Origin of the sequence: Rhodovulum sp. BSW8 (genome assembly GCF_003314725.1) — a bacterium.
GTDB lineage: Bacteria > Pseudomonadota > Alphaproteobacteria > Rhodobacterales > Rhodobacteraceae > Rhodovulum > Rhodovulum visakhapatnamense.
The window spans coordinates 57,672-167,755 of record NZ_QNVX01000004.1 but is presented as its reverse complement, the minus strand read 5'-3'; the positions used below and the strand labels follow the sequence as shown (position 1 = coordinate 167,755).

Sequence of the window (110,084 nt, the reverse complement as noted above, 5' to 3'; positions counted from 1 at the left end):
CGGTCTTGCCCTGCTTGCGCAGATGCTCGGTCAGCACGGAAACCGAGTTCTGCGCCTGCGCGACCGCCATGCCGTAGCCCGGCACGATGATGATGCTGTCGGCATCTTCCAGCGCCGCGGCCACGCCATCTGCGTCGATCGCGACCATCTCGCCCTCGACCTCGGCCGCGGGACCGCCGGTGCCGCCGAAGCCGCCCAGGATCACGCTGACGAAATGCCGGTTCATCGCGCGGCACATGATGTAGCTGAGGATCGCCCCCGACGAGCCCACGAGCGCGCCGGTCACGATCAGCAGGTCATTGCCCAGCGTGAAGCCGATGGCGGCCGCGGCCCAGCCCGAATAGCTGTTCAGCATCGAGACCACGACCGGCATGTCGGCGCCGCCGATGCCCATGATCAGGTGCCAGCCGATGAAGCCCGCGAGAAGCGCCATCAGGACCATGGTCCAGATGCCCGCGCCGGTGAAGTAGAGATAGCCCAGCGCGATGGCCGCGATCACCGCGACCAGGTTCAGGATGTGGCCGCCCGGCAGCTTGTGCGGCTTGCCGTCGATCTTGCCCGCAAGCTTGCCGAAGGCCACGACCGACCCGGTGAAGGTGACGGCCCCGATGAAGATGCCGAGGAACACCTCGACCTTCAGGATCGAGATCTCGACCGGCGTCTTGTGCGCCAGAACCGCGGCGAAGCCCTTCAGCGCCTCGACCGCCGCGCCGTCATCGGCCGCCTTCAGCGCCATGACGTGGTTGAGTTCAAGCTGGGCGTTGAGCCCGATGAAGACCGCGGCGAGGCCGACGAAGCTGTGCAGCGCCGCCACCAGCTGCGGCATCTCGGTCATCTCGACCCGGCGTGCGACCTCGTAGCCCGCATAGCCGCCGATCAGGACGGCCGGGATCAGCAGCCAGTAATGGCCGATGCCGGGGCCGAAGACGGTGCCGAGCACAGCCAGCCCCATGCCGACGATGCCGTACCAGACGGCGCGCTTGGCCTTTTCCTGGTTCGACAGCCCGCCGAGCGCGAGGATGAAGAGAACGGCGGCGGCGATGTAGGCCGCGGAAACGATACCGATGGACATATCCCCTGCCCCCTCAAGATTTCTGGAACATGGCCAGCATCCGGCGTGTCACCAGGAAGCCACCCACGATGTTGATCGTCGCGATCAGGACCGAGACGGTGGCGAGGATCACCACCAGCCAGTTGCCAGACCCGATCTGCAACAGCGCGCCGAGGATGATGATCCCCGAGATCGCGTTGGTCACCGCCATCAGCGGCGTGTGCAGCGAGTGGCTGACATTCCAGATCACCTGGAAGCCGACGAAGCAGCTCAGCGCGAAGACGATGAAATGGCTCATGAAGCTTGCCGGCGCGAAGGCGCCGACCAGCAACATCAGGGCCGCGCCGACAGCCAGCATCGCGACCTGGGTGATCGTCTGCTTTCGGAAGGCGGCGGCCTCCTGGGCCTTCTTCTCTTCGGGGGTCAGCTCCTTGGGCTTTTCCTTCCTGGGGGCTGCCGCGATCGCCTTCACCTTGGGCGGCGGCGGCGGGAAGGTGATCTCGCCCTCATGGGTGACGGTCGCGCCCCGGATCACGTCGTCTTCCATGTTATGCACGACCTGACCGTCCTTGGCCGGTGTCAGATCGGTCATCATGTGACGGATGTTGGTGGCGTAAAGCGTCGAGGATTGCGTCGCCATGCGGCTGGCGAAATCGGTATAGCCGACGACGGTCACGCCGTTGTCGCTGACGATCTTCTCGCCGGGCCGGGTCAGGTCGCAGTTGCCGCCCTTCTCGGCGGCCAGGTCGACGATGACCGAGCCGGGCTTCATCGCCGCCACCATGTCCTCGAGCCAGAGCTTGGGCGCGGGGCGGCCGGGGATCAGCGCGGTGGTGATGACGATATCCATCTCGGGCGCCAGCTCGCGGAATTTCTCAAGCTGCTTTTCCCGGAACTCGGGCGAGGAGGGCTTGGCATAGCCGCCCGATTCAGACCCGTCGGCGGTGGCCTCCTCGAAGTCGAGGAACACGAATTCGGCGCCCATCGACTCGATCTGCTCGGCCACTTCGGGACGCACGTCGAAGGCGAAGACCATGGCGCCCAGCGAGGTCGCGGTGCCGATCGCGGCCAGACCCGCGACGCCCGCGCCGACCACCAGCACCTTGGCCGGGGGCACCTTGCCCGCCGCCGTCACCTGGCCGGTGAAGAAGCGGCCGAAATTCGACCCCGCCTCGATCACCGCGCGGTAGCCCGCGATATTGGCCATCGACGACAGCGCATCCATCTTCTGCGCCCGGCTGATCCGCGGCACCATGTCCATCGCGATCACGGTGGCGCCCCTGGCCTTGCACTGCTCGAGCAGCGCCTCGTTCTGCGCGGGCCAGAAGAAGCTGATCAGCGTCTGCCCCTTGCGCAGCCGCGCCACCTCCTCGGCGACAGGCTCGCGCACCTTGACGACGATGTCGGCGCCCTGCCAGAGCGCCGCGGCGGATTGCACCACCTTGACGCCGGCCTTTTCATAAGCCGCATCGGCGAAGCCGGCGGCCTCGCCCGCGCCGGCCTCGATCAGACAGTCATAGCCCAGCTTCCGAAGCTGGACCGCAGAGTCGGGGGTCATGGCCACGCGGGCCTCACCCTCCAGGATCTCTTTCGGTGCCCCGATTTTCACGTTCTAGTCCCCTCTTTCAGGCGTTGGGCCGCTGCAGGCCGCTGTCTCATAGCATTGCGCAACAATGTTTCACAAGTTGCAGGGTTGGCTATTCCCTTGTTTCAGGTTTTTCCGTCAGATCAGATCCAGCGCCGCACCCGGGCGCAATAGGCGTCATACTCCGATCCGAAGGCGTCGCGGATCAGCGCTTCTTCCCGAAGGATGAAGCGCCATTCGATCAGTTTCAGGAAAACCGGCACGAGGATCAGGCTCGGCATCGCGTCCCAGATCAGGATCAGCCCAAGCAGGATCGCCGCGTCGGCAAGATAGATCGGATTGCGCGACAGGCGATAGGGTCCCTCGACCACCAGGCGATCGGGCCGCTCGCGCGGGATCAGCGAGGTCCCGGCCAGAACGACCCGCAGCGCGGCCCAGCCGGACAGCGCCAGCCCGAAGACCAGCGCCAGCCCGCCCGCGACATCCCCCGCCCGGCCCAGAAAGGCCAGCGGAAACACTGACGCTTGCAACCAGGCCAGCCCCGCGAACAGGGCCAGCCAGACCGGCGGTAGTTCCAGGTAGTGCAGCAGCCGGGCCATCGGATCTCCGTCACGCATGTCGCCCTCCTTTAGAGAGTCCCTGCCGCCACGATCAAGGGGCTGAATCGTCATCCCCCTTGAACCCGGCGCCGTCTCGCGCCTAGTCTGAAGGCAAGGAGACCTCGATATGACCGATTTTGCGGCCACGCGAGCCCAGTTCCATATTCCCGAGGATGTGATCTATCTCGACGGAAACTCGCTCGGGCCATTGCCGCGAACGGCAGAGGCGCGGGTGGCCGCGGCGGTCCGCGAGGAATGGGGCGAAATGCTGATCGGCGGCTGGAACCGGGCCGGCTGGACCGAGATGCCCCGCGTCCTCGGCGACCGGATCGGCAAGCTGATCGGCGCCGAGCCGGGCTCGGTCGTCCTTGGCGACACGCTGTCGATCAAGATCTACCAGGCGCTCGCGGCGGCGCTGGAGATGCGGCCCGACCGCCGTGTCGTGCTGAGCGATCGCGGCAATTTCCCGACCGATCTTTACATGGCGCAGGGGCTGATCGCGAGCCTCGGCCGGGGTCACACCTTGCGCATGGTCGCGCCCGAGGAGGTCGAGGCGGCCATCGACGACGACGTCGCGGTCGTGCTGCTGACCGAGGTCGACTACCGCACCGGGCGGCTGCACGACATGGCCCGGCTGACCGCGCGGGCGCAGGCGGCGGGCGCCCTGACGATCTGGGATCTCGCGCATTCGGCGGGCGCGCTGCCCGTCGATCTGGCGGGCGCCGGCGCCGATTTCGCGGCCGGCTGCACCTACAAGTACCTCAATGCCGGCCCCGGCGCCCCGGCCTATATCTATGTGGCGCCGCGCCATTCCGACATGGCGCTGCCCGCGCTGTCAGGCTGGTTCGGCCATGCCGCCCCCTTCGCCTTCGAGCCCGGCTACCGGCCCGGCGCGGGCATCGCCCGGATGCGGATCGGCACGCCGCCGGTGTTGCAGATGGCGGTCGTCGAGGCCGCGCTGGGGGTCTGGGAGGGCGTCTCGCTCGACGACGTGCGGCGGCGGTCGATCGCGCTGTCCGACCTGTTCATCGCCGAGGTCGAGAGCCGCTGCCCGGAGCTGACCCTGCTGACCCCGCGCGATCCGCGGCAGCGCGGCAGCCAGGTGTCGTTCGGCTTTGCCGAAGGCTATGCCGCGATCCAGGCGCTGGTCGCGCGCGGCGTCGTCGGCGATTTCCGCGCCCCCGACATCATGCGGTTCGGCATTACCCCGCTTTACGTCGGCGAGGACGAGCTGCTGCGGGCTGCGACGATCCTTCAGGACGTGATGGAGAACCGGCTATGGGACGATCAGGCCTATCGTTTCCGCGCCGCCGTCACCTGAGCGCGCGCCCCCGCCTCCGGCTTCGCCGGGCCCGCCCCGGCGACGGAGCACCGACGCGCGCGGTGTTTCACGATGCGGTGCATCGCGGCGCCTCGCTCAGCTATTCGCCCGAAGAGCGCGACGCCTGGTCGCCCTCGCCCGAGGCGCCGGCCGATTGGGAACAGAAACTCCTGAGCCGCCACACCGTCATCGCCGAGATTCGCGGCGCGCCGGTGGGCTTCATGACGCTGGGCGAGGACGGTTATCTGGACTTCGCCTATGTCGCCCCCGACTGGACCGGACGCGGCATCGGCCGGGCGCTGTTGCAGGCGATCCTGCGCGAGGCGCGCCGCGCCGGGCTGGGCCGTCTTTCGACCGAGGCCAGCCTTGTGGCCCGGCCCTTCTTCGCCCGCCACGGCTGGCGCGAAACGGCCCGGCAAAGCGTCATCCGCCATGGCGTTGCTCTGACGAATTTCCGCATGGAAATAGATATTTAGGGGTCACTTCTCGCGCGTTGCACGAGATTCGGCACGGGCTCAGGCGGTCTTCAGCACCGCCGGGCGCGTCCCCTCGGCCCAGGCGGCCACGGCCTTGCCGAACGCCTCGAACAGCGGCCGCGACACCGGATCGCGGGCGGCGCGGTATTCGGGATGCCACTGCACCGCCAGCGCAAAGCCCGGCGCATCGGCCACATGGATCGCCTCGGGCGTGCCGTCAGGCGCCACCCCCTCGATGACGATCCGCGGCCCGGGCCGCTTGATCCCCTGCCCGTGCAGCGTGTTGGTCATCACCTCGGTCGCGCCCAGGATGCGGTGGAAAATGCCGCCCTCGGTCAGACAGACCTTGTGGCGCAGGGCAAATTTCTCTTCCAGCGACCCGTCGGGCGGCATCCGGTGGTTCATGCGCCCGGGCAGATCGCGGATCTCGGGATGCAGCGTGCCGCCCATCGCGACATTGACCTCCTGAAAACCGCGGCAGATGGCGAAGAAGGGCTGCCCGCGCTCGACCAGCGCGCGGATCAGCGGCAGGGCGATGGCATCGCGCGCCCGGTCGAAGGCGCCATGGGCCTCGGTCTCGGCCTCGCCATATTCCTCGGGATGGACGTTGGGCCGCCCGCCGGTGAACAGGAAGCCGTCGAAACAGTCGAGCAGCTCGGGGACGGAGACGAAGCGCGGATCGGCCGGGATCAGCAGCGGGATCGCGCCCACGACCTCGGCCACTGCCTCGGAGTTCATCGTGCCACCGGCATGGGCGGGGTATTGGTCGTTCAAAAGATAGCTGTTGCCGATGATACCGACCCTGGGGCGTGCCATGGGAGCCTCGCGTTCGCGTTTCGTGTAAGGATATAGGGCATTTCCACTAGGGTGAAGAGCCGGGGCCGGGTCGCGGCGATGCTGCGGCATGACGCCCTCCGGACGCACATTTTCACGCGATTCCGCTTATTTCCCGGGCCTGTCCGGTTCGGCGCGGCCGGATCTGCACAGGCGCTGTGCATCTCGGCCCCCGGCGCGGGCCTAGAGATCGAATGCCAGTTGCCGCCGGTCGGCCGGGCGTCGCCGCGCCCGTGCGGGCGCGGGACGAACGGGCCGCGCGGGGTCGGTCGCGATGTCGATCACCGGCGCCGGATAGCGCCGCCCGGGCCGCGGCAACGGTCCTCTCCAGGTCCAGGGCGCATGGCGCGCGGGCACGGGCAGATCGGCCAGTTCGGGCAGCCAGGCGCCCAGCATCGCGCCCTCGGGATCGAGATCGCGCGCCTGCCGCAGCGGATCGCAGGGCCGGGCCGCCGCCGCCCGCATCCGCGCCCGATGGAGCACGGGGTGGTAATCGAGGCAAAGCCGCGCCAGCACCCGCCCGCAATCCTCCGGATCGAGGCCCAGGAGCCCGATCCCGGCCGAGGCCAGCAGGCCCAGCCAGGACGGATCGAGCAGGCCGGAATGGCAAAGAGCCCGCATCGGCGCATCGACCGCGGGCAGCCCGGTCTCGCCCTTCTCCCAGGCGGCGAGGCGGGCGGCAGGGTCCGGCGGCCGGGGCGTGTCGGCGCGTCCGCTCGAGGCGCGCATCAGACGTGCCCGCCGGGCAAGCCCGGCCGTCAGCGGCCCCGCGCCGGCGACCCGTGCCGCGCGCGACACCTCGGCCGCCGAAAGCGTGCCCCAGGCCAGATGGGCCGACAGCGCGCCCTCCGAGGCCGGATCGGCCAAGGCCGCCTCCAGAACCCGCTCGGCCTCGGCCCGGCCGCCGCGCGGCCGTCCTGGACAGGGATCAAAACCAAGCCCCAGATCGCGCGCCTCGGGGATCGCGGCGGGGACCAGCCCGTCGAGCCCGCGAAGCGCCCCGGGCGGCGGCGACGCGGCCCCGCGCGACGCACGGACGTCCTCGAAGGCGATGCCGGTCCCCCGCGCCCAAGGCGCGGCGTCACGGCCCGTGCCGTCATCCAGCGTCAGCACACGCGTCACCGGCCAGCGCGCCGCGCAGCGCGCCAGCACCCGGGCGGGCGGCCCGGCCTCGATTTGCAGGGCGGCGCCCCGGGCGGCCAGTGCGTCGGACAGCGCGGCAAGCCCCTCGGCCACGAAACGCCAGTGCCGGGCCGAGGCCTCGGGCGCGGCCCAGACCGCCGGATCGACGATGTAAAGCGGCAGCACGGCGCCCTCGCCCGCCGCGGCCCGCGCCAGCGCCGGCTGATCCTCGAGGCGCAGATCGCGCCGAAGCCAGAGAATCGTCACCTCCATGACCGGAACATAAATCGAACATCCGGCCCCCTGCCACGGGCATCTTGCGCTTGGCCCTCAGGGGTATAGGTCTGGGAGGTCCGAATTGGAGAGACAGATGACAGACGCCGCGCCGCAGCCCGTGTTCCTGAAGGACTACACCCCTTTCGGTTTTCTGGTGGACCAGGTCGAGTTGAACGTCCACCTGCATCCGACCGCGACGCGGGTCCGCGCGAAGATCGCCTTCCGCCCCAACCCGGCGGCCCGCGACCGGCGCTTTTTCCTGCATGGCGAGGATCTGACGCTGATCTCGGCCGCGATCGACGGCACCCCCGTCACCCCCGAGATCACGCCCGAGGGGCTGAGCTGTCCGGTGCCCGAGGCGCCCTTCACCTGGGAGGCCGAGGTCGAGATCGCACCGGCGGAAAATACAGCCCTTGAAGGGCTTTACATGTCGAACGGCATGTATTGCACGCAGTGCGAGGCCGAAGGGTTCCGCAAGATCACCTTCTATCCCGACCGCCCCGACGTGATGGCGCCGTTCCGGGTACGGATCGACGGCGATCTGCCGGTCCTGCTGTCGAACGGCAATCCGGTGGCCCAGGGCGCGGGCTGGGCCGAATGGAACGACCCCTGGCCCAAGCCCAGCTATCTGTTCGCGCTGGTCGCGGGCGAGCTGGTGGCGACCTCGGACCGCTTCACCACCTCGGAAGGGCGCGAGGTCGCGCTGAATGTCTGGGTGCGCCCCGCCGATCAGGGCAAGGCCGATTATGCGCTCGACAGCCTGATCCGGTCGATGAAATGGGACGAAGAGGTCTATGGCCGGGCCTATGATCTGGACGTCTTCAACATCGTCGCGGTCGACGATTTCAACATGGGCGCGATGGAGAACAAGGGGCTGAACGTCTTCAACTCGCGCTATGTGCTGGCCAGCCCCGAGACCGCGACCGACCGCGATTACGAGAATATCGAGCGGATCATCGCGCATGAGTATTTCCACAACTGGACCGGCGACCGCATCACCTGCCGCGACTGGTTCCAGCTGTCGCTGAAAGAGGGGCTGACGGTCTTCCGCGACTCGCAGTTCTCGGCCGACATGCGGTCGGCCGCGGTCAAGCGGATCGAGGATGTGATGACGCTGCGCGCGCGCCAGTTCCGCGAGGATAACGGCCCGCTGGCACACCCGGTGCGGCCCGAAAGCTATGCCGAGATCAATAACTTCTACACCGCAACCGTCTATGAGAAGGGCGCCGAGGTGATCGGCATGCTGCGCCGTCTGGTGGGGCCCGAGGGCTATGCCAGGGCGCTCGATCTCTACTTTGCGCGCCATGACGGGCAGGCCTGCACCATCGAGGACTGGCTGCAGGTCTTCGAGGAGGCGACGGGCCGCGACCTGACCCGGTTCAAGCGCTGGTATTCGCAGGCGGGCACGCCCCGCGTGAAGGTCACGGAAGACTTCAAGGACGGCACGTATACTCTTCATCTGGAACAGAAAACGCCACCCACGCCGGGACAGGATGAAAAGTTGCCGCAAGTCATTCCGCTGGCTCTGGGGCTGCTGTCGCCCAATGGCGACGAGGTATTGCCGACGACCGTGATCGAACTGACCGAGGCGCGGCAGGAGGCCGTCTTCGAGGGGCTTGCGGCGAAACCCGTGCCCTCGCTCTTGCGCGGCTTCTCGGCGCCGGTGATCCTTGAACGCGACAGCACGCCCGAGGAACGTGCCTTCCTGCTGGCGCATGACACCGACCCGTTCAACAAATGGGAGGCCGGGCGGTCGCTTGCGCGCGAGGTGCTGATCGCGATGGTGACCGAGGACGCGGCGCCTGCGCCGGCCTGGCTTGATGCGCTGGCCGCCGTCGTGCGCGACGAGGCGCTCGACCCGGCCTTCCGGGCGCTGGCGCTGAGGCTGCCGGGCGAGGACGAACTGGCCGAGGCGCTGGCCGACCGCGGTGCCGTGCCCGACCCGCTGGCGATCCATGCCGCGCGCGAACGCGTCAAGACCGCGGTTGCCCGCCATCTGGACCCGCTCTGGGCCGGGCTTTACGCGCAGATGGCCTGCCCCGGCCCCTACAGCCCCGGGGCGGCCGATGCCGGGCGGCGCGCGCTGAGGCTCGCGGCACTCGGCTACATGGCGCGGCTTGACGGCGGCGCCCGGGCGCAGGCGCATTTCTCGGCCGCCGACAACATGACCGACGAGATCGGCGCGCTGAGCGTGCTTCTGGAAACCGGCGGCGCGGACGAGGCGCTTGATCGCTTCGCCCGGCGCTGGGGCCATGACCGGCTGGTGATGGACAAATGGTTCGGGCTGCAGGCGACGCTGGCGGCGCCCGAGCGCGCGGTGGCGGTGACCCGCGCTCTGACCGAGCACGCCGATTTCACCTGGAAGAACCCCAACCGGTTCCGCGCGGTGATCGGCGGCTTTTCGGCCAATGCCGCGGGCTTTCACGACGCCTCGGGCGCGGGCTACGACCTGGTCGCGGACTGGCTGATCCGGCTCGATGCGGTCAACCCGCAGACGGCGGCCCGGATGTCGACCGCCTTCGAGACCTGGGCGCGCTATGACGAGGGCCGCCGCGAAAAAGCGCAGGCCGCGCTGGAACGGATCGCCGCCCGCGAGGGTTTGAGCCGGGACATGGGCGAGATGGTGGGCCGGCTGCTGGCCGCCGGGCGGATCGCCGCCTGAGGCCCGCGCGAGGCCGGGGAATTGCTTTGACCGGAGCCGCCGGAATCGGCTCTGGTGTCACGGAAGCGTCATTCGGGTGTGGTGACAAGGCGCATGCAAGAAAGAATAGATCCGCTTATCGAGGAACGGGCCCCCTGGCTATTCGCCGACCATCCTTGGAGCGCGCCGTCCCGGCGGCTGCTGAACGGGGTGCTGGGCTATGACCGGACCGTCGCCCTGGGCGAGGTCCTGCAGGACCATCCCTCGCATGTGATCATGGACGAAATGGCCCGGCTGCTGGCGCGCGACCTGCGCGGCACCGGGATCGAGAACATCCCGGCCACGGGCCCGGCGATGATCGTGGCGAACCACCCGACCGGCATCGCCGACGGGGTGATGCTGTGGAGCCTTCTGCGCCAGCGCCGCCCCGATCTCTTTTTCTACGCCAACCGCGACATCCTGCGGGTGCTGCCGCAGATGGAAGAGATCATCGCGCCGGTCGAGTGGCGCGAGGAAAAGCGCAGCCATGCCAAGACCCGCGAGACCATGGCCTATACCCGCAAGGCCATCGAGAAGGGGCGACTGGCGGTGATCTTTCCGTCGGGACGGCTGGCCAAGCGGCGCGGGCTGTCGCTGCACGAACGGCCCTGGATGCCCTCGGCGGCGATGATCGCGCGCAAGTTCGACCTGCCGGTGATCCCGATCAATATCCGCGCCCGGAACTCGGTGCTGTTCTATCTGTTCGATCTGATCCACCCGACGCTGAGGGATATCACGCTCTTTCACGAGACCCTCAACAAGGAGCGTCAGCCTTACCGGATGACGGTGGGCGAGCCGATCGCGCCGGGCGCACTGCCGGTTCGGTCGGAAGACGGGATCGAGATGCTGCGCGCGGCGACGCTTGCGCTCGGCGGGCGCTATGCGCCGCGGGTGAGCCTGGTGCAGAATTCGCGTCGGCCGAGCTGGGTGAAATCGACCGCGCTGGGCTAGAGCACGGAATTGGTGGCGCCGCCGTCAAGCAGGATATTCTGGCCGACGATGAACCCCGCCTGGGTCGAGCACAGGAACGCACAGGCGGCACCGAATTCGGCGGGCGTGCCGTAGCGACGCGCCGGAATCGTCGCCGCGCGCCGGGCCCGCGCCTCTTCGAGGCTGATGCCGTCGGCCTCGGCCACGCCGCGGTCGAGCGCATCAGCCCGGTCGGTGGCATGGATCCCCGGAAGCAGGTTGTTGATCGTCACCCCAAAGGGCGCCACCTGCCGTGCAGTGCCCGCAACATAGCCGGTCAGCCCGGCCCGGGCCGAATTCGACAGTCCCAGCACCGGGATCGGCGCCTTGACCGACTGGCTGGTGATGTTGACGACCCTGCCCCAGCCCCGGTCGATCATCCCGGGCAGCAGCGCCTTCATCAGCGCGATGGGCGTCAGCATGTTGGCATCGAGCGCCGCGATGAAATCGGCGCGCTCCCAGTCCGACCAGAGCCCGGGCGGCGGGCCGCCGGCATTGGTCACAAGGATGTCGACCGGACCGGCTGCCTCCAGCACCGTGGCGCGCCCGTCTTCCGAAACGATATCGGCCGCGACCGGGGTGACCGACACGCCGTACCGCTGCCGGATGTCTTCGGCGGCAGCCAGAAGCGCCTCGGCGCCCCGGGCATTGATCACAAGGTCGGCCCCTGCGGCCGCCAGCGCCTCGGCGCAGCCCCGACCAAGCCCTTTCGACGCGGCGCAGACCAGCGCCCGTTTGCCTTTCAGTCCCAGATCCATTGCGGTGCTCCCTGTCGCCCGTCGCCCCGGATTAGCAGCCGATGGCGCTATGGAAAAGCCCGGAGCGGGGGCCAAAAAGCGTTGCACCCTGGCGCGGAACGCACAGGTCAGCGCCCGAAAATTCGCGAATTTTCGTTTCGGGGCCTTCCGATACGCAATTCTTCTGCGAAGAATTGGGGGATGACCGGAGGGTGAGTGCCGCCCCCGATCACGCCGTCAGGGCCGCCAGCAGCGGGGTCCATTGCGCGCGGAGTGCCGCGTAGGCGCGCTGCGGCTTGTCGAAGACCGTCAAGCCCTGCTCGGCCAGATCGCCATAGGCCACCCGGTCCGAGATTTCGGCCACCGGCGCCTGCCCGACCTGATCGGCCAACGCCCGGATCCGGTCCCCGTCGCGGCCGCGCGGGCGGACCCGGTTCGCGACCAGTTCGACGCCCACCTTGCCCTTCCGGATCCGTTTCAGCTCGGCGATCTCCTTCAGAAAGCGACGGGTCGAATCCTCGTCGAAGAAGGACGGCATCACCGGCACCACCACAGCGCGCGCCTCGGCCACCAGACCGGCCGCGGCCTCGTCATAGATCGCCCCGGGCGCATCGACGATCACCCAGTCGGTGCCCTTGCCGCCCTTGCCCGCGCCGATTTCGGCCGACCAGTCCAGCGAACGGATCTCGGGCACGCCCGAGGGGCGGCGCTTGAGCCAGCGCAGGGCAGATTTCTGCGGATCTGCATCGGCCAGGGCCACTTTCCAGCCGCCATCGGCCAGTGCCGCGGCCAGCGTCACCGCGATCGTCGTCTTGCCGCAGCCGCCCTTGCGATTGGCAATCAGCACCGTCTTCATCCCCACCCCTTTCGTCTTCAACCGCCCTACCATACCCGTTCGCCCCTGCTAGGCAATGTATATACGTAACCGCCACCATGTCGCCCTTGAAAGCCGTGCCTGCCGCCCCGACCTGACCGGGACACACCTAAGGGAGGACAAGATGACCGCCACGATCCTGGTTGCCACCGATCTCAGCCCGCGCGCCGACCGCGCCGTGAACCGCGCCTTCCGGCTGGCCCGCGCGATAGGCGCCGACGTCCTGTTGGCGACGGTCATCGACAGCGAGCTGCCCGAGGACGTGGCCCGCCCGATGGCCGAGGCCGCCGCCACCCGGCTGACCCGCTTTGCCGCCGCGATCCCGCAGGCGGCCGAGGTCCGGCACGCCACCCGCATCGTGACCGGCGATCCCAGCAGCGCGATCCCCCAACTGGCCGAAGAGGCCGACGCCGCGCTGGTGGTGCTGGGCCTGCATCGCGACCGGCCCTTCCTCGACCTGCTGCGCGAAACCACGATGGAGCGGATCGTCCGCCACATCTCGCGCCCGGTTCTGCTGGTGCGGGACCCGGTCGATCACGACTATGCCACGCTGATGGCCGCGCTCGACTTTGCCCCGGCCTCGACCGCCGCACTGCAGATCGCCGCGCGGCTGGCGCCCGGGGCCGCGATCCACGGCGTGCACGCGCTGCACATCCCCTATCGCGGCTTCATCGCGCCCCATGGCAGTTCCATCGCCATCGCCCCCTTCCGCCGCAGCGCCGAGATGCGCCTGGCCGAGTGGCGCGCGCAGAACGACCTGCCCGCCCGGCTGGCCGATGTCGCCCTCGTCGAGGGCGCCGCCCATCTGGTGCTGAACGCCGAGATCGAGGCCCGTCGCCCCGACCTTCTGGTCCTTGGCGCCCATGGCCGCGCGGGCGCCGCGCCCTCGATCCTGGGCTCGCTGGCCAATGACCTGATGCGCGCCCCGCCCTGCGACCTGCTGGTCGCGCGCTAGCGCCCGCTTTACGCCTGGGCGGGGCCGATCTAGGCTTCGCCCGGGCGGAGGAGACGGGCGATGGGCAATCCCGAGCATCTGAAATGGCTGCTGGAAGGCGTCGAGGCGTGGAACGCGCGGCGGCAGCGGGACGATTTCATGCCGGATCTGTCCGGGATGGATATCCGGGGGGGCGTTCGAGAAGGCCGGGAAGCTTGAGGAAGGCCGCGTTGCGCTTTTGATGGCGGACCTCCGGGAGGCGGATCTCACGGGGGCAGACCTCACGGGGGCGCACCTTCGGGAGGCTAAACTCGTGGAAGCGGACCTTCGGAAAGCGTCTCTCAGACACGCGGACCTTAAAGAAGCTGTACTCTGCGGAGCAGTCATTGAGGGTACTGATTTCGGGGATGCGAGCTTAAATGAGACCATAGTTCGAACCGACTACGGCGCCTTCCCTCCTCCTTTGATTACTGACCTATCGCGCGCGCAGAACTTGACCCAAATCCAAGTCGACACCATGCGCGGCGACACCGGTACGATCCTGCCTGAGGGCCTGCATCATCCGGCGCATTGGCCTGATCCGAAACCGCCGGGTTCACCGGGTCGTGAAAGTGAACCGGACGCGACTTCTACCGCCCCACGCGGTTCTTCCTCGATCCGGGCCAAGGTTCAGGAGCGGCCAGTTGCCGAACTCAGACATGCGCTAAAGGCCAGCTACCCAGAGACAGCAGTCCTCGCCGAATATATCGTCGGACAGATTCAGAACGAGATCGCAGCACACCGCGTGACCGCCATCCCCAATGACGCCGCGGCCCTGTCAAACTACAATGCCAAGCTCAACTTCCTGAACGAAACGCTGATTGCGGTTCAAAGGCTGCACGAGGCCATTCCAGTCGCAGAGCACGACCAGAAAGTCACGCCCGAAGAGACCAGACGGATCAAGGAAATCCTGATCGACATCGCCGGGAAGATCGACCTCGCGGTCCGGTATCTCGACAACGACACGGGTACCTACGGCAACCTCTGGAAGATCGGGCTGATCGGCGCCTGTTCCAGTCTGCTGGGCTGCTTCGGCATCCCGGTCACTCTGGGCGCCCCTATTGCGGCAGGCGTGGTCAGCGCCTCGACCTTCCGCTTCATCGTTGAACGGCGGCGCGGCCCCCGACCGCCGCACCGATGACGATTGCGCGGGCCCCGCGCCTCGCCTATATCCGCGCGCATGCTGGATGCCCCCTCGAACCGCCCGAACCTGCCGCCGGAAATCGCCCGGAGGCGCACCTTTGCCATCATCTCGCACCCCGATGCGGGCAAGACCACGCTGACCGAGAAGTTCCTGCTGTATGGCGGCGCGATCCAAATGGCGGGACAGGTGCGCGCCAAGGGCGAGGCGCGGCGGACACGGTCGGACTTCATGAAGATGGAGCAGGACCGGGGCATTTCCGTCTCGGCCTCGGCGATGTCCTTCGACTATCGCGAGTTCCGCTTCAATCTGGTCGACACGCCCGGCCACAGCGACTTTTCCGAGGACACCTACCGCACCCTGACCGCGGTCGATGCCGCGGTGATGGTGATCGACGGCGCCAAGGGGGTGGAAAGCCAGACCCGGAAGCTGTTCGAGGTCTGCCGGCTGCGCGATCTGCCGATCCTGACCTTCTGTAACAAGATGGACCGCGAAAGCCGCGACACCTTCGAGATCATCGACGAGATCCAGGAGATGCTGGCGATCCATGTCACGCCCGCCTCCTGGCCGATCGGGGTCGGGCGCGATTTCCTCGGCTGCTACGACATGCTGCGGAACCGGCTGGAACTGATGGACCGGGCCGACCGCAACAAGGTGGCCGAGTCGATCAGGATCGAGGGGCTCGACGATCCGAAGCTGGCCGAGCATGTGCCCCAGGATCTGCGCGAGAAGCTGATCGAGGAAGTCGAGATGGCGAAGGAGCTTTTGCCCGCGCTCGATCCGCAGGCGGTGCTGGAAGGGCATATGACGCCGATCTGGTTCGGCTCGGCGATCAACTCGTTCGGGGTGAAGGAGCTGATGGACGGCATCGCCACCTATGGCCCCGAGCCGCAGATGCAGGCGGCCGAACCGCGCCAGATCTCGCCCGAGGAACCGGTCGTGTCGGGCTTCGTCTTCAAGGTGCAAGCCAACATGGACCCCAAGCACCGCGACCGGGTGGCCTTCGTGCGGCTTGCCTCGGGGCATTTCCAGCGCGGCATGAAGCTGACCCATGTGCGGTCCAAGAAACCGATCACGGTGTCGAGCCCGGTGCTGTTCCTGGCCGCAGACCGCGAGCTGGCCGAAGAGGCCTGGGCGGGCGACATCATCGGCATCCCGAACCACGGGCAACTGCGCATCGGCGACACGCTGACCGAGGGCGAGGCGCTGAAGGTCACGGGCATTCCGTCCTTCGCGCCGGAGCTGCTGAAGAACTGCCGCGCGGGCGACCCGATGAAGGCCAAGCATCTGGACAAGGCCCTGATGCAGTTTGCCGAAGAGGGCGCGGCCAAGGTCTTCAAGCCGATGGTGGGCTCGGGCTTCATCGTGGGTGTCGTCGGCGCGCTGCAATTCGAGGTTCTGGCCAGCCGGATCGAGCTGGAATACGGCCTGCCGGTGCGCTTCGAGCCCTCGCAATTCACCTCGGCCCGCTGGGTCCATGGCGAGAAGCTCGCGGTCGAGAGCTTCGTGCAGAAGAACAAGCAGCACATGGCGACCGACAACGATGGCGACGTGGTCTACATGACGCGGCTGCAATGGGACATCGACCGCGTGGTGCGCGATCACCCCGAGCTGACGCTGTCGGCGACCAAGGAAATGCAGGTTTGAACGACGTGTCGCCGCAGGTGTCAAGCACGGTCACCGGCGCGCGACGCGCTCCTCAAACCAAACGACGAGGACGTCAAAATCGATCTCGCCGGACGCCACCCCAACGATGAGATCGTCGAACCGGTCTTGTCCGGAAAGGACGAGGTAGTAGCCGCTACGCTCGATCAGCGTCTCTACCAGCAGCAGGGCAGTTCGCTTGTTGCCGTCGACAAAGCCATGATTTCCGACCATGCTTTGCGTCAGTGCCGCTGCCTTTCGCCATATGCTGCGATGATACCCTGAATATGGCCGAGATATAGCGGACTCGATCATATCAAGACTGACAATGCCATCGCACCCGCCATACCGCAGAGCTTCGTCATGCGCGGTCAGTGCATCGCCAAGACTCAGTCGATAGTGTCGCTTACCGATCAGCCAACCTCTTCAGCGCATCGTTTCGCCGCGCGGAAGCATCGCGAATTACGGCCTCGGTAGCGGGCCTGACCTTCGAGCTGCCTTTGGACGTTTCGACAGACAGAAAACGCCCCGTCCTTGCCTCTCGGACAACGCAACCGCCCTTTACGGGCTTCTTGTCCACATAACGCTCAAAGGACTTTGCCATCCACACCTATCCCGACGGCCCCGGAAGAACCGCCCCAATTCGCGCCCTTAGTATGCGCCTGGGTAGAATATGCGCCCGGGGTGGGCCGCTGACAAGAGGACAGCCCCGGGCGCAACACAGTGGCCGAGATTTTTCGACCGCCCGTCCCGTTGCACTTGTCTCAGACGGCCTTGTCGGGGCCGGTTCCGGCATCGCGCATCGCGGACTGGATGAAGGCGATGCTTTCGGCAAGCTTTGCCGTCTCCCAGGCATTCAGGCTGACCGGAAGCTGTTTCACGATCCCCTCGCGCCCCAGAACGCAGGGCATGCTCAGCGCCACGTCGCCGTCATGGCCGTACTGGCCGCGCAGGGTGGTGCAGGCGGGAAAGACGCTGCGTTCGTCCAGCAGCACGGCGCGGGCCATGGTCACCGCCGACTGGGCGACGCCCGCATTGGTCCAGCCCTTGCCGTTAAAGACGTCATAGGCCGCGCTGATCACCCGGGCCTTGACCGTCTCGGGGTCGTGGATGTCGCCCAGGGCCTCGAAATGGCGGCCGAGATCCGCGAAGGTGATGCCCGCGACATTGACATGGCTCAGGACCGGGAAGGCGGTGCTGCCATGTTCGCCCATCATGAAGCCGGTGACCGACTTCGGGTCGATCCCGCAGGCGTCGGCCACGACCTTCCGAAGCCGCGCTGAATCAAGCATCGTCCCCGTCCCGAAGACCCGCCCGCGCGGATAGCCGAATTCGTTCTCGGCGATGTAGACCATGGTATCGAGCGGGTTGGTGATCAGGATGACGATGGCCTCGGTCGTGTGCCCGACGATCCCCGCCATCACCTCGCGGATCACCTGGCAGTTGGTGGTGGTCAAGAGGGTGCGGTCGGGCTCGGCCTTGGGATCGTCGGGGTCGGGAATGACGCTTGGCCCCGCGGCCACGACGATCACGTCGGCATCGACGCATTGCTCGTAGCCGCCCGAGGTGACCTTGATATTGCTCATATAGGGCAAGGCCGTCGCCTGCGCCTGGTCGAGCGCCTCGCCGAAGGCCACGTTTTCGAGAATGTCGATGACGCCGATCTCGGCGAAGAGGCCGATCTTCATGGCATCGGCCAGGACATAGGACCCGACATGCCCTGCCCCGATGACAACGAGCTTGTTGGTATGCATTTTCGTCTCCTTGCAACGTCCAGACGGCCGCCGGGCGGATCGGGCACGCGCCGTGGCGGGCCAGTCCGTCCGGGGGCCGCTTTCGCACCGGGCGGCCGCTGCACCGGCATCGCTTGGGTCGCAGGCCGCCATCGGCTTCGGCGCCGGGCGCCGGAGTCCCGCGCGAAAGCTGAGCCGAGCTAGATCACCTTTCGGCGGCAGCCGAAATGGCAAATGGCGCAAAAGCGCACAGAGTTGCCAACGGTCGTGACTGACAAGATGCCGACCAAAGCCCGGTCACCGCCGGTGCGCCTGTTGGCGCGGCCCCGCAAGTCTTTGAAATGCCTAGTTCTCTGCCTGACTGACGACGACGGCGGGTTCGGCCGGCATGCTGTCGATCTTCCTCAGACCCCAGTTCTGCATGGAGCTGGCCTTTGCAGTCCGCGTCATTTCGAATCCCCCGGGCGTTTCCACGACCCTGCTGCAGCGTGGGCCGTAGGGGGTAATCTCCGTGACCAGAATTTGCCCGGACTCTCGACCTGTCTTCAGCAGATTGTTTACGCCCTGCCAACACAACACATCGCCGTCCAGCCACCACCGCCCCTTGGCAGCCCAGTGGTGCCCCTTCGTGCCAACGGAATACTCGACACCATCCGACCGGAAGACCCAGACAGAGGGGACATTGGTGCTGAGCGGCTGATCGATGACCTTCGTCAGGATCTCGTCACCGGACAGAAATTTCGCGTCGCCTCGCGCCGCCCCCGATGACGTGTGATCGACGCAACCGGCGAGCACAAAAAGGATCATGACAGGGGGGAACGGAAATCGCATCGCAGTCTTCTCCGGCAAACACAGGACATGACGATCCTACCGCCGGACTCTGGTCGCACAATTGCCGTTCCGCAACGTCCTGGCTGAGCCTGGCCTCGAATGCGAGGGGCGCGAGCTTGCCGCGCCCCTCAGGTTTTTCGCCGCTCACTTCGCCGACAGCAGCTCCGGCACGCTCAGCAGCATCACCTCGTTATCGGCGGCGGCGTCGAGCTTGCGGCCCGACGAGAACGGCAGGTTGTTGTCGTTGGCGACCAGGATATGGGTGTCGTCGACCCGCATCACGTCCTCGATGGTGAAGAACGGGAAGGTGAACTTGCCCGTCAGATCGCGCGCCGCATCGGTGTCAAGCCGGGCCACCCCGTCGGGATCGGCGATGTCCATCAGGTCGATATGGCCGATCCGGCGGACAAACCCGTCGGCATCCACATCCGACGTGTCGATCAGCACGATCCACTTGTGCAGCGCGGGTTCCGGGAAGCAGTCGGCGGCGGGCGCGCCGTCGCATTTCAGGCTGGGATCGCCCTCGCCATTGTCGCGCTCGATCACCAGGGCGTGGGTGTCGTCGATGAAGTTGAAATCGCCGATCGCGGTCGCGCCATCCGCGAGGGCGAACTTGAACATCTCGCCGGTCCAGTCCTTCGACGCCGTATCGAAGGCCATCACCCGCAGAAAATCGCCCTCGGGCGTGCCATCCTCGCCGAGAATCGGCTTTTCCAGCATCGCCCAGAGCTTGGACGTGCCGGGCTGCAGCGCCATGCCCTCGTAGCCGCCCGAGCGCTGCGATTTCCAGTCCGTGCCGGGCACCGAGGTGGCGGACACGGCGGGGTTGTCGGCGCCTTTCAGTTCCTTGCCATCGGCCATGGTCGGGTAGACGCCCAGCACCACGCCGTCGAGCGAGACGTTCAGCAGGTAGGGGCCGAACTCCTCGCCGATCCAGAGCGAGCCGTCGACAAGCTGAAGGCTTTCAAGGTCGAAATCGGCGCCGGTCAGATAGCGGCCCTCGGTGCCTTCATAGGCGATACGGAAGGGCACCTTGAAATCGGGGTCGCGCAGGAAGACGGTTTCCTTCACGTCCACCTTGCCGGTCGCGAAATCGGGCGCGATGCGGTGGAAGAACAGCATCGCGTCGGGGCTGTTGGCCTTGGACCCGAAGCCGTTATCGGTCAGCGCATAGACCGACCCGTCCTCGGCGCGGTCCATCGCGAAGCCCGAAAAGCCCTGCAGCGGCTGGCCGATGAAAGGCAGCGCGATGCCGGTCGCGCGGTTGCCATGGAGCTTGCCGGTGTCGCCCATCGCGCTCATCGGCACCATGTTCCGCGCGGTCCCGGTGAACTTGCCCGAGATCCAGGCGTCGCGCGGCGCATCGGCGGGCGGCGCGACCATGGTCATCGCGGGAAGCACCGCATGGCCGGAAAGAACCGCAGGGAAGGTCTCTTCGGCCAGCGCCGGACCGGCCAGGGCGACGACCGCGGCCGAAAGCAGGAACAGACTGTTTTTCATCGTTGATTCCCTATCTCGATGAGAGTGTGCCCGTTGCCCTACAAAGCCCCTGCAACAGCCGCGACTCCGCCCCGTGTCAATTCCATGACAAGTTCCCCGCCGCAGTCCCGGCCCCTTGAATTCGCGCCCGCCCGCCGCGACATGACATCGAGACCCGTTCTCGTCCGCGCCGCCCGCCGGCCGTCCCCCCTTCACCCGACCGACCGCCGATGAGTGCCCCAGACGACTGGATCATCTCGAGCCTTCTCGAAGACCTTGCGGCGCTGGCGCTGGCGAGCGACCGCGTCAGCCTGGCCGATCTGATCGAGACGCTGGGCGCGCGCGGCTTCGGGCCGCTTCTGGTGATGCTCTCGGCCTTCCTGATCCTGCCGGTGGGGATGTTGCCCGGCCTGCCCGGGGTGGTCGCGGTCTTCATGATCCTGATCGGCGGGCGGATGATGACCGGCCAGACCACGCTCTGGCTGCCCGGGCGGCTGCGCCGGGTGCATCTCTCGGGCCATGTGCTGGCGGTCTCGGTCGCGCGGGCGCAACCGGCCGCGCTGTGGCTGCGCCCGCTGCTGGCGCCGCGGCTTGTGGCATTTGTGGAAAGCGGTCCGGCGACGCGCCTGATCGCGCTGATCCTGATGGCGACGGGGGGGCTGATCTTCCTTCTGGGCTTCATCCCCGGCCTGCCCTTCGTTCTGTCGCTGCATGTGCTGATGCTGGGACTGGCGATGTCGACCCGCGACGGGCTGGTCGCGTTCCTGGCCTATTGCATGCTCTTGCCGGAAATCGTCTTCATCTGGCGGGTCTTCACCTGACCCGTGAAACCCCAGGCGGGCGTACAGGGGCGTTCAACTTGACGAAAGCGCGAGTTTCCTCTATCGAGCCGCGAATGAGGATCAGACTGGCAATACGGCCGGTCTAGGCCGCGTGCGACAGGTGCGGCCATGATGCTGCAACTGAGCCAAGGACTTACATGACGACTTTTGCTGAACTGGGGCTCGACCCCAAGGTTCTTTCCGCCGTTTCCGACGCGGGCTACACCGCGCCGACCCCGATCCAGGCCGGGGCCATCCCGCCTGCGCTTGAAGGTCGCGACGTTCTGGGCATCGCCCAGACCGGCACCGGCAAGACGGCCAGCTTCGTGCTGCCGATGATCACCCTTCTCGGCCGCGGCCGGGCCCGGGCCCGGATGCCGCGCAGCCTCGTGCTGGCGCCGACCCGCGAACTGGCGGCCCAGGTCGCCGAAAACTTCGACACCTATGCCAAGAAGACCAAGCTGTCGAAGGCGCTTCTGATCGGCGGTGTCAGCTTCAAGGAACAGGACGCGCTGATCGACAAGGGCGTCGACGTGCTGATCGCCACCCCCGGCCGCCTGCTGGACCATTTCGAACGCGGCAAGCTGCTGCTGACCGGCGTCCAGATCATGGTGGTGGACGAGGCGGACCGGATGCTCGACATGGGCTTCATCCCCGATATCGAGCGGATTTTCCAGCTGACCCCCTTCACCCGGCAAACGCTGTTCTTCTCGGCCACGATGGCGCCCGAGATCGAGCGCGTGACCAACACCTTCCTGTCGGCCCCGGCCAAGATCGAGGTCGCCCGCCGGGCCAGCGCCGCCGAAAGCATCGAACAGGCCGTGATCTGCTACACCGCCTCGCGCAAGGACCGGCAAGCCAAAGAGAAACGCGAGCTGCTGCGCGCGCTGATCGACCGCGAGGGCGAGGGCTGCAAGAACGCCATCATCTTCTGCAACCGCAAGACCGAGGTCGACATCGTCGCCAAGTCGCTCAAGACCCATGGCTATGACGCGGCCCCGATCCATGGCGATCTCGACCAGTCGCAGCGGACCCGGACGCTGGAATCCTTCCGCGAAGGGAAACTGCGGTTCCTGATCGCCTCGGACGTGGCCGCGCGCGGTCTGGACGTGCCCGCGGTCAGCCATGTGTTCAACTACGACGTGCCTTCCCATGCCGAGGATTACGTGCACCGGATCGGCCGCACCGGCCGGGCGGGCCGCGAAGGCAAGGCGCTGACCATCTGCGTGCCCCATGACGAGAAATGGCTGATCGCCATCGAGGAGCTGGTCGAAAAGCAGATCCCGCGCGTCGAGAGCCCGCTGAAAGGCGGCAGCGACGATCGCGGCAAGCGCGGTCGGCACACCGACGAGGCCGGCGCCTCGGACCCGGAGCGGACCGAAGAGCGCAGCAGCGCCCGGCCCCAGCGCGGCGACCGCCGGGAGCGGAACAGCGACAGGGGGGCCGAGCGACAGTCCGACAGGACCGGCGACCGGCATGGCGAAGACCGCAACGCTCATACCCACGAGCGGCCGGACAGCCCCGACCGCAACAGGCAGGGCCGGAGCGGCACCAACAACCGGCGCGGCGGGCGTGACCGCGGCTATCGGGACGAGCCCGTGGTGGGGATGGGCGATCACATGCCAGCCTTCCTGCTGCGGTCCTTCAAGCCGAAAAGCGAACCCGAACCGGTGACCGAGGATCAGGTGGAAGAGAGCGCCGAATAAGCGCCCCTCCCCCGGCGACACGACAAAAAAGGCGCCCCGATGGGCGCCTTTTCCTTTCCGGCCTTGTGACGTGAGGCTCAGGCGCTGAGGCGGCTGATGACCACCACGACTTCGGGCTTCTTGCCGATCTCGGTCTGCGCCGACTGACGCACGATCCGGCGCATCGCCTCCTCGATCTTGTCGTCATCGGCCAGCGTCCTGTCGTCGGCCCGGCGCAGGAACTGATCCAGATCCTCTTCCAGCACCTCGGACAGCGCCGCGCGGGACCGCCCGGTCTCGGGCAGGCCGTTCAGATCGACCCAGGGCTCGCCCAGCGGTTCGTCCTCCTCGTCGAGGATCACGGTCACGACCACCAGCCCGTTCAGCGCCATCCGGATCCGGTCGCGGACGATCCCGTCCATCGCGCCGATCTGCACCGCCCCGTCGAGATAGGTCCGCCCGGTCTCGATGAATTCGACCGGCTGCGGCCGGTCGCCGCCCAGATCGAGCATCGTGCCGTTGACCGCCACCACCGCCGGCAGCCCGTTCTCGGCGGCCAGTTTCACATGCTCGCGCAGGTGGCGGTGTTCGCCATGCATCGGCACGACCATTTCGGGTTTCATCAGCGTATGGATGCGCGACAGGTCCGGCCGGTTGGCATGGCCCGAGACGTGATAAAGATCGGCATCGTCCGACACCACATCGACGCCCATCTCGGACAGCGCGTTGATGATGCGGATCACCTCGCGCTCGTTGCCCGGAATGGTCTTGGACGAAAAGAGGAAGAGATCGCCCGCGGCAAGGCTCAGCCCCATATACTTGCCGCGCGACAGCTGGGCCGAGGCGGCGCGCCTCTCGCCCTGGCTGCCGGTCACGATCAGCATCACCTTGTCGCGGGGCAGATCGGCGGCCTCTTCGGGGCTGACGACCTTGGGAAAATCGGTCAGCACCCCGCTTTCGACGCCCGCCTCGATCATCCGGCGCATGGCCCGGCCCAGCATGCAGATCGAGCGCCCCGCATCGCGCCCGGCCTCGGCCAGGGTCTTGAGCCGCGCGATGTTCGAGGCGAAGGTCGTGGCAACCACCATGCCCTCGGCGCGTTCGACGAGCTGGCGGATCGCCGGGCCCACCGTGGTTTCGGACCGGCCCGGATTGGGCGAGAAGACATTGGTCGAATCGCAGGTCAGCACCTTGACGCCCTCGGCCGCGACCTCGGCCCAGAGATCGGGGTCGAAGGGGTCGCCGACGATGGGCGTGCGGTCGAGCTTGAAATCGCCGGTATGGACGACCCGGCCGACCGGCGTGTCGATCACCAACCCCGAGCTTTCGGGGATCGAATGCGACACCGGCAGATAGGACACCTGGAACGGTCCCGCCGCGATCCGGTTCGGCCAGGGCTCGACGAAGCGCACGGTTTCGGGGTCCTGACCCTGATCCTCCATCTTCAGCCGGGCGATGGTGCCGGTGAAGGGGCGGGCGTAGACCGGGGCCTTGAGCCGCGGCCAGAGATGCCCCAGCGCGCCCACATGGTCCTCGTGGGCATGGGTGATGAAGATCGCCTCGAGCCGGTCGCGACGTTCCTCGAGCCAGGTGATGTCGGCGAAGATCAGGTCGACGCCGGGGCTTGTGTCCATGTTGGGAAAGGTCACGCCCAGGTCCACGAGGATCAGACGCTCCTTCCCGGGGGCGCCGTAGCCGTAGACATAGGCGTTCATGCCGATTTCCCCGGCGCCGCCGAGGGGAAGGTAGATCAGTCTGTTCTTGCTCATGTCGCCCCGTTTTCCTTGTTATAGGCGTGGATCACGGTCAGCCCGTGCATGGTGAGATCGTCCTCGATCTGGTCGAACAGGACATCGCCCTGCGCGAACAGAGGCGCAAGCCCCCCGGTGCCGATGACGCGCATCGGCCGGTCATATTCCGTGCGGATCCTGTCGCAGATCTCGCGCACCAGCCCCACATAGCCCCAGAACACACCTGACTGCATGCAGGCAACCGTATTCGTGCCGATCACCCGGTCGGGCTTTGTCACATCCACATGCGGCAGCGCCGCCGCCGCCATGTGCAGCGCCTCGAGGCTGAGATTCACCCCCGGCGCGATCACGCCGCCCAGATAGGCCCCGTCCCGCCCGACCACGTCGAAGGTGGTGGCGGTGCCGAAATCGACCACGATCAGATCGCCCCCGTGCCGGTCGAAGGCCCCCGCCGTGTTGACCAGCCGGTCGGGCCCGACATTGGTCCCCTGATCGACCCGGGGCATATGCGGCAGCAGGCATTCGGGCTTGCCCACGACCCAGGGACGGATGTTGAAGAACCGGTCGGTGAAGACCCGCAGGTTGAACACCACACGCGGCACCGTCGACGAGATGATCGCGTCGGTGATCTCGGGCTCGATCCCGTAGCGCGCCAGCAAGGTCGAGAACCAGACATAGTACTGATCGGCCGTGCGGGTATGCTCGGTCGCCGTCCTGAGCGTGCAGAGGAACCTTTCACCGTCCCAGAGCGAGAAAACCGTGTTGGTGTTGCCGCAGTCGATGCAGAGAAGCATGGGGCCCCCCCCCCGTCAGAAGAACACGTCCGCAGCAGCGATAGACCGCCGCCCGCCGGGCGTCTCTAGGACAAGCTGCCCGTCCTCGTCCACGGTCAGGAACCGCCCCGACACCTCTTCGGCGCCCATCCGCGCGGTGATCGTGTCGCCCAGCCGCGCGGCGCGTTCCAGCCAGGCCGACCGCAGCGGCCCGAAGCCCTCCTCGCGGAAGAACCGGTCCTGATGGGCGAAATGCTCGGCAAAGAAGGCCAGGAATTCCAGCGGGTCGACGGCATCGCCGATCTCTTCGGCCAGCGTCACCGGCATCAAGGCCCGGGGCGCGATCGCCGCGGCGTCGGGCAAGGCGTTGAGATTGACCCCCAGCCCGATCGACAGCCGCCCGACCTCGGTCATCGTCCCTTCGGATTCAAGCAGGATGCCCGCCAGCTTGCCGCCGTTCAGCAGCACGTCATTGGGCCATTTCAGCGTGATCGCCTCGCGGTCCTCGACATAGGCCAGACAGGTCGCATAGAGCGAAAACGAGGTCACGAACGAATAAAGCGCGGCCGTCGCGGGCGGGCAGCCCGGCGCCAGCACCAGGGTCGCGGCAAGGTTTCCTTCGGGCGCGCCCCAGGCCCGGCCCCGGCGGCCGACGCCCGCCGTCTGGCGGCGGGCGACGATCCATGTCGGGCGCGTCAGGTCGCGGCGGCGACGGGCCTCGGCCATGGTGCTGTCGACCTCGTCGAGCAGGATCAGGTCATGCCCGGCCGGCCAGTGCCAGCCCTGCCCCTCAGTTGACAAGGGTCTGAGCCGCGGCCAGCGCCAGCCCCTCGACACCGAAGAGGTTGATGACCCCCACGATCATCGCGAAGGACGCGACCATCATGATGCCCCACATCACCGGCGGCATGGTTCCGTCGAGGCGGCGGTCGCCCTCCTCGCCGAAATACATGTAGAAAACGATGCGCAGGTAGTAGAAGGCCGAGATCACCGAGGCGATCACGCCCGCCACCGCCAGCCACACATAGCCGCCGTCGACCGCCGCCTTGATGACGTAGAACTTCCCGAAGAAACCCACGAAGGGCGGCACGCCCGCGAGGCTGAACAGCAGCATCATCAGCGCCAGCGCCTTCAGCGGCTCGACCGAAGCATACATGTTCAGGCTGCGGATATCGACGACCGGCTGGCCGTCCTTCTGCATGCCCATGATGAAGGCGAAGGTGCCGATGCTCATGGTGACATAGATCGCCATGTAGACCAGCATCGCCTGCACCCCCAGCGCGGTGCCCGCAACCAGCCCCATCAGCGCAAACCCCATATGCGCGATCGAGGAATAGGCCATCAGGCGCTTGAAGTTGCGCTGGCCGATCCCGGCGAAGGCCCCAAGGAACATCGACAGCAGCGACAGCACCGCGATCACCTGCCCCCAGTCGCCCGGCACCGACCCGAAGGCGTCGAACAGCACCCGGGCGAACAGCGCCATCGCGGCCATCTTGGGCGCGGTCGCGAAGAAGGCGGTGACCGGCGTCGGCGCACCCTCGTAGACGTCGGGCGTCCACATGTGGAAGGGCACGGCCGAGACCTTGAAGGCCAGCCCGGTGATCATGAAGACCAGCCCGAAGAGCAGCCCCACACCGATCGGACCGTCACCGATCGAGGCGAGGATGCCCGCGAACAGCGTGGTGCCGGAATAGCCGTAGGTCAGCGAGGCGCCATACAGCAGAAGCCCCGAAGACAGCGCGCCCAGCACGAAGTACTTCAGCCCGGCCTCGGTCGATTTCAGGTTGTCGCGCCGGATCGCGGCGACGACGTAAAGCGCCAGCGATTGCAGTTCCAGCCCCATGTAAAGCGTCATCAGATCGCCTGCCGAGACCATCAGCATCATGCCGACGACAGCCAGCGTGATCAGCACCGGGAATTCAAACAGCAACGTCTTCTGGCGGCGCATGTAGTCCTGGCTCATCAGCATGACAAGCGCGGCCGAGGCCAGCACCACCACCTTGGCGAAGCGGGCGAAGCCATCATCGATCAGCGCGCCGCCGAAGGCGGTTTCGGTGGGCCCCGCGGTCAGCCCGATCCAGACGGCCAGCGCCAGCATCAGCGCCGAGGTGGTCCAGACCAGCGCCGGCGCCGCCCTGTCCTTGCCGGTATAGACGGCCCCGACCAGCGCCAGCATCGCGTAGACCGAAAGGATGATTTCCGGCAGGACGACGGAAAGATCGTCAGAGATCATCTCGTTCCCCTCAGTTTCCGGCCAGCTGGGTCGAGACGGGCGTCTCGGCCAGTGCCATCTGGTAGTTCGAAAGAAGCGCCTCGACCGAGGGCCCGATGATGTCCGTCACCAGCGACGGGTAGACGCCCAGCAGAAGCGTCATCGCCACCAGCGGCGCGAAGATCGCGCGTTCGCGCAGGTTCATGTCGGTTATGGACCGGAGCGATTCCTTGATCAGGTCGCCGAACACCACCCGACGGTAAAGCCAGAGCGCATAGGCCGCCGACAGGATCACCCCGGTCGCGGCGACCGCCGCCACCCAGGTATTGACCTGGAAGATGCCCGCCAGCGTCAGGAACTCGCCGATGAAGCCCGAGGTGCCCGGCAGCCCCACATTGGCCATGGTGAACAGCATGAAGACCAGCGCATAGGCGGGCATGCGGTTCACGAGCCCGCCATAGGCGTCGATCTCTCGGGTGTGCATGCGGTCGTAGATCACGCCCACGCAAAGGAACAGCGCGCCCGAGACGAAGCCGTGGCTCAGCATCTGGAAGATCGCGCCGTCGACGCCCTGCTGGTTTGCGGCAAAGATGCCCATGGTCACATAGCCCATATGGGCGACCGACGAATAGGCGATCAGCTTCTTCATGTCCTGCTGCGCCAGCGCCACCAGCGAGGTGTAGACGATGGCGATGGCCGACATCCAGAAGATCAGCGGCGCCCAGATATCCGAGGCCACCGGGAACATCGGCAGGCTGAAGCGCAGGAAGCCGTAGCCGCCCATCTTCAGCATGATCGCCGCCAGCACCACGGACCCCGCCGTCGGCGCCTGCACGTGGGCGTCGGGCAGCCAGGTATGGACCGGCCACATCGGCATCTTGACCGCGAAGGAGGCGAGGAAAGCGAACCACAGGAAGGTCTGCATGCCGCCGACAATCGTCTTGCCGCCGATGACGATATCGCCCGCGCTGAACTGATGCGCCAGCAGGGTCGGAATGTCGGTGGTGCCCGCATCCATGTACATGGCCACCATCGCCACCAGCATCAGGACGGACCCGAGGAAGGTGTAGAGGAAGAACTTGAAGGTGGCGTAGATCCGGTCCTTGCCGCCCCAGATGCCGATGATCAGGAACATCGGGATCAGGCCGCCCTCGAAGAACAGGTAGAACAGCACCAGATCGAGCGCGCAGAAGACGCCCAGCATCAGCGTTTCCAGCACCAGGAAGGCGATCATGTATTCCTTGACCCGGTGCGTCACCGTCCAGCAGGCGCCGATGGTGATCGGCATCAGGAAGGTGGTCAGCATCACGAAGAGGATCGAGATGCCGTCGACGCCCATCTTGTAGCGCAGCCCCAGCAGCCAGGACCGGTCCTCGACGAACTGGAAGCCGACATCCGAGGGATCGAACTCGAACAGCACGAAGAGCGAGATCAGGAAGGTCGCCGTCGTCGCGATCAGCGCCACCCATTTCGCATTGGCCTGATCCGAGGGGCTGTCGCCCTTGAGGAAGACACCCAGGATCAGCGCCGCGATCAGGGGCGTGAAGGTGATGATGGAAAGCAGGTTGTCCATTACTCGGCCCCTCCGGTCAGAGCCATCCAGGTGACGAGTACGGCGATGCCGATGACCATGGCGAAGGCGTAGTGGAACAGATAGCCCGACTGCAGCCGCCCGGCGACGCGGGTGAAGAAGGGCACGATGCCCATCGCCACGCCGTTGATGCCGCCATCGATGATGCCGCCATCGCCTCCCTTCCAGAGCGCGCGCCCGATATTGCGGGCGGGCTGGACGATGATCGCGTCATAAAGCTCGTCGAAATACCACTTGTTCAGCAGGAACAGGTACAGCGGACGGGCCGCGCGCGCGGTCTGGCCCGGAAGCTCGGGCTTGTTGATGTAGAAGAGCCACGCCACGGCGAAGCCCGCAAGCATCGCCAGGAAGGGCGAGGCCTTGACCCATTGGGGCGCGTGATGGGCGTTTTCCATCGCGTGGTTGTCGGGCGCGGTATAGATCGCGCCCTGCCCCGGCAGCGCGGCCGCGGCTTCGCCCTCGGCGGCGGTCTCGCCATGCCCCGCGACGGCGGCCACCTCATGCGAGGGCACCCCGTAGAAGCGGTTCACGCTGTCATGGTCGCCGAAGAAGTTGCCGTACCACAGCATGCCCGCAAGCACCGCGCCGACGCTCAGTACGCCCAGAGGAACCAGCATGGTCACCGGGCTTTCATGGGCATGGTCATGAGCCCGCCGGTCGCCCCGCGCCTCGCCGAAGAAGGTCATGAAGATCAGCCGCCAGGAATAGAAGCTGGTGAAGGCCGCGGCGATCACGAGCATCCAGAAGGCGAAATAGGCATGCCCGCCCCAGGCGCTTTCGATGATGGCGTCCTTCGACAGGAACCCCGCGAAACCGATATGGGTCAGCGGAATGCCGACACCGGTGATGGCCAGCGTGCCGATCACCATCGTCCAGAAGGTGAAGGGGATCTTCTTCCTCAGCCCGCCATAGTTCCGCATGTCCTGTTCGTGATGCATGGCATGGATGACCGAGCCCGCGCAGAGGAACAGAAGCGCCTTGAAGAAGGCATGCGTCAGCAGGTGGAACATCGCCGCCGAATAGACGCCGACGCCCGCCGCCACGAACATGTAGCCCAGCTGCGAACAGGTCGAATAGGCGATCACCCGCTTGATGTCGTTCTGCACCAGACCCACGGTCGCCGCGAAGAAGGCGGTCACCGCGCCGATGAAGACGATCATGTTCTTGGCGTCGGGGGCGAATTCCAGCACCGGCGACATCCGGCAGACCAGGAATACCCCGGCCGTGACCATGGTCGCGGCGTGGATCAGCGCGGAAACGGGCGTCGGACCCTCCATCGCGTCGGGCAGCCAGGTATGCAGGAACAGCTGGGCCGATTTCCCCATCGCCCCGATGAAGAGCAGCACGCCCACCACATTGGCCGCGCTCCAGGTCCCGTTCAGGAAGCTCAGCTGCATCGTCGCCAGCTCGGGCGCCTTGTCGAAGATGTCGTCGAAGCGGACGCTGTCGAGCAGGAAGAACAGCGCGAACATCGCCAGCAGGAAGCCGAAATCGCCGACCCGGTTGACCACGAAGGCCTTGATCGCCGCGGCATTGGCCGAGGGCTTGCGGTAATAGAACCCGATCAGCAGATACGAGGCGACGCCCACGCCCTCCCAGCCGAAGAACAGCTGGACAAGGTTGTCGGCCGTCACCAGCGCCAGCATGGTGAAGGTGAAGAAGGACAGATAGGCGAAGAAGCGCGGCTTGTAGCTTTCGCCCTCGCGCCATTCCGGGTCATGCGCCATGTAGCCGAAGCTGTAGAGATGGACGAAGGCCGAGACAGTCGTCACCACGATCAGCATGATCGCGGTCAGCCGGTCGACCCGGATCGCCCAGTCGGCCACGAAGCTGCCGCTGTCGATCCAGCGGAAGATCTCGACCTGGCGCATCTCGCCGTCGAAGCCCATGAACACGACCCAGGAGAACAGCATCGACAGGAACACCATCGCGGTGGTGATCCACATCGCGGCCTTCTCGCCGAACATCCGGTAGCCGAAGCCGCAGAGAAGCGCGCCGATCAGCGGGGCGAAGAGGATGATCTTTTCCATGGGCCCCTAGCCTTTCATCACGTTGACATCGTCGACCGCGATCGACCCGCGGTTGCGGTAGAAGCAGACCAGGATGGCAAGCCCGATGGCGGCTTCGGCCGCGGCGACGGTCAGCACGAACATGGTGAAGATCTGGCCGACCAGGTCGCCCAGATAGGCCGAGAAGGCGACCAGGTTGATGTTGACCGACAAGAGCATCAGCTCGATCGACATCAGGATGACGATCACGTTCTTGCGGTTCACGAAGATCCCGAAGATGGCGATGACGAACAACGCCGCGGCCACCGTCAGGTAATGTTCCAGTCCGATCATTCCGTCCCTCCGGGCCGTCCGCCCGCTAGTCCCTTCCGAACCGGGGTCGCGGTGCCGCTCACAGCCCCTGCCCCGGTTTCACGTCTTTCAGTTCCATCGCCTTCGCCGGATCGCGATACATCTGCGCCAGCACGTTCTGGCGCTTGACGTTCGGCCGGTGGCGAAGCGTCAGCACGATGGCGCCGATCATCGCGACCAGCAGCACCAGCCCCGCGGCCTGGAAGAGATGGATGTAGTCGTCATAGATGAGCTGACCGATCGCCAGCGTGTTGTGGATCTCGGCAGGATCGGGCGTCGGCGCGCCCCGCAGAGCCGCGGCGCCGTCCGAGCTTTTCCAGACGCCGTAGACCAGCACCAGCTGCGCCAGGAAGACCGCGCCGATCAGTCCCGCGATGGGGAAATACGAGGCCATCTTCGCCTTGAGCTCGGTGAAATCCACATCGAGCATCATCACCACGAAGAGGAACAGCACGGCGACGGCGCCGACATAGACGATGACCATCAGCATCGCCACGAATTCCGCGCCCAGCAGCACGAAAAGCCCGGCCGAGCTGAGAAAGGCCAGGATCAGCCACAGGACCGAATGCACGGGGTTGCGCGCCAGGACCACGAACAGGCCCGAGACCACGGTCACCACAGAAAACGCATAGAACGCGAATTCACCCAGGGTCATTTGCCCGTCTCCTCGTCCTTTTCGTCGAATACCGTCTGCGCCAGTTCCAGCGCCCGGCTCATGGCGGGTATGCCGCCCAGCATCGCCATCTGGTAGATCACCTCGGCGATCTCGCGTTCCGTCGCCCCCGCCTCGAGCGCGTGGCGGACGGTGATCTTGAACTGGGCGTCGGCCTGCGCGCCCAGCACCGTGAGCCCCGCGATCACCGCCAGCAGCCGGGTCTTGCTGTCCAGCCCCTCGGGGTTGAACGTGTTGCCCCACATCATGTCCATGAAGTCCTTGGGCATGGTCGGGATCAGCTTGTCGAACCCGTGCACCTGGAAGCTTTCCAGCGCCGGGTTGAAGGCGCGGGCCATCTTGTGGCTCTGCTCCAGCATCTGTTCGAAGAGTTTCGCGTATCCGCTCATCTGTAGGGCGCGTCCAGTTCGAGGTTGCGGGCGATCTCGGCCTCCCAGCGGTCGCCGTTCTCCAGCAGCTTGGCCTTGTCGTAGAACAGCTCTTCGCGGGTCTCGGTCGCGAATTCGAAATTCGGCCCCTCGACGATGGCATCGACCGGACAGGCTTCCTGGCAGAAGCCGCAATAGATGCACTTGGTCATGTCGATGTCGTAGCGCGTGGTCCGGCGCGAGCCGTCCTCGCGGGGTTCGGCATCGATGGTGATGGCCTGGGCCGGGCAGATCGCCTCGCAAAGCTTGCAGGCAATGCAGCGTTCCTCGCCCGAGGGATAGCGGCGCAGCGCATGCTCGCCCCGGAACCGCGGGCTGAGCGGCCCTTTTTCATGCGGATAGTTCAGCGTGGCCTTGGGGGCGAAGAAATACTTCATCCCGAGCTTGAAGCCTTCGAAGAAGTCCAGAAGCAGGAAGTACTTGCCCGCCCGTTGCCAGTCGATTGCAGCCATGTCAGCCTCCCACCGCCCAGCGGGCATAGGCGCCGCCGAACAGTTCGAATTGTGCGAAGAAGGCCACCGCGACGACCCAGATCAGCGACATCGGCAGGAACACCTTCCAGCCCAGCCGCATCAGCTGGTCGTAGCGGTAGCGCGGGACGATGGCCTTGACCATCGAGAAGAGGAAGAAGAACACCGCCATCTTGGCCACCATCCAGATCGCGCCGTCGGGCAGACCCGGGATGGGCGACAGCCAGCCGCCGAAGAACAGAAGGCTGATCAGCGCGCACATCAGGAAGATCGCGATGTATTCGCAGGCCATGAACAGCAGGAAGGGCGTCGAGCCGTATTCCACCTGATAGCCCGCGACCAGTTCCGACTCGGCCTCGGGAAGGTCGAAGGGCGGACGGTTGGTTTCGGCCAGCGCCGAGATGAAGAACAGGAACACCATCGGGAAATGCGGCAGCCAGTACCAGGACAGGAAGCCGAAGCGGCCGTCCTGGGCGGCGACGATGTCGCCGAAGTTCAGCGAGCCCGTCGACAGGATCACCCCGATGATGATCAGCCCGATCGACACCTCGTAGGAGATCATCTGCGCCGCAGACCGCAGCGAGCCGAGGAACGCGTATTTCGAGTTCGACGCCCAGCCGCCCATGATGACGCCATAGACCTCGAGCGACGAGATCGCGAGGATGTAGAGAACGGCCACGTTGATATCGGCCATCACCAGCCGGTCCGAGAACGGGATCACCGCCCAGCACAAGAGCGGCATCACGAAGGCGATGAGCGGCGCGATGAAGAAGACCGGGCGGTCGACCCCCGCGGGGATCACCACCTCCTTGACCACGTATTTCAGCGCGTCGGCCACGGTCTGCAGGATCCCGAAGACCCCCACCACGTTGGGCCCGCGCCGCATCTGCACCGCCGCCCAGATCTTGCGGTCGCCATAGACCAGGAACAGCAGCGACACCATCACGAAGGCGATGACCAGCAGGCCATGTCCCATGATCGTCAGCGCCAGCCCAATGCCGGTATCCATGAAGTCAGCCATCTCGCCTCGTCATTCCTCAGACCGTCGGTACGCCCCGCGCGGCGCAGTCTTTTACTTCCTGCCGGGCCTCGACCCGGCTGACGCCCCGCGGAAACGTCCTTGTCATCATGTAGACCGCGTCTGCCGTCCAGACGCCGCCCTGCTCGCGGCCGATCCGCGTGCGCAGATGGCGCGCGAAGCCGAACCCGGTGTCGAGCGCATGCCGCGCGACCGCGCAGCGCCCGTACTCGTCCAGCGCCGCGACCCCGCCGGGATCGCGCATCGTCAGCGCCACCTCGACCAGCCCGTCCTTCAGCGCCGTGGTCTCGGCACCCAGATAGGCGGGCGCAGAGCCCTCGGGAGCGGGACCCGGCAGCGGGGAACAGCCCGCCGCGGTTCCGGTCGCCACCGCGACGGCCAGCCCGGCCATATGTCGGGGCGCCAGACCCACCCTATTCCGCCGCCATCGGCGCGGCGCGCCGGGCCTTGGCATTGGCCGACAGCTCGGCCATCAGCGCCGAGGCACGGGCAATCGGGTTGGTCAGGTAGAAATCCTTGACCGCATAGCGGAACTCGGCCCGGGCGGGCTCGGTCACCGGCAGCGGCTGCCAGTGGTTCACGATCACCTCGTCGACCAGCGCCAGATCCGGCGCCGCCGCGACCAGCTTGCGGCGCAGCTGCACCAGATCGTCGAAGGGCAGCGTCGCGCCAAGCTCGGCCGACAGCGCCCGCAGGATCGCCCAGTTCTCCTTGGCCTCGCCCGGCGGGAAGCCCGCGCGCAGCGCCATCTGCGGCCGCCCCTCGGTATTGACGAACAGCCCCGCCTCTTCGGTATAGGCCGCGCCGGGCAGGATGATGTCGGCACGATGCGCGCCGCGGTCGCCATGGCTGCCCTGATAGATGACGAAGGGACCCTCGCCGATCTCGACCTCGTCGGCGCCCAGATTGTAGATGACCTCGGCGCCTTTCGTCGCGGCCTCGATCCCGCCCTCGGTGACGGCGCCCAGATCCAGCGCGCCGACCCGCGAAGCGGCGGTGTGCAGCACCAGAAGCCCCGCGCCCAGCCCGCCCGCCAGCGCCATCGCCTGGCTGAGGACGGCCGCGCCATCGGCCTCGATCAGCGCGCCCTGCCCGACGATGACCAGCGCGCCTTCTGCCGGTTTCGCGGCTTTCGCCAGCTTCACCAGCGCCGCGCGGTCGGTGCCTTCCTCGATCACGTCATAGGTCAGATCGGCCGCCGGGCCGACCCGGTGCACGGCCGCGCCCTGCATCCATGCCTTGCGGATGCGGGCGTTCAGCACCGGCGCCTCGGCGCGCGGATTGCTGCCGATCAGATAGATCTGCCGGGCATGGTCGATATCCTCGATGGCCGCGGTGCCGACATAGGCCGACCGGTTGCCCGCAGGCAGCTTGGCCCCGTCGGTCCGGCATTCGACGGTGCCGCCCAGCCCCTCGACCAGCGATTTCAGCGCGAAGATCGCCTCGGCCGGGGCCAGATCGCCGATCAGCCCGGAGACCTTGCGGCCAGTCATGGCGGCTGCGGCCGCACGCAGCGCCTCGGGCCAGCTCGCGGGACGCAGCTTGCCGTTCTCGCGGAGATAGGGCCGGTCGAGCCGCTGGCGCTTCAGACCGTCCCAGACAAAGCGGGTCTTGTCCGAGATCCATTCCTCGTTCACGCCGTCATGGTTGCGCGGCAGGATCCGCATCACTTCGCGGCCCTTTGTGTCGACCCGGATATTCGACCCCAGCGCATCCATCACGTCGATGGTTTCGGTCTTGGTCAGTTCCCAGGGACGGGCGGTGAAGGCATAGGGCTTCGAGGTCAGCGCGCCGACCGGGCACAGGTCGATGATGTTGCCCTGCAGCTCGCTGTCCAGCGTCTGGCCCAGATAGGAGGTGATCTCGGCATCCTCGCCGCGGCCGGTCTGGCCCATCTGGGTGATGCCCGCGACCTCGGTCGTGAAGCGCACGCAGCGGGTGCAGGAGATGCAGCGGGTCATGCAGGTGCCGACCAGCGGGCCCAGATCGGGGTCAATCGAGGCGCGCTTGGGCTCGCGATAGCGGCTGAAATCGACGCCATAGGCCATCGCCTGATCCTGCAGGTCGCATTCGCCGCCCTGATCGCAGATCGGACAGTCGAGCGGGTGGTTGATCAGCAGGAACTCCATCACCCCCTCGCGGGCCTTCTTGACCATGGGCGAGTTGGTCTTGACGACCGGCGGCGCGCCGTCGGGGCCGGGGCGCAGGTCCTTGACCTGCATCGCGCAGGAGGCGGCGGGCTTGGGCGGGCCGCCGACGATCTCGACCAGACACATCCGGCAGTTCCCGGCGATGGACAGGCGTTCATGGTAGCAGAAGCGCGGGATCTCGATCCCGGCGACCTCGCAGGCCTGAAGCACCGTCATGGCCGGGTCGACCTCGATCTCTGTGCCGTCGATGATGATCTTGCGTAGCTGTGCCATGCTCTTGCCTTGTCGCTTGCTGCGTCCCGCCCCCGGTCCGGCGGGCTGCGTCCTAGATCCCGGGGCGGGCGCGCCCGGCGCCCGTGCCCGCCGCAAAGGCCGCCCGTCCGGCGCCCCTCCGGCCTGTTCCTGCCGCCATCGGCCCTGCCCGCACCGCCATGCCTAGCGCGCCCTCAGCAGCCGGCCGATTTCGGTCCGGGCCCGGATTTCGGCCAGACCGACCGGGCAGTAGCTCTCAGGCCGGTCCCGCCGGACGCCCCGTGCCGCCAGCCAGTCGCGCGCGGCGCCCTCGACCCGCGCCTTTTCGGCCTTGTCCTCGACGAAGGCCCGGATCTCGGCATCGGAATAGCCAAGCCGCGAGGCCCGCGACTTCAGCCCGCGCATATAGCCATAGGCGGTCAGCATCCGCGCCTCGATCCGCGGGCATTGCTTGCGGATCATGTTCGCGGTCGCGATCACCTGCAGCCCCTCGACGATCTCGGTCTGCTCGCCAAGTGCCGGACGCGCCTCTGCCCCCTCGGCCGTGGCCGCAGCGGCAAGGGCCAGCGTCGCGGCAAGCGCCGCGGCCCGTCCTCCGGGCGATATGACCGCCCCCGCGATCACGCCGCCGCCACCGCGCTGGCGCGTCCGATGGTCCGCGCCTCGATCCGGGGCTCGATCTCGGGGCTGTCGGTGACGATCTTCCTGATCTCGCTCATCCGCCTGCTCCGCCGCCGTCATTTCCATTTCAGCACGTCGGCCACGACGGTCTTGCGCAGTCCGCCGTCATCCCAAAGCACATGCGCGTGGTCGTCCTGGTTGATCTGGACCGCCACCATGCTGGGGTTGCCCGGCGGCAGGAGCCGACCGGTCTGAACCTCGAAGGACCGGCCATCCGGCTGCTTGCAGCGGAACGAGACATGCCCCGTATCGCCCTTGATCTTGAAGCGGATCTCGCGGCCCTCTTTCATCGTGACCTTGCCACCGGTGCCGTAGGGCTGGCAGGTCGTGCCCTTGGGAAAGAAGCCGAAATCCACCTTCAGCAAAGCGGGCTCCGCCAGAGCCGGTCCCGCAAGCAGGACCGCCAAGACCGCAACCTGAAAACCGACAAGCCGCATGAAAATCACTCCGCTGCCAGGACGCCCGTGCGCCCGGCCTTTTGCGCCCTGATCCGGTCCTCGATCTCGTCGCGGAAATGCCGGATCAGCCCCTGGATCGGCCAGGCCGCCGCGTCGCCGAGCGCGCAGATCGTGTGGCCCTCGACCTGCCTGGTGACGTCGAACAGCATGTCGATCTCTTCGATCTCGGCCTCGCCCTTCACCAGACGGTCCATCACCCGCATCATCCAGCCGGTGCCCTCGCGGCAGGGCGTGCACTGGCCGCAGCTTTCATGTTTGTAGAAAGAGGCCAGCCGCCAGATCGCCTTGATGACATCGGTCGACTGGTCCATCACGATCACGGCCGCGGTGCCAAGACCCGAACGCTGTTCGCGCAGCCAGTCGAAATCCATGATCGCATCCTCGCAGATGCTGGCGGGCAGAAGCGGCACAGAAGAGCCGCCCGGGATCACCGCCTTGAGATTGTCCCATCCGCCGCGAACGCCGCCGCAATGGCGGTCCAGCAACTCGCGCAGCCCGATCGACATGCTTTCCTCGACCACGCAGGGCCGGTTCACATGGCCCGAGACCGCGAAAAGCTTGGTGCCGGCATTGTTCGGCCGCCCGAAGGAGGCGAACCAGTCCCCGCCGCGACGCAGGATGGTCGGCACCACGGCGATGGATTCGACGTTGTTGACCGTGGTCGGACAGCCGTAAAGCCCCGAGCCCGCCGGGAAGGGCGGCTTCATCCGCGGCATGCCCTTCTTGCCCTCGAGGCTTTCCAGCAGGGCGGTTTCCTCGCCGCAGATATAGGCGCCCGCGCCGTGATGCAGGTACAGGTCGAAATCCCAGCCCGACTTGGCGGCATTGGCGCCCAGAAGGCCCGCATCATAGGCCTCGTCGATGGCCGCCTGCAGCGCCTCGCGCTCGCGGATATATTCGCCCCGGATGTAGATATAGGCGGCATGCGCGCCCATCGCGAAAGAGGCGATCAGCGCGCCCTCGATCAGCGTATGGGGGTCGTGCCGCATGATTTCGCGGTCCTTGCAGGTGCCCGGCTCGGACTCGTCGGCGTTGATTACAAGGTAGTGCGGCCTTCCGTCGCTTTCCTTCGGCATGAAGGACCATTTAAGCCCGGTAGGGAAACCAGCCCCGCCTCGGCCGCGCAATCCGGATTTCTTCATCTCGTCGATGATCCAGTCCCGGCCCTTGGCGATGACCTGAGCCGTGCCGTCCCAATGTCCCCGGGCGCGCGCGCCAGAGAGGCTGCGGTCGAACATCCCGTAGAGATTGGTAAAGATCCGGTCCTGATCGGTCAGCATGGTTCGTCCCCGCTGTGGTGTCCTGACGCGGCCTCGCGGCCTGCTGGGTCTTGGCGCGTCCGGCGGGCTGGCATGGCCACCCGCCGGGCGCTTTCATGATCTCGCAGGGGCACCTGCCGCGGCCGTTCGCAAACGGCCCGCCTGCCCTGCCGCGCTCAGGCCTCGCCGGCCAGAGCCTTGGCCTGTGCCACCCAGTCATCCCGACTGACACGGCCTTTGAAGCCTTCCAGGTTCTCGTCCATCCAGGCCACGTCTTTGGCCGTCCAGGACGCGATCTGGTCGTAGTGATAGATCCCCAGATCGTTCACCTGCTTTTCCAGTTTCGGACCGACGCCCTTGATCTTCTTGAGGTCGTCAGCACCGCCGGCCCGAGGAGCCGACAGCGCGGCGGGACGGCTCCCCACCATTTTTTCAGCGGCTGTGGGCGCCGCCTCAGGCTTTGGGGACGAGGTCTCCATCACCGGAGCCTTGGGCGCCGCCTTGGGGGCAGGCGCGGCCTTCGGCGCCGATTTCGGCACGGTCGGGGCCACTTTCGGACCGCCGGGCTTCGGACGGTTCGGGATCACGATTGCGGCATTGGCATCGCGATAGGGCTTCATCGCGGCCATCGCCTCGCGCTTCTTGGCGACCATGGCCGAGAACTCGGCATCGGTGTGGCAGAAACCCCAGGTGAGGATCAGCCCGGCCACCACGAAGGTGCCGACGCCGCCGATGAAGGCGCCGAGGGCCCAGAGGCCGACGGCATAGCCGATGGTGGCCACGGTCAGACCGCAAAGCGCGGCGACCAGCCACCAGAAGATGGCAAACTTGAGTCTTGCTTCTGTGCGAGAAATGTTCATGCGTTCTCTCCGCTACGACGGTTTTTCTTCCGAAGCCATTTGTAACGCCTTAGCTTCCGCCTGTCTTGACGTCTTCCGCCGCAGCCCCCGCCCGACGCCAGGAGGTCAGAACCGGCACTTCGGTTCCATCGATCCGTTTGACCGTATCGCCGATATCGAGCGCCCGCGCCGCGGACGCATTGTGCGCGTTGACCTTCTCGCCGCCGGTCAGGCTGGACAGCGCCCCCTTGGGTTCCGAGGCGAACCGGCCGTTCTGCGGCCCCGGCACCGGGACGTCGCCCTTCGCCAGCGCATCCAGGATCTCGGCCAGCCGCTCGGCGGTGAGGTCTTCGTAATAGTCCTTGCCGACCTGCATCATCGGCGCGTTCGAGCAGGCGCCGAGGCATTCGACCTCTTCCCAGCTGAACTTGCCATCCGCAGAAAGCGTGTGCGGGGTCGGCGCGATCTTGTCCTTGCAGACCGCAATCAGGTCCTCGGCGCCGCAGATCAGGCAAGACGTGGTGCCGCAGATCTGGACATGGGCGACCGAGCCGGTCGGCACCAGCTGGAACATGAAGTAGAAGGTCGCGACCTCCAGCGCCCGGATATAGGGCATGCCCAGCATGTCGGCCACGTATTCGATGGCCGGACGGGTCAGCCAGCCTTCCTGCTCCTGCGCGCGCCACAGCAGCGGAATGATCGCCGAGGCCTGGCGGCCCTCGGGATATTTCGTCAGCTGCGCCTCGGCCCATTTGCGATTCTCGGGCGTGAAGGCGAAGCTGTCGGGCTGGTGAGGGTGAAGGCGTCTCAGCATCGGTCGGAAAACTCTTGGTATTCGGGGAATTGCTCGGCAAGGTTCATCTGTCGACCTCGCCGAAGACGATGTCGAGCGTGCCGATGATCGCCGCCACGTCGGCCAGCATGTGGCCTCTTGAGATATGGTCCATCGCCTGCATGTGCAGGAAGCCCGGCGCGCGCAGCTTGGCGCGATAGGGCTTGTTGGTGCCGTCGGCAACGAGGTAGACGCCGAATTCGCCCTTGGGCGCCTCGACCGCGGCATAAACCTCGCCCGCGGGCACGTGGAAGCCTTCGGTGTAAAGCTTGAAGTGATGGATCAGCGCTTCCATCGAGGTCTTCATGTCGGACCGTTTCGGCGGCGTGATCTTGCCGCGCGCCAGCACCTCGCCGGGTTCCTTGCGCAGCTTGGCACAGGCCTGGCGGATGATGTGAGTCGACTGGCGCATCTCTTCCATGCGGACCAGATAGCGGTCGTAACAGTCGCCGTTCTTGCCGACGGGGATCTCGAAGTCGAATTCGCTGTAGCATTCGTAGGGCTGCGAGCGGCGCAAATCCCACGCCAGGCCCGAGCCGCGCACCATCACGCCCGAGAACCCCCAGTCGAGGATCTCCTGTTCGCTGACGACGCCGATATCGACGTTGCGCTGCTTGAAGATCCGGTTCTCGGTCAGAAGCCCGTTCAGATCGTCGAGCACCCGCGGGAAGTCCACGGCCCAGGCGTCGATATCCTCGATCAGCTGGGGCGGCAGGTCCTGATGCACGCCGCCGGGGCGGAAATAGGCGGCATGAAGCCGGGCTCCGCAGGCGCGCTCGTAGAAGATCATCAGCTTCTCGCGCTCTTCGAAGCCCCAGAGCGGCGGCGTCAGCGCGCCCACGTCCATCGCCTGGGTCGTGACGTTCAGCAGGTGGTTCAACACCCGCCCGATCTCGCAGAACAGCACCCGGATCAGCTGGGCGCGGCGCGGCACCTCGATCCCGGTCAGCTTCTCGATGGCCAGACACCAGGCATGTTCCTGGTTCATCGGGGCCACATAGTCGAGCCGGTCGAGATAGGGCAGGTTCTGCAGATAGGTGCGGCTTTCCATCAGCTTCTCGGTGCCGCGATGCAGCAGCCCGATATGCGGGTCGGCCCGCTCGACGATTTCGCCGTCAAGCTCCAGCACCAGCCTTAGAACCCCGTGCGCCGCAGGGTGTTGCGGGCCGAAGTTGATGTTGAAGTTGCGGATCTTCTGTTCGTCGGTCCGCACGTCCTGGAAGGCGTTGTCCTTCATCTCAGACCTCCATCCGGGCGGCGGCGCCGAGCCCGAAGCCCTGTTTCCGCGTCGACCGGACAGCGGCCGCGCGACAGTCGTAGCCAGCCCCATTGGCGATGACGGGGATGCAGCAGAGCCGTTCCATCACGCCTTCGCCTTCTCGTCGCCGGGCAGGATATAGTCGGCACCCTCCCAGGGCGACATGAAGTCGAACTGGCGGAATTCCTGCACCAGCTTGACGGGTTCGTAGACGACGCGTTTCTGCGCCTCGTCATAGCGGACCTCGGTATAGCCCGTGGTCGGGAAGTCCTTGCGCAGCGGATGGCCGCGGAAGCCGTAATCGGTCAGCAGGCGCCTGAGGTCGGGATGGCCCGAGAAGACGATGCCGAACATGTCGAACACCTCGCGCTCGAACCAGTTGGCCGAGGGGTGGACCGACACGATCGACGGGATCATTTCGTCCTCGCGCACCGCACAGCGAATGCGGATCCGCTGGTTCTGGTACATCGACAGGAAGTGATAGACCACGACGAAGCGGGCGTCCCGTTCGGGGCGGTCGACGGCGGTGATGTCGACCAGCGACGAGAACCGGCAGCCCGCATCCGAGCGCAGGAATTCGGTGAAGGCGACGATCGCGGCCGGGGCGGCGTCGATGTTCAGCTCGCCATGCGCGACCTCCCAGCCGATCACGCAATCGGGGCGCTTGGCCGCGATCAGGGCACCGAGTTCTTTCAGCGTCTCGTCCATGGCTTACCTCACGATGGTCCCGGTGCGGCGGATCTTGCGCTGCAACTGCAGGATGCCGTACAGCAGCGCCTCTGCCGTGGGCGGACAGCCCGGCACATAGATATCGACCGGCACCACGCGGTCGCAGCCGCGCACCACCGAATAGGAATAGTGGTAATAGCCGCCGCCATTGGCGCAGGACCCCATCGAGATCACATAGCGCGGCTCGGGCATCTGGTCGTAGACCTTGCGCAGCGCGGGCGCCATCTTGTTGGTCAGCGTGCCCGCGACGATCATCAGGTCCGACTGGCGCGGACTGGCGCGCGGCGCGGTGCCGAAGCGTTCCAGATCATAACGCGGCATCGAGACCTGCATCATCTCGACCGCGCAGCAGGCCAGCCCGAAGGTCATCCAGTGCAGGCTGCCGGTCCGCGCCCAGTTGATGATGTCGGCCGTCGAGGTCACCAGGAAGCCCCGGTCCTGAAGCTCGGCATTCAGCGCCTGGGTCGCCGTTTCGGGATCGCCCCCGGCGGTGTTGGGGCCAGTCATCACGCCCATTCGAGCGCCCCCTTCTTCCATTCATAGGCAAAGCCGATCGTCAGAACGGCCAGGAAAACCATCATCGACCAGAACCCGACAAGCCCGATGGTGCCGAAAGCGACGGCCCAGGGAAAGAGAAATGCAATCTCGAGGTCGAAGATGATGAACAGGATCGCCACCAGATAGAACCGCACGTCGAAGGTCATGCGCGCATCGTCGAAGGCGTTGAACCCGCATTCATAGGCCGACAGCTTCTCGGGGTCCGGGTGGCGGACCGCAACGATCACAGCCGACAGCATCAGGATCAAACCCAGGCCGATGGCCATGCCGAAGAATATCGCGATGGGAAGGTAGTTGCTCAGGAGCTGGTCCACCTCGGTCTCCCTGTCTTGCGTGCCGCGCGCGGGCCGGTGCCGTGCGCACTGGTTTTCCGACCATGACGTTAGTCGGCGCCGCGGCAGAGGGTCAACCGCCCCGCCCCGCGATCCGCGCCCTTCTGTTACAGTGCCGCAGCAGAAATGTATACAGTCGTGCGCATTGAAAATGCGACGATCCGGCTTTTGCCCTCAAAGCCATGTTAAAAGGTGTTTTCCGCCATGGTTTCGGCCGGTTTACGTTCCGAAACGCAAGTGGGTCACCGGTCGGACGGCAGCGCCCAGCCGGGTTTGCGGCGGTCGAAGAAGGCCGCGATTCCCTCAGCCGCTTCGGGGGTTTCCCAGGCCGCGACCAGCCGGGCGATGCTGGCCTCGATGACCGCGTCGTCGATCCGCGGCCCGAGGCTCAGCACCTGCGCCTTGGCCCGCGCGACCGCCTCCGGCGCGCAGGCCAGATAGGGCGCGATCTCGGCCTCGACCGCGTCGTCCAGACCGGCGGCGGGCACCGCGCGGGCCAGCAGGCCAAGCGCCACCGCCTCGGCCGCGTCGAAGCGCCGCCCCGACATGAACACCCGCCGCGCATGCGCCTCGCCCAGCCGCGCCACGACATAGGGGCCGATGGTGGCCGGAATCAGCCCAAGCCGGGTCTCGGTCAGCGCGAACCGGGCGGTCTCGACGCCCACGGCCACGTCGCAGACCGAAATCAGTCCGATGCCGCCGCCGAAGGCCTGCCCCTGCACCCGGCCGATCAGCGGCTTCGGCATCTCGTTCAGCGCGCGCAGCATCCCGGCCAGCTTGCGCGCCTCGGCGGCGCGGGTGGCGGCATCGGCCTGCATCTGCGCCGCCATCCAGCCCAGATCGCCGCCCGCGCAAAAGCTCTCGCCCGCCCCGGTCAGCACCACCGCGCGGACCGCCGGATCGGCGCCCAGAGCCTCGGCGGCGCCAGTCAGCGCCGCGATCAGGTCCGAGGACAGAGCATTATGCTTGTCCTCGCGCCGCAGCGTGACCCGCGCGACGCCGCGTCCGTCGATCCCGATCTCAAGCCCGTCCTGCATCCTGCCCCTCCCGTTGGCGGTTTCGGGCCAAAGCCTAGCCGCGACCCCGGCCCGGGGACAAGCCGGCCCGCCGAAGCGGCCTTGCAACGCCGCGCGGCCTCGGGCAGCTAGAGGCATGGCCAAACCCAGCACCGTCTTCACCTGCACCGCCTGCGGCGCGACCCAGACCAAATGGTCGGGGCGCTGCGAGGCCTGTGGCGCCTGGAACACCATCGTCGAGGACGTGCCGCTGAGCGCGGGCCCGGCGAAGAAGTCGTTGGGCCCCGCGCGCGGGCGGCGACTGGCGCTCAGCGATCTGGCGACGTCGGAACCCGAGCCGCCCCGCGCGGCCTCGGGCCTGGGCGAATTCGACCGGGTGCTGGGCGGCGGGCTGGTCCCGGCCTCGGCGATTCTGGTCGGCGGCGATCCGGGCATCGGCAAGTCGACACTGTTGCTGCAGGCCGCCGCCGCCTTCGCCAATCAGGGGCTCAAATGCCTTTACATCTCGGGCGAGGAGGCCAGCGCGCAGGTACGGATGCGGGCGCGGCGGCTGGGGCTGGCCGAGGCGCCGGTGAAGCTGGCCACCGAAACCGACCTGCGCGCGATCCTGACCACGCTCGAGGCCGAAAAGCCCGACCTGGCGATCATCGACTCGATCCAGACGCTCTGGGCCGACATGGTCGACAGCGCGCCGGGCTCGGTCGCGCAGGTGCGCGCCTCGGCGCATGAGCTGACCGTCTTCGCCAAGCGCCACGGCACCGCGGTGATGCTGGTCGGCCATGTCACCAAGGAAGGTCAGATCGCGGGCCCCCGTGTCGTCGAGCACATGGTCGACACGGTGCTTTATTTCGAGGGCGAGCGCGGGCATCAGTTCCGCATCCTGCGCAGCGTCAAGAACCGCTTCGGCCCGGCCGACGAGATCGGGGTGTTCGAGATGACCGGCGGCGGGCTTGCCGAGGTCGCGAACCCCTCGGCGCTGTTCCTGTCCGAACGCGGCACTCCTGCCCCGGGCGCCGCCGTCTTCGCGGGCATCGAGGGCACCCGGCCGGTGCTGACCGAGATCCAGGCGCTGGTCGCGCCCTCGCCGCTGGGCACGCCACGGCGAAGTGCTGTCGGGCTCGATGCCGGGCGGCTCTCGACGACGCTGGCGGTGCTTGAGGCGCGCTGCGGCATCCCCTTTGCGGGCTTCGATGTCTATCTGAACGTGGCGGGCGGGCTGAAGGTGACCGAGCCCGCCGCCGATCTGGCCGTCGCAGCCGCCTTGCTGTCGGCGCGCGAAGATGTCGCCCTGCCCCCCGACTGTGTCCTTTTCGGCGAAATTTCCCTCTCCGGGGCGCTGCGGCCCGTCGCCCAGACCGAAAACCGGTTGAAAGAGGCGCTGAAACTTGGTTTTTCCAGCGCGATCGCGCCCGAACGCAGCAAGCTCGGCGCACCCGGCGGCATGAAGGTCCGGCAAATGCCCGACCTGACCGCCTTTGTCGGGGAAATATTCGGCGCCGGCTAGCCCGAGGAGGGACCTGATCCATGGAGTCATTCACCGTCGTTGACGGCATCGTTGCCGCCGTGATCCTGGTCTCGGCCGTGCTTGCCTATTCGCGCGGAATGGTGCGCGAGGTCATGGCCATCGCCGGCTGGATCATCGCGGCAATCGTCGCCTTCACCTTCGCGCCGCAGGCCGAGCCGCTGGTGCGCGAGATCCCGTACCTGGGCGATTTCATCGGCAGCTCCTGCGAAATCGCGATCCTGGCCTCCTTCGCGGCGGTCTTCGCGGCGGCGCTGGTCGTGGTGTCGCTGTTCACGCCGCTTCTGTCCTCGATGATCCAGGGCTCGGTGCTGGGCGGCGTCGACCAGAGCCTCGGGTTTCTCTTCGGCGCGGTGCGCGGCGCGCTTCTGGTGGCGGTCGCCTTCTTCGTCTACGGCATGGTCATCACCGATCACAGCTTCCCGGCGGTTGAAAATTCGCGCTCGTCCGCAGTCTTCGCCTCGCTGACCGCCAAGATCGCCGAAACCAATCCCGATCAGGCGCTGGGCTGGCTGACGGTCCAGTACGAACAGCTGGTGGGCACCTGCGGCACAGCGCAATAACCCCACACCAACCGCCCCTTCGCTGCCCCGCGCACAGCCGAGTCGCGCGGGCGTGAACCTTTCTTAATGATCCTTTCGTGACACCGGACGCCGGAGGGACTAGAGAAGGGCCAACTTCCTTCAGACGGATTCGGAGCCCCGCTGCCCATGCGCCAGCCATCCTTCCGCACCATGCCCCCCGCGCATCCCTTCGACGACGACAAGCTCAAGGAGGAATGCGGGGTCTTCGGCGTGATCGGCCTGGCGGATGCCGCCAATTTCGTGGCCCTCGGCCTGCACGCCCTTCAGCATCGCGGCCAGGAGGCGGGCGGGATCGTCTCTTACGACCCGGTGACCGGGTTCCAGTCGGCGCGCCGCTTCGGCTATGTCCGCGACAACTTCACCAAGGCCAGCCTGATGGAGACCCTGCCCGGGTCGCTGGCCATCGGCCATGTCCGCTACTCGACCGCCGGATCGAAGGGCCAGACCGCGATCCGCGACGTCCAGCCCTTCTTCGGCGAGTTCGCCATGGGGGGCGCCGCCATTGCCCATAACGGCAACATCACCAATGCCGAGGCGCTGCGCCGCGAACTGATCCAGCACGGCTCGATCTTCCAGAGCTCGTCCGACAGCGAATGCATCATCCACCTGATGGCGCGCTCGTTCCAGAAGACCATCCCCGAACGCATGAAGGACGCGCTGCGCCGGGTCGAGGGTGCCTTCTCGGTCGTGGCGATGACCCGGACCAAGCTGATCGGCGTGCGCGACCCGCTGGGGGTGCGGCCGCTGGTGCTGGGCCGGATCGGCGATGGCTGGGTGCTGAGCTCGGAGACCTGCGCGCTCGACATCATCGGCGCCGAATTCGTGCGCGAGATCGAGCCGGGCGAAATGGTGCTGATCTCGCCCGAAAAGGGGGTCGAGAGCTTTCATCCGTTCGAACACCGCTCCTCGCGCTTCTGCATCTTCGAGCATGTCTATTTCTCGCGCCCCGACTCGATCCTCGGCGGCCGCTCGGTCTACGAGACCCGGCGCCAGATCGGGATCGAACTGGCCCGCGAGGCGCCGGTCGAGGCCGATCTCGTGTGCCCGGTGCCCGACAGCGGCACCCCCGCCGCCATCGGCTTCAGCCATGAAAGCGGCATCCCCTACGGGATGGGGATCATCCGCAACCAGTACATGGGCCGGACCTTCATCGAACCGACAGAACAGATCCGCAACATGGGCGTGCGGCTGAAACTGAACGTCAACCGCGCCCTGATCGCGGGCAAGCGGATCATTCTGGTCGATGACAGCGTCGTGCGCGGCACCACCAGCCGCAAGATCCGCGAGATGATCCTCGATGCGGGCGCGGCCGAGGTCCATTTCCGGATCGCGAGCCCGCCGACCGCCTGGCCCTGCTTCTACGGCGTCGACACGCCCCAGCGCGACAAGCTGCTGGCCAGCCACATGTCCGAGGACGAGATGCGCGACTATCTGGGCGTCGACAGCCTCAAGTTCATCTCGCTCGACGGGCTTTACCGCGCCGTGGGCGAGGTCGAAGGCCGCAACGACCGCTGCCCGCAATATTGCGACGCCTGCTTCTCGGGCGAATACCCGGTGGCGCCCAGCGACATGATCCAGAAGGGCTTCCAGACCAAGGCGGCCCAATAGGCCGACTGCGCCGGATTGTCGCCCGGCCGGTCCCGCCCGGGACCGAGATCTTGACGCCATCGCTCAGGTATTCCAAGGACCGTCCATGACAGACCAGAAACTCGCCCTTGTGACTGGCGCCTCGCGCGGATTCGGCGCGGCGGTTGCCGAAGAGCTGGCTCGCGCCGGCTATCATGTCGTCGCGGTCGGCCGCACTACCGGCGCGCTCGAGGAACTCGACGACCGGATCAAGGCTTTGGGCGGCAGCGCGACGCTGGCGCCCATGGACATTACCGAAACCGATGCCATGCGGACGCTGTGCCGGGGCATCTTCGACCGCTGGGGCCATGTCGACCTGTGGGTCCATGCCGCGATCCAGTCGCCGCCCTTCAGCCCGGCCGAACAGATCGACCTGCCGTTCTGGGCCAAGGCCGTCAAGGCCGATGTCGAGGCGCTGGGCGTGCTGGTGTCCTTCGTCGCGCCCCTGCTTCGGGTCGCGCCGGGCGGCGGCAGCGCCGTCCTGATCGACGATCTGGCCGAAGGCCCCTTCCTGGGCGCCTATGCCGCCTGCAAGGCCGCACAGCGCGCGCTGTTCGCGGCCTGGGAAACCGAGCAGGCGCGACTTCAGGACGTGCATGTCCGCCGCTTCGTGCCCGCGCCGATGGCCACCAATCACCGCAACCGGCTGTATCCCGGCGAAAACACCGAGACGCTGGCGCGCCCGGCCGACGAGGCGCGCCGTCTGGCCGCCGATCTCGGCCTGGCCTGAGGCCCGCCCGCCTGCGGGATCGGCCCCCGGGGCACGCGCGCGTTCTCCGGGGGTGACGGTCGCCGCCCCTCCCGCAAGGTTTCCGGTCCCGGGCCCCGGCATCGCCTTTACGCCTCGGGCCCGCTCCACTATGGAAGGGCCATAAGGCAAGGTTGAGCAGATGCGCATTCTCATTACGAATGACGACGGGATCAACGCCCCCGGGCTGGCGGTGCTCGAGGCCATCGCGGCCGAGGTCGCGGGCCCGACCGGCGAGGTCTGGGTGGTCGCGCCCGCCTTCGAGCAGTCGGGCGTCGGCCACATGATTTCCTATACCCGTCCGATGATGATCGCCGAGCTGGGGCCGCGCCGCTTCGCGGCCGAAGGCTCGCCCGCCGATTGCGTGCTGGCGGGGCTTTACGACGTGATGACAGAGGCCCGGCCCGATCTGGTGCTGTCGGGCGTCAATCGCGGCAACAACGCCGCCGAGAACGTGCTTTATTCGGGCACCATCGGCGGGGCGATGGAGGCCGCGCTTCAGGGCCTGCCCGCGATCGCGCTGTCACAATATCTGGGGCCGCTGAATTACGACGAGGATCTGCAATTCGCGGCTGCCGCCGCCCATGGTGCGGCAACGGTCAATGCGCTGCTGGACCGGGGGTCCTGGGACGGCGCCGATTACCGGCTGTTCTACAACGTGAATTTCCCGCCCGTCCCGGCCGATCAGGTCAAGGGGCTGAGGGTCGGGCCGCAGGGCTACCGCCGCGATGCCTCTTTCGGGGTCGAGCCGCATCTGTCGCCCTCGGGGCGCAGGTTCCTCTGGATCCGGGGCGGGGCGCAGAACCTGCCGACCGCGCCCGGGTCGGACGCGGCGCTGAACCTCGACGGCTATATCGCGGTGACGCCGTTGCGCGCCGATCTGACCGCCCATGACTGCATCGCCGACGTGAAGGCCCGACTGGAATGACCGGAGACGACGCGACGGCCGAACGCAAGATGCAGTTCCTGTTCGCGATCCGCTCCAGGGGCGTGACCGACAGGCGCGTACTGACCGCGATGGAAGAGATCGACCGGGGCCAGTTCGTCACCGGCCATTTCGCACGCCATGCCTATGACGACACGCCGCTGCCCATCGCCTGCGGCCAGACCATCAGCCAGCCCTCGGTGGTGGCGATCATGACCCAGGCGCTGAACCTGCAGCCACGCAACAAGGTGCTCGAGATCGGCACCGGCTCGGGCTATCAGGCCGCGGTGCTGTCTCGACTGTCGCGCCGGGTCTACACGCTGGAACGCCACCGCAGGCTTGCGGCCGAGGCGCAGAAGCGGTTCGAGGCGCTGGGGCTGACCAATGTCACGGCGATGGCGGCCGACGGATCGCGCGGTCTGCCCGATCAGGCGCCCTTCGACCGCATTCTTGTGACCGCCGCCGCCGAAGACCCGCCCGGCCCCCTATTGGCCCAGTTGCGGGTTGGCGGTATCATGATCGTGCCGGTCGGACAGTCGGACACGGTGCAGCGGCTGATCAAGGTCACCCGCGGCGAGACCGGGTTCGACTATGAAGAGCTTCGGCAGGTCCGGTTCGTGCCGCTTCTCGAGGGGCTCGGTCAGGACTGAGACGGAAGACGACTGCGGCCTGAGACGCCTGAGGCACGTGTTGGCGACTCCAGGAGCCGACGGACGCAAGACGAGAGACCCGAGGGTCCGGCAGAACGGGCCCCGTACGCAGTGAGGATCGAGCGATGGCCCACACCTCCCCCGACCGCCGGTTTCCGGCCCGGCTTCTGGCCCTTGGCCTCGGGATGACCCTGGTCGCCGGCTGCGAGAGCGGCTGGGACTACGATTTCCGCAATCTCGGCAACAACCCCGAGCCCCCGAGGGTCGAGGCCGCGCCCCGGCCCGAGCCGGATCAGCGCGGCGTGATTTCCTACCCGACCTATCAGGTCGCGGTGGCGCGGCGCGGCGATCGCCTTTCGGATGTGGCCGCGCGGGTCGGCCTGCCCGCCGCGGAACTCGCCTCCTATAACGGCATCTCCGCCGATGCGACGCTGAACAATGGCGAGGTGATCGCCCTGCCCCGCCGGGTCGCGGATGCGGGGGGTGTCGTCGCCGCGCCGCTGGGCAACGGCACGATCACGCCCGCGGGCGCGGCCCCGGGCCAGGTCGATATCGCGACGCTGGCCGGCAATGCGCTCGACCGCGCGGGCGGCACCGCCCCGGCCGCAGGTCGGCCCGCCGGGCAGGAGCCGATCCGGCACAAGGTGGTGCGCGGCGAGACCGCCTATTCCATCGCCCGGCTCTATAACGTGACACCCCGGTCGCTGGCGGACTGGAACGGGCTGGGCCCCGATCTGACGGTGCGCGAAGGGCAGTATCTGCTGATCCCGGTCGCAGCGCAGCAGGCCCGGCCCTCGGGTGCGGCGGCCGCAGGCACGGCTGTCGCTGCGGTGCCGATCACCACAGAACGTCCGGGCCAGGGCTCGGCGCTGGCGACACCGCCCTCGGCGGCAACCCCGCTGCCCAAGCCCGAACCCGCAGCCAAGCCCGCGGTTCCGGCCTCGCCCGAGATGGCCAAGGACCAGAGCACCGCTTCGGCCCGCTTCGCGATGCCGGTCTCGGGCAGCATCATCCGCGGCTATCAGAAGGGCAAGAACGACGGGATCGACATCTCGGCCAAGGCGGGAACGGCGGTCAAGGCAGTAGCCGACGGCACGGTCGCCGCGATCACCCGGGATACCGACCAGGTGCCGATCCTCGTCGTGCGCCATTCCGACAACATGCTGTCGGTCTATGCCAATATCGACGGGATCGCGGTTCAGAAGGGCGCAAAGGTCACGCGCGGCCAGACCGTGGCGCAGGTCCGTTCGGGCAACCCGGCCTTCCTTCATTTCGAACTGCGCAAGGGCTTCGAGAGCGTCGACCCGATGCCCTATCTGACGCCGTAAGAGCCCGCGAGGCGTCCCCGCAGGGGGCGCCCTCCGGGCAAAAAAATCTTCGCAGAAGATTTTTGGCCCGGCGCCTCCGGCGCCGGTGTCGGGTCTTCGACCCCAAAAAGAAAGCGGAAAGGCGCGGTCAGATCCGGATGCCGCGCCGCGCCGCAAGGTCGGTGAAATATTGCCAGGCAACCCGGCCCGACCGCGCGCCGCGCGTCGCCTGCCATTCGATCGCCTCCGCGCGCAGCGTTTCGGGCTCGATCTCGATGCCATGGGCCGCGCAATAGGCCCGGATCATCCCCAGATACTCGTCCTGGCTGCAGGGGTGGAACCCGAGCCAGAGCCCGAACCGGTCCGAAAGCGACACCTTCTCTTCCGTCGCCTCCGACGGGCTGATCGCGGTCGAACGTTCGTTCTCGATCATGTCCCGTGGCATCAGATGACGCCGGTTCGACGTGGCGTAGAACACCACATTGGCCGGGCGCCCCTCGATCCCGCCGTCGAGCACCGCCTTCAGCGACTTGTAATGCTGGTCGTCATGGCTGAAGGACAGGTCGTCGCAGAACAGCACGAAACGTTCGGACGCCCCGCGCAACAGCGTCAGAAGCCGCCCCACCGAGGGCAGGTCCTCGCGCTGGACCTCGACCAGCTTCAGCGGATGCCCCTCGGCCGCGACCGCGGCATGGACCGCCTTGACGAGGCTCGACTTCCCCATCCCCCGCGCGCCCCAGAGAAGCGCATTGTTGGCGGGCAGGCCGCGGGCGAAATGCCGGGTATTCTCAAGCAACGTGTCGCGCGACCGGTCGATCCCCTGCAAGAGCGTCAGATCCACCCGGTTGACCTCTGGTACCGGCATCAGCCGGTCGGGCGAGACCTGCCACAGAAACGCCTCGGCGGCCGCGAAATCGGGCACCGCAGCCGGGGCGGGATAGCGCCGCTCCAGCGCCTCGGCGATCCGCTGCAGGCTCCGCGCGGCATCGGCCCCGAGCGCGCCGGTCACGCCCGGCCCTCGCTGTCCTGTCCCACAGCTCCGTCCTCTTCCTCGTCATCGTCGAACCAGAGGCCCTGGGCCCGCAGCTCCTTTTCGCGGACCTTCTCGCCGCGTCGCACCAAGAGGATCGAGATCTCGTAAAGCCCGTAGACCACCGTGAAGAGGATCACCTGGGTGATCACGTCGGGCGGCGTCACGATGGCGGCCAGCACCAGAATGCCCACCACCGCGTATTTGCGCACCGACGAAAGCCCCGCAGCCGAGACCAGTTCGGCCTTGCCCATCAGGGTCAGCAGCACCGGCAGCTGGAAACAAAGCCCGAAGGCCAGGATGAACTTGATCGTCAGCGAGAGATACTCCTGCACCGATCCGTGGAAGGTGATGCCCGCGGTTTCCGACGCGCCCCCGCCCTCGGCCCCGAGCGTGCCGACCTGCTGGAAGCCCAGGAAGAAATCGAAGGCCAGCGGCGTGATGATGAAATAGGCAAAGGCCCCGCCCAAGATGAACATGAAGGGCGAGGCCAGCAGGAAGGGCAGGAAAGCCCGTTTCTCGGACCGGTAAAGCCCCGGCGCGACAAACCGCCAAAGCTGGAAGGCAATGAACGGAAAGGCCAGCGCGAAGCCGCCCACCAGCGAGATCTGGATCGCGACGAAGAAGCCTTCCTGCAGCTTGATCAGATACAGCCCGCATTCCTGCCCGCGCTCGGCCAGTGCCGAACAGATCGGGTGGGTCAGGACGTTGAAGATCGGGTTCCAGACCGTGAAGCAGGCCACCATCGCCGCGACGAAGGCCGCCAGCGCATAGATCAGCCGGGTGCGAAGCTCGGCCAGATGCTCGATCAGCGGCGCCGAGGTGTCGTCGATGTCATCGCTGCTCATGCGTCGCTCGTCTTGTCGGGGGTCGGCGAGGGCGTGCCGTCAGACGCCGGGGCGTCGGCGGCGCGGTTGGCCGCGCCCTTCTCGGCCATCGCCTTGCGGATCTTCTCGGCCTGGGCGGCGCGCTCTTCGGTCATCTGCGCGGTCGCCTCACCGGCCTTGGTCTCACCGGCCTTGGTCTCACCGGCCTTGGGCAGCTTCGGGTCCCATTTCTCGAACCGGTCGGCCGCCTCGTTCAGGCGGTCGAGCCCCAGCTTGCGCGGATTGGTGATGTCCTTGAGATCGTTGACCGTATCCTTGACGCCCGCCTGATCGGCCGCGTCATCCATCGCGCGCTGAAATTCGCGCGCCATGTTGCGGGCCTTGGCGGTAAACCGGCCCAGCGTGCGGAACATCGCGGGCAGGTCCTTCGGCCCCACGACGATCAGGGCCACGATGCCGATCAGCAGCAGTTCGGTCCAGCCGATATCGAACATGGGGTCAGGCTCGCGACAGGCGGATTACGCCTTGTCCCTTTCGGTCTCGGGGGTAACGTCACGGGCGGAATCGAGGCTTTTCTGGGCCTCTTCGGTCTCTTCCTTGACGCCCTTCTTGAAGGCGGTGATGCCCTTGCCGACCTCGCCCATCAGCGACGAGATCTTGCCGCGCCCGAACAGCACCAGCACGACGACAGCGATCAGCAGCAGGCCGGGAAGGCCGATATTATTCAGCATGGTCTTCTCCCTCGGGGCGCACCGCCCCTCCAGCGACACAGGTGTCACACATCTATTGAGTCTTGCCGCCGGTTCAAAGACCCATTCGCCCGGCTGAGCGCGATTATTTGCCCCCGCCGTCTCAGATGCCAGAGGGGCCTGCGCGCGTCGGCCCCCCTTGCGGGCGAGTGGGGAATCCTTCCACTCTCGCGGGCGTGGCAGAGGGGTCCACGGCAAGCGGATGGAGACGACCGGATGCACAGCGAAGACGTGAACGGCAAGGTGCTGGAACACTGGAACAGCGACGACCTGCAGGCGGCAATGGCCGCGGGCGAGGTCGTGACGATCGATGTGAGAACGCCGCAGGAATACATGTTCGAACATATCAAGGGCGCCCTGCTTTTGCCGCTGTCGGGCTTCGATCCGGCCTTCCTGCCCGAGGGCGGCGACAAGCGGCTGGTGTTCCATTGCGGCTCGGGCGTGCGCTCGCGCAAGGTGGCCGAGGCCTGGCTGGCCGCAGGGCATGACCGGGTCGCGCATCTGGAAGGCGGATTCGCCGCCTGGAAGGCCGCGCTCAAACCCTATGTCGGCACCGACATGGCCACGGGTGCGCCGGTACCGGTGAATGTGAAGGCCGGCTGAGCCGGGCCGCGGAACCCGACACCCGAGGACCGGGGCCGGCCGGCATCAGGCGGCCCGGCCCCCGCCCTCTCGGGGAAAGACGAAACAGCGGTCGCGGCGGATCGTCAGCCACATCGGTGTGCCGGGCTGCGGCAAAAAGACGGCCGGGACCGTGGCGCGCAGCGCCGAGCCGTCATGGTCCATGCGGAACTCGACCAGGCTTTCCGAGCCCATGAAACGGGCGCGTTCGACGCAGGCGCGCGCCGCGACGCCCTCTTCGGCGGTGGGATTCGGCCCGCGCCCGTTGCGGTCGAAGTCGATCCGCAGATGCTGCGGCCGGATGATGATGTCGACCTCGGCGCCATCGGCCATGCCCGGCGTCAGGAACTTGCCGAAGGGCGTTTCGGTCAGAAGGTTGTGCACACGCCCCCGGATCACGTTGATGTCGCTGAAGAAGGCGGCCGCCGCCCGGTCGACGGGCGCGTTATAGATATTGTAGGGCGCGCCCTGCTGGACGATCCGCCCGCCGCGCATCAGCGCGATTTCATCAGCCATCCGCATCGCCTCGTCGGGCTCGTGGGTGACCAGCAACACTGCCGCGCCCTCGTCCTTCAGCACCTGCAGGGTCTGGTCGCGAATCTCGTCGCGCAGCCGGTTGTCGAGCCCCGAAAAGGGTTCGTCCATCAGCATGATCTTGGGCCGGGGTGCCAGCGCGCGGGCCAGCGCCACGCGCTGCTGTTCGCCGCCCGACAATTCGTGCGGATAGGCGTCGATGAACCGGCCAAGCGCGACCCGGTCCAGCAGATCCTCGACCCGCGCCCGCCGCGCGGCCTTGGGTCCGGTCAGCCCGAAGGCCACGTTCTCGGCCACGCTGAGATGCGGAAAGAGGGCGAAGTCCTGAAACATCAGCCCGACCGAGCGGCGCTCGGGCGGCAGGCGAAAGACGGTGTCGCAGACCAGTTGCCCGTCGATCCGGATCTCGCCCGCGTCCTGCCGGTCGACGCCCGCGATGATCCGAAGCGTCGTCGACTTGCCGCAGCCCGACGGCCCGAGCAGGCAGGTCACCTGCCCCGGCAGCACGGTCAGACTGACATCGTCGACGACCTTGCGGCCGCCGAAGACGCGATGGATGCGGCGGATATCGAGCCTCGGGATAATATCTGTCGGGTCCGGGTCCGGGGTCGGACGGGCGGTCTGCAGCGTCACAGGGGCCTCGCGCTATTTCCGATGGAAACTATCGGATTTGCCCCTGCGCTGGCAATGCCCGGATTGATCACAGGGGCGCGCGCAGGCCGGATCGCTGTCGGCGAAGGTGTCGGAGGACCGAATTGCGCCGCGCGCTCAGCCGCGGCAGTAGGGTTGCGACCGGGTCCAGGCGGCGATTTCCTCGCGCTTGGACGAAACCGTCATCGGCCCCCAATCGGCGGCGACGCCCCGGCCGGAGGCCGCGACCACGCCATCGCGGGCGACCGCGCTGGCCGCGATCCGCACGGCACAGCGCAGATTGGCCTCGCCATCGGTCAGGGCGGATCCGCTGGTCGCGGCGCAGCCATGATAGCGCGCGGTCGCGGGCGAGATCTGCAAGAGGCCGAACCAGCGTCCGCCGCCGCCCACCGCCGCCTCGTTCCAGGTGCTTTCATGCTTGGCCAGCGCCGAGAAGAGCCCCGCCCAGAAGGCGCGGCGCTGCGCCGGACGCGCCTTTTCATAGGCCGGGCACCAGGCGTCGATATCGGCAGGAACGGTTTCGGTGAGCCCGCTGCCATAAAGCGTCAGCGCGTCGAGGCTTGCCCGTGTCCAGTCCGTCGCTTCCGGCATGTGGTCCCACCGCATCGAGGGGAGACTACGCCCCCGGTCCGCGATATCGGACTGGTCACAGGCGGCGGTCAGCGCGAAAAGGCACACAAGCAGGAACAGACGCATCGGAACTCCGGAGGATACGCCGGTCCTTCAGTCCGGCGTATCCTTATCCTCGGGATCGCCCTGCGGGGCAACGAAGGGAGCAAAATCTGCGCGGATGCCCGCCGAAACAGTGGCGAGATCCCGCCGCCGGAGCCATTTGCCCCGGCTCTCCAGCTCTCGTGCGATCTCGTCGATGAAGCCCTCAAGATCCTGCAGGGACCGCGCGGTGATGATCCCGCCACTACGCATGACCGGGCGTCCGGTCCATCTGGCACCGGCATTTTCAAGATCGGTCCGGATCGCGGGATGCGAGGTCACCGCGACGCCCGAAATGGCCCCCACCTCGACCAGCAGCCAGGGCGCATGGCAGATCGCGGCGACCATCCGGCCACCGGACAGGAACTGGCTCACCAGCCGCACCGCCGCGAAAGTCGTCCGCAGCGCCCCGGAATTGAGCTGACCGCCGGGCAGGACGAGGCCGTCATACTCGTCGGCGTCGACATGGGTCAGCGGCATCGTTGCCTCGATTTCGGCAAACCAGTTGCCGTCTCTCCAGCTGGTGATGCTGGCCCCTCCGGGGGTCGCAATATCGACCCGCGCGCCCATGTCGCGCAAGCCGGTCACCGCCGCTTCCAGTTCCTCGTGCTCGACCCCGTCGGTGGCGAGGACGAGCACTCCGGCCGATTTCATTGTATCCTCCTGTCGGTTAAAGAGGTCCGGTCGGCGGCAAGCGCGACACCCGGTGGCCAAAACGACCAATGCGCAAGTCTAGCACGTAGGTTAACGTAGCGTAACCCGCATTACGGACCAGAGCCTATCACTTAAAATCGTCCGCCTGCCGCGGCCGGGCGGCCGGATCATCCCCTTGCCCGCGCCCGCCCCCTGCCCTAAACATGCGCCCTGCCGCAGATGAGGATGCCGCCATGCTTGACCTGACCTTCGAGCCCCCCAAACCCAAGGTGATTTCCGGCGCCAAGGCCGAATGGGAACTGGTGATCGGCCTTGAGGTCCATGCTCAGGTGGCCTCGAACTCCAAGCTCTTTTCGGGCGCCTCGACCGGCTTCGGTGCCGAGCCCAATTCGCATGTCGCCTTCGTCGACGCGGCGATGCCGGGCATGCTGCCCGTGATCAACGAATTCTGCGTGGCGCAGGCGGTGCGCACGGGGCTTGGCCTGAAGGCCGAGATCAACCTGATGTCCGCCTTCGACCGCAAGAACTACTTCTATCCCGACCTGCCGCAGGGCTATCAGATCAGCCAGCTTTACCACCCCATCGTGGGCGAGGGCGAGGTGATCGTCGACATGGGCCCCGGCGTCGCCCGCCGGGTCCGGATCGAGCGCATCCACCTCGAACAGGACGCGGGCAAGTCGATCCATGACATGGACCCGAACATGTCCTTCGTCGACCTGAACCGCACCGGCGTGGCGCTGATGGAAATCGTCTCGCGCCCCGACCTGCGCGGCCCCGAGGAGGCGGCGGCCTATGTCGGCAAGCTGCGCCAGATCCTGCGCTATCTGGGCACCTGCGACGGCAACATGCAGAACGGCAACCTGCGGGCCGATGTGAACGTGTCGATCTGCCGGCCCGGCGCCTACGAGACATTCCGCGAGACCGGCGATCATTCGGTTCTGGGCACGCGCTGCGAGATCAAGAACATGAACTCGATGCGCTTCATCCAGGCCGCGATCGAGTACGAGGCCCGGCGCCAGATCGCCATCGTCGAGGATGGCGGCACCGTCGATCAGGAAACCCGGCTTTACGATCCCGACAAGGGCGAGACGCGGTCGATGCGCTCGAAGGAAGAGGCGCATGACTACCGCTACTTCCCCTGCCCCGACCTGCTGCCGCTGGAAATCGAGCAGGCCTGGGTCGACGAGATCGCGGCCTCGCTGCCCGAGCTGCCCGACGAGAAGAAGGCGCGTTTCGTCACCGAATTCGGGCTGACCGAATACGATGCCAGCGTGCTGACCGCCGAGGTCGAATCCGCCGCCTATTTCGAGGCGGTGGCGCAGGGCCGCGACGGCAAGGCCGCCGCGAACTGGGTCATCAACGAGCTGTTCGGCCGCCTGAAGAAGGACGACCGCGACATCACCGACAGCCCGGTCAGCCCGGCCCAGCTGGGCGGCATCCTCGATCTGATCGCCGCGGGCGACATCTCGGGCAAGATCGCCAAGGACCTGTTCGAGATCGTCTATACCGAGGGCGGCGACCCGGCCGAGATCGTGGCCGCGCGCGGCATGAAGCAGGTCACCGATCTGGGCGCCATCGAGAAGGCCGTGGACGAGATCATTGCCGCGAACCCGGCCCAGGTCGAGAAGGCCAAGGCCAACCCGAAGCTTGCCGGCTGGTTCGTCGGTCAGGTGCTGAAGGCCACCGGGGGCAAGGCCAACCCGCAGGCCGTGAACGAGATCGTGGCCCGGAAACTGGGGTGATCCATGCCCGTCCTTTATGAGTACCGGGTCCTTCCGGCCCCCGAACGCGGCCGCCGCGTGCGGGGCGCCAAGGGCCCGGCCGAACGCTTTGCCCATGCCCTGGAACAGGCCATGAACGAGATGGCAGCCGAGGGCTGGGAATATGTCCGCGCCGAAAGCCTGCCCTCGGAGGAACGCCAGGGGCTTTTCAGCGGCAGCAGCCGGACGGTGCGCAACGTGCTGGTCTTCCGCCGCCCGCGCGACACGGGCGCGGGACAGGACGCAGAGGACGCAGCCTTCCGCCATGGCAGCCCCGAAGAGATCGCGACAGCCGCCGCCTCTATCCATGCCCTGCCCGACCGCACCTATCCGCCGCTCGGCGCCCCTTCGCGCGCGCCGGTGCCCCGGCCCGACCGGCCGCTTGGCGGCGCCCGGCCCTGGAACGACGAGGACTGAGCCCCTTGTGTCGGGAAAGACCGGGACGCCGCGTCTAGACGGCGATTTCCAGCGCCAGCGCGTGGATCTGCCCCATCAGATCGGGCCCGAGCGCCTTGTGGACCGCGCGTTCGCGGGCCACGCGCGACATCGGCGCGAAGGCGGGCGCCGCGATCTTCACGCGGAAATGGCTTTCGCCGCCCTCCTGATACCCGGCGTGATGGCGGTGGCGTTCGCTTTCGTCCAGAACTTCAAGCTGCGTCGGCTGGAACGCGCGTTCCAGGCTGTCACGGATTTGATCGGCTCGGCCCATTTTTCTCCATCGCCCCCTTCATTCTCATCTTCAAGTGACTAAACTCTCGGGTCCGAGTCGAAAAGGTGCTGCCATGACCAAGACCGATCCCTTCGGGTTCGACATTTCCGTATCGGCCGACAAGAAGCGGCGCACCCGGGGCCGCCGGGGCATGTCGGGCGCCTTCGAGACCTCGCGGCGCAAGTGCGAACATCCCGGCTGCGAGCTGGACGGCCAGTACCGCGCGCCGAAATCGCCCGACCAGCTCGACGAGTATTTCTGGTTCTGCAAGGACCATGTGCGCGAGTACAACCTCAAGTGGAACTTCTTCAACGGCGCCACCGAAGAGGAATACGAGGCCCAGATCGACAAGGACCGGGTGTGGGAGCGCGAGACCCAGCCCTTCGGCAATCGCGACGAACAGCGCGCCTGGGCGCGGCTCGGGGTCGACGACCCGCATCAGGTGCTGGGCGAGAACGCGACCCGCAACCCGGGCAAGACCGGCACCACGACCCGGCGGCTGCCGCCGACCGAACGCAAGGCGCTGGAAATCCTCGAGGCGCAGGACAGCTGGACCAAGGCCGAGATCCGCAAGCAGTACAAGTCGCTGGTCAAGGATCTGCACCCCGACATGAACGGCGGCAACCGCGCCGACGAGGAACGCCTGCAAGAGGTCGTCTGGGCCTGGGACCAGATCAAGGACAGCCGCAGCTTCCGCTAGGCCGGCGCGAAGGTCAGGCTGACGCCGTTGATGCAGTGCCGCTTGCCGGTGGGCGGCGGCCCGTCATCGAAGACATGCCCCAGATGGCTGCCGCAGCGGCGGCAATGGACCTCGGTCCGGACCATGAAGAAGCTGCGGTCCGGCCGGGTTCGGACCGCGTCGGGCAAGGCCCGGGTGAAGCTCGGCCAGCCCGTGCCGCTGTCGAACTTGTCCTTCGACGCATAAAGCGGCAGATCGCAGCCCTTGCAGCGGAAGACCCCGTCGCGATGTTCGTCGTTCAGCGGGCTGGTGAAGGCGCGCTCGGTGCCCTCCTCGCGCATCACCCTGTATTCCAGCGGGCCGAGCCGCGCCCGCCACTCGGCCTCGCTGCGCATCACCTCGAAGTGGTCTTCCTCGGCGGCAGCGGCCGGGCGAACCAGGGCCGCCCCGGCGACGCCCATCAGAACCCGGCCCAGAAATCGGCGGCGAAACATCCTTCCCTCCCCTTGGTGTTCGTCCAACGTCCCCTGGCATAGCTGGCGCGGCCGCCGCGCCGGGCAAGCTCACGTCCGGTCACGATCGGCGGCCCGGCCCTGCCCCGATCCGACCTGCGGTCCGGGCGGCCATGGGGTCCTGCCCCTTGCACCCCCCCGAGATATGTTCCAAGACGGCGGGAGACGACGCCAATCCGACGGGGCCAGGATGACCAGTGCAGAGAAACCCACCGAAGAGATCTCGGTCCGCGAGGTCTTCGGCATCGACACCGACATGATCGTGAAGGGGTTCGAGACGCCGACCGACCGGGTGCCCGATCTCGACCCGACCTACAAGTTCGATCCCGATACCACGCTGGCGATCCTTGCGGGCTTTACCCATAACCGCCGGGTGATGATCCAGGGTTATCACGGCACCGGCAAGTCGACCCATATCGAGCAGGTCGCAGCCCGGCTGAACTGGCCCTGCGTACGGGTCAACCTCGACAGCCATATCAGCCGGATCGACCTGATCGGCAAGGATGCGATCAAGCTCAAGGACGGGGTCCAGGTCACCGAGTTCCAGGAGGGCATCCTGCCCTGGGCGCTGCGCAACCCCTGCGCCATCGTCTTCGACGAATACGATGCGGGCCGGGCCGATGTGATGTTCGTGATCCAGCGGGTGCTGGAGGTCGACGGCAAGCTGACGCTTCTGGACCAGAACCAGGTGATCACCCCCCACCCCTATTTCCGGCTGTTCGCGACGGCGAACACGGTCGGTCTGGGCGACACGACCGGGCTTTATCACGGCACCCAGCAGATCAACCAGGGCCAGATGGACCGCTGGTCGCTGGTCGCGACGCTGAACTACCTCAGCCACGACGCGGAAACCGCGATCGTCCTGGCCAAATGCCCGCACTACAACACCGACAAGGGCCGCAAGCAGATCAACCATATGGTGACCGTGGCCGAACTGACCCGGACCGCCTTCATGAATGGCGATCTCTCGACGGTGATGAGCCCGCGGACGGTGATCGCCTGGGCGCAGAACGCCGAGATCTTCCGCAGCGTGGGCTTTGCCTTCCGGGTGACCTTCCTGAACAAATGCGACGAGCTCGAACGCCAGACCGTGGCCGAGTTCTATCAACGCCTCTTCGACGAGGAACTGCCCGAAAGTGCTGCGAGCATGAGCCTGGGGTGAGGCCGACAGGCTGGACGACGGCGGACTATGCGCTGATTGCCAGTCTCCTGTCCCTCGCAGTTGCGATTGTGTCTTTGCTCTGGAATATCAGGGCGAAATTCCTGCACCCAACACCCAAGCTCTCGGTGCGACTGATCGTGAATTCCGGCCTCTGGCGCGAGATGGGTATAGACCACATCGCCGAGATGGCGGTGGTAAATCTCGGTCCAACGGATTGTGGGGTTCACTCTGTGGTCTTCACAGCATCGAGAAAGAGCGTCTTCAGTTCGAAGATGAGCTGATGGGACCACCGGTCCAAGAAGCTCCGACCCGTCGGGGGAAATCCACGATCCATCGACAAGGACCGGCCACGGCTCCTTAAGGCGGAGGAACTCTGCCTGGTCAAGATCCCCTGCCGGTGCGGGTTTCCCGAAGACCGAGACGTGAACGGTCTGGGCATGTATGATGCGTTCGACCGCAGGCACCTTGCGTCCCGCAGAGACTTCAAGCGGTTTCAAAGCGCGCGGGAAACCGATCATAAGCGGAGGACATCCCAAGTCGTTGCCTCAGCTTCATGAGATCAAATGGGATCGGCCCTTGACCCCACGATGCCACCAACCCGCGAACCTTGGGCGGCAGCAATCCGCACCGATCTCGACCTCGCCCTCGACGGCAGCGATCCGGGCTATCCGGTGGGCGGTACGCTGGAGGTGCATGTGGCGCAGCTTGCGGCGGCTGCTGTCGCGCTGTCCGATGTGGCGGCCTGAAGCGCGACCGTTTCGCATCGCTGCGGCGCTGGCCGCCTGTCTTGCCCTCGTTGGCCCTGCCCCGGCCCGGACAACCGACCCGGCCTTTCCCGCCCTCGACTGCGCCGCGCTCTGGGACGCCACCGCCGACTTCCGCGCCCTCTACGCGCTGGCCGAAGGGCCGCCCGACGAGGCCCGCGCCATGGCCCGCGCCTTCCGCGATGCCGCCGTCGCGCTGTCGGACGACCCGGAGGCCGAGGTCGATGCCCGTATCGCCAAGCTGCGCCCGATCTACCTTCTGCTGCTGAAACGATACATCCTTGGCGGGAATCGCCGCGCCCGCGACCAGTATGTCCGCCTGTCGGGGCTGTGCGACGATTTCGGCCGCGACGCCGCCTTGCCCGGCCATCAGGGTCCGGGCCGATAGCCACCTTACGCCTTTTAAAAATGGGGGTTCGGCCAGAAATATGACAGCGCATTTACATCACTCGTATATACATCTTGACGTAGCGTCCATCCGTCATACCATTGTCACATGGAACAGGGAGCCACACGCATAGCGGTAGCCGCGCTTTGTCTGGCGCTCGCCGCCAGCGCGGCGGCCGCGCGTCCGGCGACGCCCGGCACGCCCTGGAAACGGGCCGAACTTTTCGCCACCTGCTCGGGCCGCCTTTCGGCCATTACGGCGCGCCAGCAGGCGGTCGACGATCCGGCCTGGCCCCGCACCATGGACCAGCGCGACATGTTCAACCTCATGCTCGAGGCGACCCTGCCCGAGGCGATCCGCTTCGGCGTGCCCAAGGACGAGCCCGTGTTGTGGCGCTCGGCCGGCTGGACCGAGATGGCGGGCCTTCTGGCCGATATCGCCTACAGCTTCGACAGCGGCCGCGCCGACCGGGCGCGCGCGGCGCTGGCCGACCGGATGTCGGATTGCACCGGGTTGCTTCTGGGCGGCTGAGCCCGGACGACCGTCTTTCCCCGCGCGGCCACTGGCCAATTCCGGTCAACCTTTCTAGATTGACCTCCGCAAGCCACGCGGACCCTGCCCCATGACCAAACCCACCGACAATCCCGCCGATCCGTTCAAGAAGGCGCTGGCCGAGGCCACCAAGGTCATGGCCGACGACCCCGATCTTGGCATCAGCTATTCGGTGGACCCGCCCGGTCTGACCGATGACGCGGTGCGGCTGCCGCAGGTCTCGCGCCGGATGACCCGCGACGAGGTGCTGCTGGCGCGCGGCACGGCCGACGCCTTCGCGCTGCGCCACAAGTATCACGACAGTGCCACCCATTCGCGCTATCGCCCGTCGGGGCAGATGGCGCGCGATCTTTACGAGGCGATGGAGATGGCCCGCTGCGAGGCGGTGGGCGCGCGCGTCATGCCCGGCACCGCCAGCAATATCGACGCGATGATCGGCGCCGAGGCCGCGAAGAAGGGCTATGCCCAGGCCCGCGAGGCGAGCGAAGTGCCGCTGCCGGTCGCGGCGGCCTATATGGTGCGCCATCTGGCGACCGGGCGCCCGCTGCCCAAGGGCGCCGATCAGGCCATGGAGCTGTGGCGCGGGTTCATCGAGGAGCAGGCGGGCGCGGCGCTTGACGGGCTCGACCATGCGCTGGCCGATCAGGCGGCCTTTGCGCGGCTGGCCCGCAAGGTGATCGCCGATCTGGGCTATGCCGATCAGCTGGGCGACGACCCCGACGCCGATCAGAACGACGACGAGGACAGCTCGGCCGAGACCGAGGAGGACGCGCCCGAGGAATATGGCGAGGAGGAGAGCCAAGACAGCGACGAGGCCGATGCCAGCCCCGAACAGTCCCAGGACGACCTGCAGGACGCGGCCCAGGCCCATGTCAATCCCGACGACATCAGCGACATGGAGATGGGCGAGGAAACCGAGCTGCCCGAGGGCGAGGCGCCGCTGGAACCTCCGCCGCCCGCGCCCCATTCCGAGGCCGATCCCGAATACAAGGTCTTCACCGCCACCTTCGACGAAGAGATCGGCGCCCAGGATCTGGCCGAACCGGCCGAACTGGAACGGCTGCGCGCCTATCTGGATCAGCAGCTCGACCCGCTGAAGGGCGCGGTCGGACGGCTGGCCAACAAGCTGCAGCGGCGGCTGCAGGCCCAGCAGAACCGCAGCTGGGAATTCGACCGCGAGGAAGGCATTCTCGATGCCGGACGGCTGGCCCGCGTCGTGGCCAATCCGACGACGCCGCTCAGCTTCAAGGTCGAGAAGGATACCGAGTTCCGCGATACGGTGGTGACGCTGCTGCTGGACAATTCCGGTTCGATGCGCGGGCGGCCGATCTCGATTGCCGCGATCTGCGCCGATGTGCTGGCGCGCACGCTGGAACGCTGTCAGGTCAAGGTCGAGATCCTGGGCTTTACCACCCGCGCCTGGAAGGGCGGGCAATCGCGCGAGCAATGGCTGGCCGAGGGCCGCCCGCAATCTCCCGGGCGGCTGAACGATCTGCGCCACATCATCTACAAGAATGCCGACGCGCCCTGGCGGCGGGCGCGCGAGAATCTGGGCCTGATGATGAAAGAGGGCCTGCTGAAGGAAAATATCGACGGCGAGGCGCTGGAATGGGCGCACAGGCGGATGCTGGGGCGGCCCGAGGCGCGCAAGATCCTGATGGTGATCTCGGACGGGGCGCCGGTCGACGATTCGACCCTGTCGGTCAATGCCGCCAACTATCTGGAAAAGCACCTGCGCGACGTGATCGCCATGGTCGAGCGCCGCAAGGCCGTCGAGCTGATCGCCATTGGCATCGGCCATGACGTGACGCGCTATTATCAGCGTGCCGTGACCATCACCGATGTCGAACAGCTGGCAGGCGCGATGACCGAACAGCTGGCCGCGCTGTTCGACAAGGACCCCCGCGCCCGCGCGCGCATGTTCGGGATCAGGAAGGCAAGCTAGATGTTCCAGAGCTTCGACAGCACCACCCGTCCCGAGGACGGCCCGGTCCGGCTGGCCCGCCTGCGCGAGGAAATGGCCCGCGAGGGGCTGGCAGGCTTTCTGGTGCCCCGCGCCGATGCCCATCAGGGCGAATATGTGGCGCCCCATGACGACCGGCTGGCCTGGCTGACGGGCTTCACCGGCTCGGCCGGGATCGCCTGCATCCTGATGGACCGCGCGGGCGTCTTCATCGACGGGCGCTACCGGGTGCAGGTCAAGGCGCAGGTCGATCTGGCGCATTTCACCCCCGTGCCCTGGCCCGAGACGAAACCCGGCGACTGGCTGAAAGCGGCGCTGCCGCAGGGCGGCGCGGTCGGGATCGATCCCTGGCTGCATACGCCCAAGGATCTGGACGCGCTGACCGAGGCGCTGGAAGGCACCCAGGTCGCAATCCGGGAAACGCCCAATCTGGTCGACCGGATCTGGGCCGACCAGCCCGCCCCGCCGCAAGGCCCGATCACGCCCTACCCGGAAGAGCTGGCGGGCGAGAGCCATGCCGACAAGCGCGCCCGGATCGGGCGGCTGCTGGCCGAGGCCGGCCAAAGTGCGGCCGTGCTGACCCTGCCCGATTCCATCGCCTGGCTGCTGAATGTCCGGGGCGCGGACATTCCCCGCAACCCGGTGCCCCATGCCTTCGCGATCCTGCATGATGACGGCCGGGTGACGCTTTATGCAGATCCCTCCAAGGTGACCGACGCGCTGAAGGCCCATCTGGGCCCCGAGATCACGTTGCGCCCCGCAGCCGCCTTTGGGCCGGGTCTGCGCAGCCTTCCGGGCAAGGTCCGGGTCGATCCGGCCTCGGCGCCCCTGTGGGTGCTGCGCCAGCTCGAGGATGCGGGCAGTGAGGTCGCGCTGGCCGACGATCCCTGCATCCTGCCCAAGGCGCGCAAGACCGCAGCCGAGCTGGCAGGCGCGCGCGCGGCTCATGCCCGCGACGCCGTCGCGATGATCGAGTTTCTGGCGTGGATCGACGCCGAAGCGCCCGGGGGCGGGCTGACCGAGATCGATGTGGTGCGCGGGCTGGAAGAGTTCCGCGCCGCGACCGGCAAGCTTCGCGACATCAGCTTCGAGACCATCGCGGGCGCCGGGCCGAACGGCGCCATCGTGCATTACCGGGTGACCGAGACCACCAACCGCCGCGTTGCGCCGGGCGATCTGCTGCTGGTCGATTCGGGCGCGCAATATCTCGACGGGACCACCGACATCACCCGTACCCTGGCCATCGGCCCGGTGCCCGAAGACGCGAAGGCGCCCTTTACCCGGGTGCTGAAGGGCATGATCGCAATCTCGCGGGCGCGGTTCCCCAGGGGGCTCGCGGGCCGCGATCTCGATGCGCTGGCGCGCAATGCGCTGTGGCAGGCCGGGCAGGATTACGACCATGGCACCGGCCATGGCGTCGGCGCCTATCTGTGTGTGCATGAGGGGCCGCAGCGCATCGCCCGGATCTCGACCGTGCCGCTGGAGCCCGGGATGATCCTGTCGAACGAGCCCGGCTATTACCGCGAAGGCGCCTTCGGCATCCGGATCGAGAACCTGATCGCGGTCGAGGAGGCCCCGGCGCTGACGGGCGGCGACGACCGGCGCATGCTGTCCTTCGAGACGCTGACCTGGGTGCCCATCGACCGCCGCCTGATCGCGCCCGAGATGCTGGATGCGGGCGAGCGCGCCTGGCTCAACGCCTATCACGCCGAGGTCGCGCACCGGGCCGGGCCGGATCTCTCGGACCGGGCGCGGGCCTGGCTGGTCGGGGCGACGCTGCCGATCTGACCGGCGGCCCGACCGGCCCCGTCCGACCGGGCAAAGAGACCGCGCGCCCGGCCGGAACTGGACAAGACAAAGCCAAGCATGACAGAACGGCGGCGCGAAACCTGCCGCCGCAAGGCATCCGACAGGAACGAGGGAGAACACGCATGTCCGACCATATCACGATCCACAAGGCCGAGGGGGCCTGGGTGGTCCGGGCCGGAGGCGCGGTGATCGCCGAAAGCCGGAACGCACTGGAACTGTCCGAGGGCAGCCTGAAGCCCGTGATCTACTTCCCGCGCGAGGATGTGGCGATGGCCTTCCTCGACCGCTCGGACAGCCGCACGACCTGCCCGCACAAGGGCGTGGCGAGCTACTTCACCCTGCGGGCAAAAAGCTACGACATCGAGGACGCGGCCTGGTCCTACGAGGACCCGAAACCCGGCCTCGAACGCATCGCGGGGCATCTGGCCTTTTATGCCGACAAGGTGACGGTCGAACAGCTTTAGGCCCGTCAGCCGCTCAGGAATGCTCCTCGGCGGCGGTCATCGCCAGCGCCCGCGAATAGGCGCGCAGCGCATCGACATGGAAAAGCGCGCCCATGAGCGCGGGCGCGCCCCCGTCGGCGGGGCGGGCCACTACCGGCACGAAGCTGTGGCCCCATTTCTCGAAATGCGGCAGCGCCTCGACCAGGGTCGCGTCCGCCTCGAACATCACCCCCTGCCCGATCAGGTCCGCGCAGGCCGCCTCTGACGGCGCTCCGGCGCTGTCCTTCGGGCGCATCAGCACGCCTGCGGTGAAGGCCGCCAGCAGATAGGATTGCGGCCCCGCCGCCAGCCGCTTGCCGCGCCGTTCCAGCTGGGTCAGGAAGAAGGACCGGTCGACGAGGCGGCTGGCCAAAGCGGTCGACAGCGACACCGCCACCATCACGGCAAGCCCGGTCTGCCAGTCGCCGGTCATCTCGAAGACGATCATCGTGGTCGAGATCGGCGCGCCCAGCACCGCCGCCGCGACCGCCCCCATCCCGGCCAGCGCATACAGCGTCTCGGCCCCCGAGACATTGGGAAAGGCCGCGGTCGCGACATAACCGAAGGCGAGCCCGGTCAAAGCCCCCACCATCAGCGAGGGCGAGAAGACGCCGCCCCCCATCCGCCCCGCCATGGTCAGCGACACGGCCACGCATTTCAGCAGGCAGAACACCACCGCCTCGTGAAAGACCAGCGTCCCCGTCAGTGCGGCCGAGGTGGTTTCATAGCCGACGCCGATGATATGCGGAAACCAGATCGCCATCGCCCCGAGGCCCAGCCCCGAGACCGCGGGCCGCAGCCAGCGCGGCATCCGGGTCTTGCGCTGGACCGCGTCGCCGATCCCCTCGGCCCAGAAGATCGACCGCATCAGGATCACCGCGACCAGACCGCAGACCAGCCCCAGCAGCAGAAAGGCGGGCAGTTCGCCATAGAAGGCCAGCCGGTCGTCCTGCGGCAGGGTGAATTCCGGCACCCCGCCGAATTCAAGCCGGTTGATGACCGTGCCCGCCACCGCCGCCACGGTGATCGGCGCGAAGGCATGGACCGCGAAATGCCGCAAGACGACCTCGAGCGCGAAGAGCGTGCCCGCGATCGGCGCGTTGAACGAGGCCGAGACGGCGGCCGCGACGGCGCAGCCCAGAAGGTCGCGCCCGGTGATGCCGTCGGCATGGATCCGGTTCGACACCCAGGTCGCGACCACGCCCGCCATATGCACCACCGGCCCCTCGCGCCCGGTCGAGCCGCCAGAGGACAGCGTGATCAGCGAGGCCAGCGCCGAGGCGATCCCCGCCTTGACCTCGACCCGGCCCTCGTTCAGCGCCGCGCCCTCGATGACATCGGCAACCGAGCGCACCCGCGCATCGGGGGTAAAGCGGTGCAGCACAAGCCCCACCACCAGCCCGCCGCAGGCCGGGATCAGCAGGATCCAGGCCCAATGCACGGTCTCGGCAAGGCTGTGCAGCCGGTGCGGGTCCTCGACGCCGTAAAGCGCGCTTTGCAGGGCGTCGATCGCCAGACGGAACCCCAGCGCCGCGAATCCCGCCGCCACGCCGATGGCCGCGGCAATGAACCAGAATTGGACCTGGGTCGGCCCATGGACGCGCAGCACACGCATTGCGTCATTCAACAGGCGGAAAAAGCCACCGAGAGTTGTCGATTTCCGCCTTTTCACCCCGTCCCGCCCGGCATTTCGCCTCTTTTGGCCGCGTAGATTTGCCGAGGCTTTTCCCGGCCGCCGCTCTCGCCTAGGGTGCCCGCCGCTGGAACCGTATGGAGTACCCCGATGTCGAAACCGGACGCCCTCACCGCTCTCGGGGAAATGCTAGGCGATCGCTTCAGCCGCTCCAAGTCCGATCTGGATCTTCACGGACGGAACGAGACCTATTTCCCGCTTCTGCCGCCCGACGCCGTCGTCTATCCCGAGACGACCGAAGAGGTCGCAAAGATCGTGCGGATCTGCGCCGCGCACGGGGTGCCGCTGACCGGCTGGGGCCGGGGCACGTCGCTGGAAGGGCACGCGCTGGCGCTGAAGGGCGGGATCTCGGTCGATTTCAGTCGGATGAACCGGGTGCTGAAGGTGCATCCCGAGGACATGGATGTCGTGGTTCAGCCCGGGCTGACCCGCGAGGAACTGAACCGCGAGCTGCGCGCGACCGGGCTGTTCTTCCCGGTCGATCCCGGCGCCAATGCCTCGCTGGGCGGTATGGCCTCGACCCGGGCCTCGGGCACCACGGCGGTGCGCTACGGCACCATGCGCGAGAACGTCCTGGGGCTTGAGGTCGTGCTGGCGGACGGGCGGGTGATCCGCACCGGGACGCGGGCGCGCAAATCGGCGGCGGGTTACGACCTGACCGGGCTGTTCGTGGGCGCGGAAGGCACGCTGGGGCTCATCACCGAACTGACGCTGAAACTGCATGGCCAGCCCGAGGCGATTTCGGCCGCGGTCTGCGCCTTCGACGAAATCGGCCCGGCCGTCGATACCGTGATCCAGACCATACAGCTGGGTATTCCGATGGCCCGGATCGAATTCGTCGATGCCGCGACCGCCGCCGCCTTCAACTCCTATGCGGGCGCCGAGATGCCCGAGAAACCGCATCTGATGATCGAGTTCCACGGGTCGGCCTCGGCAGTGGCGGAACAGGCCGAGAGCTTCGGTCAGATCGTCGCCGACAATGGCGGGGACGGGTTCAGCTGGTCGTCGCGTCCCGAGGACCGCACCGCCCTCTGGACCATGCGGCACAACGCCTATTACGCCTGTCTGGGGCTGCGCCCCGGCGCCACCGCGCTGGTCACCGACATGTGCGTGCCGATCTCGCGCCTGGCCGAGGCGGTGGAAGAGACCCGCGCCGACATCGCCCGATCCTCGATCCCCGGGCCGATCCTCGGCCATGTGGGCGACGGCAACTTCCACGCGATCCTGCTGGTCGAGCCCGGCAACGAGGCCGAACTGGCCGAGGCCAAGGCGCTGTCCCACCGCATGGTCGAGCGGGCGCTGCGCCTGGGGGGCACGGTCACCGGCGAACATGGCATCGGCATGGGCAAGCTCGGCTACATGGAAGAAGAACACGGCCAGGCCTGGGGCGTGATGGGCGAGATCAAGCGCGCCCTCGACCCCTCGGCGCTGATGAACCCCGGCAAGATGGTGCCCGGGAACTGACCAACCGCCCCTCGGGCAACGGGGTCCGGCCCCCGCCGCCCACAGGCGCGGGGCCGCCCCTTGCGCGGCCCCCGGCGCAACGGACAGACAGGCCCCGATGGCAGGCGGTGCCCCGCCCGGACGGCCTTGCGAAACGCAGCGATCCGCCTTTCCGCACTGGTGCCGATGAGGTTTTGCCGCTACACTGCCCATCAGACCCGGAAAACGGGCATTGACAGAGGCTGATCGAGGCAGTGGCCCATGACGGAGATGGTCTATGGCACCGCGCCCATTCGGGCGGGTGAACCCGTCCTGCCGCGCTGGTGGCGGACGGTAGACAAGTGGGCGATGTCCTGCGTGCTGCTGCTGTTCGGCGTGGGCATGCTGCTGGGCCTTGCGGCCTCGCCGCCGCTGGCCGAGAAAAACGGCTTTCCGCCCTTCTATTACGTGGAACGGCAGGCGGTCTATGGCGGGCTCGCGCTGTGCACGATGCTGATCGTCTCGATGTTCTCGCCGACACAGGTGCGGCGGCTCGGGGTCATCGGCTGCGGTGTGGCTCTGCTGGCGCTGGTCTTCCTGCCGGTCTTCGGCACCGATTTCGGCAAGGGCGCGGTGCGCTGGTATTCGCTGGGGTTCGGCTCGGTCCAGCCGTCGGAATTTCTCAAGCCCGGCTTCATCATCCTCACCGCCTGGCTGATGGCCGCGGCCCAGGAGGTCGAGGGCCCGCCCGGCAAGACCATGTCGCTGGCGCTGGCCGTGGTCGTCGTGAGCTTCCTGGCGCTGCAGCCCGATTTCGGGCAGGCGGCGCTGATCCTCTTCGCCTGGGGGGTGATGTATTTCGTGGCAGGCGCCCCCTTCATGATCCTGGTGGCGGTAGCCGGGGCCGTCGTCTTCGCGGGCACCGTCGCCTATGAGAATTCGGACCACTTCGCGCGCCGGATCGACGGCTTCCTGAACCCCGAGATCGACCCGCGCACCCAGCTGGGCTATGCCACCAACGCGATCCGCGAGGGCGGCTTCTTCGGCGTCGGCGTGGGCGAGGGCCAGGTCAAGTGGTCGCTGCCCGACGCGCATACCGACTTCATCATCGCGGTCGCGGCCGAGGAATACGGCCTGGTGCTGGTCGCGGTCATCATCGCGCTTTACTGCGCCATCGTGATCCGGTCGCTCTTCCGGCTGCTGAAAGAGCGCGATCCCTTCATCCGCATCGCGGGCACAGGGCTCGCCTGCACTTTCGGGGTGCAGGCGCTGATCAACATGGGCGTCGCGGTCAAGTTGTTGCCCGCCAAGGGCATGACCCTGCCCTTCGTCAGCTATGGGGGCTCGTCGCTGATCGCGGGGGGCATCATGGTCGGCATGCTGCTGGCGCTGACCCGCAACCGGCCCCAGGGCGAAATCACCGACCTTCTGCGCCGGAGGACCCGCGAATGAGCGCCCCGCTTCTGGTCATCGCTGCCGGGGGCACCGGCGGGCACATGTTCCCGGCCCAGGCCCTGGCCGAGACGATGCTGGCGCGCGGCTGGCGCGTGAAGCTGTCGACCGATGCGCGCGGCGCGCGCTATGCGGGCGGCTTTCCGGGCGCGGTCGAGATCGAGACCATCGCCGCCGACAGCCCCGACCGGGGCGGTCTTGTGGCACGCGCGGCCTCGCCCCTCCGGCTGGGCGCGGGCGTCGCGGCGATGCTGTGGCGGATGCTGCGCGACAAGCCCGCCGTCGTCGCGGGCTTTGGCGGCTATCCGTCCTTCCCGGCCCTGACGGCGGCGACGCTGCTGAAACGCCCGCGGATGATCCACGAACAGAACGGCGTGCTGGGCAAGGTCAACCGGCTGTTCGCGCCCAAGGTCCATGCGGTCGCCTGCGGGGTCTGGCCGACCGATCTGCCCGAGGGCGTCGAGGCCTTCCATACCGGCAACCCGATCCGGGCCGCCGTGCGCGAACGCGCGGGCGCCCCCTATATCCCGCCCGGCGACTATCCGATGAGCCTTGTGGCCATCGGCGGCAGCCAGGGCGCACGGGCGCTGTCGGACAGCGTGCCCGCGGCCATCGCCGCCCTGCCCGCCGAGATGCGCGGCTATCTGAGGGTGTCGCATCAGGCCCGCGAGGAGGATGTGGACCGCGTGGTGGCGGCCTATGACGCCGCGGGCGTCACGGCCGAGGTCCGGCCCTTTTTCGACGACATTCCCGCCCGGCTGGCCGAGGCGCAGCTGGTGATCAGCCGCTCGGGCGCCTCGTCGGTGGCCGATATCTCGGCCATCGGGCGGCCCGCGATCCTGATCCCCTACCCGCATGCCGCGGGCGATCACCAGACCGCCAATGCGCGGGGCCTGGTCGCGGCGGGGGCCGCGATCCTGATCCCGGAATCCGCGCTTGACCCGGTCGCGCTTTCAGACCAGATCGCCACGGTTCTGGGCCAGCCCAAGGGAGCGATGCAGATGGCCGTGGCGGCGATGCGCTGCGGCAAACCCGATGCCGTCGACGGGCTGGCCGAGATCGTCGAGGCGCTGGGCGGAGAAGGAAAATGATGAACGCGGCGACAAAGCTGCCGACCGATGTGGGGCCGATCCATTTCGTCGGAATCGGAGGCATCGGCATGTCGGGCATTGCCGAGGTGCTGTTGAACCTCGGCTACCGGGTGCAGGGCTCGGACCTGAAATCGAGCAAGATCACCGACCGGCTGGCGGGCTTGGGCGCGACCGTCTTCGAGGGCCAGCGCGAGGAGAACCTGGAAAACGCCGAGGTCGTGGTCATTTCCTCGGCCATCAAGCCCGGCAACCCCGAGCTTGACGCGGCGCGGCGGCGCGGCCTGCCCATCGTGCGCCGGGCCGAGATGCTGGCCGAGCTGATGCGGCTGAAATCGAACGTCGCGATCGCGGGCACCCATGGCAAGACCACCACGACGACGATGGTGGCGACGCTTCTCGATGCGGGCGGGCTCGATCCGACCGTCATCAATGGCGGCATCATCCATGCCTATGGCTCGAACGCCCGGATGGGCGCGGGCGAATGGATGGTGGTCGAGGCCGACGAATCCGACGGCACCTTCAACCGCCTGCCCGCGACCATCGCGGTGGTGACCAATATCGACCCCGAACACATGGAGCACTGGGGCAGCTTCGAGGCGCTGCGGCAGGGCTTTTACGACTTCGTGTCGAACATCCCGTTCTACGGGCTGGCGGTCTGCTGCACCGATCATCCCGAGGTTCAGGCGCTGGTCGGCCGGGTGACCGACCGCAAGGTGGTGACCTTCGGCTTCAACGCCCAGGCCGATGTGCGCGCGGTGAACCTGCGCTATCGCGCGGGCCAGGCCGAATTCGACATCGCGCTGCAGACCGAGGACATGCTGATCGAGGGCTGCACGCTGCCGATGCCCGGCGATCACAACGTGTCGAACGCGCTGGGCGCGGTGGCGGTCGCCCGCCATCTGGGGCTGAAGGCCGACGAGATCCGCAGTGCGTTGGCGGCCTTCGGCGGCGTCAACCGGCGCTTTACCAAGGTGGGCGAGGCCAACGGGATCGCCGTCATCGACGATTACGGCCACCACCCGGTGGAAATCGCCGCCGTGCTGAAAGCCGCGCGGCAAGCGACGGAAGGGCGCGTCATCGCCGTACATCAACCGCACCGCTACACGCGGCTGCATTCGCTGTTCGACGATTTCTGCACCTGTTTCAACGAGGCCGATGTGGTGGGCATTGCCGAAGTCTATGGCGCGGGCGAGGACCCGATTGCGGGCGCGACCCGCGACGATCTGGTCGCCGGGCTGATCCGGCACGGCCATCGCCATGCCCGGGCCATCCTTTGCGAAGACGATCTTGAACGGCTGGTGCGCGAGCAGGCCGGGCCGGGCGACATGGTGGTCTGCCTCGGCGCCGGCACGATCAGCGCCTGGGCCAACAACCTGCCCGCGCGGCTGAAAGGATAAGGGAGCGGACGGAGCGGCATGATTCCCTATCTGGTCATAGCAATCTGCGGCGCGGCGCTGGTGGCGGGCGTGCTGGGCCTGCGGGCGCTGAGGCGCACCTCGCCCTCGATCACCGCGGCGGTGCTGCTGACGGCGGCGGCGGTCGCGGTCTCGCTGGTTCCGACCGGCGATCTCTTCGGGCCCGAGGCCGCCTTGGCCGGACCGTTCCGCGAATCCGCCACGTTGCTGGTCGACCTGCCCGCGGGCATCGGCGGCGCGCTCGGGGCACTCTCGGGCGACAACCGGTCCGAAGGCGGCGCAGAATGATCGCGCGCAGGGTCAGGGGCCGCACCGTCCCGGCCCGTCCGTCCGGCCCGCCTCCCGCCGCGCGCGCGACCGGCGGCACGCCATCCGCCAGTCGCCCCGCCAGACCTTGCCACCGGGCCCGGCCCGACGGTCCCGCCACCCCGGTCCGAAAGGCCCTGACATGACCCTCTCGCTGGTTCTGGCCTGTCTCTGGGTGCTGGTCGCGACCGTGGTCGGCCTTTTGCCCGAAAAGTTCCACTGGCCCGGCGCCTATGCCCTGATCGCCACCGGCATCCCGCTGGTGGGCTTCGTGACCTACCAGAGCGGCCCGGTCTGGGGGCTCATCGCCCTGGCGGCGGGGGTGTCGATCCTGCGCTGGCCGCTGATCTATCTGGGCCGCAGCCTGACCAAGCGCAGGCGCAGCCATTCGGGCGAATGACCGGGCCGACGCTCCTGCTAGCCTATGCCAGTTGGGCCGTCGGTCCCGTCGTCGCCTATGCAGCACTCGGCCACGGGCTGAAGCGCAGCGCCATCGGGTTCACCGTTCTGTTCGGCCTTTACACCACCGCCGTCTGGCTGATCTGGGGCGGCCTGCTGCTTCAGAAGGCCAGCGGCGGCGGCGGTCTCGCCCCGATCGCGGTGCTGGCGCCCTGGGGGGGCGTTGCGGTGCTGTCGGCGCTGTTATATGCGCTCGGCGCATGGATCGGAGACAGCGAATGACCCCAATGCCCGCGACCCGCGGCACGCTGACCCCCGGCCGGAGCCTGGCCGAGCTGACCTGGCTGCGCGTCGGCGGCCCGGCCGACTGGCTGTTCCAGCCCGCCGATATCGAGGATCTGGCCGCCTTCCTTGCCGCCCTGCCACCCGAGATGCCGGTCTTTCCGATGGGCGTGGGCTCGAACCTGATCGTGCGCGACGGCGGGCTCCGGGGGGTGGTGATCCGGCTCGGCCGCGGCTTCAACGCGATCTCGGTCGCGGACGGACAGGTGACGGCCGGGGCCGCGGCGCTCGATTCCTTCGTGGCGCGTCAGGCGGCGGCAGCGGGGGTCGACCTGAGCTTCCTGCGCACGATTCCGGGCGCCATCGGCGGCGCCGTTCGGATGAATGCGGGCTGTTATGGGCGCTATCTCGCCGATGTCTTCGTCTCGGCCCGCGCGGTCACGCGCCAGGGCGAGATCGTGACGCTGACGGCCGAAGACCTGAACTTCCGCTACCGCCAGACCGACCTGCCCGAGGGCTGGGTCATCGCCGAAGCCGTGCTGGCCGGGCCCCCGGGCGATCCCGAGGCGCTGGCGGCGCGAATGGCCGACCAGCTTGCGCGCCGCGACGCCTCGCAGCCGACCAAAGAGCGGACCGCCGGATCGACCTTCCGCAACCCCGCGGGCTTCAGTTCGACCGGTGCGGCAGATGACACCCACGAGCTGAAAGCCTGGAGCCTGATCGATGCTGCGGGCTTAAGGGGACTTCGCAAGGGCGGCGCGCAAATATCTGAAAAGCATTCGAATTTCCTGATCAACACCGGCGGCGCAACGGCCGCGGATCTGGAAGGGCTTGGCGAGGACGTCCGAAAAAGGGTTTTTCAATCCTCGGGAATACAGCTAGAATGGGAGGTACTGAGGGTCGGCGAACCGGCCCCGGTCAAACCATAAGCGCGCGGAGCGAAAAGGCCCGCGCAACACGAGGCAGCACCAGTGGCGGGCGAGTCGAGCAGGACAGCCCCCCGTGTGGCGGTATTGATGGGTGGCCCCTCGTCGGAACGCGAGGTGTCGCTGTCGTCCGGGCGCGAATGCGCCATCGCCCTGCGAGGGGAAGGCTTCGACGTGATCGAGGTGGATGCCGGGCAGGACCTGCCCGAGCAGCTTCGTGCGTCTGCGCCCGACGTCGTCTTCAATGCATTGCATGGCCGCTGGGGCGAAGATGGCTGCGTCCAGGGCCTGCTGGAATGGCTGCGCCTTCCCTATACCCATTCGGGCGTGCTGGCCTCGGCTCTGGCGATGGACAAGCAGCGCTCGAAAGAGGCCTATCGCGCCGCCGGGCTGCCGGTGGTCGAAAGCCGCCTGGCCAGCAAGGCCGAAGTTTCCGCGCGCCATGTCATCGCGCCTCCCTATGTGGTCAAGCCCAACAACGAGGGCTCGTCGGTCGGTATCCATATCGTCCATGAGGCCGCCAACGCGCCGCCCCAGCTTGGCGCCGAGATGCCCGAGGTCGTCATGGTCGAAAGCTATGCGCCGGGCCGCGAACTGACGACCACGGTGATGGGCGACCGGGCGCTGACCGTGACCGACATCCTGACCGACGGCTGGTACGACTATCACGCCAAATACGCGCAGGGCGGATCGCGCCATGTGGTGCCCGCCGATCTGCCGGCCGAGGTCTTCGAGGCCTGTCTCGACTTCGCGCTGCGCGCCCATGCCGCGCTGGGCTGCCGGGGCGTCAGCCGCACCGATTTCCGCTGGGACGACAGCCGCGGGCTCGACGGGCTGATCCTGCTGGAAACCAATACCCAACCCGGGATGACCCCCACCTCGCTGGCGCCCGAACAGGCCGCGCAATGCGGGATTTCCTTCGGTCAGCTGTGCCGCTGGCTGGTGGAGGACGCCTCATGCGACCGCTGAGCCCGCCCGCGTTCCGCGATCCCGCACCGTCGCGCTGGGCCTATCGCGCCCAGCGGCTGTGGCTGACGCCCTTCGTCCGCAAGGCGGTGCTGAAGGGGCTGCCGCTGGTGGTGCTGGCCGCGATCCCCACGATCTGGCTGGCCGATGCCGACCGCCGCGCCGCCATCGGCGACGGCCTCGCCGAGATCCGCCGGGACATCGAGACCCGGCCCGAATTCATGGTCAAGCTGCTGGTGATCGAGGGCGCCTCGGCGCCGATCGACCGCGAGATCCGCGCCACCGTGCCGCTGAACCTGCCCGCTTCGTCCTTCGATCTGGACCTCGAGGCGATGCGGCAGGCGGTCACCGCGCTCGATGCCGTGAAATCGGCCGAGCTGCGGATCCGGTCCGGCGGCGTGCTGGAAATGAAGATCCAGCAGCGCGAGGCGGCGCTTGTCTGGCGCAGCCGCGACGGGCTGAGCCTGCTCGATGCCGGCGGCCGCCGCGTTGCCGCGCTCGACAGCCGCGAATCCCGCGCCGACCTGCCCCTGATCGCGGGCGATGGCGCCGAGACCGCGGCGCCCGAGGCGGTGGCGCTGTTCGCCGCCGCCGCGCCGATTTCCGAACGGGTGCGCGGGCTGGTGCGCATGGGCGAGCGCCGCTGGGACGTGGTTCTGGACCGCGACCAGCGCATCCTTCTGCCCGAAACCGGCGCGGTCGCGGCGCTGGAACGGGTGATCGCGCTTGAGGACGTGTCGGGCATGCTGGCGCGCGACATCGTCGCGGTCGACCTGCGCAACCCGTCGCGGCCGACGCTGAGGCTGGCGCCGGCCGCCATCGAAGACTTCCGGAAAATCCAGACAACACAGGCAGGAGCGGTGAATTGATGACGGACCTCTATCACTCGCAGCGGGCGATGCGGCGGATGCGCAAGCTGGCGATGGACCGGGGCGTGATCGCCATCCTCGACGTGGGCAGTTCGAAGGTCGCCTGTCTGGTGCTGCGCTTCGACGGCATTGCGCCGCGCGGCGGGGTCGAACAGATGGGCGCGCTGGCCGGGCAGTCGCGGTTCCGGGTGATCGGCGCCGCCACCACCCGCTCGCGCGGGATCCGCTTTGGCGAGATCCACGGCATGAACGAGGCCGAACGCGCGATCCGCACGGCGCTGCAGGCCGCCCAGAAGATGGCGCAGGTGCGCGTCGATCAGGTGATCGCCTGCTTCTCGGGCGGCGAGCCGCGGTCCTACGGGCTCGACGGTCAGGTCACCGTGCTGGACGATGCGGTCGCCGAACAGGACGTCGCCCGGGTGCTGGCCGCCTGCGACATGCCCGAGATTGGCGCGAACCGCGAGGTGCTGCATGCCCAGCCGGTGAATTTCGCGCTGGACCACCGCTCGGGCCTTGTCGATCCGCGCGGCCAGGTCGGCCACCGGCTGGCCTGCGACATGCATATGCTGACAGTCGATGGCGGCGCGGTGCAGAACCTCGTCCATTGCATCAAGCGCTGCGATCTGGAACCCGCCGGGCTGGCCTCGTCGGCCTATGCCGCGGGCATCTCGGCGCTGGTCGAGGATGAACAGGAACTTGGCGCGGCCTGCATCGATCTGGGCGGCGGCGCGACCGGCATCTCGGTCTTCATCAAGAAGCACATGATCTATGCCGACAGCGTGCGCATGGGCGGCGAGCACGTGACCTCGGACATCTCGAAGGGGCTGCATGTGCCGCTGTCGACGGCCGAGCGGATCAAGACGCTTTACGGCGGCGTGGTCGCGACCGGCATGGACGACCGCGAGATGATCGATCTGGGCGGCGACAGCGGCGATTACGAGACCGACACCCGCTCGGTCAGCCGGGCCGAGCTGATCGGGATCATGCGTCCCAGGGTCGAGGAGATCCTCGAAGAGGTGCGCGCGCGGCTCGACGCCGCGGGCTTCGAGCATCTGCCGAGCCAGCGGATCGTCTTGACCGGGGGCGGCAGCCAGATCCCCGGGCTCGACGGGCTGGCCGCGCGAATCCTCGGCAACCAGGTCCGGCTCGGCCGGCCGCTTCGCGTGCACGGGCTGCCGCAATCGGCGACCGGCCCAGGATTCGCGGCGCTGGTGGGACTGTGCCTTTTCGCCGCGCAGCCGCAGGACGAATGGTGGGATTTCGAGATGCCGATGGATCGGTATCCGGCCCGGTCGCTGAAAAGGGCCGTCAGATGGTTCAAGGAAAACTGGTGACCGCAAGATATCGCGCCATCGGCAAAATCTCGCGGACAGATGTCAAGCCGCATATGGATTTTGTGGTATTAAAGCGTTTTTTCCGTGACGATCACGCACTAGTTGCGTAGGATAAGACTAGATTTTGCGTAGAACGGCCCCCGGGCCACAAAGAAAACAGCAGGCGGACCAAAACCTATGGCACTAAACCTCACCATGCCTGAGCAGGAAGAGCTCAAGCCGCGGATCACGGTGTTCGGCGTCGGTGGCGCCGGGGGCAACGCCGTCAACAACATGATCGAGAAGCGTCTGGAAGGCGTCGAGTTCGTGGTGGCGAACACCGATGCCCAGGCGCTTCAGCAATCGAATGCGCAGGCCCGGATCCAGATGGGCGTGAAGGTGACCGAGGGTCTCGGCGCCGGGGCCCGTCCGACGGTGGGCGCGGCCGCGGCCGAGGAATCGATCGAGCAGATCGTCGATCATCTGGCGGGCGCGCATATGTGCTTCATCACCGCCGGGATGGGCGGCGGCACCGGCACCGGCGCCGCCCCGATCATCGCCCAGGCCGCGCGCGAGCTGGGGGTTCTGACCGTCGGCGTGGTGACCAAGCCCTTCCAGTTCGAGGGCTCCAAGCGGATGCGTCAGGCCGAGGACGGCGTCGAGAACCTGCAGAAGGTCGTCGACACGCTGATCATCATCCCCAACCAGAACCTGTTCCGGCTGGCCAACGAAAAGACCACCTTCACCGAGGCCTTCTCTTTGGCCGATGACGTGCTCTATCAGGGTGTGAAGGGCGTGACCGACCTGATGGTCCGTCCGGGCCTGATCAACCTCGACTTCGCCGACGTGCGCGCGGTGATGGACGAGATGGGCAAGGCGATGATGGGCACCGGCGAGGCCGATGGCGAGGATCGCGCGATCCAGGCCGCCGAAGCCGCGATCGCCAACCCGCTGCTGGACGAAATCAGCCTGAACGGCGCCAAGGGTGTGCTGATCAACATCACCGGCGGCTACGACCTGACGCTGTTCGAACTGGACGAGGCGGCGAACCGCATCCGCGACGTGGTCGATCCCGATGCCAACATCATCGTCGGCTCGACCCTCGATCCGGACATGGACGGGCGGATGCGCGTCTCGGTCGTGGCGACCGGCATCGACGCCGCCGCGCGGACCGAGGATATCCCGCTGCCGCGGCGCCCGATGCGCGAGCCGCTGCGCCGCGCCGAGGTGCAGGACGCCCCGGCGGCCGCCCAGCCCGCTCATGTGCAGGCGCCCGCCCCGGCCCAGCGTCCGGCCGCCGCGGCCGTCGCCCGCGAGCCTTTGGTGCAGGAGCCGGTCGAAGAGCCCTCGCTTTTCTCGGGCTTCGATCCGGCCAATGCCGGGTCGAGCGTCGAGGATCTGGTCGAAACCGCCCGCGGCGGTGCCGATCTGCCTCCGCCCGCCTACCAGCCGGCCGAGGAGCCCGAAGCGGAGAGCTTCGTCGCGCCGCGTCCGCGGTCTCCGGGCGAGCCGACCCCCGAGACGCTGGCCCGTCTGCGCGCAGCCGTCGCCAAGACCCCGGCCCGCCAGCCGGTTCAGGCCACGATGACCGCGGCTCAGCAGGACGATCCGCGCGGCGACAAGGGCCGGTTCGGCATCGGGTCGCTCATCAACCGGATGTCGGGCCATGCGCCGGAGCAACCCGAGCGGAGCCCCCACACCTACCGCCAGCAGCCTCCGCTTTATAGCCGCGGGCCTGCGGCCTATCAGGAAGAAGAGGATCTGGACCCCGATCAGGAACGGATCGAGATCCCGGCCTTCCTGCGGCGTCAGGCGAACTGACCGCCGCCCTCCCGGGGGGCGCCAGGGGCGCAGCTCCGCAGATCGCGGGACAGGGGCCGGTTCGCCGGCCCCGTTTTCGTTTCGCCCGCTCGCGTGTTCGTGCGGACGTGACGCAACGTCGGATTTAGGCCCGCCATCGGAGGTGCAGAATTTTCCATTTCATTTCAAGTCCCTGCAAGGCAGGCGAGTTCCCGCCGACCGGGCCGGGCCGTTGTTTCAGACCGTTGCAATGTTTGAATTGAGCAGACCGGGGCGGGCCTCTACATCCAAGATGCCGGGACGTGCGAAGCCCGGATCAACCGAGAGCAGGTCCGAAATGCAGACGACGCTGAAATCCCCGATCACCTTCACGGGCACCGGCCTTCACACCGGGCGTCCGGTGCGCCTGACGATCCATCCTGCCTCTGCCGAATACGGGTTGTGGTTCCGCCGCACCGATATCGACGGGCCCGATGCGCTGATCCCGGCGCGCTGGGATGCGGTCGAGCCGTCGCGGCTCTGCACCAAGCTGGCCAATGGCCGGGCCTCGGTGATGACGGTCGAACACCTGATGGCGGCGCTTGCCGGTTGCGGCGTGCACAACGCCCTGATCGAGATCGACGGCCCCGAAGTGCCGGTGATGGACGGATCCTCCGCGCCCTTCGTGCAGGGCATCCTGTCGCGCGGCCTGCGTCGTCTGGCCGCGCCAGTCCGGGTGCTGCGCGTCCTCGAACATGTCGAGGTGTCCGAAGGCGAGGCCCGGGCCAGCCTCGGCCCAGCCGAGACGCTGGAAATCGACTTCGAGATCACCTTCGCCGATACCGCCATCGGCCATCAGGCCCGGCGGCTGAACATGGCCAATGGCGCTTTCGTGCGCGAGCTGTGCGACAGCCGCACCTTCTGCCGCAACGCCGATGTCGAGGCGATGCGCGCGGCCGGTCTGGCGCTCGGCGGCACCTTCGACAACGCGGTCGTGTTCGATGGCGACAAGGTCCTGAGCCCCGGCGGGCTGCGCCATCGCGACGAGCCCGTGCGCCACAAGATGCTGGATGCACTGGGCGATCTCGCGCTTGCGGGCGCCCCGATCCTTGGACGTTATCGCGGCGAACGCGCCGGGCACGCGCTGACCAACCGGCTTTTGCGCACGCTCTTTTCGCAGCCGGGGGCGTTCCGGCTGGAAACCTGTTCGCCCGACCAGGGCGCGGTCCTGCCCGGCTTCGGCGTCAATTCCGCCGATCTGAAGGCCGTTGCCTGAGCGCTGCAGTTTCCGCGCCAAAGGCGTTTTGCACCGGATTTTTCTGTGCTAGGACAGCCCCAAGGCCCGGAAGGAGTGCGCATCAAGCACCGGTCGCGGGCAGCGTTTGAGGACGGGGTAACGGGCAGATGGCGACAGGTAGCAGGCGCATCGGAGCGGTAGCGGCAATCTTGGTGCTTTCGCTTACGGCGGCCTGCGATCCGATCGGATCGCGCAAGCCGCCGCCGCTCGAATCCTATGACGCGCCCACCATCTTCCAGATGGCCGAGACCAAGCTCGAGAAGGACCGCGACCTTGAAGAGGCCGCGCGTCTTTACGGCGAGGTCGAGCGGCTGTTCCCCTATTCCGAATGGGCCAAGCGCGCGCTCATCATGCAGGCCTATACCTATCATCAGGCCAAGGATTACGAGAACGCCCGCGCCTCGTCGCAGCGCTATATCGACTTTTATCCGGCCGACGAGGATGCGGCCTATGCCCAGTATCTGCTGGCGCTGAGCTATTACGACCAGATCGACCTCGTGGGCCGCGACCAGGGGCTGACCTTCCAGGCGCTGCAGGCGCTTCGGACCGTGATCGAGCGCTATCCCGACAGCGAATATGCCCAGTCCGCGATCCTCAAATTCGACCTCGCCTTCAACCATCTGGCGGCGAAAGAGATGGAAGTCGGCCGTTTCTATCTGAAAAGAAAGAATTATTCGGCGGCCGTGAATCGGTTCCGCGTGGTGGTCGAGGACTTCCAGACCACCACCCATACCGCCGAGGCGCTCTACCGGCTGATCGAAGCCTATCTGGCGCTCGGGCTCGACAGCGAGGCGCAGACGGCCGGTGCGATCCTCGGTCACAACTTCCAGAGCACTGACTGGTACGCGGACGGCTACAAGCTGCTGCAGGCCAAGGGGCTGGAACCCGAGGCCAAGGGCGACGGCTGGCTCAGCACGATCTACCGGCAGATGATCAAGGGCGAGTGGCTCTGATCCGAGCGCGGGACCTGGGGTGATGCTGCGCAGTCTCGACATCCGGGACATGCTGATCATCGACCGGCTGGAGCTAGCGTTCCGGCCGGGGCTGAACGTGCTGACCGGCGAGACCGGCGCCGGCAAGTCGATCCTGCTCGATTCCCTGGGCTTCGTTCTGGGCTGGCGCGGCCGCGCCGATCTGGTGCGCACCGGCGCCGCCCAGGGCGAGGTGGTGGCGGTGTTCGAGTTGCCCGCCGGACACCCGGCGCGCGAGGTTCTGGCCGAGGCCGGGCTCGAGGCCGGGGACGAGCTGATCCTGCGCCGGGTCAACAGCGCCGAGGGCCGCAAGACCGCCTGGGTCAACGACCGCCGGGTCTCGGGCGAGGTGCTGCGCGCGTTGTCGGACACGCTGGTCGAGCTGCATGGCCAGCAGGACGACCGGGGGCTTCTCAACCCACGCGGCCACCGCCAGCTGCTGGACGCCTTCGGAGGGCTCGACGCGCAACTTGACGCGGTGCGGGCCGCCTGGCGCGCCCGGTCGCGCGCCGAGCGCGCGGTCGCCGAGGCCGAAGCGCGGCTGGCCGCGCTCCGCGCCGAAGAGGATTTCCTGCGCCACGCGGTCGCGGAGATGACCGAGCTGTCGCCCTTGACCGGCGAAGAGGCCGAACTCGACGCCCGCCGCCGGACCATGCAAGCAGCCGAGCGCATTCGTGAGGATATTACCCGTGCCCATGCCGCCCTGGGCCCCGGAGAGGGCGCCGAGGGACGGATGGGCGACGCGCTCCGCTGGCTCGAAGGCGCGGCCGACAGGGCCGAGGGACGGCTCGACACGCCGCTCGCCGCGCTCTCGCGCGCGCTGATCGAGCTGGGCGAGGCGGTGCAGGGCGTAGAGGACTGTCTTGAGGCGCTCGACTTCGACCCGGGCGCGTTGGAAGCGGCCGAAGAGCGGCTCTTCGCGATCCGGGCGCTGGCGCGCAAGCATGGCGTGCTGCCCGACGACCTGGGGCGTTTTGCCGAAGACCTGCAGACCCGGCTGGCGGCACTCGACGCCGGAGAGGGCGATCTGGCCGGGCAGCGGCGCGCGGCAGAGACCGCGCGGGCGGCCTTTGACGCGGCAGCGGCGGCGCTGAGCGAGGCCCGCCGCGCGGCGGCGGTGCGGCTCGACGCGGCGATGGCGGGCGAGCTTGCGCCGCTGAAGATGGAACGGGCGGTCTTTTCGACCGGGATCGCCGAGGCCGAGCCCGGACCCGAGGGCCGCGATGCGGTGGCCTTCACCGTGGCGACCAATCCGGGCGCGCCCGCGGGGCCGCTGAACCGGATCGCGTCCGGGGGCGAGCTGTCGCGCTTTCTGCTGGCGCTGAAGGTGTGTCTCGTGCGCGGGGCAAGCCCGCTGACGCTTATCTTCGACGAGATCGACCGCGGTGTCGGCGGGGCCACGGCCGATGCGGTCGGGCGGAGGCTGGCGGCGCTGGCGGGCTCGGCGCAGGTGCTTGTCGTTACCCATTCGCCGCAGGTCGCCGCACAGGGCGATCATCACTGGCGTGTGGAAAAGCGTGTCGAGGGGGACGTGACGCTGTCGACGGTGACGCCGCTCGATGCCGCCGCGCGGGTCGACGAGATCGCCCGGATGATGTCGGGCGACACCGTGACCGATGCGGCGCGGGCCGCGGCGCGGGCGCTTTTGTCCTCCTGAGAGCGAAACGCCGGGGCGGGGCGCGATTTTTCTGCGAAAAATCGGAGCCGGAGCGCGCGGGCGGTCAGTTGCCGCCCTGCCCGGCCTCGATCTTGCGCCAGCGCGCGACGTTGCGGTTATGCTCGTCGAGGGTCTGGGCGAAGGCATGGCCGCCCGTCCCGTCGGCCACGAAATAGAGGTACTCCGTGGTTTCCGGGTTCAGCGCAGCCTCGATCGAGGCGCGGCCCGGATTGGCAATGGGCGTCGGCGGCAGGCCGTCGATCAGATAGGTATTGTAAGGTGTCCGCCGCGCCAGTTCGCTTTGCCGGATGCCGCGGCCGAGCGGGGCCTTGCCGTCCGTCAGCCCGTAGATCACGGTCGGGTCGGTCTGCAGCCGGATGCCGCGTTCCAGCCGGTTGACAAAGACGCTCGCGACCCGGCGGCGCTCGTCCGGCACGCCGGTCTCCTTCTCGACGATCGAGGCCAGAACCAGCGCCTCTTCCTTGCTGGCCAGCGGCAACCCCTCGGCGCGCGTCTCCCAGAGCCGGTCCAGAAGCGCCGTCTGCCGCTCCGTCATCTCGGCCAGAAGGGTCCCTCGGTCCATCCCGGGCGTCACCTCGTAACTGTCCGGGGCGAGGCTGCCCTCGGCCGGAACCTCGGCGATCTCGCCCTTGAGAAACGCCGCCTGTTTCAGTTCCTCGACCACCTGCCAGCTGGTCACGCCCTCGGCCAGCGTTACCCGGTAGCGCAGATCGGGTTCGGCCATCAGCGCGTCATAGCCCTCGGGCACCTCGCCCGCACGGGGGTCGAAGGCCAGCACCTCTTGATAGCGCCCGGTCGCCGGATCAAGCGTCCGGACCTGCAGCTCGGCGCTGGCGATCCCGATCCGGAAATTGACGTCCGTGCCGCAGGTCGAGCGGCCCGCGCGGGTCACCAGATCGACGATCTCTTCCATCGAGGACTGGGCCGGCAGCAGGAAGCTGCCCGCCTTCAATTCGGCATCCTTGCCCGCATAGCGCGCCCCGAGCCGGAAGATCAGCGGGTGGCTGACCGCCCCCTCGCCGCCCAGATCGCGCGACACCCCGGCCATGGTCGAGCCCGGCTCGACGCGCAGGCAGATCGCGGTCTCAAGCGGTCCGGGCTCGGCGTATTTCTGCTTGGCCCAGATCACCAGCCCGCCCGCCAGAAGCAGCACCACGATGAACAGCGTCAGCGCGTTCGAGGCGACGGCCTTCCACATCAGCGGTCCCCGCGGCCCATCACGAGCGAGGCGTTGGTGCCACCGAAGCCGAAGGAATTCGACAGAGCCACGCCGATCTCGCGCCGAACCGCGGCCTTCGGTGCAAGATCGATCCGGGTGCCGTCCGGCGGCGTGTCGAGGTTCAGCGTGGGCGGCGCCACCTGATCGCGCAGCGCGAGGATGCAGAAGATCGCCTCGACCGCGCCCGCGGCCCCCAGCAGGTGGCCGATCGAGGATTTGGTCGAGGACATGGTGGTACGCTCCGCCGCCTCGCCCAGCAGCCGCTCGACCGCGCCCAGCTCGATGGTATCGGCCATGGTCGAGGTGCCATGCGCGTTGATATAGTCGATATCCGCCGGGCTCAGCCCCGCCCGTTTCAGCGCCGCCTGCATCGACCGGAACCCGCCATCGCCATCCTCGGCCGGTGCGGTGATGTGATAGGCATCGCCCGAAAGGCCATAGCCCAGCACTTCGGCGTAGATCTTGGCGCCGCGCGCCTTGGCATGTTCCAGCTCTTCGAGGATCACGACGCCCGCGCCTTCGCCCATCACGAAGCCGTCGCGCTCGGCGTCCCAGGGCCGCGATGCGGTCTCGGGTGCATCGGCCCGCTTGGTCGACAGCGCCTTGCAGGCGTTGAACCCGGCGATCCCGATCTCGGAAATCGGGCTTTCGGTGCCGCCCGCAACCATCACGTCGGCATCGCCCCACTGGATCAGACGCGCCGCGTCGCCGATGGCATGCGCCCCGGTCGAGCAGGCGGTCACAACCGCATGGTTCGGCCCCTTGAAGCCGAAGCGGATCGAGACCTGCCCAGAGGCGAGGTTGATCAGCGCCGAGGGAATGAAGAAGGGCGACACCCGGCGCGGCCCCTTCTGCTGGATCAGCACGGCGGTATCGGCAATGGCATTCAGCCCGCCGATGCCAGAGCCGATCATGACGCCGGTCCGCTCGCGCTCGGCGTCGGTCTCGGGCGCCCAGCCGGAATCGGCCACCGCCTGGCTTGCCGCCGCCATCGCGTACAGGATGAAATCGTCGACCTTCCGGCGCTCCTTCGGTTCCATCCAGTCATCCGGATTGAAAGTGCCGTCCGAGCCATCGCCGTACGGGATCTCGGCGGCATAGGTCGTGGCCACGCGGCTGGCATCGAAGCGCGTGATCGGCCCGATACCCGACTGCCCCGCAAGCAGACGTTTCCAGGTTTCTTCCACACCACAGGCCAGCGGGGACACCATCCCCAGCCCGGTGACAACCACACGACGCATATGCCTCTCCTCGCTCTTGGCCCCGGCCCAGGCCCCTTTCGGCGATCTGATACAGCGGTTTGGGCGCGATGGGCAAGGGAGCGGCTGTCCCAGCGACGTTTTCGGCAACCCGCCGCGGCCATGGCAAACATTCGTCAACCGTTTGACGCAATACTCCGCTCTGCTCGCCGTCGAAGGTTGACACGCGCCAAGGGACCCGGCCGCGCCATGTCTGTCTTGCCCCTCCTTGCGCTGACCGCGCTTTTCCTGCTGACCGGAGGCAGTGCCCTGCGCGCGGCACCGCCCTGCCCGATGCATGACTGGCTGGTCTGGATCTATGTCGAGGGCGAAACCCTCGGCCGCGACGGACCCGGGCTGATCCGGCTCGATCACGCGCTGCGGCTTTCCGGGGCGGTCAAAAGCGCCGATACCGAACGTCTGTCGCGCCTGATGGGCAAGGTCGGTCTGGACGACGGCTTGCCGGTCGTGACCGATTATGTCGGGCTGGTGGGTCAGCGGCTGAGCTTCGCACGCCCCGAACCGGACACCCAGGAGGTGGCGCAGCGCATGCAGGGCTATCTGCAGGACCTGCGATGCGGTGCCGATCCCGGCTGGCGGGCCGATCTGACCCTGCCCGAGACCGGCCCGCCCGGGACCGAAGCCCGGCCCGGGCACACCGCAGGCGCGCTGGACGATGGGGCGCCCGGCGCGCCCGATGCCGCGGACGATCCGTCCGCAGCGCATGCCGTGGCGGCCACGCCGGACCAAGCGGCGCAGGGGGCCGAACCCGAGACGCCGCCCGAGACGCCCGCAGACAGCACACTGGAGGCTCCGTCCGCACCCCGTGGCGGTGCCGCCACCAGCACCGAGGCCCTGAAAGCCAAACCCGGCTTTTCCGAAGACGCCATCAGCCAGGGCCAGGTCGGCACCCGGCTGCCATCGATGCCGAAGCAACGGGCGGCCGCCGGGCCGCTGCGCTGGATCCTGATGGGCGGCGTCGGACTCGCCGGTCTGGCCGCGATAGCGGGAACTGTGCTGGTGCTGCGCGCACGGCTTCGACGCAAGGCACCGCGCACGGCCTGCCACATGAACGCGGTGCTGCGCCTGCCCGACGGCCGTTGCCCGACCGTTGCCGTCGATATCAGCCCGAACGGTGCCAAGCTCAATCTCACGACCGAACCGGAACCCGGCTTGCGCGGCACGCTGGAACTCAGCGGCGTCGAGGTGCCTTGCCGCATTGCCTGGTCGACTCATTTCTTCGTCGGGCTGGTCTTTCTGCGCGCTCTTGAGAAGGCCGAGTTCGAAACCCTGCTGCACTGGCACCGCTGGGACAATACCGCCGAGACCGACAGGCCGCGCCCGGCACAGCCGCCGACCCCCGCCGGAGGACCGGCCAGACCAGTTGGCGGTTCCGCGGCCGCCGCAGCGGCCTCGGCCGGGGCGGGCCGCGCGCTCAAGACATAGACGACCCGGAGGCCGTCCCTGCCCCCCACGACGCCTCGCACGGTAAGCCCGGGGTCCGCCGGAAAAACCTCTATCGGGAGGCGTGCTCCGGGACTCCGGACAGGGGCGGGGCCATGCATTGCACACCGAAGCGCGGACCCCGCTTCGGCCGCTCTGGCGCATCCACCCGCGCGCCCGGAAGAAGCCGAACCGGACCTTTCCCTTCAGCCGTGGTTCCTATGAAGACCATCCCGGCAGTGTCGCGGTGGCCTGTCCTGGATCTTTCGTCGGCTGACGGCGCCACCTGCCCGGCAGAGGCGCCGTGACCGACGGCCTTTCCTTGGAGCCCCCGACCCCGCTGCCGCGCCCCGCGCCGCACGGCACGCGCCAAGCGTCTGCTCGGACAGCGGCGGGCCGGACCCGCTGTACGCCGCGCCAGAACCGACCCGAACGCCCTGTCCCGTTGCCGCCGCGCGTCTCCATGGCCTGTCTGGGACGCCCGATCGGGGCTCGCGACCGGATGGCGCCCATGTTCGGCCCGATCCGTTCGACCGGAAGGGCCGCCGCCGAAGGCCCGGGTTCGACCGGACCGATGGTGCACCGGTACCTGTCACAGCTTCATGCGCCGGTGGCCAGACGCCTCTTGCGGAGCGGCCGCCAAACAGGCCGGACCGGCGCCCCGGAGATCCTGCGCCGAAAGCTGTGGATGCCCCAGGCCAAGGCCGCCCGCCCGAGATGCCTGCCTTCGCGCGGCCGCCCGGCTGCGGGCAGTGCGCCGGATCTGCGCCCCGCGACCGCCATGCCAAGGCTCCGTGGGGCAGAGCGGGCCCGGCTTGTCTCACATGAAAAAGGCGGCGCCCCGGGGGCACCGCCTTCTGATCCGTCAGCGGATCGGAGCCGCTCAGGCGGCGTCCTGGATGAACTTCACCGCGTCGCCGAAGGTCTGGATGGTTTCGGCCGCGTCGTCCGGGATCTCGATCCCGAATTCTTCTTCGAAGGCCATGACCAGTTCCACGGTGTCAAGGCTGTCCGCGCCCAGATCGTCGATGAACGAGGCGTTCTCGGTCACCTTGTCTTCCTCGACGCCCAGATGCTCGACGACGATCTTTTTCACGCGGTCCGCGATGTCGCTCATTTCCATTCCTCACATTTGCTCAGGCAGCGAGCCCGTCTTGATGCTGGTGGCCAGGAGAGGCCCTTTTCCCCGCTTGGGCGCGGGAGATGCAACGCGCGGGGTGCCCCCCGGCAAAAACTGCGCCGCCTATAACACATCGTTTACACGACGCAAACGCTTTCGCGTCGCAGGCGGCGGCGGGGTCAGACCATCGCCATCCCGCCATTGACATGGACCGTCGCCCCGGTGACATAGCCCGCCTCGGGACTGGCCAGATAGACCACGGCGGCGGCGATCTCCTCGGGGGTGCCCATGCGTCCCATCGGCACCGCGCCGAGGATTCCCGACTTCTGATCGCCGGTCAGCTTGTCGGTCATCGCGGTCTCGATGAAGCCGGGCGCCACGCAGTTCACGGTGACCCCGCGCGACGCGAGTTCATGGGCCAGCGACTTCGACAGACCGACAAGCCCCGCCTTGGCCGCGCAGTAATTGGCCTGGCCCGGATTGCCGGTGGTGCCGACGACCGAGGTGATGTTGACGATCCGGCCCCAGCGCGCCTTCATCATGCCGCGCATCGCGCCCCGGCACAGCCGCATCGCCGCCGTCAGGTTGACGTCGAGCACCGACTGCCAGTCCTCGTCCTTCAGCCGCATGAACAGCATGTCGCGGGTGATCCCGGCATTGTTCACCAGGATGTCGAGCCCGCCCATGGCCTCGGCGGCGGCCTTCGGCAGCGCCTCGACGGCCTCGGGGTCCGAGAGGTTGCAGGGCAGCACATGGGCCCGCTCGCCGAGGTCTGCCGCCAGCTCGGCCAGCGGCGCCTCGCGGGTGCCCGAGAGGCCGACGGTCGCGCCCTGGGCATGCAGCCCGCGCGCGATGGCGCCGCCGATGCCGCCCGAGGCGCCGGTCACCAGCGCGGTCTTTCCGGTCAGATCGAACATATGGTCTTACCTCCGTTCAGGTCGCGGCGTTCCGGCCGCCGCGTTCATGCTGTCGACGGCCGCAGTCACCTCTTCGGGCGTGCCGACCTGCCGGGTCGCGACCTCGCGCGCGATGCGCTTGACCATGCCCGACAGCGCCTTGCCCGCGCCGATTTCCCAGATCTCGGTGACGCCCTGCCCGGCCATCCAGGCGACGGATTCGCGCCAGCGGACGGCGCCGGTCACCTGCTCGACCAGCAGCGCCCGGATCGTCGCCGGATCGGTCTCGCCGCAGGCGCGCACATTCGCCACGACCGGCACCAGCGGCGCCTCGATCTCGACATCGTCCAGCGCCTCGGCCATGGCGGCCGCCGCCGGCGCCATCAGCGCGCAGTGGAAGGGCGCCGAGACCGGCAGCATCACCGCACGCTTGGCGCCGCGCGCCTTGGCCAGCTCGACCGCGCGTTCGACGGCCGCCGCATGGCCCGAAATCACCACCTGGGCCGGGTCGTTGTCATTGGCGGCCTGAACCACCTGCCCCGCCGCCGCCTCGGCCGCGATCTCGCGCACCGCAGCCAGATCGAGCCCCAGCAGCGCCGCCATCGCGCCCTCGCCGACCGGCACCGCCGCCTGCATCGCCTCGCCGCGCAGCCGCAACAGCCGCGCTGTGTCCGCGAGGCTGATCGCGCCCGCCGCGCACAGCGCCGAATATTCGCCCAGCGAATGGCCCGCCACGAAGGACGCCGCCGTCACCGACACGCCTTCGGCACCAAGCGCCGCCATCGCCGCCATCGAGGTCGCCATCAACGCCGGTTGGGCATTGCGGGTAAGCGTCAGCTCGGCCTGGTCGCCCTGCCAGATCAGCGCCGAGAGGCTTTCGCCCAGTGCCTCGTCGACCTCTTCGAACACGGCCCGGGCCTGCGGATAGGCGTCGGCCAGGGCCTTGCCCATGCCGATCGTCTGCGCCCCCTGGCCCGGAAATACGAATGCACGCATCGAATGCCCCTCGCCCTCATTTGTCTGGGCGTCGATCTAACGGCTTGGACCGGGCTTGCCAAGCGCGCGCGGACCGCGAGGGCGCCTCGCGCCGATCAGCCGCGGCGCAGAAGGAAGTCGGGCGCGCACAGATCCTCGACCTCCTGCGCCTCGATATTCGCGACGTTGCGCCGGATCCGGGCGGCATGGCGGCGGGCCTCGACCGACTGGTTCGAGCCGCGCGCGATCTTGGCGGCCAGTTCCTGTTCCGAGCGGGTGTAATAGTGGTTCAGCTGCAGGTGATCGGCCGAATAGAAGGCCGGATCGGCGCGGCCCTTGTGATCGGTCTGTTCGCCCCGGTCGTTCCAGGTAGCGGCCTTCCCGTCGACCCAGACGCTGTGGACCTTGAGCGCGGTCACGCGCGTCGCATCGACCAGCGTCTTGAAATTGGTCACCCCGCGCGCCCCGCTGAGAGGGTCGGCCGCGCGGCGGGTATAGTTCGCGACAATCCCGCCCTCGGGCGGGGCGTCATGGCCATTGCGGCCGAAATTGTGCCAGGGCAGCGTGACGGACGGGATGTCGTCCAGATGTGCAAGCGCGGCATCGAGGCTGTCGGCCCGTTTCGGCACCAGAAACTCGTCGGCATCGATGCAGGCCATCCAGCGATGGGCGCCGCCGAAATTCCGCAGGGCATGGGCATAGGCCAGCACCTGATTGTGGATCTCGCGCCCCGACCGTCCGTCGTAAAGCTTCTGATCCCAGGGCAACAGCGTCAGCCGGTCGCCAAGCGCCGCGGCCAGTTCGGCGGCGGTGCCGTCGGTCGAGCCGTTGTCATAGGCGTAGACATGGGCGGCCCCGGCAGCGCGATGAAACCGCGCCCATTCGCCGATATGGCGCGCCTCGTTCCGCACGATCAGCACGATGGCCAGCCCCGCGCGGCCGGGGCGGGCCGCGGGTGGCGCGAAGGACAGCTTGGTGATCGGCCGGTTGAAGAACCCGCGCATGCTCGCTCCGGACAGACTGGACCGGCGCGAGACTAGCGGGACGGCGGCCGGGATGCCAGCCGCCGCCCCGCCTGCCGGATCAGTTCGCGGCCTTGCCCGCCTCGATCGAGATCCGGACCTCGACCTCGTCGCTGACCGCGGGCACGTATTCGCCCATGTCGAAGTCGGACCGCTTCAGCGTGGTCGTCGCGTAAAAGCCCAGCCAGTCGCGGTTTTCCATCGGATGCATTGCATGCTGGGTCAGCCGGGCGTCAAGCACCACCGGTTTCGTGATGCCGTTCAGGGTCAGATCGCCGGTGATCTTCGCGGTATCGTCGCCGGTGACCTCGATATCGGTCGAGGTGAAGGTCACCAGATCGTTGTTGGCCGCGTCGAAGAAGGCGTCGGACATGAAATGCTCGAACCGCGCGTCCCAGCCGGTGAAAAGCGCGTCGGTCGGGATCGAGACCGAAACGCTGGAAGCCGCCGGGTCCTCGGCATCGAAGGCGATCTTGCCCTGCCAGCCCGAAAACAGGTTCCAGGTGGTCGAGAAGCCGAGATGTTCGTAGGAGAACAGCACCTGGCTGTGGCCGGGATCGAGATCGTAGTCGACCGCGTCTGCGGCAGCCGGCAGCGCGGTCAGGGCGACGAGGGCGGCGGCGGCCGCGGCGTGGATCGGGTTCATGGACAGCTCCTGTTCGTGGGTCGGATCCTTGGGTCGCACCGCCCGGGGGCGGTCCGCTGTGGCAGAGGTCGTCTTGCCCGCCACTCTGCGCAACTGCACAGGGACCCACAGACTCTGTTCGGCTCTGAACAGAGGTCATGGGCGCGAAAGCCTTCCCCCGGCGCCCGACACACCCATTCCCGCGCCCGGCTTGCATCGGACGGCAATCCCTGTATAAGGCGCGGATCCTTCCGACCGAACGGTATCCGGTGCAGCCTCTCGTGGGCGGGACGGAAGGTGTCGCAAGACCCCGCACTTTGAAGCGCACCTGCAACAGAACTGGAGTATGCATGCCGCTTTACGAGCATGTCTTCATCGCGCGCCAGGACCTGTCCAACGCGCAGGCCGAAGGCCTTGTCGAACACTTCTCCACCGTCCTCGCGGATAACGGCGGCAAGGTCGTCGAAAGCGAGTACTGGGGCGTCAAGACGATGGCCTACAAGATCAACAAGAACCGCAAGGGCCATTACGCCTATCTGCGCACCGACGCGCCCGCGCCGGCGGTGCAGGAGATGGAACGCCTGATGCGGCTGCACGAGGACGTCATGCGCGTTCTGACCGTCAAGGTCGATGCCCATGAGGAAGGTCCCTCGGTGCAGATGCAGAAGCGCGAAGAACGCGGCGACCGCCGCGAGCGCCGTTGACCGTCCGCCTGAGCAAAGGAGCCTGAACCATGGCCGCAAAACCGTTTTTCCGCCGTCGCAAGGTCTGCCCCTTCTCCGGCGACAACGCGCCGAAGATCGACTACAAGGACACCCGTCTGCTGCAGCGCTACATCTCCGAGCGCGGCAAGATCGTGCCCTCGCGCATCACCGCCGTCTCGGCCAAGAAGCAGCGTGAACTGGCCCGCGCCATCAAGCGCGCCCGCTTCCTCGCCCTGCTGCCCTACGCCGTGAAGTAAGGAGCGACCCCATGCAAGTGATCCTTCTGGAACGCGTGGCCAAGCTTGGCCAGATGGGCGAAGTCGTCAACGTCAAGGACGGCTACGCCCGCAACTTCCTGCTGCCGCAGGGCAAGGCGCTGCGCGCCAACGCGACCAACATCGCCCGCTTCGAGGCCGACAAGGCCCAGCTCGAGGCGCGCAACCTCGAAACCAAGAAAGAAGCCGAGGCGCTGGCCGGGAAGCTCGACGGTCAGCAATTCGTCGTGATTCGCTCTGCCTCGGATGGCGGCGCGCTCTACGGCTCGGTCACGCCCCGCGACATCTCTGACGCCGCGACCGAGGCCGGCTTCTCGGTCGACCGCAAGCAGGTCGTGCTGGCCGGTCCGATCAAGGAACTGGGCCTGCATACGGTCCATGTGCTGTTGCATCCCGAGGTCGACGTGACCGTGGCGGTCAACGTCGCCCGCTCGGCAGAAGAGGCCGAACTGCAGGCTTCGGGCAAGTCGATCCAGGAACTGGCCGCCGAGGAAGAAGCCGCGGCCGAGTTCGAGATCCAGGAGCTGTTCGACGATATCGGGTCGGCCGCCTCCGACGACGAGGACGACGAGCAGGCCTGATCGCCCGCGACACCGCATTCACGCCTTTGAAACGCGCCGTCCCTTCGGGGGCGGCGCTTTTCGTTTCCGGGCCTGACCGCGGACCGCAAGACAGACCGCGTCGGGCCCGATGATGCTGCTTTGACGCAGATTCGGATAGAATGGCTTCGTTTTTGGTAATTTCATTTCCCGGAGGAAAAAATGTTACCTGAAAGTTCCATTGAAGACATCCGAGAGACCGGCCGCGTCATCACCCCGGCCGTCGAGGCCGACAAGACCAAGCTCGGTCCGCTGAAGGACCTTCCCGGCCGCTGGAGCAACGACGCCCTGCCCGGCCGCGGCTGGAACATCATCGCCCTGCCCTTCTTCGAGGGGCCGTTCGGCTACCGCCTGCTGATGAACCAGTATAACGAGGACCTGACCTTCGAGATCGCGGATACCGGGGTGCCGAACCGCGGCGTCGAGACCGCCGCGACCGGGATCAGCGGCGACCAGTTCGTCGTCGCGCTGGACTATCAGCAGGTGACCACCCAGATCGCCGCCGCCGATTTTCCCGAAAGCGGGCTGAAGGCCAGGAACGACACACCGATCCACCACGAGCCGGGCCTCTTCCTGCACATGACCAACAAGGCCAGGTCCGACGAAGCGCTGGGCACCTTCGACGTGGCGCGGCTGGGGACCATCCCCCATGGCGATTCCGTGCTGGCGCTGGGCACCGTGCACAAAAGCCTCGGCATCCCGCCGATGAGCGGCCTGCCGGTCGGGACCCGCCTCGGCCATGCCATTCTGGACGAGGTTCTGAAGCCGGCCGACGCCACGAACCGCAACGACTATGTCGCGCCCTACCGCCATTTCTACCATGCCCCGTTCAAGGGCACGCTGGCGGGCCTTCCCGACTTCCCGGGCTTCGAGCCGGTCGACACCACACGGCTGCTGCGCGAGGCGCTGGCGGGCGAGACCGTGCTGGAAACCACGGTGCTCGATTTCGACACCACCATCGAAAGCGGCGGCATCCTGAACATTCCCTTCGTCGTGGACGAGGCCAATGCCACCTCGATGCGCTCGATCTTCTGGATCCACAAGGTCAAGGGCACCAGCCCCGACAAGCCGCGCATGCTGCTGCAATATGCGCAGTTCGTGTTCCTCGACTTCTTCCCGCGCGGCGACGGCTCGCCCGGGCTGATCCGCTGGCCGCACATTTCGATCAACACCATGGAAAAGGTCGAGGACGACCCGAAGCCCATGTACGCCATGGTCCGCGACGGCAAGTTCGACAGCAGCGTCGCCTGATCGCCCCACAGCCGGGCGCGCAATAAAAAGGCCGCCCCGAGGGGGCGGCCTGTCCTCTCGCTGGCCTCCGGCGTTCCCGGAGCCGCGGGTCTTATTCTTCTTCGAGCTTCTCGACAGCTTTCTGCAGGTCGTCCTTGCTGACCGGCTTTTCGGTCACGTCGGCCAGTTCGAAGACATAGTCGACGACCTTGTCCTCGAACAGCGGCGCCCGGATCTGCTGCTGCAGGGCCTGGTTCTGACGGACATATTCGAAGAACTGACGTTCCTGACCGGGGAACTGGCGCGCCTGGGCCAGAACCGCCTGGGTCATCTCGTTGTCCGACACCGACACCTCGGCCTTGCGGCCGATCTCGGCCAGCAGCAGGCCCAGACGCACGCGGCGTTCGGCCAGTTTCAGATGCTCTTCGGTCGGCTCGATCGCGCCATGGTCATGGCCGTGATCGTCGGGATGCTCTTCGTGATACAGCTGGTGGGCGATCTGCCCGGCCTCGGCCTCGAGCAGGCTCGGGGGCACCTCGAACTGCACCGCGTCGTCCAGCGCGTCCAGCAGGGCGCGTTTCATCACCGCGCGGGCGGCACCGCCGAATTCGGCCTTAAGACGCTCGGCCACCTGGCCCTTCAGCGCCTCCAGATCCTCGGCGCCGAACTGCTTGGCCAGATCGTCGTCGATCTCGGCGGGCTTGGGCGCCTTCACCGCCTTCACGGTGACGTCGAAGGTGGCTTCCTTGCCCTTCAGGTTCTCGGCCCCGTAGTTTTCAGGGAAGGTGACGGTGACGGTCACCTCATCCTCGGCCTTGGCGCCGACCAGTTGATCCTCGAAGCCGGGGATGAAGCTGTCCGAACCCAGAACCAGCGGATAATCCTCGGCCGAGCCGCCCTCGAAGGGCTCGTCGCCCAGCTTGCCGACGAAGTCGATGATGACCTGATCACCCTCCTTGGCCTTCGAGCCCTTGCGGCGGTCGGCATAGGTCTGGGCGGTGCCGGCCAGTTTCTCCAGCGCCTCGGTGATCTCGGCCTCGGCCGGTTCCACGATCAGCTTTTCAAGCTTGATCGCCTTGAGGTCGGTCTCGGGGATCTCGGGCAGCGCCTCGTAGGTCATCTCGACGGTAACGTCGTCGCCGGGCTTCCAGTCCTCGTCGGTCATCTTGACCTGGGGCTGCATCGCCGGGCGGTCGCCGGACTCGTCGAAATGGCTGCTCATGGCGCCGTCGATGGTTTCCTGCATCGCCTCGCCCATCAGGCGCTCGCCGAACTGCTTCTTCAGAAGCGGCATCGGCACCTTGCCCTTGCGGAAGCCCTTCATTTCGATCTGGGGCTGGGCCTCGGCGAGCTTCTCGTTGACCTTCGCCTCCAGTTCGGCGGCGGTCACGGTAATCGTGTAGCCGCGCTTCAGGCCGTCTTTCAGGGTCTCGGTGACCTGCATCTGCGTATCGTCCTTCTCATCCATTCCGGGCGGGACCGGCGGGGAGATCCCCCAAGGCCAGGCGGCGCCAGCCCCAACATTCGACGCCGGTCGTTCGGAAACAACCATCTGGTTTCTTCGTTTCCGGGGCACGGGTCCGGGTACAGGGGTACGCCGGTCGGTTACACCGGGAAACGCTTCCGGCGCCTTCTACGCGAGCCCGCCCCGTGGGGCAAGGGGCTCGACGGTCCGAAAGGCGGCCCGACACGCGGCCCGGGCGGGCCTTCGCGCCCGGGCCGCGGCACCCTGTCCGGCAGGGGCCGGATCAGAGCCCGTAAAGATCGGGGAAGCTGACCTTGCCGGTCCAGGAGGGGTAAAGAAAGCTGCCCTCGTCGGTGTCGATCGACACACAGCGCGACAACAGCCAGTTGCGGGCCGCCGGGCCATCGGCGCAGGCGTCGATCTCGCCCAGCGAGCGGCCGAGCGACACGAAGCCCGCGACGATGGCCGAGGCCGCCGAACTGCCGCCGAAGCGGCAGAAATACGACCCGAACTCGCGCAGCCCCTCGGGCGGCTCGTCGCTGGCATAGGGGCTGTAGGAATAGCCGTGGCGGCCCGGCACGTCGGTCGAGACGATCTCGAAATGCGAGAACTTGCGGTTGTCGTTATGGGGCGGGCACAGCCGGTCGGCAAAGCGCGCCTGCTGTTCGTCGAGCCGGATCGAGACCCGGTCGAAGGTTTCCGCATCGTTGCTGGGCGCCAGCAGCGTCGCGCCCGCGACCTGCGAATAGCCCGCGACCATGCCCTTGGCATTGGCCGCGCCGACCGCGATGACGCCGTTATGTTCGCTGGCCAGATTGGCCGGGTAGATGCCGCCGCTTTCCTGCGAATTGCCCGCCGCGCAGATGACGGGGCGGCGCATCGAGACCGCCACGATCAGCCGGGCCAGTTCGTCCCAAAGCGCCCTCTCGCGCGGCGGGATCTCGACCTGGGTCGCAAGCGCACCCAGATCCTCGCCGTCGAGATCGACACTGGCCAGTTCCGGCACGATCCGCCCGGGATCGGGGATCGAGCGCGGCAGCAGCACCACATCGGCGCCGATGATCTCGGCATAGAGGAAGGCCAGGATCAGCATCTCGGGATCGGTGTCGAAATTGGTCGAGATCGGCACCAGCTCGCAGAACGGATCGACGCCCGCATAGGGCAGCGGCACCGTCAGCGCCTGCGCGCCTGCGCCGCGATACTCGGCCGCGATCTCGACCAGCGCCGGACGCGCGCCGACGAGCCCCGCGATGGCGGTGCCGTGGTTCGAGAAATCGGGCGAGGTCGCGGGCGCCACGCCATTCACATGGGCGATGGCCCCGGGCGACAGCCGGTCGACCAGCTCGCCCAGCAGCGCCCGCGTCTCGGGCAGATCGTCGGCCACCGTGGTCGCCAGGTTGGGCAGATCGAGCGTCAGGCGGTGATCGCCCGGATGGCAGGGAAAGGCGCCGAGGCGGTTCGAGAAGAAATCGATCGCGAGGGTCCGGTCGATCGCGGGCACCAGGCAGGGATGATCGACCGCGACCGAGGTATCGATCACGGCGACGCGGCTTTTGCGGCCCTTGCGGGGCTTCGGACCGTCGCGCAGAAGGCCAAGCACGCCAATGCTTTCCAGGTGCCAGAGCGCGGCGTAGTCGTCATAGATCTCGCGGCCCTGCGGCCGGCGGGTCTCGTCTCCGAACATCTCAGATCCACTCCTTCTGGGCGGCAAGCATCTGGTCCCGGCAGACGACTTCCAGGACCGGCAGGATCATCCGGGCAAGGTCGTGCCCCGCGCAGGTATCGCTGGGATAGTGCAGCCCCGCCCATTCGCGGTTCTCGGCCACCCGGCGCGCAGCGACGAAGACCTCGGAACTGGCCGGGTGCTCGGGCACGATCCGCGACAGCACGAAGGCGACCGTGAAGGACTGGAAGGAATGGTTCGAGGGATAGGAGGCATGCGCCGGGATCGGCAGGAACGGCCTGAGCCGCGGCTCGACCGCGTTGGGGCGCGGGACGTCGAAGCGCTCCTTGTAGCGCAGCCCGATCTCGTCGCACAGAAGCAGCACCAGCAGCACCAGCCCGATGGTGGCCGAATAGCCCGAGCGGCCCTCGATGCCATAGGGGCGCAGATAGGCCGACAGCTCCAGCCGGCTCTCGCGCAGGATTTCCTCGCGGCGCAGCGCCTCTTCGCCCCGCCTGAGCCGCACCTGCTTCTTCAGAAGCTCGACGGCCTCGGCGCGCAGCTGGTCGAGCGCGGGCGGCAGCGCCACCGGCAGGTCGATCCATTTCGGCTCCATCCCGTACAGCGCCGCGCGTTCGCGCCAGGGTTCCAGCGTCAGCTGCGCGCCGTCGGTATCGGCCCCGCTTTCGCGGTTCTCGCTGGCGTTCCGGTTGCGGTTCCTGTTCCGGTTGCGATTGCGGTTCCGGTTCAGGCTGGACCGGTTCATCGCCAGAAGCGTCGACAAGGACCCGCCCGCCGCCGCCTCTCCGGCGTCGAAGCCGGGAAATCCGGCATCGCTCAGGCTGCCGCCCGCGCCCTTGAGAACCAGACCCGTCGTCGAGACGACGAATTCGGCCCTCTTCAATATCTCCAAGGAATTACTCACCTTTCCCCCCTTAAAGTCCGGCACGGGCAAGGCCCTCCAGAACATGGTCGCAGGCCTCGCGCCGCGGCAGCCGGAACCGCATTTCGCGCGTTTCGCGGTCGGCGAAACCGGGATCGAGCGCCAGCAGATCGGCGCGCAGCGTCTCGGCCGCGCCGCCGTCGTCCAGATGGCCCAGCGCCGCCAGCGTGTAGCGCATCGCCGCGTTGAACCGCGGCTGCTTGACCAGCGCGCAACGGCCAAGCTGGACGGCGCGGGCGTGATCGCCCGCAAGCGTCGCGACCATGCAGGCGGTGGTCTCGTAGGTATAGCTGATCGGGCTGTACTTGCCCAGATTGACCGCCCGTTCCGAGGCCGCGCGGGCGCGGCCGAGATCGCCGCAGTAAAGCTCGTGCAGCGCAAGATGGTCCCAGACGAAGGCCTGCATCGGGTTCAGCTCGACCGCGCGCCCGAAAATCTCGGCGGCGATGTCGTGGCGGTCCAGCACGAAGCCCATCACATGGCCGATGCAGGCCAGCGCGATCGAGTTGAACGGATTGTCCTGCAGGATGCTCATCGCCAGCGCCTCGGTCCGCTCGCGCCGCTCGGGGTCCCAGCCGCCAATATTCTCGCCGAGCGCGAAGGAACTGGCATAGGCGCTGAGGCTCGGGAACAGGCTGTTCTCGGTGCGCTCGTTCAGCCGGTCCAGAACCTCGGTCGTCGCCTGCATTCGCGCGGGGTCGAGGTCGAACATGCCGGCCAGCACGCCATAGCCGATCAGCGCGCTGTAGTCGTTGCGAATGCCCGTCGGGCCGTCGCGGGTGCTGCCGATGATCTTGGCCAGATGGTCGACATTCTGCGCCACGAACTGGTTGGTCAGCGCGAATTCGTCCTCGTAGAAATCCTTTTGCCGGGTCTGCATCGACTGGCTGAGCACCAGCGAATTGGTGCCGTTCTCGTAGACGAGGAAACTGACCGAGGCGGTGTCGCCCACCACCAGCGTGCGGGTCCGGATCAGGAAATCGGGTTCGCCCTGGCGCGGTTCGGAGGCGCCGCCCGCCCCCGCCTCGCGCAGATCGACGATCTGCACCGGGTGATAGTCGCGCAGCGCGCGCGCCACGGATTCGATGATGTAATCGCCGATGAAGGCACCGCTTCTCAGCCCGCCATGAACGATGCCGGGCAAGAGCCCGATCTCGATCCCCCGCGGCATCCGCCGCGCGGCGGGTGCGGCCGTCGGGCCCGCGGGTCCGGTGGGAGGTTCGGCCTTCCGGGCCGCGGGGCCGCCCGACCCGATCTCGTCGCGCAGCCGCGCCCAGGCCGACCTCTCCAGCGTCAGCCAGTCCTCGAATTCCTCGTCGGGAATGTCGAGCCCCTCCAGAAGGTCGGCGCCCGGGTCCACCCCCGCGGGCAGCCGCCCGCCCCCCTCGCGGATCGCCCGAAGATCGACCCAGAGCCGGTCGAGATCGAGGCAGAGCGCATTGCGGTCGGTGGCCAGGAGCGTGTCATCCACCGCCTTCAGCGCGCGCTTCAGTTCATAGACCGACTGGCGCAGGCTGCCCGAGGCGCGGCCTTCGTCGCTTTCGCTCCAGAGCTTGTCGCGCAGCCAGATCCGCGTGCGCGTGCCGCGCGGCGACAGCGCCAGCAGCGCCAGAAGCGCCTGCGCCTTGCGGCTTTTCGGCGTGATGTCGCGCCCCTCGGCATCGGTCAGGCACGGCGCGCCCAGAAGGTGCAACCGCGCAGATCCGCGTCCCGTCTCGCTCCCGGTCATGTCCGTCCCCCCCAGACGTCAGCGACAGGCCCGGCGGACCCCGGCTCCGGGACCCGCGCTCCGATTCGAATGATCCATTCGAACTGGTCTTGATTTAACGCTAACCCGGTTCCGTCAGGCCATCGTTAATTTTCCGGTAACTTTCGGCCGACGCCCGTGGCCGCCCGGGACGGCCCGCCTGCGGCAAAGCGTACCCGCCGCGCGCTTCTCAGCCTGTCGTCAACCCGCTATAGGCGGTCCGAGGACGAAGGAGACCGCCAGTCATGCCCGAGCTTTCCCCCGAACGCGGCGAGCCCGTGATCCGCACCATCGCCATGCCCGCCGACACCAACCCGGCGGGCGATATCTTCGGCGGCTGGCTGATGTCGCAGATGGACCTTGCCGCGGGCAGCGTGGCGGCCCGGGTCGCGCGCGGGCGCGCCGCGACCATCGCGGTCGAGGGCATGCAGTTTCTCAAGCCGGTGAAGGTCGGCGACGAGGTCACCCTTTATGCCAAGCTGGTCAAACGCGGCCGCAGCTCGATGACCATCGAGGTCCGCGCCTGGCACCGTCCGCGCTGTCAGGAATGGAGCGAACAGGTCACCAAGGGCCTCTTCACCTTCGTCGCGATCGACGAGACCGGCCGGTCGCGCCCCCTGCCCGACCCGGTTCAGGCGGGCTGAGCAAGGCCCCTGAACGGCCGGACGGCTCAGAACGCCTTGAAGGTCAGCGTGGTCAGCGACCGGTCGATGCCCGGAATGTCCAGCAGCCGGTCATTGACGAACTTGCCCACATCCTCGGATTTCGGGATGTAGAGTTTCATCAGCAGATCGTAATCGCCGCTGGTCGAGTAAAGCTCGGAATGGATCTCGCGCAGGACGATCTCTTCGGCCACCTCATAGGTCTTGCCCGGGCGGCAACGCAGTTGCACGAAGACGCAAGTGGTCATCGGCGGCTCCTTCTCGGCTGATGCCGCGCAAACCTACCAGAGCCCCGGGGACCTTCAAGCCGCAATCGCCCGCGCCGCACGGCCCCCCTCTTGGCCCGGCGCCCGCCCGCGCCTATAAGCGGCCCGGACCCACTGGCGGAGGCACCCATGCGGACGGCGAAGATCACGCGCAAGACGGCCGAGACCGACATTTCCGTCGAGATCGACCTCGACGGGACCGGACGCTACGACATCGCGACCGGCGTCGGCTTTTTCGACCACATGCTGGACCAGCTGGCCCGCCATTCGCTGATCGACATGACCGTGCGCTGTCAGGGCGACACCCATATCGACGACCATCACAGCGTCGAGGATGTGGGCATCGCGCTGGGTCAGGCGCTGGCCGACGCCCTGGGCGACAAGCGCGGCATCCGCCGCTACGGGTCCTGCCTTCTGCCGATGGACGACGCGCTGGTGCGCGCGGCCCTCGATCTGTCGGGGCGGCCCTATCTGGTCTGGACTGTCGATTTCCCGACCCAGAAGATCGGCGGCTTCGACACCGAGCTGGTGCGCGAGTTCTTCCAGGCGCTGTCGACCCATGGCGGGATCACGCTGCATGTCGATGCCCTGCACGGGCTCAACAGCCACCATATCGCCGAAGCGGCCTTCAAGGCGGTGGCGCGCGCGCTGCGCGACGCGGTCGAGACCGATCCGCGCAAGGCCGATGCCATTCCGTCCACCAAGGGGGCGCTTTAAACCGATGCTGACCGCCATCGTCGATTACGAGTCGGGCAACCTGCATTCCGCCCAGAAGGCCTTCGAACGCGTCGCCCGCGAAACCGGGGCGGGCACGGTCGCGGTCACCTCTGACCCCGATACGATCCGCCGCGCCGACCGCGTGGTGCTGCCGGGCGACGGGGCCTATCCGGCCTGCCACCGGGCGCTGTTCGACCATCGCGGCGTCTTCGAGGCCATCGAGGAGGCCGTTGTCGCGGGCGGGCGGCCGTTTCTCGGGATCTGCATCGGCATGCAGATGATGGCGAGCCGCGGCCATGAATACGAGGACACCCCGGGTTTCGACTGGATCGGCGGCGAGGTGGTGCGGATCGAGCCCGCCGAGGCCCATCTGAAGGTGCCGCATATGGGCTGGAACGATCTGGTGCTGGACGCGGGCCACCCGGTTCTCGACGGCATCGCCACCGGCGATCACGCCTATTTCGTCCATTCCTACCAGTTCCGCGTCGCCGATCCGGCGCACAGGCTGGCGCATTGCGACTATGGCGGCCCGGTCACCGCCATCGTCGGGCGGGGCACCATGGTGGGCACCCAGTTCCACCCGGAAAAGAGCCAGGCGACCGGGCTGCGGCTGATTGCCAATTTCCTCGGCTGGGCGCCCTGAGCCCGGGCGCCCCGAGCCTCAGCCCCCCGGAAAGACCCGCCGCGCCAGCAGCACCCGCGACAGCGCGGTCACGAAACACAGCGCGCCGAAGCCCCAGGCCAGCGGCGCGAACCAGGACGGGAACAGGCAGATCGCGGCGAAAAAGGCGATGGTTTCGGTCCCTTCCAGCAACCCTCCGGTGAAATACAGCGATTTCACGCCGCGCGCGCGGGTCTCCATCTTGCGGCGTTCGGCCAGGATCGCGAAGCCGAGGAAGGTGGCGCCGTTCACATAGAAGCTGGTCAGAAGGAACGCGCCCGCCGCCCCGTTCGCCGCCGGATCGAGCAGCACGAAGCCCAGCGGCACCGCGCCATAGACCAGGAAATCGGCAACGATATCGAGATAGCCGCCGAAATCGGTCTTGCGGCTGGCCCGCGCCACCGCCCCGTCAAGTCCGTCCGCCAGCCGCCCGGCCAGCATCGGCCAAAGCGCAAGCCCCGGCGCCCCCAGCGCGATCAGCCCCGCCGCCGCGAGTCCGAGGCCGAGCCCCGCCAGCGTCACCCCGTCGGCCGTGATCCCTCGCGCCGCCAGCCGCTGGCCCAGCCGGTCGAGCGGCGGATCGATCAGACGGCGCATCATCCCGTCAAGCATGCCTGTCCCCCCTGTGCCGCCCCAGACTGCCGCCGCGGGGCATCCGACCGCAAGCCCCGACCCGGCCCCTGAAGGCCGAATCGGACAGGCCTTTGGCCGCGAAGGCCGGGACCGGGCGCGCAAGAGTTACCGAAATGATCTTTCCATTTGTCACGAGCACCCGGCGTCCCAAGGGCTTAGCGGGTCCTGTTCCAGGCGCGTGCCCGCTGCGCGAAAGGATCGCTTTAGGGCTGTTACTCTAGATCTGATTGCATTCGAGTTCGGGAAAGGGTGTCCCATGTCCGCTGTCTTCAGAAGGATCCCCGTGCGGATCTACGCCATCGTGGTCTTGTCGCTGGTGCTGTCTTCTTTACTTTTTGCCTTGCTGATGTCGCGTGCCACGGATTTGGCCTACAAGATCCGCGAGGCCGGACTGCATGATCTGACCGGACAGGCGGTCAGCCTTCTGGAAAGCCTCGACCGGCAGGTGGCGGCCGGAGAGATCGAGCTTGAAGAGGCCAAGGCACGCGGCCAGGCGCTTCTGACCTCGCTGCATTTCGGCGAGTCGGGCTATATCTTCGCCATCGACCACGATCTGGTGGTGACGGTGCACCCGACCATGCCGGACTGGGTGGGCACGAGCCAGGCCGATTATTCCGATGTCCACGGGATGAAGATCTTCCAGGAGATGCGCAAGGTCGCGCAAACCGACGGCAAGGGCTCGGTGCGCTACTGGTTCAAGAAGCCGGGCGGCGCCGAGGCCGAGATGAAGATCGGCTTCATCGAGGACTTCACGCCCTGGGGCTGGATGGTCGGCACGGGGGCCTATGTCTCGGATATCGAGGAAGAACTGGCCGCGATCCGGACGCCCGCCATTATCACGCTTGTGATCGGCATATTGCTGATGGTGGCGGTGTCGACCGTGCTGATCCGCAGCGTCACCGGGCCGCTTGCAGCGCTGGTGAAATCCATGAGCGATGTCGCCAATGCGCGCTATGACGCCGACATCCCCGCCGCAAAGCGCCAGGACGAAATCGGCGTTCTGGGGAGCGATCTGGCCGCGTTCCGCGACAAGCTGGCCGAGTCCGAACGGCTTGCCGCCGCCCGCGAGGAAGACCGCCGCGAACAGGAACGCGTGGTGACCGATCTGGGCGTCGGGCTGCGGGCGCTGTCCGAGGGCGACCTGACCCGGACGATCGACACGACCTTCGCCCCTGCATACGAACAGCTGCGTCAGGACTTCAACGCCACCGTCGACACTCTTAACGCGCTGATGGGTGAAATCGTCGAGAACTCGACCGAGATCACCACCCGGGCCGAGGAAATCAGCGGCGCCTCCGACGACCTGTCGCGCCGGACCGAGAACCAGGCCGCCACGCTGGAAGAGACCGCCGCCGCCATGGACGAGATGACCGCCAGCGTGCGCGCCGCGGCCGATGGCGCGGCCCAGGTCGAGAATGTGGTGCGCGAGGCGCGCGGCAATGCCGAACAATCGGGTCTGGTGGTCAAGGAAGCCATCGGCGCGATGTCCGAGATCAAGAAATCCTCCGACGGGATCAGCCAGATCATCGGGGTGATCGACGACATCGCCTTCCAGACCAACCTTCTGGCGCTGAACGCGGGCGTCGAGGCGGCGCGGGCGGGCGAAGCCGGACGCGGGTTCGCTGTCGTCGCGTCAGAGGTACGGGCGCTGGCGCAGCGGTCCTCCGAGGCCGCGAAAGAGATCAAGACGCTGATTTCGTCCAGTTCCGATCAGGTCGAATCCGGTGTCGCGCTGGTCAACCGCACCGGCGAGGCGCTGACCGACATCGTCGAGCGTGTCGGCAACATCGCGGTGCTGATCGGCGACATCGCGACCGGTGCGCAGGAACAGTCGGTGGGCTTGGGCGAGATCAATGTCGGCATCAACGAACTTGACAAGGTTACCCAGCAGAACGCCGCCATGGTCGAGGAGGCCAACGCCGCCGCGGTGACGATGAAGCAGGAGGCGGGCAATCTGCAAAGCCTCGTCGCCCGGTTCCGTCTGAAGACCCGGGCCGGCGGCGGGCAGCGCCCGCGCGAAACGACGCCTCTGGCCTTCGCGCCCGCACCGGCGGCGGATCTGACCATGAGCCCGACCCCGCGCCGCATCGCAAATGGCGGCGACTGGCAGGATTTCTAGATCGCGTCCTGCCTTCTCCGCGCGGCGATGTCTCGGGATCTCTGGGCCGGGCCACGCGGCGAAACCGGAGGCGCCAGCCTCCGGCCGCGACCTCCGTCCTCTGCGCCGCGTTGACGTCCGGTCGAAATCCGGCGGAGGATGGTGCCGCGTGTGCGAGGGAGGTCGTTGCACGTTGCTGCCGCCGGAACGCCGACTGTGTCACGCAGGTCCGGCGCCGGTACGGGAGGGTTTTCACTGGAAATGCAATTCTGGCTTGCCCTGGCAACCGCATTGGCGATTGCCGGTGGCGGTCTCATCAAGATCGCATCCGCCTCGCCCACGGGGCTCGCATCCCGGGGGCGCGCGCTGGGGGCGATCTGCTACGGAAGCCCCGCCTTCGCCTGGTTCTATCTGATGCGCGGCCACGCCCTGGCGCTGGTCGCGGTGCTTTACGCATCGGCCACGCTGATCGCGCTGGCGCTTCTGGGCGTACCGGTGTTCCAAGAGGGCCTCCTGCTTCGCGACGCGCTGGGGATCGGGCTGGCGCTTGCCGCGGTTCCGGTCATGCTCCGCGGGGCCTTAAAGCGCCCGCACCGGGCCGCGAAACGGCCCGGGAAAACAGCGCGAGAGCAACCGGAAAGCATCGGGAACGCGACGGAAAAACACCGGAAAAGCACCGGGGCGGCCGATTCTGCGGCCACCCCGGACCGGCGCGCCCTGCGCTGCGTCAAAGCCCGGAACGCCTTGAGCGCAGGGGCTTTTTGTTGGAAGATTCGTGCGGCGTAATTCGCTATAATCAAACGGATTAAGATTTGACTTCCAATTATTGGGGGATAGGGAATGCGTGTCAGGACGTTTTTTGTGACCACGGCGATGGCCAGCCTCGCCCTGACGATGCCGGCCGAGCGGGTCCGGGCCGACGATCTGGGCAAGGTGATTGTGGGCGGGGCGATCCTCTGTGCCGTCACCGGCTGTCTGAACGGCCGCAATCAGGGCCGCAGCAACCGCACCGCGGCCCGCCCGGCGGGCGACCCCACGGTCCGCACCGACCAGCAGGCGCTGAACTATTTCGGCTACGATGCCGGGGGCGCCGATGGCGTCACGGGCCGCCGGACCCGCGACGCGATCTCGCGCTATCAGGGCTATATGGGCTATCCGGTGACCGGCCAGCTCGACCCCTATCAGCGCCAGACCCTCGTCGGCGCCTATAACTGGGCGCAGTCAGGCGGCAACGCGAGCTATCCCGGCATCCAGGGACAGGAGCTTCTGCGCGCCTATTCGAGCTATGCCCGCGGCGGCAATTACTGCCAGGAGACCGGGCGCTGTGCGGGCGGCGGCTATGGCAGCCAGAACGCCTATGGCGGCGGACAGGGCTATGCCGGAGCCAACGGCTATCCGGCGGCCAACGGCTATCCCGCCGAAACCGGCTATGGCGCCAATGGCGCGATGCCGTCGCAGGTGCCGGTGCCGTCCTATCCGCAGCAGGGCGCGCCGCAACCCTTCCTGCAGCCGCAAGGCCAGGCGCCCCAGCAGGTCGCGAACCAGGTGCTGACAACGGGGGGCGCGCTGCCCGGCTTCGAGCTGCCCGACAGCACCGCGTATCGTTCGGTCGC

Annotated in this window: 111 protein-coding genes and 2 pseudogenes (2 of these 113 cut by a window edge); 55 read left to right on the top strand and 58 right to left on the bottom strand. The window is 67.5% G+C overall.

Annotated elements, in window-relative coordinates:
• The 3 genes from DSD19_RS02075 to DSD19_RS02065 all read right to left on the bottom strand — a co-directional run.
• Nucleotides 1-1,072, bottom strand: partial view of an NAD(P)(+) transhydrogenase (Re/Si-specific) subunit beta gene (locus tag DSD19_RS02075; protein ID WP_113668359.1) — the 5' portion only. The gene continues 374 nt to the left of window position 1, outside the view; the window shows 1,072 of its 1,446 coding nt (coding positions 1-1,072); the start codon lies at nt 1,070-1,072; its stop codon lies beyond the left edge, outside the window.
• 13 nt (nt 1,073-1,085) lie between these two features.
• Nucleotides 1,086-2,660 carry a Re/Si-specific NAD(P)(+) transhydrogenase subunit alpha gene (locus tag DSD19_RS02070; RefSeq protein WP_113668358.1) on the bottom strand — a complete coding sequence of 525 codons (1,575 nt, stop codon included), beginning with the start codon at nt 2,658-2,660 and terminating at the stop codon, nt 1,086-1,088.
• A 119-nt stretch (nt 2,661-2,779) separates the two neighbouring features.
• Nucleotides 2,780-3,253: an isoprenylcysteine carboxylmethyltransferase family protein gene (locus DSD19_RS02065; RefSeq protein WP_165828021.1), complete on the bottom strand. Its 474-nt coding sequence runs from the start codon at nt 3,251-3,253 to the stop codon at nt 2,780-2,782.
• 109 nt (nt 3,254-3,362) lie between these two features.
• Between DSD19_RS02065 and kynU the strand changes: the two genes are divergently transcribed.
• Both kynU and DSD19_RS02055 read left to right on the top strand, forming a co-directional pair.
• Entirely contained in the window at nt 3,363-4,556 is a 1,194-nt protein-coding gene (kynU, locus tag DSD19_RS02060; RefSeq protein ID WP_075786478.1) for a kynureninase, read from the top strand.
• 62 nt (nt 4,557-4,618) lie between these two features.
• Nucleotides 4,619-5,032 (top strand): GNAT family N-acetyltransferase, encoded by a 414-nt coding sequence (locus DSD19_RS02055; RefSeq protein WP_075786479.1) that lies wholly within the window; start codon nt 4,619-4,621, stop codon nt 5,030-5,032.
• A 39-nt stretch (nt 5,033-5,071) separates the two neighbouring features.
• Here the strand turns inward: DSD19_RS02055 and DSD19_RS02050 are convergent, their stop codons facing one another.
• Both DSD19_RS02050 and DSD19_RS02045 read right to left on the bottom strand, forming a co-directional pair.
• Nucleotides 5,072-5,848, bottom strand: coding sequence for a gamma-glutamyl-gamma-aminobutyrate hydrolase family protein (locus DSD19_RS02050; protein ID WP_075786480.1), 777 nt, complete (start codon nt 5,846-5,848; stop codon nt 5,072-5,074).
• A gap of 201 nt (nt 5,849-6,049) precedes the next feature.
• Entirely contained in the window at nt 6,050-7,261 is a 1,212-nt protein-coding gene (locus tag DSD19_RS02045) for a deoxyribodipyrimidine photo-lyase (RefSeq protein WP_113668356.1), read from the bottom strand.
• Between the two features lie 97 nt (nt 7,262-7,358).
• Here DSD19_RS02045 and pepN point away from each other — a divergent pair, with 97 nt between their 5' ends.
• Entirely contained in the window at nt 7,359-9,926 is a 2,568-nt protein-coding gene (gene pepN, locus DSD19_RS02040; RefSeq protein WP_113668355.1) for an aminopeptidase N, read from the top strand.
• A 93-nt stretch (nt 9,927-10,019) separates the two neighbouring features.
• The gene (locus DSD19_RS02035; RefSeq protein ID WP_113668354.1) at nt 10,020-10,895 is read left to right on the top strand and encodes a lysophospholipid acyltransferase family protein; all 876 of its coding nucleotides are present in this window, start codon (nt 10,020-10,022) and stop codon (nt 10,893-10,895) included.
• Here the strand turns inward: DSD19_RS02035 and DSD19_RS02030 are convergent.
• A complete protein-coding gene (locus DSD19_RS02030) occupies nt 10,892-11,671 on the bottom strand; it encodes an SDR family oxidoreductase (RefSeq protein ID WP_113668353.1) in 780 nt (259 codons plus the stop codon). The genes DSD19_RS02035 and DSD19_RS02030 overlap by 4 nt on opposite strands.
• Before the next feature lie 208 nt (nt 11,672-11,879).
• Nucleotides 11,880-12,506 carry a ParA family protein gene (locus DSD19_RS02025; RefSeq protein ID WP_113668352.1) on the bottom strand — a complete coding sequence of 209 codons (627 nt, stop codon included), beginning with the start codon at nt 12,504-12,506 and terminating at the stop codon, nt 11,880-11,882.
• Between the two features lie 142 nt (nt 12,507-12,648).
• On the opposite strand from DSD19_RS02025, the gene DSD19_RS02020 reads away from it, so the two are divergent.
• The 5 genes and pseudogenes from DSD19_RS02020 to DSD19_RS02010 all read left to right on the top strand — a co-directional run bounded on the left by DSD19_RS02020 (nt 12,649) and on the right by DSD19_RS02010 (nt 16,285).
• Nucleotides 12,649-13,479, top strand: coding sequence for a universal stress protein (locus tag DSD19_RS02020; RefSeq protein WP_165828020.1), 831 nt, complete (start codon nt 12,649-12,651; stop codon nt 13,477-13,479).
• Nucleotides 13,480-13,539: 60 nt separating this feature from the next.
• Complete coding sequence (locus tag DSD19_RS21585) at nt 13,540-13,677, top strand: hypothetical protein (RefSeq protein WP_165828019.1); 138 nt, start codon at nt 13,540-13,542, stop codon at nt 13,675-13,677.
• Between the two features lie 22 nt (nt 13,678-13,699).
• Nucleotides 13,700-13,867, top strand: a pseudogene (locus DSD19_RS22655) (pentapeptide repeat-containing protein); the annotation flags it as partial.
• Between the two features lie 108 nt (nt 13,868-13,975).
• Nucleotides 13,976-14,638 (top strand): hypothetical protein, encoded by a 663-nt coding sequence (locus DSD19_RS02015; protein ID WP_243627624.1) that lies wholly within the window; start codon nt 13,976-13,978, stop codon nt 14,636-14,638.
• A 39-nt stretch (nt 14,639-14,677) separates the two neighbouring features.
• Entirely contained in the window at nt 14,678-16,285 is a 1,608-nt protein-coding gene (locus DSD19_RS02010) for a peptide chain release factor 3 (RefSeq protein ID WP_113668349.1), read from the top strand.
• Between the two features lie 30 nt (nt 16,286-16,315).
• Here DSD19_RS02010 and DSD19_RS02005 read toward each other — a convergent pair whose 3' ends face one another.
• The 4 genes from DSD19_RS02005 to DSD19_RS01990 form a co-directional block, all read right to left on the bottom strand.
• Complete coding sequence (locus DSD19_RS02005) at nt 16,316-16,597, bottom strand: type II toxin-antitoxin system death-on-curing family toxin (protein ID WP_113668348.1); 282 nt, start codon at nt 16,595-16,597, stop codon at nt 16,316-16,318.
• Nucleotides 16,598-17,046: 449 nt separating this feature from the next.
• Nucleotides 17,047-18,036, bottom strand: coding sequence for an L-lactate dehydrogenase (locus DSD19_RS02000; RefSeq protein WP_113668347.1), 990 nt, complete (start codon nt 18,034-18,036; stop codon nt 17,047-17,049).
• Between the two features lie 324 nt (nt 18,037-18,360).
• Nucleotides 18,361-18,822 (bottom strand): hypothetical protein, encoded by a 462-nt coding sequence (locus tag DSD19_RS01995; protein WP_133260343.1) that lies wholly within the window; start codon nt 18,820-18,822, stop codon nt 18,361-18,363.
• A gap of 168 nt (nt 18,823-18,990) precedes the next feature.
• The gene (locus DSD19_RS01990) at nt 18,991-20,346 is read right to left on the bottom strand and encodes an esterase-like activity of phytase family protein (RefSeq protein ID WP_113668345.1); all 1,356 of its coding nucleotides are present in this window, start codon (nt 20,344-20,346) and stop codon (nt 18,991-18,993) included.
• Between the two features lie 209 nt (nt 20,347-20,555).
• On the opposite strand from DSD19_RS01990, the gene DSD19_RS01985 reads away from it, so the two are divergent.
• Nucleotides 20,556-21,146 carry an exopolysaccharide biosynthesis protein gene (locus tag DSD19_RS01985; RefSeq protein WP_075786492.1) on the top strand — a complete coding sequence of 197 codons (591 nt, stop codon included), beginning with the start codon at nt 20,556-20,558 and terminating at the stop codon, nt 21,144-21,146.
• Nucleotides 21,147-21,304: 158 nt separating this feature from the next.
• The gene (locus DSD19_RS01980) at nt 21,305-22,852 is read left to right on the top strand and encodes a DEAD/DEAH box helicase (protein WP_113668344.1); all 1,548 of its coding nucleotides are present in this window, start codon (nt 21,305-21,307) and stop codon (nt 22,850-22,852) included.
• 77 nt (nt 22,853-22,929) lie between these two features.
• On the opposite strand, the gene DSD19_RS01975 is transcribed toward DSD19_RS01980, so the two are convergent.
• The 24 genes and pseudogenes from DSD19_RS01975 to DSD19_RS01865 all read right to left on the bottom strand — a co-directional run bounded on the left by DSD19_RS01975 (nt 22,930) and on the right by DSD19_RS01865 (nt 44,513).
• A complete protein-coding gene (locus DSD19_RS01975; protein ID WP_113668343.1) occupies nt 22,930-24,600 on the bottom strand; it encodes a ribonuclease J in 1,671 nt (556 codons plus the stop codon).
• Nucleotides 24,597-25,376 (bottom strand): type III pantothenate kinase, encoded by a 780-nt coding sequence (locus DSD19_RS01970; protein ID WP_113668342.1) that lies wholly within the window; start codon nt 25,374-25,376, stop codon nt 24,597-24,599. The genes DSD19_RS01975 and DSD19_RS01970 overlap by 4 nt, the downstream gene beginning before the upstream one ends.
• 15 nt (nt 25,377-25,391) lie before the next feature.
• Entirely contained in the window at nt 25,392-26,156 is a 765-nt protein-coding gene (locus DSD19_RS01965; RefSeq protein WP_075786496.1) for a biotin--[acetyl-CoA-carboxylase] ligase, read from the bottom strand.
• Nucleotides 26,146-27,588, bottom strand: coding sequence for an NADH-quinone oxidoreductase subunit NuoN (gene nuoN / locus DSD19_RS01960; RefSeq protein ID WP_113668341.1), 1,443 nt, complete (start codon nt 27,586-27,588; stop codon nt 26,146-26,148). Before nuoN ends, DSD19_RS01965 begins: the two co-directional genes overlap by 11 nt.
• A gap of 10 nt (nt 27,589-27,598) precedes the next feature.
• Entirely contained in the window at nt 27,599-29,140 is a 1,542-nt protein-coding gene (locus DSD19_RS01955; protein ID WP_113668340.1) for an NADH-quinone oxidoreductase subunit M, read from the bottom strand.
• The gene (nuoL, locus tag DSD19_RS01950) at nt 29,140-31,188 is read right to left on the bottom strand and encodes an NADH-quinone oxidoreductase subunit L (RefSeq protein WP_113668339.1); all 2,049 of its coding nucleotides are present in this window, start codon (nt 31,186-31,188) and stop codon (nt 29,140-29,142) included. Before nuoL ends, DSD19_RS01955 begins: the two co-directional genes overlap by 1 nt.
• Nucleotides 31,189-31,194: 6 nt before the next feature.
• Nucleotides 31,195-31,500: an NADH-quinone oxidoreductase subunit NuoK gene (nuoK, locus tag DSD19_RS01945; RefSeq protein WP_042462923.1), complete on the bottom strand. Its 306-nt coding sequence runs from the start codon at nt 31,498-31,500 to the stop codon at nt 31,195-31,197.
• Nucleotides 31,501-31,558: 58 nt separating this feature from the next.
• The gene (locus DSD19_RS01940) at nt 31,559-32,173 is read right to left on the bottom strand and encodes an NADH-quinone oxidoreductase subunit J (RefSeq protein ID WP_113668338.1); all 615 of its coding nucleotides are present in this window, start codon (nt 32,171-32,173) and stop codon (nt 31,559-31,561) included.
• Nucleotides 32,170-32,580 (bottom strand): carboxymuconolactone decarboxylase family protein, encoded by a 411-nt coding sequence (locus tag DSD19_RS01935; protein WP_075786501.1) that lies wholly within the window; start codon nt 32,578-32,580, stop codon nt 32,170-32,172. The genes DSD19_RS01940 and DSD19_RS01935 overlap by 4 nt, the downstream gene beginning before the upstream one ends.
• Complete coding sequence (nuoI, locus tag DSD19_RS01930) at nt 32,577-33,071, bottom strand: NADH-quinone oxidoreductase subunit NuoI (protein WP_075786502.1); 495 nt, start codon at nt 33,069-33,071, stop codon at nt 32,577-32,579. The genes DSD19_RS01935 and nuoI overlap by 4 nt, the downstream gene beginning before the upstream one ends.
• 1 nt (nt 33,072) lies before the next feature.
• Complete coding sequence (gene nuoH, locus DSD19_RS01925) at nt 33,073-34,110, bottom strand: NADH-quinone oxidoreductase subunit NuoH (protein ID WP_075786503.1); 1,038 nt, start codon at nt 34,108-34,110, stop codon at nt 33,073-33,075.
• Between the two features lie 16 nt (nt 34,111-34,126).
• Nucleotides 34,127-34,519 (bottom strand): hypothetical protein, encoded by a 393-nt coding sequence (locus DSD19_RS01920; protein ID WP_075786504.1) that lies wholly within the window; start codon nt 34,517-34,519, stop codon nt 34,127-34,129.
• Nucleotides 34,520-34,541: 22 nt separating this feature from the next.
• Entirely contained in the window at nt 34,542-36,551 is a 2,010-nt protein-coding gene (gene nuoG, locus DSD19_RS01915; RefSeq protein WP_113668337.1) for an NADH-quinone oxidoreductase subunit NuoG, read from the bottom strand.
• Between the two features lie 162 nt (nt 36,552-36,713).
• Entirely contained in the window at nt 36,714-37,154 is a 441-nt protein-coding gene (locus DSD19_RS01910) for a DUF5333 domain-containing protein (protein WP_113668336.1), read from the bottom strand.
• Between the two features lie 113 nt (nt 37,155-37,267).
• Nucleotides 37,268-37,648, bottom strand: a complete 381-nt coding sequence (locus DSD19_RS01905) for a hypothetical protein (RefSeq protein ID WP_113668335.1) — start codon at nt 37,646-37,648, stop codon at nt 37,268-37,270.
• 5 nt (nt 37,649-37,653) lie between these two features.
• Complete coding sequence (nuoF, locus tag DSD19_RS01900) at nt 37,654-38,949, bottom strand: NADH-quinone oxidoreductase subunit NuoF (RefSeq protein ID WP_075786507.1); 1,296 nt, start codon at nt 38,947-38,949, stop codon at nt 37,654-37,656.
• Nucleotides 38,950-39,104: 155 nt separating this feature from the next.
• Nucleotides 39,105-39,788 carry a hypothetical protein gene (locus DSD19_RS22170; RefSeq protein WP_243627623.1) on the bottom strand — a complete coding sequence of 228 codons (684 nt, stop codon included), beginning with the start codon at nt 39,786-39,788 and terminating at the stop codon, nt 39,105-39,107.
• Between the two features lie 94 nt (nt 39,789-39,882).
• Nucleotides 39,883-40,581, bottom strand: a pseudogene (gene nuoE / locus DSD19_RS01890) (NADH-quinone oxidoreductase subunit NuoE); the annotation flags it as partial.
• 43 nt (nt 40,582-40,624) lie between these two features.
• Nucleotides 40,625-41,836 carry an NADH-quinone oxidoreductase subunit D gene (locus DSD19_RS01885; protein WP_075786509.1) on the bottom strand — a complete coding sequence of 404 codons (1,212 nt, stop codon included), beginning with the start codon at nt 41,834-41,836 and terminating at the stop codon, nt 40,625-40,627.
• Between the two features lies 1 nt (nt 41,837).
• Nucleotides 41,838-41,963 carry a hypothetical protein gene (locus DSD19_RS22525; protein ID WP_256359720.1) on the bottom strand — a complete coding sequence of 42 codons (126 nt, stop codon included), beginning with the start codon at nt 41,961-41,963 and terminating at the stop codon, nt 41,838-41,840.
• Nucleotides 41,963-42,565 carry an NADH-quinone oxidoreductase subunit C gene (locus tag DSD19_RS01880; protein ID WP_075786510.1) on the bottom strand — a complete coding sequence of 201 codons (603 nt, stop codon included), beginning with the start codon at nt 42,563-42,565 and terminating at the stop codon, nt 41,963-41,965. The genes DSD19_RS22525 and DSD19_RS01880 overlap by 1 nt, the downstream gene beginning before the upstream one ends.
• A gap of 3 nt (nt 42,566-42,568) precedes the next feature.
• The gene (locus DSD19_RS01875) at nt 42,569-43,102 is read right to left on the bottom strand and encodes an NADH-quinone oxidoreductase subunit B family protein (protein WP_178390727.1); all 534 of its coding nucleotides are present in this window, start codon (nt 43,100-43,102) and stop codon (nt 42,569-42,571) included.
• The gene (locus DSD19_RS01870) at nt 43,093-43,410 is read right to left on the bottom strand and encodes an NADH-quinone oxidoreductase subunit A (protein ID WP_237399721.1); all 318 of its coding nucleotides are present in this window, start codon (nt 43,408-43,410) and stop codon (nt 43,093-43,095) included. The genes DSD19_RS01875 and DSD19_RS01870 overlap by 10 nt, the downstream gene beginning before the upstream one ends.
• Before the next feature lie 308 nt (nt 43,411-43,718).
• A complete protein-coding gene (locus DSD19_RS01865; protein WP_113668334.1) occupies nt 43,719-44,513 on the bottom strand; it encodes a crotonase/enoyl-CoA hydratase family protein in 795 nt (264 codons plus the stop codon).
• Nucleotides 44,514-44,628: 115 nt separating this feature from the next.
• Here DSD19_RS01865 and radA point away from each other — a divergent pair, with 115 nt between their 5' ends.
• The 7 genes from radA to DSD19_RS01830 all read left to right on the top strand — a co-directional run bounded on the left by radA (nt 44,629) and on the right by DSD19_RS01830 (nt 51,875).
• Nucleotides 44,629-45,996 (top strand): DNA repair protein RadA, encoded by a 1,368-nt coding sequence (gene radA, locus DSD19_RS01860; protein WP_112315770.1) that lies wholly within the window; start codon nt 44,629-44,631, stop codon nt 45,994-45,996.
• Nucleotides 45,997-46,016: 20 nt separating this feature from the next.
• Nucleotides 46,017-46,577 carry a CvpA family protein gene (locus tag DSD19_RS01855; protein ID WP_075786514.1) on the top strand — a complete coding sequence of 187 codons (561 nt, stop codon included), beginning with the start codon at nt 46,017-46,019 and terminating at the stop codon, nt 46,575-46,577.
• Nucleotides 46,578-46,748: 171 nt separating this feature from the next.
• Nucleotides 46,749-48,206 carry an amidophosphoribosyltransferase gene (gene purF, locus DSD19_RS01850; RefSeq protein WP_075787633.1) on the top strand — a complete coding sequence of 486 codons (1,458 nt, stop codon included), beginning with the start codon at nt 46,749-46,751 and terminating at the stop codon, nt 48,204-48,206.
• An 85-nt stretch (nt 48,207-48,291) separates the two neighbouring features.
• Nucleotides 48,292-48,954, top strand: a complete 663-nt coding sequence (locus DSD19_RS01845; RefSeq protein WP_113668333.1) for an SDR family oxidoreductase — start codon at nt 48,292-48,294, stop codon at nt 48,952-48,954.
• 160 nt (nt 48,955-49,114) lie between these two features.
• Nucleotides 49,115-49,900, top strand: a complete 786-nt coding sequence (gene surE / locus DSD19_RS01840) for a 5'/3'-nucleotidase SurE (protein ID WP_108027769.1) — start codon at nt 49,115-49,117, stop codon at nt 49,898-49,900.
• The gene (locus tag DSD19_RS01835) at nt 49,897-50,547 is read left to right on the top strand and encodes a protein-L-isoaspartate(D-aspartate) O-methyltransferase (RefSeq protein WP_075786517.1); all 651 of its coding nucleotides are present in this window, start codon (nt 49,897-49,899) and stop codon (nt 50,545-50,547) included. The genes surE and DSD19_RS01835 overlap by 4 nt, the downstream gene beginning before the upstream one ends.
• 125 nt (nt 50,548-50,672) lie before the next feature.
• Nucleotides 50,673-51,875, top strand: a complete 1,203-nt coding sequence (locus DSD19_RS01830) for a M23 family metallopeptidase (RefSeq protein WP_113668332.1) — start codon at nt 50,673-50,675, stop codon at nt 51,873-51,875.
• Nucleotides 51,876-52,002: 127 nt separating this feature from the next.
• Here the strand turns inward: DSD19_RS01830 and DSD19_RS01825 are convergent, their stop codons facing one another.
• From DSD19_RS01825 to tatA, 4 genes are read right to left on the bottom strand one after another with little or no spacing between them, the layout of a single operon-like run.
• Entirely contained in the window at nt 52,003-52,863 is an 861-nt protein-coding gene (locus DSD19_RS01825) for an ATP-binding protein (RefSeq protein ID WP_243627621.1), read from the bottom strand.
• Complete coding sequence (tatC, locus tag DSD19_RS01820; RefSeq protein WP_075786520.1) at nt 52,860-53,732, bottom strand: twin-arginine translocase subunit TatC; 873 nt, start codon at nt 53,730-53,732, stop codon at nt 52,860-52,862. The genes DSD19_RS01825 and tatC overlap by 4 nt, the downstream gene beginning before the upstream one ends.
• The gene (gene tatB / locus DSD19_RS01815; RefSeq protein WP_113668331.1) at nt 53,729-54,205 is read right to left on the bottom strand and encodes a Sec-independent protein translocase protein TatB; all 477 of its coding nucleotides are present in this window, start codon (nt 54,203-54,205) and stop codon (nt 53,729-53,731) included. Before tatB ends, tatC begins: the two co-directional genes overlap by 4 nt.
• A 24-nt stretch (nt 54,206-54,229) precedes the next feature.
• Nucleotides 54,230-54,442, bottom strand: coding sequence for a twin-arginine translocase TatA/TatE family subunit (gene tatA / locus DSD19_RS01810; protein WP_075786522.1), 213 nt, complete (start codon nt 54,440-54,442; stop codon nt 54,230-54,232).
• 234 nt (nt 54,443-54,676) lie between these two features.
• Between tatA and DSD19_RS01805 the strand changes: the two genes are divergently transcribed.
• A complete protein-coding gene (locus tag DSD19_RS01805) occupies nt 54,677-55,063 on the top strand; it encodes a rhodanese-like domain-containing protein (protein ID WP_075786523.1) in 387 nt (128 codons plus the stop codon).
• Nucleotides 55,064-55,108: 45 nt separating this feature from the next.
• Here DSD19_RS01805 and DSD19_RS01800 read toward each other — a convergent pair whose 3' ends face one another.
• The 3 genes from DSD19_RS01800 to DSD19_RS01790 all read right to left on the bottom strand — a co-directional run bounded on the left by DSD19_RS01800 (nt 55,109) and on the right by DSD19_RS01790 (nt 57,631).
• Nucleotides 55,109-56,248 (bottom strand): ABC transporter ATP-binding protein, encoded by a 1,140-nt coding sequence (locus DSD19_RS01800; protein WP_243627620.1) that lies wholly within the window; start codon nt 56,246-56,248, stop codon nt 55,109-55,111.
• A 135-nt stretch (nt 56,249-56,383) separates the two neighbouring features.
• Nucleotides 56,384-56,857 (bottom strand): transglycosylase SLT domain-containing protein, encoded by a 474-nt coding sequence (locus DSD19_RS01795; RefSeq protein ID WP_371412517.1) that lies wholly within the window; start codon nt 56,855-56,857, stop codon nt 56,384-56,386.
• Nucleotides 56,858-56,989: 132 nt separating this feature from the next.
• Nucleotides 56,990-57,631 (bottom strand): DJ-1/PfpI family protein, encoded by a 642-nt coding sequence (locus DSD19_RS01790; RefSeq protein WP_113668330.1) that lies wholly within the window; start codon nt 57,629-57,631, stop codon nt 56,990-56,992.
• Between the two features lie 233 nt (nt 57,632-57,864).
• Between DSD19_RS01790 and gatB the strand changes: the two genes are divergently transcribed.
• The gene (gene gatB, locus DSD19_RS01785) at nt 57,865-59,373 is read left to right on the top strand and encodes an Asp-tRNA(Asn)/Glu-tRNA(Gln) amidotransferase subunit GatB (RefSeq protein WP_075786526.1); all 1,509 of its coding nucleotides are present in this window, start codon (nt 57,865-57,867) and stop codon (nt 59,371-59,373) included.
• A gap of 3 nt (nt 59,374-59,376) precedes the next feature.
• The gene (locus tag DSD19_RS01780) at nt 59,377-59,808 is read left to right on the top strand and encodes a DUF4177 domain-containing protein (protein WP_113668329.1); all 432 of its coding nucleotides are present in this window, start codon (nt 59,377-59,379) and stop codon (nt 59,806-59,808) included.
• Between the two features lie 34 nt (nt 59,809-59,842).
• Here DSD19_RS01780 and DSD19_RS01775 read toward each other — a convergent pair whose 3' ends face one another.
• Nucleotides 59,843-60,100, bottom strand: a complete 258-nt coding sequence (locus tag DSD19_RS01775) for a BolA family transcriptional regulator (protein WP_113668328.1) — start codon at nt 60,098-60,100, stop codon at nt 59,843-59,845.
• A 73-nt stretch (nt 60,101-60,173) separates the two neighbouring features.
• Between DSD19_RS01775 and DSD19_RS01770 the strand changes: the two genes are divergently transcribed.
• Nucleotides 60,174-60,800 (top strand): J domain-containing protein, encoded by a 627-nt coding sequence (locus tag DSD19_RS01770; protein ID WP_075786529.1) that lies wholly within the window; start codon nt 60,174-60,176, stop codon nt 60,798-60,800.
• Here the strand turns inward: DSD19_RS01770 and msrB are convergent.
• Complete coding sequence (gene msrB / locus DSD19_RS01765) at nt 60,797-61,273, bottom strand: peptide-methionine (R)-S-oxide reductase MsrB (RefSeq protein ID WP_113668327.1); 477 nt, start codon at nt 61,271-61,273, stop codon at nt 60,797-60,799. The two genes, DSD19_RS01770 and msrB, sit on opposite strands and share 4 nt — an antisense overlap.
• A 208-nt stretch (nt 61,274-61,481) precedes the next feature.
• Here msrB and cobS point away from each other — a divergent pair, with 208 nt between their 5' ends.
• From cobS to DSD19_RS01725, 7 genes are all read left to right on the top strand, one after another.
• Entirely contained in the window at nt 61,482-62,453 is a 972-nt protein-coding gene (gene cobS / locus DSD19_RS01760) for a cobaltochelatase subunit CobS (protein ID WP_113668326.1), read from the top strand.
• Nucleotides 62,454-63,016: 563 nt separating this feature from the next.
• Nucleotides 63,017-63,199: a hypothetical protein gene (locus DSD19_RS21580; protein WP_113668324.1), complete on the top strand. Its 183-nt coding sequence runs from the start codon at nt 63,017-63,019 to the stop codon at nt 63,197-63,199.
• Entirely contained in the window at nt 63,147-63,605 is a 459-nt protein-coding gene (locus DSD19_RS01745; RefSeq protein ID WP_207802404.1) for a hypothetical protein, read from the top strand. Before DSD19_RS21580 ends, DSD19_RS01745 begins: the two co-directional genes overlap by 53 nt.
• Nucleotides 63,606-63,713: 108 nt before the next feature.
• Complete coding sequence (locus DSD19_RS01740) at nt 63,714-64,136, top strand: hypothetical protein (protein WP_113668322.1); 423 nt, start codon at nt 63,714-63,716, stop codon at nt 64,134-64,136.
• A gap of 91 nt (nt 64,137-64,227) precedes the next feature.
• Complete coding sequence (gene cobT, locus DSD19_RS01735) at nt 64,228-66,102, top strand: cobaltochelatase subunit CobT (RefSeq protein ID WP_113668321.1); 1,875 nt, start codon at nt 64,228-64,230, stop codon at nt 66,100-66,102.
• Nucleotides 66,103-67,908, top strand: a complete 1,806-nt coding sequence (locus DSD19_RS01730; protein ID WP_113668320.1) for an aminopeptidase P family protein — start codon at nt 66,103-66,105, stop codon at nt 67,906-67,908.
• 143 nt (nt 67,909-68,051) lie between these two features.
• The gene (locus DSD19_RS01725) at nt 68,052-68,393 is read left to right on the top strand and encodes a DUF427 domain-containing protein (RefSeq protein ID WP_075786538.1); all 342 of its coding nucleotides are present in this window, start codon (nt 68,052-68,054) and stop codon (nt 68,391-68,393) included.
• Nucleotides 68,394-68,406: 13 nt separating this feature from the next.
• On the opposite strand, the gene DSD19_RS01720 is transcribed toward DSD19_RS01725, so the two are convergent.
• On the bottom strand, nt 68,407-70,026 hold the full coding sequence (locus DSD19_RS01720) for a chloride channel protein (RefSeq protein ID WP_113668319.1): 1,620 nt from the start codon (nt 70,024-70,026) through the stop codon (nt 68,407-68,409).
• A 168-nt stretch (nt 70,027-70,194) separates the two neighbouring features.
• Here DSD19_RS01720 and DSD19_RS01715 point away from each other — a divergent pair, with 168 nt between their 5' ends.
• The 15 genes from DSD19_RS01715 to recN all read left to right on the top strand — a co-directional run bounded on the left by DSD19_RS01715 (nt 70,195) and on the right by recN (nt 86,249).
• Nucleotides 70,195-71,568 carry an FAD-binding oxidoreductase gene (locus tag DSD19_RS01715; protein ID WP_075786539.1) on the top strand — a complete coding sequence of 458 codons (1,374 nt, stop codon included), beginning with the start codon at nt 70,195-70,197 and terminating at the stop codon, nt 71,566-71,568.
• A gap of 240 nt (nt 71,569-71,808) precedes the next feature.
• Nucleotides 71,809-72,978, top strand: a complete 1,170-nt coding sequence (locus tag DSD19_RS01710; protein WP_075786540.1) for a putative peptidoglycan glycosyltransferase FtsW — start codon at nt 71,809-71,811, stop codon at nt 72,976-72,978.
• Nucleotides 72,975-74,069, top strand: a complete 1,095-nt coding sequence (locus DSD19_RS01705) for a UDP-N-acetylglucosamine--N-acetylmuramyl-(pentapeptide) pyrophosphoryl-undecaprenol N-acetylglucosamine transferase (RefSeq protein ID WP_075786541.1) — start codon at nt 72,975-72,977, stop codon at nt 74,067-74,069. Before DSD19_RS01710 ends, DSD19_RS01705 begins: the two co-directional genes overlap by 4 nt.
• The gene (gene murC, locus DSD19_RS01700) at nt 74,069-75,466 is read left to right on the top strand and encodes a UDP-N-acetylmuramate--L-alanine ligase (RefSeq protein WP_075786542.1); all 1,398 of its coding nucleotides are present in this window, start codon (nt 74,069-74,071) and stop codon (nt 75,464-75,466) included. The genes DSD19_RS01705 and murC overlap by 1 nt, the downstream gene beginning before the upstream one ends.
• 18 nt (nt 75,467-75,484) lie before the next feature.
• Nucleotides 75,485-75,772 carry a hypothetical protein gene (locus DSD19_RS01695; RefSeq protein ID WP_075786543.1) on the top strand — a complete coding sequence of 96 codons (288 nt, stop codon included), beginning with the start codon at nt 75,485-75,487 and terminating at the stop codon, nt 75,770-75,772.
• A 160-nt stretch (nt 75,773-75,932) separates the two neighbouring features.
• Entirely contained in the window at nt 75,933-76,190 is a 258-nt protein-coding gene (locus DSD19_RS01690) for a DUF2484 family protein (RefSeq protein WP_075786544.1), read from the top strand.
• A complete protein-coding gene (locus tag DSD19_RS01685; protein WP_075786545.1) occupies nt 76,187-76,471 on the top strand; it encodes a hypothetical protein in 285 nt (94 codons plus the stop codon). Before DSD19_RS01690 ends, DSD19_RS01685 begins: the two co-directional genes overlap by 4 nt.
• Nucleotides 76,468-77,400 (top strand): UDP-N-acetylmuramate dehydrogenase, encoded by a 933-nt coding sequence (murB, locus tag DSD19_RS01680; protein ID WP_113668318.1) that lies wholly within the window; start codon nt 76,468-76,470, stop codon nt 77,398-77,400. Before DSD19_RS01685 ends, murB begins: the two co-directional genes overlap by 4 nt.
• Before the next feature lie 87 nt (nt 77,401-77,487).
• Nucleotides 77,488-78,366, top strand: a complete 879-nt coding sequence (locus DSD19_RS01675) for a D-alanine--D-alanine ligase (protein ID WP_243627626.1) — start codon at nt 77,488-77,490, stop codon at nt 78,364-78,366.
• A complete protein-coding gene (locus DSD19_RS01670; protein ID WP_113668316.1) occupies nt 78,354-79,232 on the top strand; it encodes a cell division protein FtsQ/DivIB in 879 nt (292 codons plus the stop codon). Before DSD19_RS01675 ends, DSD19_RS01670 begins: the two co-directional genes overlap by 13 nt.
• Nucleotides 79,232-80,566, top strand: coding sequence for a cell division protein FtsA (gene ftsA, locus DSD19_RS01665; protein WP_075786549.1), 1,335 nt, complete (start codon nt 79,232-79,234; stop codon nt 80,564-80,566). The genes DSD19_RS01670 and ftsA overlap by 1 nt, the downstream gene beginning before the upstream one ends.
• 177 nt (nt 80,567-80,743) lie before the next feature.
• On the top strand, nt 80,744-82,366 hold the full coding sequence (gene ftsZ / locus DSD19_RS01660) for a cell division protein FtsZ (protein WP_113668315.1): 1,623 nt from the start codon (nt 80,744-80,746) through the stop codon (nt 82,364-82,366).
• A gap of 316 nt (nt 82,367-82,682) precedes the next feature.
• The gene (gene lpxC / locus DSD19_RS01655) at nt 82,683-83,600 is read left to right on the top strand and encodes a UDP-3-O-acyl-N-acetylglucosamine deacetylase (RefSeq protein WP_113668314.1); all 918 of its coding nucleotides are present in this window, start codon (nt 82,683-82,685) and stop codon (nt 83,598-83,600) included.
• 128 nt (nt 83,601-83,728) lie between these two features.
• Nucleotides 83,729-84,574, top strand: a complete 846-nt coding sequence (locus tag DSD19_RS01650) for an outer membrane protein assembly factor BamD (RefSeq protein WP_075786552.1) — start codon at nt 83,729-83,731, stop codon at nt 84,572-84,574.
• A gap of 22 nt (nt 84,575-84,596) precedes the next feature.
• Nucleotides 84,597-86,249 carry a DNA repair protein RecN gene (recN, locus tag DSD19_RS01645; RefSeq protein ID WP_075786553.1) on the top strand — a complete coding sequence of 551 codons (1,653 nt, stop codon included), beginning with the start codon at nt 84,597-84,599 and terminating at the stop codon, nt 86,247-86,249.
• Between the two features lie 64 nt (nt 86,250-86,313).
• Here the strand turns inward: recN and mltG are convergent, their stop codons facing one another.
• A complete protein-coding gene (gene mltG / locus DSD19_RS01640) occupies nt 86,314-87,468 on the bottom strand; it encodes an endolytic transglycosylase MltG (RefSeq protein WP_075786554.1) in 1,155 nt (384 codons plus the stop codon).
• Nucleotides 87,468-88,730 carry a beta-ketoacyl-ACP synthase II gene (gene fabF / locus DSD19_RS01635; RefSeq protein WP_113668313.1) on the bottom strand — a complete coding sequence of 421 codons (1,263 nt, stop codon included), beginning with the start codon at nt 88,728-88,730 and terminating at the stop codon, nt 87,468-87,470. The genes mltG and fabF overlap by 1 nt, the downstream gene beginning before the upstream one ends.
• 216 nt (nt 88,731-88,946) lie before the next feature.
• Between fabF and DSD19_RS01630 the strand changes: the two genes are divergently transcribed.
• Complete coding sequence (locus DSD19_RS01630; protein ID WP_207802403.1) at nt 88,947-90,173, top strand: PilZ domain-containing protein; 1,227 nt, start codon at nt 88,947-88,949, stop codon at nt 90,171-90,173.
• An 880-nt stretch (nt 90,174-91,053) separates the two neighbouring features.
• Here the strand turns inward: DSD19_RS01630 and DSD19_RS01625 are convergent.
• The 5 genes from DSD19_RS01625 to DSD19_RS01605 all read right to left on the bottom strand — a co-directional run bounded on the left by DSD19_RS01625 (nt 91,054) and on the right by DSD19_RS01605 (nt 94,829).
• Nucleotides 91,054-91,287: an acyl carrier protein gene (locus tag DSD19_RS01625; RefSeq protein ID WP_075786557.1), complete on the bottom strand. Its 234-nt coding sequence runs from the start codon at nt 91,285-91,287 to the stop codon at nt 91,054-91,056.
• A gap of 182 nt (nt 91,288-91,469) precedes the next feature.
• A complete protein-coding gene (gene fabG / locus DSD19_RS01620) occupies nt 91,470-92,207 on the bottom strand; it encodes a 3-oxoacyl-[acyl-carrier-protein] reductase (RefSeq protein WP_113668311.1) in 738 nt (245 codons plus the stop codon).
• A 6-nt stretch (nt 92,208-92,213) separates the two neighbouring features.
• The gene (fabD, locus tag DSD19_RS01615; protein ID WP_113668310.1) at nt 92,214-93,182 is read right to left on the bottom strand and encodes an ACP S-malonyltransferase; all 969 of its coding nucleotides are present in this window, start codon (nt 93,180-93,182) and stop codon (nt 92,214-92,216) included.
• Between the two features lie 95 nt (nt 93,183-93,277).
• Nucleotides 93,278-94,165, bottom strand: a complete 888-nt coding sequence (locus DSD19_RS01610; RefSeq protein ID WP_113668309.1) for a glycosyltransferase family 92 protein — start codon at nt 94,163-94,165, stop codon at nt 93,278-93,280.
• Nucleotides 94,166-94,244: 79 nt separating this feature from the next.
• Entirely contained in the window at nt 94,245-94,829 is a 585-nt protein-coding gene (locus tag DSD19_RS01605; protein WP_113668308.1) for a YceI family protein, read from the bottom strand.
• A gap of 329 nt (nt 94,830-95,158) precedes the next feature.
• On the opposite strand from DSD19_RS01605, the gene rpsF reads away from it, so the two are divergent.
• From rpsF to DSD19_RS01585, 4 genes are all read left to right on the top strand, one after another.
• A complete protein-coding gene (rpsF, locus tag DSD19_RS01600; protein WP_075786562.1) occupies nt 95,159-95,512 on the top strand; it encodes a 30S ribosomal protein S6 in 354 nt (117 codons plus the stop codon).
• Between the two features lie 29 nt (nt 95,513-95,541).
• Entirely contained in the window at nt 95,542-95,769 is a 228-nt protein-coding gene (gene rpsR, locus DSD19_RS01595; RefSeq protein ID WP_005982441.1) for a 30S ribosomal protein S18, read from the top strand.
• Between the two features lie 11 nt (nt 95,770-95,780).
• A complete protein-coding gene (gene rplI / locus DSD19_RS01590) occupies nt 95,781-96,368 on the top strand; it encodes a 50S ribosomal protein L9 (RefSeq protein ID WP_113668307.1) in 588 nt (195 codons plus the stop codon).
• Between the two features lie 180 nt (nt 96,369-96,548).
• Entirely contained in the window at nt 96,549-97,637 is a 1,089-nt protein-coding gene (locus tag DSD19_RS01585) for a heme-binding protein (protein ID WP_113668306.1), read from the top strand.
• A gap of 91 nt (nt 97,638-97,728) precedes the next feature.
• Here DSD19_RS01585 and tig read toward each other — a convergent pair whose 3' ends face one another.
• The 4 genes from tig to DSD19_RS01565 form a co-directional block, all read right to left on the bottom strand.
• A complete protein-coding gene (gene tig, locus DSD19_RS01580; protein WP_113668381.1) occupies nt 97,729-99,060 on the bottom strand; it encodes a trigger factor in 1,332 nt (443 codons plus the stop codon).
• A gap of 304 nt (nt 99,061-99,364) precedes the next feature.
• The gene (locus tag DSD19_RS01575; protein ID WP_113668305.1) at nt 99,365-100,765 is read right to left on the bottom strand and encodes a S8/S53 family peptidase; all 1,401 of its coding nucleotides are present in this window, start codon (nt 100,763-100,765) and stop codon (nt 99,365-99,367) included.
• A 1-nt stretch (nt 100,766) separates the two neighbouring features.
• Entirely contained in the window at nt 100,767-101,669 is a 903-nt protein-coding gene (locus DSD19_RS01570; RefSeq protein ID WP_243627619.1) for a phosphatase PAP2 family protein, read from the bottom strand.
• A 10-nt stretch (nt 101,670-101,679) separates the two neighbouring features.
• Nucleotides 101,680-103,416, bottom strand: a complete 1,737-nt coding sequence (locus DSD19_RS01565) for a transcriptional regulator (protein ID WP_133260342.1) — start codon at nt 103,414-103,416, stop codon at nt 101,680-101,682.
• A gap of 263 nt (nt 103,417-103,679) precedes the next feature.
• On the opposite strand from DSD19_RS01565, the gene DSD19_RS01560 reads away from it, so the two are divergent.
• Complete coding sequence (locus tag DSD19_RS01560) at nt 103,680-104,078, top strand: acyl-CoA thioesterase (protein WP_075786568.1); 399 nt, start codon at nt 103,680-103,682, stop codon at nt 104,076-104,078.
• 26 nt (nt 104,079-104,104) lie between these two features.
• Here the strand turns inward: DSD19_RS01560 and DSD19_RS01555 are convergent, their stop codons facing one another.
• Nucleotides 104,105-104,344, bottom strand: coding sequence for an Lrp/AsnC family transcriptional regulator (locus DSD19_RS01555; protein ID WP_075786569.1), 240 nt, complete (start codon nt 104,342-104,344; stop codon nt 104,105-104,107).
• Nucleotides 104,345-104,491: 147 nt separating this feature from the next.
• Here DSD19_RS01555 and hisB point away from each other — a divergent pair, with 147 nt between their 5' ends.
• Together hisB and hisH are read left to right on the top strand one after the other, a co-directional pair.
• Complete coding sequence (hisB, locus tag DSD19_RS01550) at nt 104,492-105,079, top strand: imidazoleglycerol-phosphate dehydratase HisB (protein ID WP_113668302.1); 588 nt, start codon at nt 104,492-104,494, stop codon at nt 105,077-105,079.
• Nucleotides 105,080-105,083: 4 nt separating this feature from the next.
• Nucleotides 105,084-105,722: an imidazole glycerol phosphate synthase subunit HisH gene (gene hisH, locus DSD19_RS01545; protein WP_113668301.1), complete on the top strand. Its 639-nt coding sequence runs from the start codon at nt 105,084-105,086 to the stop codon at nt 105,720-105,722.
• 18 nt (nt 105,723-105,740) lie between these two features.
• On the opposite strand, the gene DSD19_RS01540 is transcribed toward hisH, so the two are convergent.
• A complete protein-coding gene (locus DSD19_RS01540; protein ID WP_075786572.1) occupies nt 105,741-106,352 on the bottom strand; it encodes a CDP-alcohol phosphatidyltransferase family protein in 612 nt (203 codons plus the stop codon).
• A 304-nt stretch (nt 106,353-106,656) separates the two neighbouring features.
• On the opposite strand from DSD19_RS01540, the gene DSD19_RS01535 reads away from it, so the two are divergent.
• The 3 genes from DSD19_RS01535 to DSD19_RS01525 form a co-directional block, all read left to right on the top strand.
• The gene (locus DSD19_RS01535) at nt 106,657-108,492 is read left to right on the top strand and encodes a methyl-accepting chemotaxis protein (protein WP_243627617.1); all 1,836 of its coding nucleotides are present in this window, start codon (nt 106,657-106,659) and stop codon (nt 108,490-108,492) included.
• A 270-nt stretch (nt 108,493-108,762) separates the two neighbouring features.
• Nucleotides 108,763-109,257, top strand: coding sequence for a hypothetical protein (locus DSD19_RS01530; RefSeq protein WP_133260341.1), 495 nt, complete (start codon nt 108,763-108,765; stop codon nt 109,255-109,257).
• A 75-nt stretch (nt 109,258-109,332) separates the two neighbouring features.
• Nucleotides 109,333-110,084, top strand: partial view of a peptidoglycan-binding domain-containing protein gene (locus DSD19_RS01525; protein WP_165828017.1) — the 5' portion only. The gene runs 685 nt beyond the window's last position; 752 of the gene's 1,437 nt are visible here — the first part of the coding sequence; its start codon is at nt 109,333-109,335; the stop codon falls past the right edge of the window.

Excerpts from the sequence above, each read along its gene's own strand:
- DSD19_RS02065 (WP_165828021.1), bottom strand. The coding sequence starts at position 3,253 with ATGCGTGACGGAGATCCGATGGCCCGGCTGCTGCACTACCTGGAACTA.
- kynU (WP_075786478.1), top strand. The coding sequence starts at position 3,363 with ATGACCGATTTTGCGGCCACGCGAGCCCAGTTCCATATTCCCGAGGAT.
- DSD19_RS02050 (WP_075786480.1), bottom strand. The coding sequence starts at position 5,848 with ATGGCACGCCCCAGGGTCGGTATCATCGGCAACAGCTATCTTTTGAAC.
- DSD19_RS02045 (WP_113668356.1), bottom strand. The coding sequence starts at position 7,261 with ATGGAGGTGACGATTCTCTGGCTTCGGCGCGATCTGCGCCTCGAGGAT.
- pepN (WP_113668355.1), top strand. The coding sequence starts at position 7,359 with ATGACAGACGCCGCGCCGCAGCCCGTGTTCCTGAAGGACTACACCCCT.
- DSD19_RS02035 (WP_113668354.1), top strand. The coding sequence starts at position 10,020 with ATGCAAGAAAGAATAGATCCGCTTATCGAGGAACGGGCCCCCTGGCTA.
- DSD19_RS02030 (WP_113668353.1), bottom strand. The coding sequence starts at position 11,671 with ATGGATCTGGGACTGAAAGGCAAACGGGCGCTGGTCTGCGCCGCGTCG.
- DSD19_RS02025 (WP_113668352.1), bottom strand. The coding sequence starts at position 12,506 with ATGAAGACGGTGCTGATTGCCAATCGCAAGGGCGGCTGCGGCAAGACG.
- DSD19_RS02020 (WP_165828020.1), top strand. The coding sequence starts at position 12,649 with ATGACCGCCACGATCCTGGTTGCCACCGATCTCAGCCCGCGCGCCGAC.
- DSD19_RS21585 (WP_165828019.1), top strand. The coding sequence starts at position 13,540 with ATGGGCAATCCCGAGCATCTGAAATGGCTGCTGGAAGGCGTCGAGGCG.
- DSD19_RS02015 (WP_243627624.1), top strand. The coding sequence starts at position 13,976 with ATGCGCGGCGACACCGGTACGATCCTGCCTGAGGGCCTGCATCATCCG.
- DSD19_RS02010 (WP_113668349.1), top strand. The coding sequence starts at position 14,678 with ATGCTGGATGCCCCCTCGAACCGCCCGAACCTGCCGCCGGAAATCGCC.
- DSD19_RS02005 (WP_113668348.1), bottom strand. The coding sequence starts at position 16,597 with ATGATCGAGTCCGCTATATCTCGGCCATATTCAGGGTATCATCGCAGC.
- DSD19_RS02000 (WP_113668347.1), bottom strand. The coding sequence starts at position 18,036 with ATGCATACCAACAAGCTCGTTGTCATCGGGGCAGGGCATGTCGGGTCC.
- DSD19_RS01995 (WP_133260343.1), bottom strand. The coding sequence starts at position 18,822 with ATGATCCTTTTTGTGCTCGCCGGTTGCGTCGATCACACGTCATCGGGG.
- DSD19_RS01990 (WP_113668345.1), bottom strand. The coding sequence starts at position 20,346 with ATGAAAAACAGTCTGTTCCTGCTTTCGGCCGCGGTCGTCGCCCTGGCC.
- DSD19_RS01985 (WP_075786492.1), top strand. The coding sequence starts at position 20,556 with ATGAGTGCCCCAGACGACTGGATCATCTCGAGCCTTCTCGAAGACCTT.
- DSD19_RS01980 (WP_113668344.1), top strand. The coding sequence starts at position 21,305 with ATGACGACTTTTGCTGAACTGGGGCTCGACCCCAAGGTTCTTTCCGCC.
- DSD19_RS01975 (WP_113668343.1), bottom strand. The coding sequence starts at position 24,600 with ATGAGCAAGAACAGACTGATCTACCTTCCCCTCGGCGGCGCCGGGGAA.
- DSD19_RS01970 (WP_113668342.1), bottom strand. The coding sequence starts at position 25,376 with ATGCTTCTCTGCATCGACTGCGGCAACACCAACACGGTTTTCTCGCTC.
- nuoN (WP_113668341.1), bottom strand. The coding sequence starts at position 27,588 with ATGATCTCTGACGATCTTTCCGTCGTCCTGCCGGAAATCATCCTTTCG.
- DSD19_RS01955 (WP_113668340.1), bottom strand. The coding sequence starts at position 29,140 with ATGGACAACCTGCTTTCCATCATCACCTTCACGCCCCTGATCGCGGCG.
- nuoL (WP_113668339.1), bottom strand. The coding sequence starts at position 31,188 with ATGGAAAAGATCATCCTCTTCGCCCCGCTGATCGGCGCGCTTCTCTGC.
- nuoK (WP_042462923.1), bottom strand. The coding sequence starts at position 31,500 with ATGATCGGACTGGAACATTACCTGACGGTGGCCGCGGCGTTGTTCGTC.
- DSD19_RS01940 (WP_113668338.1), bottom strand. The coding sequence starts at position 32,173 with ATGACCCTGGGTGAATTCGCGTTCTATGCGTTTTCTGTGGTGACCGTG.
- DSD19_RS01935 (WP_075786501.1), bottom strand. The coding sequence starts at position 32,580 with ATGAGCGGATACGCGAAACTCTTCGAACAGATGCTGGAGCAGAGCCAC.
- nuoI (WP_075786502.1), bottom strand. The coding sequence starts at position 33,071 with ATGGCTGCAATCGACTGGCAACGGGCGGGCAAGTACTTCCTGCTTCTG.
- nuoH (WP_075786503.1), bottom strand. The coding sequence starts at position 34,110 with ATGGCTGACTTCATGGATACCGGCATTGGGCTGGCGCTGACGATCATG.
- DSD19_RS01920 (WP_075786504.1), bottom strand. The coding sequence starts at position 34,519 with ATGGCCGGGCTGGCCGTCGCGGTGGCGACCGGAACCGCGGCGGGCTGT.
- nuoG (WP_113668337.1), bottom strand. The coding sequence starts at position 36,551 with ATGGCACAGCTACGCAAGATCATCATCGACGGCACAGAGATCGAGGTC.
- DSD19_RS01905 (WP_113668335.1), bottom strand. The coding sequence starts at position 37,648 with ATGCGGCTTGTCGGTTTTCAGGTTGCGGTCTTGGCGGTCCTGCTTGCG.
- nuoF (WP_075786507.1), bottom strand. The coding sequence starts at position 38,949 with ATGCTGACCGATCAGGACCGGATCTTTACCAATCTCTACGGGATGTTC.
- DSD19_RS22170 (WP_243627623.1), bottom strand. The coding sequence starts at position 39,788 with ATGAACATTTCTCGCACAGAAGCAAGACTCAAGTTTGCCATCTTCTGG.
- DSD19_RS01885 (WP_075786509.1), bottom strand. The coding sequence starts at position 41,836 with ATGAAGGACAACGCCTTCCAGGACGTGCGGACCGACGAACAGAAGATC.
- DSD19_RS22525 (WP_256359720.1), bottom strand. The coding sequence starts at position 41,963 with ATGGAACGGCTCTGCTGCATCCCCGTCATCGCCAATGGGGCTGGCTAC.
- DSD19_RS01880 (WP_075786510.1), bottom strand. The coding sequence starts at position 42,565 with ATGGACGAGACGCTGAAAGAACTCGGTGCCCTGATCGCGGCCAAGCGC.
- DSD19_RS01875 (WP_178390727.1), bottom strand. The coding sequence starts at position 43,102 with ATGGGCGTGATGACTGGCCCCAACACCGCCGGGGGCGATCCCGAAACG.
- DSD19_RS01870 (WP_237399721.1), bottom strand. The coding sequence starts at position 43,410 with ATGGCCATCGGCCTGGGTTTGATCCTGATGCTGTCGGCTGTGATCGTT.
- DSD19_RS01865 (WP_113668334.1), bottom strand. The coding sequence starts at position 44,513 with ATGCAGGACGGGCTTGAGATCGGGATCGACGGACGCGGCGTCGCGCGG.
- radA (WP_112315770.1), top strand. The coding sequence starts at position 44,629 with ATGGCCAAACCCAGCACCGTCTTCACCTGCACCGCCTGCGGCGCGACC.
- DSD19_RS01855 (WP_075786514.1), top strand. The coding sequence starts at position 46,017 with ATGGAGTCATTCACCGTCGTTGACGGCATCGTTGCCGCCGTGATCCTG.
- purF (WP_075787633.1), top strand. The coding sequence starts at position 46,749 with ATGCCCCCCGCGCATCCCTTCGACGACGACAAGCTCAAGGAGGAATGC.
- DSD19_RS01845 (WP_113668333.1), top strand. The coding sequence starts at position 48,292 with ATGACAGACCAGAAACTCGCCCTTGTGACTGGCGCCTCGCGCGGATTC.
- surE (WP_108027769.1), top strand. The coding sequence starts at position 49,115 with ATGCGCATTCTCATTACGAATGACGACGGGATCAACGCCCCCGGGCTG.
- DSD19_RS01835 (WP_075786517.1), top strand. The coding sequence starts at position 49,897 with ATGACCGGAGACGACGCGACGGCCGAACGCAAGATGCAGTTCCTGTTC.
- DSD19_RS01830 (WP_113668332.1), top strand. The coding sequence starts at position 50,673 with ATGGCCCACACCTCCCCCGACCGCCGGTTTCCGGCCCGGCTTCTGGCC.
- tatC (WP_075786520.1), bottom strand. The coding sequence starts at position 53,732 with ATGAGCAGCGATGACATCGACGACACCTCGGCGCCGCTGATCGAGCAT.
- tatB (WP_113668331.1), bottom strand. The coding sequence starts at position 54,205 with ATGTTCGATATCGGCTGGACCGAACTGCTGCTGATCGGCATCGTGGCC.
- tatA (WP_075786522.1), bottom strand. The coding sequence starts at position 54,442 with ATGCTGAATAATATCGGCCTTCCCGGCCTGCTGCTGATCGCTGTCGTC.
- DSD19_RS01805 (WP_075786523.1), top strand. The coding sequence starts at position 54,677 with ATGCACAGCGAAGACGTGAACGGCAAGGTGCTGGAACACTGGAACAGC.
- DSD19_RS01795 (WP_371412517.1), bottom strand. The coding sequence starts at position 56,857 with ATGCCGGAAGCGACGGACTGGACACGGGCAAGCCTCGACGCGCTGACG.
- DSD19_RS01790 (WP_113668330.1), bottom strand. The coding sequence starts at position 57,631 with ATGAAATCGGCCGGAGTGCTCGTCCTCGCCACCGACGGGGTCGAGCAC.
- gatB (WP_075786526.1), top strand. The coding sequence starts at position 57,865 with ATGCTTGACCTGACCTTCGAGCCCCCCAAACCCAAGGTGATTTCCGGC.
- DSD19_RS01780 (WP_113668329.1), top strand. The coding sequence starts at position 59,377 with ATGCCCGTCCTTTATGAGTACCGGGTCCTTCCGGCCCCCGAACGCGGC.
- DSD19_RS01775 (WP_113668328.1), bottom strand. The coding sequence starts at position 60,100 with ATGGGCCGAGCCGATCAAATCCGTGACAGCCTGGAACGCGCGTTCCAG.
- DSD19_RS01770 (WP_075786529.1), top strand. The coding sequence starts at position 60,174 with ATGACCAAGACCGATCCCTTCGGGTTCGACATTTCCGTATCGGCCGAC.
- msrB (WP_113668327.1), bottom strand. The coding sequence starts at position 61,273 with ATGTTTCGCCGCCGATTTCTGGGCCGGGTTCTGATGGGCGTCGCCGGG.
- cobS (WP_113668326.1), top strand. The coding sequence starts at position 61,482 with ATGACCAGTGCAGAGAAACCCACCGAAGAGATCTCGGTCCGCGAGGTC.
- DSD19_RS21580 (WP_113668324.1), top strand. The coding sequence starts at position 63,017 with ATGGGATCGGCCCTTGACCCCACGATGCCACCAACCCGCGAACCTTGG.
- DSD19_RS01745 (WP_207802404.1), top strand. The coding sequence starts at position 63,147 with ATGTGGCGCAGCTTGCGGCGGCTGCTGTCGCGCTGTCCGATGTGGCGG.
- DSD19_RS01740 (WP_113668322.1), top strand. The coding sequence starts at position 63,714 with ATGGAACAGGGAGCCACACGCATAGCGGTAGCCGCGCTTTGTCTGGCG.
- cobT (WP_113668321.1), top strand. The coding sequence starts at position 64,228 with ATGACCAAACCCACCGACAATCCCGCCGATCCGTTCAAGAAGGCGCTG.
- DSD19_RS01730 (WP_113668320.1), top strand. The coding sequence starts at position 66,103 with ATGTTCCAGAGCTTCGACAGCACCACCCGTCCCGAGGACGGCCCGGTC.
- DSD19_RS01725 (WP_075786538.1), top strand. The coding sequence starts at position 68,052 with ATGTCCGACCATATCACGATCCACAAGGCCGAGGGGGCCTGGGTGGTC.
- DSD19_RS01720 (WP_113668319.1), bottom strand. The coding sequence starts at position 70,026 with ATGCGTGTGCTGCGCGTCCATGGGCCGACCCAGGTCCAATTCTGGTTC.
- DSD19_RS01715 (WP_075786539.1), top strand. The coding sequence starts at position 70,195 with ATGTCGAAACCGGACGCCCTCACCGCTCTCGGGGAAATGCTAGGCGAT.
- DSD19_RS01710 (WP_075786540.1), top strand. The coding sequence starts at position 71,809 with ATGACGGAGATGGTCTATGGCACCGCGCCCATTCGGGCGGGTGAACCC.
- DSD19_RS01705 (WP_075786541.1), top strand. The coding sequence starts at position 72,975 with ATGAGCGCCCCGCTTCTGGTCATCGCTGCCGGGGGCACCGGCGGGCAC.
- murC (WP_075786542.1), top strand. The coding sequence starts at position 74,069 with ATGAACGCGGCGACAAAGCTGCCGACCGATGTGGGGCCGATCCATTTC.
- DSD19_RS01695 (WP_075786543.1), top strand. The coding sequence starts at position 75,485 with ATGATTCCCTATCTGGTCATAGCAATCTGCGGCGCGGCGCTGGTGGCG.
- DSD19_RS01690 (WP_075786544.1), top strand. The coding sequence starts at position 75,933 with ATGACCCTCTCGCTGGTTCTGGCCTGTCTCTGGGTGCTGGTCGCGACC.
- DSD19_RS01685 (WP_075786545.1), top strand. The coding sequence starts at position 76,187 with ATGACCGGGCCGACGCTCCTGCTAGCCTATGCCAGTTGGGCCGTCGGT.
- murB (WP_113668318.1), top strand. The coding sequence starts at position 76,468 with ATGACCCCAATGCCCGCGACCCGCGGCACGCTGACCCCCGGCCGGAGC.
- DSD19_RS01675 (WP_243627626.1), top strand. The coding sequence starts at position 77,488 with ATGGGTGGCCCCTCGTCGGAACGCGAGGTGTCGCTGTCGTCCGGGCGC.
- DSD19_RS01670 (WP_113668316.1), top strand. The coding sequence starts at position 78,354 with ATGCGACCGCTGAGCCCGCCCGCGTTCCGCGATCCCGCACCGTCGCGC.
- ftsA (WP_075786549.1), top strand. The coding sequence starts at position 79,232 with ATGACGGACCTCTATCACTCGCAGCGGGCGATGCGGCGGATGCGCAAG.
- ftsZ (WP_113668315.1), top strand. The coding sequence starts at position 80,744 with ATGGCACTAAACCTCACCATGCCTGAGCAGGAAGAGCTCAAGCCGCGG.
- lpxC (WP_113668314.1), top strand. The coding sequence starts at position 82,683 with ATGCAGACGACGCTGAAATCCCCGATCACCTTCACGGGCACCGGCCTT.
- DSD19_RS01650 (WP_075786552.1), top strand. The coding sequence starts at position 83,729 with ATGGCGACAGGTAGCAGGCGCATCGGAGCGGTAGCGGCAATCTTGGTG.
- recN (WP_075786553.1), top strand. The coding sequence starts at position 84,597 with ATGCTGCGCAGTCTCGACATCCGGGACATGCTGATCATCGACCGGCTG.
- mltG (WP_075786554.1), bottom strand. The coding sequence starts at position 87,468 with ATGTGGAAGGCCGTCGCCTCGAACGCGCTGACGCTGTTCATCGTGGTG.
- fabF (WP_113668313.1), bottom strand. The coding sequence starts at position 88,730 with ATGCGTCGTGTGGTTGTCACCGGGCTGGGGATGGTGTCCCCGCTGGCC.
- DSD19_RS01625 (WP_075786557.1), bottom strand. The coding sequence starts at position 91,287 with ATGAGCGACATCGCGGACCGCGTGAAAAAGATCGTCGTCGAGCATCTG.
- fabG (WP_113668311.1), bottom strand. The coding sequence starts at position 92,207 with ATGTTCGATCTGACCGGAAAGACCGCGCTGGTGACCGGCGCCTCGGGC.
- fabD (WP_113668310.1), bottom strand. The coding sequence starts at position 93,182 with ATGCGTGCATTCGTATTTCCGGGCCAGGGGGCGCAGACGATCGGCATG.
- DSD19_RS01610 (WP_113668309.1), bottom strand. The coding sequence starts at position 94,165 with ATGCGCGGGTTCTTCAACCGGCCGATCACCAAGCTGTCCTTCGCGCCA.
- DSD19_RS01605 (WP_113668308.1), bottom strand. The coding sequence starts at position 94,829 with ATGAACCCGATCCACGCCGCGGCCGCCGCCGCCCTCGTCGCCCTGACC.
- rpsF (WP_075786562.1), top strand. The coding sequence starts at position 95,159 with ATGCCGCTTTACGAGCATGTCTTCATCGCGCGCCAGGACCTGTCCAAC.
- rpsR (WP_005982441.1), top strand. The coding sequence starts at position 95,542 with ATGGCCGCAAAACCGTTTTTCCGCCGTCGCAAGGTCTGCCCCTTCTCC.
- rplI (WP_113668307.1), top strand. The coding sequence starts at position 95,781 with ATGCAAGTGATCCTTCTGGAACGCGTGGCCAAGCTTGGCCAGATGGGC.
- DSD19_RS01585 (WP_113668306.1), top strand. The coding sequence starts at position 96,549 with ATGTTACCTGAAAGTTCCATTGAAGACATCCGAGAGACCGGCCGCGTC.
- tig (WP_113668381.1), bottom strand. The coding sequence starts at position 99,060 with ATGCAGGTCACCGAGACCCTGAAAGACGGCCTGAAGCGCGGCTACACG.
- DSD19_RS01575 (WP_113668305.1), bottom strand. The coding sequence starts at position 100,765 with ATGTTCGGAGACGAGACCCGCCGGCCGCAGGGCCGCGAGATCTATGAC.
- DSD19_RS01565 (WP_133260342.1), bottom strand. The coding sequence starts at position 103,416 with ATGACCGGGAGCGAGACGGGACGCGGATCTGCGCGGTTGCACCTTCTG.
- DSD19_RS01560 (WP_075786568.1), top strand. The coding sequence starts at position 103,680 with ATGCCCGAGCTTTCCCCCGAACGCGGCGAGCCCGTGATCCGCACCATC.
- DSD19_RS01555 (WP_075786569.1), bottom strand. The coding sequence starts at position 104,344 with ATGACCACTTGCGTCTTCGTGCAACTGCGTTGCCGCCCGGGCAAGACC.
- hisB (WP_113668302.1), top strand. The coding sequence starts at position 104,492 with ATGCGGACGGCGAAGATCACGCGCAAGACGGCCGAGACCGACATTTCC.
- hisH (WP_113668301.1), top strand. The coding sequence starts at position 105,084 with ATGCTGACCGCCATCGTCGATTACGAGTCGGGCAACCTGCATTCCGCC.
- DSD19_RS01540 (WP_075786572.1), bottom strand. The coding sequence starts at position 106,352 with ATGCTTGACGGGATGATGCGCCGTCTGATCGATCCGCCGCTCGACCGG.